The organism is Agreia sp. Leaf210 (assembly GCF_001421485.1).
Classification (GTDB): Bacteria; Actinomycetota; Actinomycetes; order Actinomycetales; family Microbacteriaceae; genus Agreia.
The window spans coordinates 55,788-163,392 of sequence record NZ_LMKK01000004.1 but is presented as its reverse complement, the minus strand read 5'-3'; the positions used below and the strand labels follow the sequence as shown (position 1 = coordinate 163,392).

128 protein-coding genes and 1 pseudogene (2 of these 129 only partly in view) are annotated in these 107,605 nt (G+C 66.3%); 62 read left to right on the top strand and 67 right to left on the bottom strand.

The window, feature by feature from the left end; genetic code table 11:
• The 9 genes and pseudogenes from tatC to ASE64_RS15365 all read right to left on the bottom strand — a co-directional run.
• Positions 1-429, bottom strand: partial view of a twin-arginine translocase subunit TatC gene (gene tatC, locus ASE64_RS15400; RefSeq protein WP_055782540.1) — the 5' portion only. The gene continues 342 nt to the left of window position 1, outside the view; only the first 429 of its 771 coding nucleotides appear in the window; it begins with the start codon at positions 427-429; its stop codon lies off the left edge, out of view.
• A 68-nt stretch (positions 430-497) separates the two neighbouring features.
• Positions 498-641: pseudogene (locus ASE64_RS17245) on the bottom strand (twin-arginine translocase TatA/TatE family subunit); the annotation flags it as partial.
• Between the two features lie 45 nt (positions 642-686).
• Positions 687-1,685, bottom strand: coding sequence for an intradiol ring-cleavage dioxygenase (locus ASE64_RS15395; protein WP_055782537.1), 999 nt, complete (start codon positions 1,683-1,685; stop codon positions 687-689).
• Between the two features lie 100 nt (positions 1,686-1,785).
• The gene (locus ASE64_RS15390; RefSeq protein WP_055782534.1) at positions 1,786-3,696 is read right to left on the bottom strand and encodes an ABC transporter ATP-binding protein; all 1,911 of its coding nucleotides are present in this window, start codon (positions 3,694-3,696) and stop codon (positions 1,786-1,788) included.
• A gap of 114 nt (positions 3,697-3,810) precedes the next feature.
• The gene (crcB, locus tag ASE64_RS15385; protein WP_055782531.1) at positions 3,811-4,182 is read right to left on the bottom strand and encodes a fluoride efflux transporter CrcB; all 372 of its coding nucleotides are present in this window, start codon (positions 4,180-4,182) and stop codon (positions 3,811-3,813) included.
• Positions 4,179-4,652 carry a fluoride efflux transporter FluC gene (locus tag ASE64_RS15380; RefSeq protein ID WP_055782528.1) on the bottom strand — a complete coding sequence of 158 codons (474 nt, stop codon included), beginning with the start codon at positions 4,650-4,652 and terminating at the stop codon, positions 4,179-4,181. The genes crcB and ASE64_RS15380 overlap by 4 nt, the downstream gene beginning before the upstream one ends.
• Positions 4,653-4,732: 80 nt before the next feature.
• On the bottom strand, positions 4,733-5,431 hold the full coding sequence (locus ASE64_RS15375; protein WP_055782526.1) for a DUF1275 family protein: 699 nt from the start codon (positions 5,429-5,431) through the stop codon (positions 4,733-4,735).
• The gene (locus tag ASE64_RS15370) at positions 5,409-5,570 is read right to left on the bottom strand and encodes a hypothetical protein (protein WP_156351998.1); all 162 of its coding nucleotides are present in this window, start codon (positions 5,568-5,570) and stop codon (positions 5,409-5,411) included. The genes ASE64_RS15375 and ASE64_RS15370 overlap by 23 nt, the downstream gene beginning before the upstream one ends.
• Positions 5,571-5,736: 166 nt before the next feature.
• Entirely contained in the window at positions 5,737-6,615 is an 879-nt protein-coding gene (locus ASE64_RS15365) for an NmrA family NAD(P)-binding protein (RefSeq protein WP_055782521.1), read from the bottom strand.
• 56 nt (positions 6,616-6,671) lie between these two features.
• On the opposite strand from ASE64_RS15365, the gene ASE64_RS15360 reads away from it, so the two are divergent.
• Positions 6,672-7,160, top strand: a complete 489-nt coding sequence (locus ASE64_RS15360) for a MarR family winged helix-turn-helix transcriptional regulator (RefSeq protein ID WP_055782517.1) — start codon at positions 6,672-6,674, stop codon at positions 7,158-7,160.
• On the opposite strand, the gene ASE64_RS15355 is transcribed toward ASE64_RS15360, so the two are convergent.
• On the bottom strand, positions 7,123-8,100 hold the full coding sequence (locus ASE64_RS15355) for a cation diffusion facilitator family transporter (RefSeq protein WP_055782513.1): 978 nt from the start codon (positions 8,098-8,100) through the stop codon (positions 7,123-7,125). The genes ASE64_RS15360 and ASE64_RS15355 overlap by 38 nt on opposite strands.
• Positions 8,097-8,624, bottom strand: a complete 528-nt coding sequence (locus ASE64_RS15350) for a hypothetical protein (protein ID WP_235480659.1) — start codon at positions 8,622-8,624, stop codon at positions 8,097-8,099. Before ASE64_RS15350 ends, ASE64_RS15355 begins: the two co-directional genes overlap by 4 nt.
• Positions 8,625-8,959: 335 nt before the next feature.
• Here ASE64_RS15350 and ASE64_RS15345 point away from each other — a divergent pair, with 335 nt between their 5' ends.
• Complete coding sequence (locus ASE64_RS15345; RefSeq protein WP_055782512.1) at positions 8,960-9,808, top strand: LppP/LprE family lipoprotein; 849 nt, start codon at positions 8,960-8,962, stop codon at positions 9,806-9,808.
• Between the two features lie 15 nt (positions 9,809-9,823).
• Here the strand turns inward: ASE64_RS15345 and ASE64_RS15340 are convergent, their stop codons facing one another.
• Positions 9,824-10,201, bottom strand: a complete 378-nt coding sequence (locus tag ASE64_RS15340; RefSeq protein WP_055782509.1) for a DUF1801 domain-containing protein — start codon at positions 10,199-10,201, stop codon at positions 9,824-9,826.
• Positions 10,202-10,293: 92 nt separating this feature from the next.
• Here ASE64_RS15340 and ASE64_RS15335 point away from each other — a divergent pair, with 92 nt between their 5' ends.
• The 3 genes from ASE64_RS15335 to ASE64_RS15325 all read left to right on the top strand — a co-directional run bounded on the left by ASE64_RS15335 (position 10,294) and on the right by ASE64_RS15325 (position 12,461).
• Positions 10,294-11,133 carry a hypothetical protein gene (locus ASE64_RS15335; RefSeq protein ID WP_055782506.1) on the top strand — a complete coding sequence of 280 codons (840 nt, stop codon included), beginning with the start codon at positions 10,294-10,296 and terminating at the stop codon, positions 11,131-11,133.
• Positions 11,130-11,738 (top strand): hypothetical protein, encoded by a 609-nt coding sequence (locus ASE64_RS15330; protein WP_055782503.1) that lies wholly within the window; start codon positions 11,130-11,132, stop codon positions 11,736-11,738. The genes ASE64_RS15335 and ASE64_RS15330 overlap by 4 nt, the downstream gene beginning before the upstream one ends.
• 168 nt (positions 11,739-11,906) lie before the next feature.
• Entirely contained in the window at positions 11,907-12,461 is a 555-nt protein-coding gene (locus ASE64_RS15325; protein ID WP_055782501.1) for a hypothetical protein, read from the top strand.
• A gap of 25 nt (positions 12,462-12,486) precedes the next feature.
• Here the strand turns inward: ASE64_RS15325 and ASE64_RS17825 are convergent, their stop codons facing one another.
• A complete protein-coding gene (locus ASE64_RS17825) occupies positions 12,487-14,871 on the bottom strand; it encodes an alpha/beta fold hydrolase (RefSeq protein ID WP_156351995.1) in 2,385 nt (794 codons plus the stop codon).
• A 70-nt stretch (positions 14,872-14,941) separates the two neighbouring features.
• Here ASE64_RS17825 and ASE64_RS15315 point away from each other — a divergent pair, with 70 nt between their 5' ends.
• The 6 genes from ASE64_RS15315 (at position 14,942) to ASE64_RS15290 (ending at position 18,354) form a co-directional block, all read left to right on the top strand.
• Entirely contained in the window at positions 14,942-15,571 is a 630-nt protein-coding gene (locus ASE64_RS15315; RefSeq protein ID WP_055782498.1) for a TetR/AcrR family transcriptional regulator, read from the top strand.
• A 14-nt stretch (positions 15,572-15,585) separates the two neighbouring features.
• Positions 15,586-16,446, top strand: coding sequence for a 3-hydroxyacyl-CoA dehydrogenase (locus tag ASE64_RS15310; protein WP_055782495.1), 861 nt, complete (start codon positions 15,586-15,588; stop codon positions 16,444-16,446).
• Positions 16,447-16,497: 51 nt separating this feature from the next.
• Complete coding sequence (locus ASE64_RS15305; RefSeq protein WP_055782492.1) at positions 16,498-17,019, top strand: putative immunity protein; 522 nt, start codon at positions 16,498-16,500, stop codon at positions 17,017-17,019.
• Positions 17,020-17,070: 51 nt separating this feature from the next.
• Positions 17,071-17,550, top strand: coding sequence for an SRPBCC domain-containing protein (locus tag ASE64_RS15300; protein ID WP_055782491.1), 480 nt, complete (start codon positions 17,071-17,073; stop codon positions 17,548-17,550).
• A 40-nt stretch (positions 17,551-17,590) separates the two neighbouring features.
• On the top strand, positions 17,591-17,989 hold the full coding sequence (locus ASE64_RS15295) for a DUF2256 and DUF3253 domain-containing protein (protein ID WP_055782488.1): 399 nt from the start codon (positions 17,591-17,593) through the stop codon (positions 17,987-17,989).
• 68 nt (positions 17,990-18,057) lie between these two features.
• Positions 18,058-18,354, top strand: a complete 297-nt coding sequence (locus ASE64_RS15290) for a DUF2277 domain-containing protein (RefSeq protein ID WP_055782485.1) — start codon at positions 18,058-18,060, stop codon at positions 18,352-18,354.
• Here the strand turns inward: ASE64_RS15290 and ASE64_RS15285 are convergent.
• A complete protein-coding gene (locus ASE64_RS15285) occupies positions 18,351-18,779 on the bottom strand; it encodes a winged helix-turn-helix transcriptional regulator (RefSeq protein WP_326940007.1) in 429 nt (142 codons plus the stop codon). The genes ASE64_RS15290 and ASE64_RS15285 overlap by 4 nt on opposite strands.
• A 124-nt stretch (positions 18,780-18,903) precedes the next feature.
• Here ASE64_RS15285 and ASE64_RS15280 point away from each other — a divergent pair, with 124 nt between their 5' ends.
• Positions 18,904-19,563: an FMN-dependent NADH-azoreductase gene (locus ASE64_RS15280; RefSeq protein WP_055782482.1), complete on the top strand. Its 660-nt coding sequence runs from the start codon at positions 18,904-18,906 to the stop codon at positions 19,561-19,563.
• 65 nt (positions 19,564-19,628) lie between these two features.
• Here ASE64_RS15280 and ASE64_RS15275 read toward each other — a convergent pair whose 3' ends face one another.
• Positions 19,629-19,904 (bottom strand): SbtR family transcriptional regulator, encoded by a 276-nt coding sequence (locus tag ASE64_RS15275; RefSeq protein WP_055782479.1) that lies wholly within the window; start codon positions 19,902-19,904, stop codon positions 19,629-19,631.
• A gap of 393 nt (positions 19,905-20,297) precedes the next feature.
• On the opposite strand from ASE64_RS15275, the gene ASE64_RS17820 reads away from it, so the two are divergent.
• Positions 20,298-20,459, top strand: coding sequence for a LuxR C-terminal-related transcriptional regulator (locus ASE64_RS17820; RefSeq protein WP_235480658.1), 162 nt, complete (start codon positions 20,298-20,300; stop codon positions 20,457-20,459).
• A gap of 343 nt (positions 20,460-20,802) precedes the next feature.
• On the opposite strand, the gene ASE64_RS17230 is transcribed toward ASE64_RS17820, so the two are convergent.
• Entirely contained in the window at positions 20,803-21,345 is a 543-nt protein-coding gene (locus tag ASE64_RS17230) for a helix-turn-helix domain-containing protein (RefSeq protein ID WP_162234578.1), read from the bottom strand.
• A gap of 199 nt (positions 21,346-21,544) precedes the next feature.
• Here ASE64_RS17230 and ASE64_RS15270 point away from each other — a divergent pair, with 199 nt between their 5' ends.
• Positions 21,545-21,961, top strand: a complete 417-nt coding sequence (locus tag ASE64_RS15270; RefSeq protein ID WP_156351986.1) for a hypothetical protein — start codon at positions 21,545-21,547, stop codon at positions 21,959-21,961.
• Positions 21,962-21,975: 14 nt separating this feature from the next.
• Entirely contained in the window at positions 21,976-24,660 is a 2,685-nt protein-coding gene (locus ASE64_RS15260) for a phosphoribosyltransferase-like protein (protein WP_082466411.1), read from the top strand.
• Positions 24,661-24,856: 196 nt separating this feature from the next.
• Here ASE64_RS15260 and ASE64_RS15255 read toward each other — a convergent pair whose 3' ends face one another.
• Entirely contained in the window at positions 24,857-26,158 is a 1,302-nt protein-coding gene (locus ASE64_RS15255; protein ID WP_156351983.1) for a HEPN domain-containing protein, read from the bottom strand.
• Positions 26,159-26,225: 67 nt separating this feature from the next.
• Positions 26,226-27,038, bottom strand: a complete 813-nt coding sequence (locus ASE64_RS15250; RefSeq protein WP_156351980.1) for a hypothetical protein — start codon at positions 27,036-27,038, stop codon at positions 26,226-26,228.
• A gap of 142 nt (positions 27,039-27,180) precedes the next feature.
• On the opposite strand from ASE64_RS15250, the gene ASE64_RS15245 reads away from it, so the two are divergent.
• The 4 genes from ASE64_RS15245 (at position 27,181) to ASE64_RS15230 (ending at position 32,002) form a co-directional block, all read left to right on the top strand.
• A complete protein-coding gene (locus ASE64_RS15245; RefSeq protein ID WP_082466409.1) occupies positions 27,181-28,287 on the top strand; it encodes a histidinol-phosphate transaminase in 1,107 nt (368 codons plus the stop codon).
• Between the two features lie 31 nt (positions 28,288-28,318).
• Entirely contained in the window at positions 28,319-29,440 is a 1,122-nt protein-coding gene (locus ASE64_RS15240; protein WP_055782461.1) for a thiamine pyrophosphate-dependent dehydrogenase E1 component subunit alpha, read from the top strand.
• On the top strand, positions 29,440-30,420 hold the full coding sequence (locus ASE64_RS15235) for an alpha-ketoacid dehydrogenase subunit beta (protein WP_055782458.1): 981 nt from the start codon (positions 29,440-29,442) through the stop codon (positions 30,418-30,420). The genes ASE64_RS15240 and ASE64_RS15235 overlap by 1 nt, the downstream gene beginning before the upstream one ends.
• A gap of 88 nt (positions 30,421-30,508) precedes the next feature.
• Positions 30,509-32,002: a dihydrolipoamide acetyltransferase family protein gene (locus ASE64_RS15230; RefSeq protein ID WP_055782455.1), complete on the top strand. Its 1,494-nt coding sequence runs from the start codon at positions 30,509-30,511 to the stop codon at positions 32,000-32,002.
• A 194-nt stretch (positions 32,003-32,196) separates the two neighbouring features.
• Here the strand turns inward: ASE64_RS15230 and ASE64_RS15225 are convergent, their stop codons facing one another.
• The 3 genes from ASE64_RS15225 to ASE64_RS15215 all read right to left on the bottom strand — a co-directional run bounded on the left by ASE64_RS15225 (position 32,197) and on the right by ASE64_RS15215 (position 35,294).
• The gene (locus tag ASE64_RS15225; RefSeq protein ID WP_055782451.1) at positions 32,197-32,487 is read right to left on the bottom strand and encodes a 2Fe-2S iron-sulfur cluster-binding protein; all 291 of its coding nucleotides are present in this window, start codon (positions 32,485-32,487) and stop codon (positions 32,197-32,199) included.
• Positions 32,488-32,685: 198 nt separating this feature from the next.
• Entirely contained in the window at positions 32,686-33,648 is a 963-nt protein-coding gene (locus tag ASE64_RS15220; RefSeq protein WP_055782448.1) for a hypothetical protein, read from the bottom strand.
• A gap of 170 nt (positions 33,649-33,818) precedes the next feature.
• Entirely contained in the window at positions 33,819-35,294 is a 1,476-nt protein-coding gene (locus tag ASE64_RS15215) for a hypothetical protein (RefSeq protein WP_055782446.1), read from the bottom strand.
• Positions 35,295-35,409: 115 nt separating this feature from the next.
• Here ASE64_RS15215 and ASE64_RS15210 point away from each other — a divergent pair, with 115 nt between their 5' ends.
• The 3 genes from ASE64_RS15210 (at position 35,410) to ASE64_RS15200 (ending at position 38,025) form a co-directional block, all read left to right on the top strand.
• Positions 35,410-35,877: a MarR family winged helix-turn-helix transcriptional regulator gene (locus ASE64_RS15210; protein WP_082466407.1), complete on the top strand. Its 468-nt coding sequence runs from the start codon at positions 35,410-35,412 to the stop codon at positions 35,875-35,877.
• Between the two features lie 106 nt (positions 35,878-35,983).
• Positions 35,984-37,177 (top strand): FAD-dependent monooxygenase, encoded by a 1,194-nt coding sequence (locus ASE64_RS15205; protein WP_055782441.1) that lies wholly within the window; start codon positions 35,984-35,986, stop codon positions 37,175-37,177.
• 365 nt (positions 37,178-37,542) lie between these two features.
• Positions 37,543-38,025, top strand: coding sequence for a GNAT family N-acetyltransferase (locus ASE64_RS15200; protein WP_055782438.1), 483 nt, complete (start codon positions 37,543-37,545; stop codon positions 38,023-38,025).
• Between the two features lie 71 nt (positions 38,026-38,096).
• On the opposite strand, the gene ASE64_RS15195 is transcribed toward ASE64_RS15200, so the two are convergent.
• The 4 genes from ASE64_RS15195 to ASE64_RS15190 all read right to left on the bottom strand — a co-directional run bounded on the left by ASE64_RS15195 (position 38,097) and on the right by ASE64_RS15190 (position 39,950).
• Positions 38,097-38,408, bottom strand: coding sequence for a hypothetical protein (locus ASE64_RS15195; RefSeq protein WP_055782435.1), 312 nt, complete (start codon positions 38,406-38,408; stop codon positions 38,097-38,099).
• A 30-nt stretch (positions 38,409-38,438) separates the two neighbouring features.
• Positions 38,439-38,573, bottom strand: coding sequence for a hypothetical protein (locus tag ASE64_RS17870; protein WP_268750591.1), 135 nt, complete (start codon positions 38,571-38,573; stop codon positions 38,439-38,441).
• Entirely contained in the window at positions 38,566-38,688 is a 123-nt protein-coding gene (locus ASE64_RS17865; protein ID WP_268750590.1) for a hypothetical protein, read from the bottom strand. Before ASE64_RS17865 ends, ASE64_RS17870 begins: the two co-directional genes overlap by 8 nt.
• Before the next feature lie 62 nt (positions 38,689-38,750).
• The gene (locus ASE64_RS15190) at positions 38,751-39,950 is read right to left on the bottom strand and encodes an EAL domain-containing protein (protein ID WP_055782432.1); all 1,200 of its coding nucleotides are present in this window, start codon (positions 39,948-39,950) and stop codon (positions 38,751-38,753) included.
• 144 nt (positions 39,951-40,094) lie between these two features.
• On the opposite strand from ASE64_RS15190, the gene ASE64_RS15185 reads away from it, so the two are divergent.
• A complete protein-coding gene (locus ASE64_RS15185) occupies positions 40,095-40,844 on the top strand; it encodes an alpha/beta hydrolase (RefSeq protein ID WP_055782430.1) in 750 nt (249 codons plus the stop codon).
• Here ASE64_RS15185 and ASE64_RS15180 read toward each other — a convergent pair.
• Entirely contained in the window at positions 40,792-41,202 is a 411-nt protein-coding gene (locus ASE64_RS15180; RefSeq protein WP_055782427.1) for a DUF4259 domain-containing protein, read from the bottom strand. The genes ASE64_RS15185 and ASE64_RS15180 overlap by 53 nt on opposite strands.
• 97 nt (positions 41,203-41,299) lie before the next feature.
• Between ASE64_RS15180 and ASE64_RS15175 the strand changes: the two genes are divergently transcribed.
• Entirely contained in the window at positions 41,300-41,812 is a 513-nt protein-coding gene (locus tag ASE64_RS15175; RefSeq protein ID WP_082466404.1) for a hypothetical protein, read from the top strand.
• Between the two features lie 80 nt (positions 41,813-41,892).
• Here ASE64_RS15175 and ASE64_RS15170 read toward each other — a convergent pair whose 3' ends face one another.
• Complete coding sequence (locus ASE64_RS15170; RefSeq protein WP_055782425.1) at positions 41,893-42,741, bottom strand: SDR family oxidoreductase; 849 nt, start codon at positions 42,739-42,741, stop codon at positions 41,893-41,895.
• 57 nt (positions 42,742-42,798) lie between these two features.
• Here ASE64_RS15170 and ASE64_RS15165 point away from each other — a divergent pair, with 57 nt between their 5' ends.
• From ASE64_RS15165 to ASE64_RS15155, 3 genes are all read left to right on the top strand, one after another.
• The gene (locus ASE64_RS15165) at positions 42,799-43,134 is read left to right on the top strand and encodes a winged helix-turn-helix transcriptional regulator (RefSeq protein ID WP_055783160.1); all 336 of its coding nucleotides are present in this window, start codon (positions 42,799-42,801) and stop codon (positions 43,132-43,134) included.
• A 64-nt stretch (positions 43,135-43,198) separates the two neighbouring features.
• Entirely contained in the window at positions 43,199-43,825 is a 627-nt protein-coding gene (locus ASE64_RS15160; protein WP_055782422.1) for a hypothetical protein, read from the top strand.
• Between the two features lie 129 nt (positions 43,826-43,954).
• Positions 43,955-46,006: a cytochrome c oxidase assembly protein gene (locus tag ASE64_RS15155; RefSeq protein WP_235480657.1), complete on the top strand. Its 2,052-nt coding sequence runs from the start codon at positions 43,955-43,957 to the stop codon at positions 46,004-46,006.
• A 141-nt stretch (positions 46,007-46,147) separates the two neighbouring features.
• Here the strand turns inward: ASE64_RS15155 and ASE64_RS15150 are convergent, their stop codons facing one another.
• Positions 46,148-46,747 (bottom strand): hypothetical protein, encoded by a 600-nt coding sequence (locus tag ASE64_RS15150; protein ID WP_055782420.1) that lies wholly within the window; start codon positions 46,745-46,747, stop codon positions 46,148-46,150.
• Positions 46,748-46,803: 56 nt separating this feature from the next.
• Here ASE64_RS15150 and ASE64_RS15145 point away from each other — a divergent pair, with 56 nt between their 5' ends.
• Entirely contained in the window at positions 46,804-47,325 is a 522-nt protein-coding gene (locus ASE64_RS15145; RefSeq protein WP_055782417.1) for a GNAT family N-acetyltransferase, read from the top strand.
• Here ASE64_RS15145 and ASE64_RS15140 read toward each other — a convergent pair.
• The 3 genes from ASE64_RS15140 to ASE64_RS15130 all read right to left on the bottom strand — a co-directional run bounded on the left by ASE64_RS15140 (position 47,288) and on the right by ASE64_RS15130 (position 48,608).
• Positions 47,288-47,902 carry a GyrI-like domain-containing protein gene (locus ASE64_RS15140; RefSeq protein ID WP_055782414.1) on the bottom strand — a complete coding sequence of 205 codons (615 nt, stop codon included), beginning with the start codon at positions 47,900-47,902 and terminating at the stop codon, positions 47,288-47,290. The genes ASE64_RS15145 and ASE64_RS15140 overlap by 38 nt on opposite strands.
• A gap of 99 nt (positions 47,903-48,001) precedes the next feature.
• Complete coding sequence (locus ASE64_RS15135) at positions 48,002-48,298, bottom strand: hypothetical protein (protein WP_055782412.1); 297 nt, start codon at positions 48,296-48,298, stop codon at positions 48,002-48,004.
• Positions 48,299-48,302: 4 nt separating this feature from the next.
• Positions 48,303-48,608 carry an ArsR/SmtB family transcription factor gene (locus ASE64_RS15130; RefSeq protein ID WP_055782409.1) on the bottom strand — a complete coding sequence of 102 codons (306 nt, stop codon included), beginning with the start codon at positions 48,606-48,608 and terminating at the stop codon, positions 48,303-48,305.
• Positions 48,609-48,776: 168 nt separating this feature from the next.
• On the opposite strand from ASE64_RS15130, the gene ASE64_RS15125 reads away from it, so the two are divergent.
• Positions 48,777-49,313, top strand: a complete 537-nt coding sequence (locus ASE64_RS15125) for a DUF2231 domain-containing protein (protein ID WP_055782406.1) — start codon at positions 48,777-48,779, stop codon at positions 49,311-49,313.
• Between the two features lie 47 nt (positions 49,314-49,360).
• The gene (locus ASE64_RS15120; protein ID WP_055782404.1) at positions 49,361-50,344 is read left to right on the top strand and encodes an SDR family oxidoreductase; all 984 of its coding nucleotides are present in this window, start codon (positions 49,361-49,363) and stop codon (positions 50,342-50,344) included.
• Positions 50,345-50,386: 42 nt separating this feature from the next.
• Here ASE64_RS15120 and ASE64_RS15115 read toward each other — a convergent pair whose 3' ends face one another.
• The 3 genes from ASE64_RS15115 to ASE64_RS15105 form a co-directional block, all read right to left on the bottom strand.
• Positions 50,387-51,067, bottom strand: coding sequence for a cation diffusion facilitator family transporter (locus ASE64_RS15115; protein WP_055783153.1), 681 nt, complete (start codon positions 51,065-51,067; stop codon positions 50,387-50,389).
• Positions 51,064-51,402, bottom strand: coding sequence for an ArsR/SmtB family transcription factor (locus ASE64_RS15110; protein WP_055782401.1), 339 nt, complete (start codon positions 51,400-51,402; stop codon positions 51,064-51,066). Before ASE64_RS15110 ends, ASE64_RS15115 begins: the two co-directional genes overlap by 4 nt.
• A 120-nt stretch (positions 51,403-51,522) precedes the next feature.
• Positions 51,523-52,614 (bottom strand): LacI family DNA-binding transcriptional regulator, encoded by a 1,092-nt coding sequence (locus ASE64_RS15105; protein WP_055782398.1) that lies wholly within the window; start codon positions 52,612-52,614, stop codon positions 51,523-51,525.
• A gap of 168 nt (positions 52,615-52,782) precedes the next feature.
• On the opposite strand from ASE64_RS15105, the gene ASE64_RS15100 reads away from it, so the two are divergent.
• The 6 genes from ASE64_RS15100 (at position 52,783) to ASE64_RS15075 (ending at position 59,088) form a co-directional block, all read left to right on the top strand.
• Complete coding sequence (locus tag ASE64_RS15100; RefSeq protein WP_055782395.1) at positions 52,783-54,132, top strand: ABC transporter substrate-binding protein; 1,350 nt, start codon at positions 52,783-52,785, stop codon at positions 54,130-54,132.
• A complete protein-coding gene (locus tag ASE64_RS15095; RefSeq protein ID WP_442853844.1) occupies positions 54,129-55,100 on the top strand; it encodes a carbohydrate ABC transporter permease in 972 nt (323 codons plus the stop codon). Before ASE64_RS15100 ends, ASE64_RS15095 begins: the two co-directional genes overlap by 4 nt.
• Positions 55,097-55,921, top strand: coding sequence for a carbohydrate ABC transporter permease (locus ASE64_RS15090; RefSeq protein WP_055782392.1), 825 nt, complete (start codon positions 55,097-55,099; stop codon positions 55,919-55,921). Before ASE64_RS15095 ends, ASE64_RS15090 begins: the two co-directional genes overlap by 4 nt.
• Positions 55,922-55,923: 2 nt before the next feature.
• Positions 55,924-56,913 (top strand): glycosyl hydrolase family 32, encoded by a 990-nt coding sequence (locus ASE64_RS15085; protein WP_055782390.1) that lies wholly within the window; start codon positions 55,924-55,926, stop codon positions 56,911-56,913.
• Positions 56,910-58,085, top strand: a complete 1,176-nt coding sequence (locus ASE64_RS15080) for a serine hydrolase domain-containing protein (protein ID WP_055782387.1) — start codon at positions 56,910-56,912, stop codon at positions 58,083-58,085. Before ASE64_RS15085 ends, ASE64_RS15080 begins: the two co-directional genes overlap by 4 nt.
• A gap of 109 nt (positions 58,086-58,194) precedes the next feature.
• Positions 58,195-59,088 carry a DUF808 domain-containing protein gene (locus tag ASE64_RS15075; protein ID WP_055782383.1) on the top strand — a complete coding sequence of 298 codons (894 nt, stop codon included), beginning with the start codon at positions 58,195-58,197 and terminating at the stop codon, positions 59,086-59,088.
• A gap of 36 nt (positions 59,089-59,124) precedes the next feature.
• Here ASE64_RS15075 and sigJ read toward each other — a convergent pair whose 3' ends face one another.
• Positions 59,125-60,063, bottom strand: a complete 939-nt coding sequence (gene sigJ / locus ASE64_RS15070) for an RNA polymerase sigma factor SigJ (RefSeq protein ID WP_055783149.1) — start codon at positions 60,061-60,063, stop codon at positions 59,125-59,127.
• A 60-nt stretch (positions 60,064-60,123) separates the two neighbouring features.
• On the opposite strand from sigJ, the gene ASE64_RS15065 reads away from it, so the two are divergent.
• The gene (locus ASE64_RS15065; protein WP_055782380.1) at positions 60,124-60,561 is read left to right on the top strand and encodes a hypothetical protein; all 438 of its coding nucleotides are present in this window, start codon (positions 60,124-60,126) and stop codon (positions 60,559-60,561) included.
• Positions 60,561-61,301 (top strand): SDR family oxidoreductase, encoded by a 741-nt coding sequence (locus ASE64_RS15060; RefSeq protein ID WP_055782377.1) that lies wholly within the window; start codon positions 60,561-60,563, stop codon positions 61,299-61,301. The genes ASE64_RS15065 and ASE64_RS15060 overlap by 1 nt, the downstream gene beginning before the upstream one ends.
• A gap of 35 nt (positions 61,302-61,336) precedes the next feature.
• On the opposite strand, the gene ASE64_RS15055 is transcribed toward ASE64_RS15060, so the two are convergent.
• Entirely contained in the window at positions 61,337-61,759 is a 423-nt protein-coding gene (locus tag ASE64_RS15055) for a hypothetical protein (protein ID WP_156366305.1), read from the bottom strand.
• Positions 61,760-61,828: 69 nt separating this feature from the next.
• On the opposite strand from ASE64_RS15055, the gene ASE64_RS15050 reads away from it, so the two are divergent.
• Entirely contained in the window at positions 61,829-62,713 is an 885-nt protein-coding gene (locus ASE64_RS15050) for a CPBP family intramembrane glutamic endopeptidase (protein ID WP_235480656.1), read from the top strand.
• Positions 62,714-62,725: 12 nt separating this feature from the next.
• On the opposite strand, the gene ASE64_RS15045 is transcribed toward ASE64_RS15050, so the two are convergent.
• On the bottom strand, positions 62,726-64,246 hold the full coding sequence (locus tag ASE64_RS15045) for a SulP family inorganic anion transporter (RefSeq protein ID WP_055782373.1): 1,521 nt from the start codon (positions 64,244-64,246) through the stop codon (positions 62,726-62,728).
• Between the two features lie 195 nt (positions 64,247-64,441).
• On the opposite strand from ASE64_RS15045, the gene ASE64_RS15040 reads away from it, so the two are divergent.
• Positions 64,442-64,810: a MerR family transcriptional regulator gene (locus ASE64_RS15040; RefSeq protein WP_055783143.1), complete on the top strand. Its 369-nt coding sequence runs from the start codon at positions 64,442-64,444 to the stop codon at positions 64,808-64,810.
• 247 nt (positions 64,811-65,057) lie between these two features.
• Positions 65,058-65,975: a bacteriorhodopsin gene (locus tag ASE64_RS15030; protein WP_055782369.1), complete on the top strand. Its 918-nt coding sequence runs from the start codon at positions 65,058-65,060 to the stop codon at positions 65,973-65,975.
• Here the strand turns inward: ASE64_RS15030 and ASE64_RS15025 are convergent.
• Positions 65,972-66,301, bottom strand: coding sequence for a DUF7882 family protein (locus ASE64_RS15025; protein WP_055782365.1), 330 nt, complete (start codon positions 66,299-66,301; stop codon positions 65,972-65,974). The genes ASE64_RS15030 and ASE64_RS15025 overlap by 4 nt on opposite strands.
• Positions 66,302-66,464: 163 nt before the next feature.
• Here ASE64_RS15025 and ASE64_RS15020 point away from each other — a divergent pair, with 163 nt between their 5' ends.
• Positions 66,465-67,505, top strand: coding sequence for an NAD(P)/FAD-dependent oxidoreductase (locus tag ASE64_RS15020; RefSeq protein ID WP_055782363.1), 1,041 nt, complete (start codon positions 66,465-66,467; stop codon positions 67,503-67,505).
• Between the two features lie 27 nt (positions 67,506-67,532).
• Here ASE64_RS15020 and ASE64_RS15015 read toward each other — a convergent pair whose 3' ends face one another.
• Entirely contained in the window at positions 67,533-68,456 is a 924-nt protein-coding gene (locus ASE64_RS15015) for a ketopantoate reductase family protein (RefSeq protein WP_055782361.1), read from the bottom strand.
• An 84-nt stretch (positions 68,457-68,540) separates the two neighbouring features.
• Between ASE64_RS15015 and ASE64_RS15010 the strand changes: the two genes are divergently transcribed.
• Positions 68,541-69,089 (top strand): TetR/AcrR family transcriptional regulator, encoded by a 549-nt coding sequence (locus tag ASE64_RS15010; protein WP_156366306.1) that lies wholly within the window; start codon positions 68,541-68,543, stop codon positions 69,087-69,089.
• Here ASE64_RS15010 and ASE64_RS15005 read toward each other — a convergent pair.
• Positions 69,076-70,056: a helix-turn-helix transcriptional regulator gene (locus tag ASE64_RS15005; protein WP_055782356.1), complete on the bottom strand. Its 981-nt coding sequence runs from the start codon at positions 70,054-70,056 to the stop codon at positions 69,076-69,078. The two genes, ASE64_RS15010 and ASE64_RS15005, sit on opposite strands and share 14 nt — an antisense overlap.
• A 106-nt stretch (positions 70,057-70,162) precedes the next feature.
• On the opposite strand from ASE64_RS15005, the gene ASE64_RS15000 reads away from it, so the two are divergent.
• The 4 genes from ASE64_RS15000 (at position 70,163) to ASE64_RS17685 (ending at position 74,132) form a co-directional block, all read left to right on the top strand.
• On the top strand, positions 70,163-70,660 hold the full coding sequence (locus tag ASE64_RS15000; protein WP_055782353.1) for a VOC family protein: 498 nt from the start codon (positions 70,163-70,165) through the stop codon (positions 70,658-70,660).
• A 156-nt stretch (positions 70,661-70,816) separates the two neighbouring features.
• Positions 70,817-71,761 carry a WcbI family polysaccharide biosynthesis putative acetyltransferase gene (locus ASE64_RS14995; RefSeq protein WP_156351971.1) on the top strand — a complete coding sequence of 315 codons (945 nt, stop codon included), beginning with the start codon at positions 70,817-70,819 and terminating at the stop codon, positions 71,759-71,761.
• A complete protein-coding gene (locus tag ASE64_RS17690; RefSeq protein WP_055782347.1) occupies positions 71,758-72,765 on the top strand; it encodes a glycosyltransferase family 1 protein in 1,008 nt (335 codons plus the stop codon). The genes ASE64_RS14995 and ASE64_RS17690 overlap by 4 nt, the downstream gene beginning before the upstream one ends.
• Positions 72,762-74,132: a glycosyltransferase gene (locus tag ASE64_RS17685; RefSeq protein WP_200920258.1), complete on the top strand. Its 1,371-nt coding sequence runs from the start codon at positions 72,762-72,764 to the stop codon at positions 74,130-74,132. The genes ASE64_RS17690 and ASE64_RS17685 overlap by 4 nt, the downstream gene beginning before the upstream one ends.
• 11 nt (positions 74,133-74,143) lie before the next feature.
• Here ASE64_RS17685 and ASE64_RS14980 read toward each other — a convergent pair whose 3' ends face one another.
• Both ASE64_RS14980 and ASE64_RS14975 read right to left on the bottom strand, forming a co-directional pair.
• A complete protein-coding gene (locus ASE64_RS14980) occupies positions 74,144-75,037 on the bottom strand; it encodes an ATP-grasp fold amidoligase family protein (protein WP_235480653.1) in 894 nt (297 codons plus the stop codon).
• Positions 75,038-75,054: 17 nt separating this feature from the next.
• Positions 75,055-75,501 carry a MarR family winged helix-turn-helix transcriptional regulator gene (locus ASE64_RS14975; RefSeq protein ID WP_055782343.1) on the bottom strand — a complete coding sequence of 149 codons (447 nt, stop codon included), beginning with the start codon at positions 75,499-75,501 and terminating at the stop codon, positions 75,055-75,057.
• Positions 75,502-75,641: 140 nt separating this feature from the next.
• Between ASE64_RS14975 and ASE64_RS14970 the strand changes: the two genes are divergently transcribed.
• A complete protein-coding gene (locus ASE64_RS14970; RefSeq protein WP_055782340.1) occupies positions 75,642-76,868 on the top strand; it encodes an MFS transporter in 1,227 nt (408 codons plus the stop codon).
• A gap of 48 nt (positions 76,869-76,916) precedes the next feature.
• Here the strand turns inward: ASE64_RS14970 and ASE64_RS14965 are convergent, their stop codons facing one another.
• Genes ASE64_RS14965 through ASE64_RS14955 form a run of 3 tightly spaced genes read right to left on the bottom strand, consistent with a single transcriptional unit; the run spans position 76,917 to position 78,120 of the window.
• On the bottom strand, positions 76,917-77,243 hold the full coding sequence (locus ASE64_RS14965) for a DMT family transporter (protein WP_170927337.1): 327 nt from the start codon (positions 77,241-77,243) through the stop codon (positions 76,917-76,919).
• Positions 77,240-77,590 (bottom strand): DMT family transporter, encoded by a 351-nt coding sequence (locus ASE64_RS14960; RefSeq protein WP_055782338.1) that lies wholly within the window; start codon positions 77,588-77,590, stop codon positions 77,240-77,242. The genes ASE64_RS14965 and ASE64_RS14960 overlap by 4 nt, the downstream gene beginning before the upstream one ends.
• Positions 77,587-78,120: a TetR/AcrR family transcriptional regulator gene (locus tag ASE64_RS14955; protein WP_162234577.1), complete on the bottom strand. Its 534-nt coding sequence runs from the start codon at positions 78,118-78,120 to the stop codon at positions 77,587-77,589. Before ASE64_RS14955 ends, ASE64_RS14960 begins: the two co-directional genes overlap by 4 nt.
• 144 nt (positions 78,121-78,264) lie before the next feature.
• Here ASE64_RS14955 and ASE64_RS14950 point away from each other — a divergent pair, with 144 nt between their 5' ends.
• On the top strand, positions 78,265-78,759 hold the full coding sequence (locus ASE64_RS14950; RefSeq protein WP_055782332.1) for a hypothetical protein: 495 nt from the start codon (positions 78,265-78,267) through the stop codon (positions 78,757-78,759).
• Entirely contained in the window at positions 78,756-79,286 is a 531-nt protein-coding gene (locus ASE64_RS14945) for a hypothetical protein (protein ID WP_156351966.1), read from the top strand. Before ASE64_RS14950 ends, ASE64_RS14945 begins: the two co-directional genes overlap by 4 nt.
• Positions 79,287-79,330: 44 nt before the next feature.
• Here ASE64_RS14945 and ASE64_RS14940 read toward each other — a convergent pair whose 3' ends face one another.
• Positions 79,331-79,846: a GNAT family N-acetyltransferase gene (locus tag ASE64_RS14940; protein ID WP_055782326.1), complete on the bottom strand. Its 516-nt coding sequence runs from the start codon at positions 79,844-79,846 to the stop codon at positions 79,331-79,333.
• Between the two features lie 120 nt (positions 79,847-79,966).
• On the opposite strand from ASE64_RS14940, the gene ASE64_RS14935 reads away from it, so the two are divergent.
• Complete coding sequence (locus ASE64_RS14935; protein ID WP_055782323.1) at positions 79,967-80,803, top strand: alpha/beta fold hydrolase; 837 nt, start codon at positions 79,967-79,969, stop codon at positions 80,801-80,803.
• Positions 80,804-80,884: 81 nt separating this feature from the next.
• Here the strand turns inward: ASE64_RS14935 and ASE64_RS14930 are convergent, their stop codons facing one another.
• Together ASE64_RS14930 and ASE64_RS14925 are read right to left on the bottom strand one after the other, a co-directional pair.
• Positions 80,885-81,154 carry a DUF3253 domain-containing protein gene (locus ASE64_RS14930; protein ID WP_055783132.1) on the bottom strand — a complete coding sequence of 90 codons (270 nt, stop codon included), beginning with the start codon at positions 81,152-81,154 and terminating at the stop codon, positions 80,885-80,887.
• Positions 81,155-81,171: 17 nt separating this feature from the next.
• Positions 81,172-81,771, bottom strand: coding sequence for a TetR/AcrR family transcriptional regulator (locus ASE64_RS14925; protein ID WP_055782320.1), 600 nt, complete (start codon positions 81,769-81,771; stop codon positions 81,172-81,174).
• Between the two features lie 128 nt (positions 81,772-81,899).
• Between ASE64_RS14925 and ASE64_RS14920 the strand changes: the two genes are divergently transcribed.
• The 8 genes from ASE64_RS14920 to ASE64_RS14885 all read left to right on the top strand — a co-directional run bounded on the left by ASE64_RS14920 (position 81,900) and on the right by ASE64_RS14885 (position 86,540).
• On the top strand, positions 81,900-82,829 hold the full coding sequence (locus tag ASE64_RS14920) for a metal ABC transporter solute-binding protein, Zn/Mn family (protein ID WP_235480652.1): 930 nt from the start codon (positions 81,900-81,902) through the stop codon (positions 82,827-82,829).
• A 91-nt stretch (positions 82,830-82,920) separates the two neighbouring features.
• Positions 82,921-83,766, top strand: coding sequence for a metal ABC transporter ATP-binding protein (locus ASE64_RS17515; RefSeq protein ID WP_156352036.1), 846 nt, complete (start codon positions 82,921-82,923; stop codon positions 83,764-83,766).
• 5 nt (positions 83,767-83,771) lie between these two features.
• Positions 83,772-84,644: a metal ABC transporter permease gene (locus tag ASE64_RS17510; protein WP_156352031.1), complete on the top strand. Its 873-nt coding sequence runs from the start codon at positions 83,772-83,774 to the stop codon at positions 84,642-84,644.
• A 76-nt stretch (positions 84,645-84,720) separates the two neighbouring features.
• On the top strand, positions 84,721-85,119 hold the full coding sequence (locus tag ASE64_RS14905) for a Fur family transcriptional regulator (RefSeq protein ID WP_055783122.1): 399 nt from the start codon (positions 84,721-84,723) through the stop codon (positions 85,117-85,119).
• Between the two features lie 186 nt (positions 85,120-85,305).
• Positions 85,306-85,542: a 50S ribosomal protein L28 gene (rpmB, locus tag ASE64_RS14900; RefSeq protein ID WP_055782318.1), complete on the top strand. Its 237-nt coding sequence runs from the start codon at positions 85,306-85,308 to the stop codon at positions 85,540-85,542.
• Positions 85,542-85,709, top strand: coding sequence for a 50S ribosomal protein L33 (gene rpmG, locus ASE64_RS14895; RefSeq protein WP_055782315.1), 168 nt, complete (start codon positions 85,542-85,544; stop codon positions 85,707-85,709). The genes rpmB and rpmG overlap by 1 nt, the downstream gene beginning before the upstream one ends.
• A gap of 3 nt (positions 85,710-85,712) precedes the next feature.
• Entirely contained in the window at positions 85,713-86,018 is a 306-nt protein-coding gene (rpsN, locus tag ASE64_RS14890; RefSeq protein WP_044443722.1) for a 30S ribosomal protein S14, read from the top strand.
• Positions 86,019-86,252: 234 nt separating this feature from the next.
• Complete coding sequence (locus ASE64_RS14885) at positions 86,253-86,540, top strand: HU family DNA-binding protein (RefSeq protein WP_044443721.1); 288 nt, start codon at positions 86,253-86,255, stop codon at positions 86,538-86,540.
• Positions 86,541-86,806: 266 nt separating this feature from the next.
• Here ASE64_RS14885 and ASE64_RS14880 read toward each other — a convergent pair whose 3' ends face one another.
• The 5 genes from ASE64_RS14880 to ASE64_RS14860 form a co-directional block, all read right to left on the bottom strand.
• Positions 86,807-87,574 carry a TetR/AcrR family transcriptional regulator gene (locus tag ASE64_RS14880; protein WP_082466395.1) on the bottom strand — a complete coding sequence of 256 codons (768 nt, stop codon included), beginning with the start codon at positions 87,572-87,574 and terminating at the stop codon, positions 86,807-86,809.
• A 94-nt stretch (positions 87,575-87,668) separates the two neighbouring features.
• On the bottom strand, positions 87,669-88,370 hold the full coding sequence (locus ASE64_RS14875; protein WP_055782312.1) for a response regulator transcription factor: 702 nt from the start codon (positions 88,368-88,370) through the stop codon (positions 87,669-87,671).
• Complete coding sequence (locus tag ASE64_RS14870) at positions 88,367-89,677, bottom strand: sensor histidine kinase (RefSeq protein WP_055782309.1); 1,311 nt, start codon at positions 89,675-89,677, stop codon at positions 88,367-88,369. Before ASE64_RS14870 ends, ASE64_RS14875 begins: the two co-directional genes overlap by 4 nt.
• Before the next feature lie 38 nt (positions 89,678-89,715).
• The gene (locus ASE64_RS14865) at positions 89,716-90,558 is read right to left on the bottom strand and encodes an ABC transporter permease subunit (protein ID WP_200920256.1); all 843 of its coding nucleotides are present in this window, start codon (positions 90,556-90,558) and stop codon (positions 89,716-89,718) included.
• Positions 90,555-91,499, bottom strand: coding sequence for an ABC transporter ATP-binding protein (locus tag ASE64_RS14860; RefSeq protein ID WP_055783116.1), 945 nt, complete (start codon positions 91,497-91,499; stop codon positions 90,555-90,557). Before ASE64_RS14860 ends, ASE64_RS14865 begins: the two co-directional genes overlap by 4 nt.
• Before the next feature lie 199 nt (positions 91,500-91,698).
• On the opposite strand from ASE64_RS14860, the gene ASE64_RS14855 reads away from it, so the two are divergent.
• Positions 91,699-93,657, top strand: a complete 1,959-nt coding sequence (locus tag ASE64_RS14855; protein WP_442853843.1) for a cytochrome c oxidase assembly protein — start codon at positions 91,699-91,701, stop codon at positions 93,655-93,657.
• Positions 93,658-93,684: 27 nt separating this feature from the next.
• Here ASE64_RS14855 and ASE64_RS14850 read toward each other — a convergent pair whose 3' ends face one another.
• Complete coding sequence (locus tag ASE64_RS14850) at positions 93,685-94,749, bottom strand: hypothetical protein (protein WP_055782306.1); 1,065 nt, start codon at positions 94,747-94,749, stop codon at positions 93,685-93,687.
• A gap of 103 nt (positions 94,750-94,852) precedes the next feature.
• Here ASE64_RS14850 and ASE64_RS14845 point away from each other — a divergent pair, with 103 nt between their 5' ends.
• On the top strand, positions 94,853-96,124 hold the full coding sequence (locus ASE64_RS14845; RefSeq protein WP_055783110.1) for an ATP-dependent DNA helicase: 1,272 nt from the start codon (positions 94,853-94,855) through the stop codon (positions 96,122-96,124).
• 96 nt (positions 96,125-96,220) lie between these two features.
• Here the strand turns inward: ASE64_RS14845 and ASE64_RS14840 are convergent, their stop codons facing one another.
• From ASE64_RS14840 to ASE64_RS14795, 10 genes are all read right to left on the bottom strand, one after another.
• Positions 96,221-96,916 carry an alpha/beta fold hydrolase gene (locus tag ASE64_RS14840; protein ID WP_055782304.1) on the bottom strand — a complete coding sequence of 232 codons (696 nt, stop codon included), beginning with the start codon at positions 96,914-96,916 and terminating at the stop codon, positions 96,221-96,223.
• 29 nt (positions 96,917-96,945) lie between these two features.
• A complete protein-coding gene (locus ASE64_RS14835) occupies positions 96,946-98,085 on the bottom strand; it encodes a cysteine desulfurase family protein (RefSeq protein ID WP_055782301.1) in 1,140 nt (379 codons plus the stop codon).
• The gene (gene nadC / locus ASE64_RS14830; protein WP_055783107.1) at positions 98,082-98,936 is read right to left on the bottom strand and encodes a carboxylating nicotinate-nucleotide diphosphorylase; all 855 of its coding nucleotides are present in this window, start codon (positions 98,934-98,936) and stop codon (positions 98,082-98,084) included. The genes ASE64_RS14835 and nadC overlap by 4 nt, the downstream gene beginning before the upstream one ends.
• Positions 98,937-98,940: 4 nt before the next feature.
• Positions 98,941-100,614, bottom strand: coding sequence for an L-aspartate oxidase (gene nadB / locus ASE64_RS14825; RefSeq protein WP_055782298.1), 1,674 nt, complete (start codon positions 100,612-100,614; stop codon positions 98,941-98,943).
• Position 100,615: 1 nt separating this feature from the next.
• Positions 100,616-101,932 (bottom strand): quinolinate synthase NadA, encoded by a 1,317-nt coding sequence (gene nadA, locus ASE64_RS14820; RefSeq protein ID WP_055782295.1) that lies wholly within the window; start codon positions 101,930-101,932, stop codon positions 100,616-100,618.
• Between the two features lie 83 nt (positions 101,933-102,015).
• The gene (locus tag ASE64_RS14815) at positions 102,016-102,693 is read right to left on the bottom strand and encodes an NUDIX hydrolase (RefSeq protein ID WP_055782292.1); all 678 of its coding nucleotides are present in this window, start codon (positions 102,691-102,693) and stop codon (positions 102,016-102,018) included.
• 106 nt (positions 102,694-102,799) lie between these two features.
• Complete coding sequence (locus ASE64_RS14810) at positions 102,800-103,174, bottom strand: PRC-barrel domain-containing protein (protein WP_055782289.1); 375 nt, start codon at positions 103,172-103,174, stop codon at positions 102,800-102,802.
• A 30-nt stretch (positions 103,175-103,204) separates the two neighbouring features.
• Entirely contained in the window at positions 103,205-103,870 is a 666-nt protein-coding gene (locus ASE64_RS14805) for a hypothetical protein (RefSeq protein WP_055782286.1), read from the bottom strand.
• A gap of 150 nt (positions 103,871-104,020) precedes the next feature.
• Positions 104,021-104,674 (bottom strand): biliverdin-producing heme oxygenase, encoded by a 654-nt coding sequence (locus tag ASE64_RS14800; protein WP_055782282.1) that lies wholly within the window; start codon positions 104,672-104,674, stop codon positions 104,021-104,023.
• 108 nt (positions 104,675-104,782) lie between these two features.
• Positions 104,783-105,082, bottom strand: coding sequence for a DUF2470 domain-containing protein (locus ASE64_RS14795; protein ID WP_055782279.1), 300 nt, complete (start codon positions 105,080-105,082; stop codon positions 104,783-104,785).
• Between the two features lie 99 nt (positions 105,083-105,181).
• Between ASE64_RS14795 and ASE64_RS14790 the strand changes: the two genes are divergently transcribed.
• Complete coding sequence (locus ASE64_RS14790) at positions 105,182-105,703, top strand: DinB family protein (protein WP_055782276.1); 522 nt, start codon at positions 105,182-105,184, stop codon at positions 105,701-105,703.
• Here the strand turns inward: ASE64_RS14790 and ASE64_RS14785 are convergent.
• From ASE64_RS14785 to ASE64_RS14775, 3 genes are all read right to left on the bottom strand, one after another.
• On the bottom strand, positions 105,700-106,305 hold the full coding sequence (locus tag ASE64_RS14785; protein ID WP_055782273.1) for a response regulator transcription factor: 606 nt from the start codon (positions 106,303-106,305) through the stop codon (positions 105,700-105,702). The two genes, ASE64_RS14790 and ASE64_RS14785, sit on opposite strands and share 4 nt — an antisense overlap.
• Positions 106,302-107,522: a sensor histidine kinase gene (locus tag ASE64_RS14780; RefSeq protein WP_082466393.1), complete on the bottom strand. Its 1,221-nt coding sequence runs from the start codon at positions 107,520-107,522 to the stop codon at positions 106,302-106,304. The genes ASE64_RS14785 and ASE64_RS14780 overlap by 4 nt, the downstream gene beginning before the upstream one ends.
• Positions 107,523-107,583: 61 nt before the next feature.
• On the bottom strand, positions 107,584-107,605 hold the end of the coding sequence (locus ASE64_RS14775; protein ID WP_055782268.1) for an ABC transporter permease. 833 nt of this gene lie beyond the right edge of the window; the window shows 22 of its 855 coding nt (coding positions 834-855); its start codon lies beyond the right edge, outside the window; its stop codon occupies positions 107,584-107,586.

Sequence of the window (107,605 nt, the reverse complement as noted above, 5' to 3'; positions counted from 1 at the left end):
GAGCAGGGTGCTGTCGTCGGCAGGGGCGATGCTTGCCAGCAATTCCACGACGTGAGGGAAGAGGAGAAAACCCGTGGCGCATCCGATCACGAACAGCGGAACGGCCGCGAGGAGGAAACCCGCAGCGTACTTCTTCTCGCGGCGTGTGAGTCCGGGTAGGAAGAATCCGAAGAGCTGCTGCAGCCAGATCGGGCTCGACAACGCCGCTCCGGCGAGGACGGCGATCCGCAACTTCAGATCGAAAGCGCCGCTGATGCTGTCGAAGTTCAGGCTGGCGTTGCGCGATTCGGCGAGTGCGGCGATGGGGGTGCGGAGGATAGCCAGGATCTGATCGCTGAGAAAGTAGCCGGCGACAGACGCGACGAGCAGCGCGAGCAGGATGCGGAAGAGACGCGTGCGTGCTTCCCGCAGATGCTCGATCAGCGTCATCCTGCCCCGGTCGGGCCTGCCGCCGCGAGAAGCACGCACCCTCAGAGCCTGTCTGCGGGAGCGGGTGACTCGACGTCGCGGGTCTCCGCTTTGAGGATGCGTGCCGATTGACCGACGCTCTTCGCGAGAGCCGGCAGCTTGCTTGCGCCGAAGAAGAGCAAGACGACGGCGAGGAGGATGAGCGCGTGCCATCCGGTGAGATTCTGCAGCAGTCCCATGGGGTGCCTTCTTTCTATTGTGATGAGTGGATGTGTCGACTAGCTGGGTCGTGTTCCGGCACCGGAGCCGCCTGGTCCCCCGCCGGCACCGCCGCTGGGCGCGGCGCCCGCCGTGGGTGCGGTGGTGGTGTCGACGCGAACGGTGAGTGCGACGTGGTAGCCGGAGGAGGCGTCGCCGGTCACGGTTGCCAATTGAAGGGCGCCACCGTCGTCGCCGAAGACGTTGTCGGAGTCGAGGCTGACCTGCGAGAGGTTTGCGGTCGAGCCGCTATATCCATCGAGGGCGTAGACCGTCTCGCATGCCGCCTGCGGGAGGGCTACCTGCGACGTCGAGATGGCGTTGGCAGAGTCTGAGATGTCGGCGATCGTCGGGTAGACCTCGAAGTGGATATGCGGCCAGCGGCCGCTGTAGCAGGCGGGGAAGATCGAGGCGAAGGTCACGGTTCCGGCGCTGTCGGCGACCTGCACCCCGCGGAGGTAGGTCTCGTTCTCGACCCCGGACGAGTACATCGAATAGTTGCCGTCGGCATCGCAATGCCACACGTAGACGGCGACGTTCGCGAACGGCGCGTTGTCGTTGGCCATATCGAGGATCGTCAGTGACAGGGCTACCGGCACGCCGGCGGCGGTGGTCGCACTGCCGATGCTCGAGCGGATGTCGCTGCGCACGATGCCCGACTGCTCGAGCACATCGGCGCCGTTCGAGCCGTCGCCGGGGTACGGGCCCGCGGTCTCGTCGGGGATCTCGCTGCCCGACACGTCTGCCGATGCGGCCGTGGTGGATGCCGCCGTACCCGAGGTGACGGTGGTGGGCGTGCTCGAGGAGCTGCCGGAGTTGGAGCCGGTACTCGAGCACGCGGCGAGAGCAACCGCGCCGGCGCCGAGGCCGAGCAGGCTCAGAACGACACGGCGGCTGACGAGTGTTCTCATATCGAACGCGACACCCTGGTCGACGACCTCTTCGTCTGCGCGATCGAGCAGACGACCCTCGTAGGCCGGCCCGTGCGGGGTGAGTTCGGGTTCGGGGATTGTGCTCATGACTGCCTCTCGGAGTAGACGTTCGATTGTTTCGATGGCGTCAGTCTTCGTGGCAGCGCTATGGGCTCGCTATGAGACGGCTATGGGTCGTTTATGTCCGTCAGTCGACTGAGGGCGCGGTCGGAACGTCCTCGTCGGCCGCGACGTTCTTCTGCACCGCGAACTGGGTGCGGTGCAGCTCCTCATACCGCCCGCCTGCAGCCAGCAGCTCCTCGTGCGTTCCCCGCTCCACGATCGAGCCATCCTCGATCACGAGAATCTGGTCTGCACTGCGGATCGTGGAGAGGCGGTGTGCGATCACCATCGCCGTGCGTCCCTCGAGCGCCTCGCTGAGGGCCGCCTGCACGGCAGCCTCCGAGGTCGAGTCCAGCGCCGCCGTGGCCTCGTCGAGGATGACGACCCGTGGCTGGGCGAGCAGGAGTCTCGCGATGGTCATCCTCTGGCGCTCACCGCCCGACAGCCGGTAGCCCCGCTCGCCGACCATGGTGTCGAGCTGGTCGGGCAGCGACCGGATGAGCGGCTCGAGTCGCGCGCGACGCACGGCGTCCCACACGTCGTCGTCGGATGCATCCGGCCTCGCGAGACGCAGGTTAGAGAGGATGGTCTCGTGGAAGAGGTGGCCGTCTTGGGTCACCATGCCGAGGGTGTGCCGCATCGAGGCGAAGGTGACATCGCGCACGTCGGTACCCCCGAGACGCACGGCGCCGCTGTCGACGTCGTAGAGGCGCGAGAGCAGCTGCGCGATCGTGGACTTTCCCGCGCCGGAGGTACCGACAAGGGCGACGGTCTGGCCCGGCTCGATCCTGAAGGACAAACCGTGCAGAACCTCCTCGCCACCGCGGGTGTCGAGCGTCGAGACCTCTTCGAGCGAGGCGAGCGACACCTTGTCGGCAGACGGGTAGGCGAAGCGCACATCGTCGAACTCGACAGACACCGGACCGTCGGGCACGGATGCGGCGTCGGCCTTCTCCTGGATGAGCGGTTCGAGATCCAGAATCTCGAAGACCCTCTCGAAGCTGACCACCGCGCTCATGATCTCGACCCGGGCGCTCGCGAGTCCGGTCAGCGGTACGTAGAGGCGGGTGAGCAGCAGAGCCAGGGTGACCACGTCGCCGGTGTCGAGCTGGCCGGCGAGGGCGAGGAAGCCTCCGAGCCCGTAGACGAGCGCGAGGGCGAGAGCGGAGACGAGCGTCAGGGCGGTGACGAAGACGAACTGCAGCATCGCGGAGCGCACACCGATGTCTCGCACCCGGGCGGCGCGCACGCGAAACTCCTCGGCCTCGTCGTCGGGCCGGCCGAACAGCTTCACGAGGGTGGCGCCGGGAGCCGAGAAGCGCTCGGTCATCTGCGTGCTCATCGCGGCGTTGTGGTCGGCGGCCTCGCGGCGCAGCGCGGCGAGACGGCTGCCCATGCGGCGTGCAGGAATCAAGAAGAGGGGCAGCATGATCACGGCCAGGATCGTCACGAGCCACGACGTGCTGAGCATGACGATCAGGGTGAGGATCAGCGCAACGACGTTGGTGACCACCCCGGAGAGCGTGCCGCTGAAGGCCTGTTGAGCGCCGATCACGTCGTTGTTGAGGCGGCTCACGAGGGCGCCGGTGCGGGTGCGGGTGAAGAACGCGATCGGCATCTTCTGAACGTGGTTGAAGACGGCAGTGCGCAGATCGAGGATCACGCCTTCGCCGATTCGTGCCGAGTACCAGCGCGTCACGAGCGACACGGCGGCGTCGGCCACGGCCACGAGGGCGATGACGACGGCGAGCCACACGATCGTGTTGACCGCGCCCCGGGCGACGATGACGTTGACCACCTGGCCGGCGAGCACCGGCGTTGCGACGGCGAGGAAGGCTCCCACGACGGAGAGGGCGATGAAGATCACGAGCTTGGCCCGGTAGGGCACCGCGAACGTCAGGATGCGCCGCACGGACTCACGGGAGAAGCCGTGCTTGCCGTCTCTGGCAGACGAGATCTTGTACAGCGAGCTCCAGGCCGCGCTCTCCATGCTCATAGCAATTCCTTTCGAGGGCACCAGGCCACAATGAAAGTCTGACTGGTCATGCTCGAGGTTCTGACCAGCGGGCGCCCGGCTTGACGAAAAGACGTCGATCGAGAGTGGCCCTCGTCAGATCGAATACCCCAGCGCCGCCGCCCCGAACGATGCGAGAGCCGTGCCGACGGCGTAGATCGCCGCAGGCATCCATTTGTGTTTGAGCAGCAGGTCGGCGCTGTCGACGCTCGCCGTGCTGAAGGTCGTGAAGCCGCCGCAGAATCCCGTGCCCGCTATTGCGAGCCACGCAGGGCCCGCCGACGCGAGAGCCGAGCTCATGATGAGTCCCAATAAGAACGACCCGCTGATGTTGATGACGACGGTGCCGATAGGGAACGACGTGCGCACCGCCTGCTGGATGGCTCCGCCGAGAACGAGGCGAGCGACGGCCCCGAGCCCACCGGCGACGGTGATCGCGATCACGGTGAGCGGTAAGAAATCGGTCATCGGGTGCTCCCAGATGGCGGCCGCGTGACGAAGGTCTCGACGAGGCAGCGGCCCGTCACGGCAGCGATGGTGGCAATGACGATGCTGGCGACGGCGAGAAGTGCCGCGTCGCGCACAGAACCGCTCACGGACTCAGTCGCGACGGCGACAGAGAAGGAACTGTAGGTCGTGAAGCCGCCCATAAAGCCCGTGCCGAGGAGCAGTCGGAGACGGCGTTGAGTAGGCGGAGTCTCGACTCGCAGCTGTACGAGCGCATAGATCACCGCGAGAGCGAACGAGCCGACCACGTTGATGATGAATGTCGTGTGCGGCAGATTGTGCGCCGGAGTGATCAGGTCGAGCGACTCCCTGGCGAGGGTTCCGACGGCTCCGCCCAGGAACACCATCCACACCGCAGACCAGGTGCGATAGTCGGGCTTCGGCGCATCCGGAGCCGGGGCCGGAGATGGCCGGTGCTGGGGATTCGTCATGCCGCCAGGCTAAAGAAGGTCTCGTGGCGGCCACTCACACTGTTGTCGCGAGACGGTTCGACGAAGTGAGCAACCTCTGACTATGCCGAGCGAACGACCCGCCCGGCGACGACGAGAGCGGCCGCCGCCGCGATGGCCACCGCCCACGGCAGCATCGGCCCGGCCCACTTCGCGGATGCGATGACGACGGTTTCGCAGATCGCCCCGAGCGGCAGCATGAGGATGCTGAGGACCCGGATGAACTGCCCAGACGAGCTGCGTTCGGCGAGGGACTCCATCGTGCTGGTCAGCGTGCCGGTGACGTAGGTGGTCGTGACGCCGGAGCGATCCGAGAGGCGCCGGGCCGCGACTGTCTGCAGGGCCAGCGCCGCAGACGCGAGCGCCACCGCGAGAATCTGGCCGTTCGGGGCCGTGGCCCATCCGAAGACCCAGACCAGCACAACGATCGCCTGCAGCACGATCGAGCCGACCAAGAGATGAGTCCAGGTCGTGGCGCGGGGCGAATTCGTCGGCTGGCGATGCGCGCTCGTCAGCCGGAAGCCGAGGTAGAGAAAGGCGGCGAAGGCCAGAATCGCCGTGACGGAACCGATGAAGGTCTGCAGAAACTCCGGCCTCGAGAACATGCCGCTCAAGATGAGGTTGCCGGTCATGTTGGCGGTGAAGATGCCGCCGAGCGCGAGGAACGCGAACGCGTCGGCCGCGCCAGAACCGAACGACAGCAGCAGCAGGCTGACGTGAACGGTGCGCCCGCCGGACTCACTCGCGGGTGTCGACGTCATCGAGAGTTGATGCCTCGTCTTCTGCGGCGTCGTCGCCACTGTCGTCGAGCTCGCTGAGAATCGCTTCTGATGCGTCGGCGTCGGCCGGTTCGCCGGCGAACTCGAATCCGTCTTGGTTGGGGTCGCTGGGCAGGCTCACGAGAGCTCCGTTCTGAGATAGTGGCGAGCAGATGCGCGCTCTCGAGACGTTACTCGCGGGGCCGGATGCCGCCACCCGACAAACGTCGAAACCACTGTCGGCACGCGCACTCCGAAGCAGGCAGCGATGGCGGGGAGGCGCTTCACCTCCATGTGCCCTTCCGGCGTCAGCTCTGCTCGAGCAGCAGTGCACGGCGGTCACGCGCCCACTCTGACATCGATCGAGCCGGGATCCCGGTGATCCGCTCGACGTCTGTCGTGAGGATGTCGACTCCGTCCAATCCCCGGCGGGCGACGCGGCCGAACTGCTGTCGCAGGCCCTCCGCCTGCCAAGCCGGCACTCCGCTCAGCCGAAGCACCAGCGCGAAAACACGGCTGGGCAGGTGCACGTACCGGATGCGGCGGCCGAGGCCGGTCGACAATGCTCGGGCCACCCCACGGCCGTCGAGAAGCTGGGGTCCAGTCAGGATGGGCTCGTCGCCGTTGTGAATTCCGTCACGAAGGACCTGGGTTGCGACTCGGGCGATGTCATTGGTGTCGATCCACCCGATGCGTCCCCGTCCCATCGTCTGCGGGAAGAGCCCGCGGCGGAATGCGGGCGCCGACGTCTCGAGGTTGGTCATGAATGCAGATGGGTGCAGGATCGTCCAGGCGAGACCGCTCGAACGCACGAGCGCATCGGTGGCCCAGACCGCGCTTGCCCACGGCATCGGTGAATGCTCAGCAGCATCGCCACCGGACAGCTGAACGATGGCGCGTACCCCGGCCTGCCGGGCGGCCCACACGCCGATCGCGCCGTGATCGGCCTGCCGTCGGGTAGCGGCCGTGATGAGGAAGAGCTGATCGACGCCGTCGAGGGCGGCGGTCAGGGCGGCCCGATCGCCGAGGTCGGCGACCCTGGCCTCGATTCCTCGCGAGGCGAGGGCGGCCGCCTGCTCTCGTCGACGCACGATGGCGCGAACGGGAACACCTGCTTCGCGGAGCAGCTCCAGTGTCTTGCCGCCCACATCACCGGTCACGCCCGTGATTGCAACTATGCCGTCCATAAAACCTCCCAGTATCAGTTAGCTGATACTCGATCATACGTCGCTACGATCGATGCATGCCTTCTCCGTTCTCACTGACGCGTGACGATGTCGACGCGATCGCGGCCTGGACCGTCATTCGTGCGGCCCGCGAGCTGGCTCGCATGTTGGCGATCGAGCTGGCGCCGCTGCGGTTGACGCCCGTCGAATTCGGTGTGCTCGCGCAACTCGCCGCGGCCGACGGGCTCAGCCAGGCCGACCTCGCGCGCGCGGTCGGGGTCAGGCCCCAGAGTATGACGGCGCTCGTCGCCGGATTGCAGGAGCGCGCGCTCATCGACCGGGGCGCCGACCGAGGTCGCGGCAGACACTCGCGCATCACCTTGACCCGCGGCGGGCGAGATCTTCTCGCCGAGGCGTACCCCGTTGTGCTCGCGAGCAACAGCTGGTTCGGTGACGACACCGCGCACACCGAAAGAGTGGTGTCGGCTCTCGTGCCGATTCTGGATGCGCCCATGGACGCGGGTGCTATCAGTGCGGCGCGACGACGACCGGCAGATCGCGAGTGAGGACGAGCACGATGTCCTGCACCTTCCAGTCGATGTCGATGCACTCCTGGCGCGCGGATTCGAGCTGATCGAGGGTCGGCACAATGTCGTCTTTCGGAATGACGAACGACTCGACGTGAAAGACATGGCCTTCATCCCGCATCCGGCTGCCCGCGTCGGCGACCCACGGTAACCCGCGGAGGTGATCGTCGATCTGCTCGGCGATCGGGTGGGGCTTCTTGTCGTCGAAGGTGGTGGCCCGTTCGTCCATGAGATCGGCCAGCGCCGCGCGCAGGTTTCGGATGCCGTCGAAGAGGATGCTGCCGGCGATGAAGATGGCCGCTGCGGCGTCGAGCCACCAGAGGCCGAGACCGATTCCCGTGACGCCGACGATTGAGCCGACCGCGGTCATCCAATCGGCCTTGTTCATATCGGCGTCGGCGTAGAGAACCTTGTTGTGCAGCTCGTCAGCGAGTTTCAGCTTGATGCGCCCGATGATCACGGGCGGCAGAGCCGTGCACGCCATGACGATGATCATGAGCCACCCGAGCCAGATCGAGGATCCGAACAACTCGATCGTGCCGATGGTGGGGTGTTCGGCGCGGATGAGCCCGATCGACGAATCGACGAGCAGATAGCTACCCATGGTGGCGAGCGCCACGGCGGCGACGAGGTGCCCGACACCGACGGAGCGATGAAAGCCGTAGGGATGCCGCCGGGTGGGGAGTCGACGGTTGACGCGCACGGCGACGAGGAACGCGATCGGCGGAATGAACGACAGCAGGTCTTCGATCCAGGCGGCCTTCATCGCTTGGGAATTTCCGAGTACGAGAAAGACGAGCGTGACGGTCACGGCCAGAAAGCCGATGGTTATCCATTCGAGCCGGATGGCACGGCGAAGGATCGTGGCCTGGCGTTCGGGGAGTTCGGTGTGCCCGAACCGCACGGTCTCGCGGCTCATGAGCTGTGCTCGCGACTGTAGCGGCTGAGAAACGTCTCGAGCTCGGAGATGAATGCGTTCTCGCCCATGGGCGCGAGCATCACCAGCTTCAGCACGCTTCCGTCGTCATCGGTCACGTCGTCGTACGCGCGGGTGACGCCGGCCTTGTCTGACCAGGGTGTCTCGTCGGTGAGTCCGCCTGCCACGAGGTCGAGCTCGTCGTCTTCGAGGTCACGCACCAGTTCTTCTTCTGACCCGATCGTCCACTCGACGTCGGCGTCGAGGTGGTCGGCGAATGCCTCGATCGCCTCGACCTCCGTGCCCGTCGGCTCTGTGCCTGTCGGCTCTGCGTCGACGCCCGTGACGTCGACGAAGGGGGCGTTCGGGGAGACGCCCGCTCGAAGCACACCTCCTCGCACGGCGTCGAGTGTGCCCGACGGGTCGGAAGGGATTGTCAGGCCGCATCCGCACAGGGACAGCACGCTGACCAGAGCCAGCCCCGCCATCAAGTCGCGGCTGAATCGCAACCGTGAACGCCGTCGCATGCTCGCCTTCCTCGTCGTGAACGAATCCATCATGTGCCACCGCCGGATGTTCGGCTATTCGCCGGCGACGAGGGTTGCGCATCGCGGCACGGCCTGCGAAAGTAAGCGCCTGGCACGACCTGGCAGGGCGAACGTTTGCGCACGCACAGCGACCTGGGGCAGCAATAGGGTCGGCGCAACCTTCGCTAACATTCAGCTAGACGGGCTTGATTCATGCCCGTCGGGCAGCGACTGGAGCTTCACCCGCGCACTTCGCCAGTGCCGGTGACTCAACCTCCCTAACGGCCAGACCTGTCGGCGCTCACCATTTCGACGACAGAACACGAGGCTCTGCCATGCGCGCCCCACTTAAGGCCCCTCTCGCTGTATGCGCGGCCGTCGGCGCCGCACTGCTGATCGCGCTCACCGGCTGCTCGGCATCGAGCGAGCCCACACCTGCCGCTTCGGCAGCGGCTTCACAGCCCGAAACGACGGCCCCGCCCGAATGCTCCGGCCTCACCGGGCTGGATGCGCTGAGCACGTGGGCGGGCGAGGTCGCCAGCGACCGGCCGTGGGATGTTGCGGGTGAGTACAGCGATGTGGCCGGCTACGACGAATGCGCCGAGCTCTCGTGGATCGTGCTCCGCCCTGAGGCATGCTGCACCGCGTTCGAGATCACTCCAGTGATGTTCTTTCACCGTGGCGAGTACATTGCGGATGCGACGGTTGCAGACCGGGCCGTCGACCGCACCACCGAGCCTGAGCGCATCGCGGACGGTGAGGTTGCGCTGACCTTCGCAGCCCAGAGTGCTTCGGCGTCGCCGGTGCTGACCAAGACCACGTTCAGGTGGGACGAGGTTGAAGGAGCCGTCATCGTGACGGAGCCTCAGCCGCAAGCCGGACCTTCGGGCGCCGGGCCCGACGGTCGCTGGTGCCCGACGCCTGAGAGTGGGGTTCCCGACGGGTGCGTCACCATCACCCTCCCGACCGCGAGCTACGACAGCGGCGCCGTAGAGCAACTCGTCGATGCCGGCGACACCTCCGGTGACGGTGGCACGAACTTCATCGGCGACGGAGCGCCGTTCGGTACCTACTATCCGCCCGGCACACCGATCGTTCTGCCCGACTACTACCCTGGTGCCGACATTCCCGATCAAGACCGCATCTGGAACGGCCAGACCGGCGTGATGTTGGTGCGTGCGTAAGAAGCGTGTTCCGGCTCAGCCTTTCGGAGCAGCGTTGAGCGCCGCCGCCGCGCGGATCACGGCCTGCAGCGCATCCGCATCCGGCATTTCGCCCTCGCGGATGTCGATGGCGCGCCGCACGCCCGCACCCACGGCGAGCAGCCCTGTGGGGTCGTCGATCGACGAGCCCTTCGGGAACGTGAGTTTGACCTTGTCTTTGTAGGTCTCGCCGGTGCAGATGACACCGCCGAGGCTCCAGGTGGCGACGCCGAGCGGGTTGGTGGGCTTCTTCCACTTGGCCTCTTCGATCACACCGGCCAGGGTCTCGACGATCAGGCCCCGGATGCGCGAGAGCGTGTCGCCGCGCCAGTCGGGAAAGGCGGCGATGATCTGGTCTACCTCGGGTGATGCCATGGGATGACCCTATTGGCGTGCGGCGCGTTCCGGGTTCTTTTCTGCAAAGACCCGATTCGCATTGGCGGAAGCGCGCTGGCTAGGGTCGACGTATGCGACGAACCGGAGGACTGCTCGCCATCGCGGTCGTATTGGGCCTTGTCGGCTGTGCCAGCGCCGAGGATCAGCAAGCGAGCGCCCGCTATGACGCGATGCTCGAGGTCGAGGAGGTGCCTGGCGTTCTCCTCGCGCCCTACTACTACCGTGTGCAGGTCGATCCGGCTGCTTCGGAGCAGGAGATCGTGACGACGGCGCTCGCGGTGCGAGAGGTTCTCGAGGGGTTGGGCTCCAACCGACCGCCCGAAGTCGAACTCATCGCCGTATATCCGGGTGACGGCATCGTCGAGACCGAGTTCTCCACCCCTGTCTTCGACGACCCCGACCGGTTCGAGCGCGATGTGCGCGTCTGGGCGGGTCTGCTCGACGACGGGTTCAGGCAGGTGAGGTTCAACGTGTTCGACGAGGCGGGCCGCGGCATTCTCAGCGTTCAGTCCGGTGAGCCAGGCAAGCCCGGGCCGACCCTCGACCAGTCGTTCGACGCCATGGTCGGTGCGTTGGGCGACGATCCGAGCTTGATGCAGGGTGTCACCACCGAAGCGTCGCTTGGTCGCTCGCTGGCGTCGAATCGATCGGGTCAGCCCGCGTTGCCGACGGGCTGGGGTGACGCTCTGAACGGCCTCGCCGCACTGGAATACATCTCCGATTCGCATGCGACGTTCAAACCCGACTCGACCGTGCTCAGTCTTACGGGCACCGCCGACCTCAGCGAGCAGCAGAACGCAGAGATCATGGCGGTCCTCGCCTCCTCCGGAGTGCTGCAGCCTTCGTTGAGCGTCACCTACAACACCGGTTTCAAGAGTGACGTCGTGACTCTGTACGGAGCGGCCCAGTGAGGCGGCGGCTGGCGACCATCGCCGTCGTCGCAGTTCTCTTGCTGTCGGGGTGCGCGCAGGGTTATGACAGCGCCGAGGAAAGGGCGCGGGCATCCGCCGAGGAGCTGGCAGAGAGCCTCAGAGATGTCGCGCCTGAATCTATCGGTGTCGGTGCCACGGGAAGCCTCGAGGGAGTCTGGGTGTCTGCCCGCCTCGACCAGACGTCGTTCGCTGAGACCCGTGACTTTCTCGAGGATGCACTGCCGGTCGTAGAGGATTCGCCCCTCGGCAGCTTGCCGATCCATGTGAGCCTGGTCTACGAAGGCGGCGCGAGTCGTGAGGGCATGCCGTCGGGGTCGGCCACGCTGGATTGGCGCGGCTACGACCCTGCGCGGGCGGAGCGGTACTTCGGCGCGGTTCAGCTGTGGCTGAATGTTCTCGCCGACCCCGGAGTGCAGTTCAACGAAGTATTCGATGTCCAGGCGGCGTACGTCTACGGATCTATCTCCGTGTTCGACGATCGCGATCTGGAAACGTATCGTGCCGAGCTCGTGGATGCTCTCGAGAAGGCCGGCTATACGGACCCGCTGATCGTCGTTGCGGCGGCACCGGTACCCGCCTCGTAAGAGGCGCCGCGGCTCCCGTCGACAGGGTGCTGCGCGCGACGATGTGCGACAGGCCTCATCGACCGCGTGCGTGTGTCAAGTCCCCGAAGCGCGCGCGTCGATCGCGCCTAGCGTCGAGCGCACACGTGCGGCACGTTCGCCGCGCGACCAAACGGAAGTGAGGCCCTTATGTCTGAACGCAACACACTCGTACGCAGCATGCACGATCTCGGACTCGCGGCCTGGTTCGGCGGCTCTCTTATGGGCGCAGTCGGCCTCAACGGCGGCGCGGCCACGGCTCAGTCGCCGGCCGAGCGACTCGCCATTTCGTCTCGAGGCTGGGCGAAATGGGCGCCCGTGCAGCTTGCCGCGGTCGTCGTGCACGGCATCGGCGGACTGGGGCTGATCGCCGGAAACAAGACGCGCCTCGTCGGTCAGCAAGAGAGCCGCACCAACACGACCATCAAACTCATGCTGACCGCGTTGGCCGGGGCCTCGGCGCTGACCTCCGGACTCCTGGGAGGGGTCATCAGCCGCAACGCGCAGGAAGGCGGCGAGGGCGTCACCGAGCCCGATGCCGGATCCTCGTCCACCCTCACCGGCGCTCAGCGAGCCCAGAAGGTATTGCAGTGGACCACTCCCGTGCTCACGGCCGTTCTCATCGTGCTCGGCGCTCAACAGGGCGAGCAGCAGAGGCCCGTTGCGGGCCTCTTCGAGACGACCCTCAGGATGTTCCGCCGCTGACCCATCTCGCATCTCTCGGTCGCTCTCAGACCGCGTCGAGGAACCGCTCCACGGTCGACGCGAATTCGTCTGCGCTCTCGATCTGAGGCATGTGCCCGGCATCCGCAAAAACCGTGACGGCCGCCTTGGGCAGTGCGGCTCGCGCGGCCGCGAGGTGCGAGACAGGCAGGATGCGGTCGCGCCCGCCCCACATGAGCATCACGGGCCGATCGTGCGCCACTATGCGCGAAAGCAGCGTCTCGCGCCACGAACTCGTGATGCCCCGGAGAGTGCCGAGGTCTCGAGCGATGTCGAGCATGGTGCGCGAATACCCGGGCCGTTGGGATAGCCGGTACGCGCGAGCGATTCGGGTGTCGGTCGCGAGCGCGGGGTCGCCGAACACCGCGAGCACGGCCGCCCTCGCCGTGCCGAGTCGGGGCCGAGTGAGCGCCTCGCCGAGCAGGGGCACGGTCAGCAGCCGCAGGGCGAGCGTCACCTCTGATCCGAAGCCCGCGCTGTCGACCAGCACCAGCGCCGAGACGCGGTCGGGGTGGTCTGCGGCGAACTGCATGGCCACCGCTCCTCCGAGCGAGTTGCCCACAACGGGGATGGCATGGGTAACGCCGAGCGCGTCGAGAAAAGCGGGCAGCGCCGAGGCGAGCCGCTGCAGTGTGGCCCGACCGGGCGGCCGCTCCGAGTAGGCGAATCCCGGCAGGTCGAGGCTGTACACCGTGTGCCGCGCCGAGAGCAGCTCGTGCTGGTCGTTCCAGTCGTCGAGACTCTGACCGATGCCGTGCAGCAGAAGCACGGCAGGGCCTTCGCCGGTCAGCCGGTACCGGATGCGCCGACCGTCGACGGTGACGGTGGCCATGCCCGGCCGATCGAGCAGCACCCGTTGTTCGCCATCGCCCGGCCGCTCGAGACCGGGGGGCGTGCGCTCGCCGGCGAAACCGAACCGCACGGAGTCGGTCACCCGCCCGGTTCGCAGCAGCGCGAAGTCGCGCACGTAGTTCTGGTGCAGGCGCCACGGCGTGCGTTCTCCCTGCTTCGGCAACGACCGGATGCTGCGCCGCACGTATCCCGCCGCCAGGTCGATCAGCGGGGTGAGCTGGCCCGAGGCCACGGAGGAGTCGGCCCGGGGCGTGACGCTCGAGTAGCCGCGGCGGTCCATGAATGTCAGCAGCCGCGCGACATAGCGGGCCACGAGGTCTGCCTTCAGCGTCCACGAGGCGTTGGTGTAGCCGATCGTCATCGACATGTTGGGAACGCCGGCCAGCATCATGCCCTTGTAGGCGAGCGTCTTCGACACCTCGACGTCGCGCCCGTCGACGACCAGTCGCATCCCGCCGAGGTACAGCAGGCTCAAACCGGTGGCCGTCACGATCACGTCCGCGTCGAGGTGTCCGCCATCCACCAGATCGATTCCGTCGGGCGTGACGCGGTCGATCTGCCCGGTCACGATGTCGGCCTTGCCGCGGCGGATCGCCGAGAAGAGGTCGCCGTCGGGGATGGCGCACAGGCGTTGATCCCACGGCTCGTAGGTGGGGGTGAGGTTCGGGTCGATCGCGAAGTCTGTCGGCAGTCGTTGCGCGGCAGCCTTGCGCAGGATGCCCTTCATGGCCTCGGGTCGCCGGCGAGCGAACAGATAGGTGAGCTGCGAGAAGCCGATGTTCTTCGCCCGCACCAGCGCGTAGGCGAGGCGCTCCGGCATCCGGCCCCGGAGGCGATCGGCGAGCCGGTCTACCGACGAGACCGAGGCGATGTAGGTGGGGGAGCGCTGCAGCATCGTGACGTGCGCGGCGCGCTCGGCCATCGACGGCACAAGCGTGACCGCGGTCGCTCCGCTGCCGATCACGACTACGCGACTGCCCGCGTAGTCGAGGTCGGCGGGCCACTGCTGTGGGTGAACCACGCGGCCCTCGAACGACTCGAGCCCCGCGATCTTTGGCGTGTAGCCCTGGTCATAGCGGTAGTAGCCAGAGCAGACCTGCAAGAACGAGCACGTCATGGTGACGGTCTCGCTCTGCGAGTTGTTCTCGGTGAATTCCCCGCTGCCCGGGGGCGTGCGCACCGCGGTGAGCGTCCAGAGCGAGTCGGCACTCGACCAGGATGCCGAGACGACACGGTGATTGAGACGAAGAGCGGGCTCCAGCCGCTCGTCGGCGACGGTCGAGCGAATGTAGTCGCGGATGGCGTCGCCGTCGGCCAGCGCTTTCGAGTCTCTCCACGGGCGGAACGAGTAGCCGAGCGTGGACATGTCGGAATCCGAGCGCACGCCCGGGTAGCGGAACAGATCCCAGGTGCCGCCCACGGAATCGCGGGATTCGAGGATCAGGAGGGTCTTGTCGGGGCAGTCGCGCTTCAGGATGCTCGCGGCTCCGATGCCGCTGAGACCCGCCCCGACAATCACCACGTCTACGTGAACCACCATGACGACCACAATACTCGACAGTGTGTCGAGTTAATCGACACCCTGTCGAGAGAACTGCTAGCGTGGAGTCATGGCCGAACGATCGCGACGCGTATCCCGCCCCTCCGGCGACGACCGGCAGGAGGCGATCCTCGTCACCACCGAGGCGCTGCTGCAGTCGCGCGACTTCGACAGCCTCTCGATCGACGAGCTGGCCAAGGGCGCCGGCATCTCTCGCCCGACCTTCTACTTCTACTTCGCCTCGAAAGAGGCGGTGCTGCTCGCGTTGCTCGACCGGGTGATCCGGCAGGTCGAGGCTCGCGTCGCAGCACTGTCGCGCGAGTTCGATGCCGACACTGCCTCGGCCTGGCGTCGATCGATCGCGGCGTTCGTCGAGGTCTTCTCCGAGCACCGCGCTGTCGCAACCGCCGCCATGGCCGTGCGCTCGCGCAACGCCGAGGTGCACGATCTGTGGTCGCGCTCGATGCTCAGCTGGGTCGACTACACGGCCGAGGTCATCGAGGCCGAGCGGGCCCGCGGGGCCGCCCCACAGGGCATCCATGCTCGTGATCTCGCCGCAGCCCTCAATCTCATGAACGAACGCGTGCTGCTCGCTGCGGCGACCGGCGAGCATCCGGCTGTCGCCGGCGGCGCCGAGCTCGACGTTCTCGTCGACGTGTGGGTGCGCAGCATCTACGGCGTCATTCCTACCTCTCATTAGCAAGGAGCACCACCATGCAACCCATCCAGAACGTCACTGTCATCGGCACCGGAGTGCTCGGATCGCAGATCGCGTACCAGGCCGCCTTCCACGGGTTTGCCGTGACCGCCTACGACGTGTCCGACGACGCGCTCGAGCACGCCCGCACCCGCATCGCCCAGCTGGCGCCGGTGTATGTGTCTGACAAGGTGGCCGGAGCCACGGCCGAGTCGACCGAGGCGGCGGCCAACGGCATCCGGTATTCGAGCGACATGGCCGAGGCTGTGGCCGATGCCGACCTGGTGATCGAGGCGGCGCCCGAGAGCATCGACATCAAGCGCAACCTCTACCAGCAGCTGGCCGAGGCGGCGCCGCAGAAGACGATCTTCGCCACCAACTCCTCGACGCTGCTGCCGAGTGACATCAAGGAGTTCACCGGGCGCGCCGACCGCTTTCTCGCGCTGCATTACGCCAACCAGGTCTGGCGCCAGAACACGGCCGAGATCATGGGCACGATCGATACAGACCCCGATGTCTACCGCTCGGTGGTCGACTTCGCCGAACGCAGCGGCCTGGTGCCCATCGAGCTGAAGAAAGAGAAGGCGGGCTACGTTCTCAACTCGCTGCTGGTGCCGCTGCTCAATGCCGCGGCCGGTCTCGTGCTGCAGGGCATCGCTGACCCGGAGACCGTCGACAAGACCTGGCGCATCGGCACGGGAGCGCCCGTCGGACCGTTCCAGATCTACGACGTCGTCGGCCTCACGACCGCGTACAACATCGCATCGGCGAACCCGGAGCCGGGCTCGCAAGCATGGGCCGCGTACCTGAAGACGAACTTCATCGACCAGGGCAAGCTGGGCGTCGCGACGGGTGAGGGGTTCTACCGCTACAGCTAGGTCGGCAACTCGATCGTGCCGTCGACGGCTGCGATGTGCAACAGTGCTGGCATGCCTTCTCCCCAGTCGCTCAGTGAGGGCGATCGCCGACTCGTTGCTGCCTGGGCCGCGGACTGCGCCGAGCGCGTGCTGCCCCTGTTCGAGGCGGAGGCGCCCGACGATGACCGGCCGCGGGATGCGATTGCCCGGGCGCGCGCATTCGCTCGCGGTGAGCTGGATGCGGCCGGCGAGATCCGGCGTCGCTTCGTGGCCAACCGCGCGGCGCAGGTGGTGAACTCGCCCGCGGCGAAAGCCGCAGCGTGGTCGGCCGGACAGGCATCCGGTGTCGCCCACATGGGCGCACACGCGCTCGGCGCGGCCGCCTACGCCGCGAAGGCTGCCGGCCTTGCTGACCCGGATACCGGTGGTGCAGCTGAGATCGCCTGGCAGCTCGAGCACATGAGCGAGCCGGTGCGCGAAGCGCTGCGGTTGCTGCCTCTGCTCGGCACGGATTCGTCGGGCCCGCTCGGCGCCGGACTCTTGGCGACGGGAGTTCTCGGCGAGAACATCCGGTTGCTTCAGGCGGGTCTGTAGGCGGGGGCTGATAGCGTCGGCCGTGTTGACCATCGAGAGAACGGATGCGCGATGCCCCTCTCCTCCTCGACGGGCTCTGGCGGTGTCGTCTCCCTGGCCTGGTCGCTCGAGGCGCCGCCCGAACGCGTGTGGTCGTCGTGGACCGACCCGGCATTGCTCCCTCAATGGCTGGGCGCTGCGGTCGAGTGCGACATCAGGGAGGGTGGCCTTCTCGTGGTGGACCACGGTGAGGACACCCTGTCTCGAAGCGACATTCTCGAAGCTGCGGAACCGCATCGACTGCAGCTGACGTGGGAGTTTCCGAACGAGGCGCCCTCACGGCTGTCCATCACTCTCGAGAGCGCAGACGACGGCACGCAGTTGCACCTCGTTCACTCGCAACTCGGCTCTCTCGAGAAGTCGTACGAGGCGGGATGGATGACCCATCTGACGTTTCTCGAAGCCGCCGTCGAGGGTGACCCACTGCCGATCTCGCAGTTCTGGAAGTTGCACGACACGTTCCGCGCGCTGACAGCAGTCGACCCCGTTTAGTTCGCGACGGCGGCGACGCTCTGGTTGACACAATAGAAACGTGCCGCACCGTCAGTCCGCCCCGCAGAACGAGCCACACGAGAAGGTGTGCGCATCCTGCGGTCGACCGATGCAATGGAGAGCAAAGTGGGCCCAGAACTGGGCCGAGGTGAAGTACTGCTCCGACGCCTGTCGGCGCCGTGGCGTGAACGAGACCGACCGGCGGCTCGAGGCCACCATCGTGAGACTTGTTTCCGAGGCTCAGGATGCGCCCGTTACCCCAGAGCTCGTGGCGCGAACAGCGGCGCCCGACGACTGGCAACCAGTCTACGAACCCGCCCGCCGCGCGGCTCGACGGCTGGCGCACGGCGGCGAGGTCGAGATCGTTCAGAACGGTCGTGCCGTCGACCCAGGCTCGGTGCGCGGGCCGTTCACCATTCGAGCGGCTCTCCGCCGGTAATCGATCACTGCGCCCACTGTCGTGGGAACCCCTCGAAGTCGCTCGCGCTGAGGAGTAATCTCGCTCGCATGTGCAGGAACATCCGAGTACTCCACAATTTCGAGCCCCCGACCAACGACGACGAGGTGCGCGAGGCTGCGCTGCAATTCGTGCGCAAGGTCAGCGGATCCACCCACCCCTCCCGGGCGAACACCGAGGCGTTCGACCGGGCCATCGACGAGATCGCAGACGCAACGCGGCGACTGCTCGACGGCCTGGTGACGAATGCTCCTCCGAAGAGCCGGGAACTCGAGGCGTCGAAGGGCCGGGAGCGGCACGAGAAGCGCATGGAACGCGAGGTGCGCATCCGAACGGCGACCGCCTAGCGCGCCACCGGGTCGCCATCAAAGTGTCGCCGGTTGTCGACGATGGTGTGCTGGTGTTCGCTCACCCAGCCGCCCATCGTGAGGGCCACCTTTTGGAGGGACTGGCCGAGAGCGGTGAGCTCGTATTCGACCCGCGGCGGCACCTCCGCGTAGACCGTCCGCGCCACGAGACCATCGCGCTCGAGCGCACGCAGGGTGACCGTGAGCATCCGGCGCGAGATACCCGGGATGGTCTCGGACAATTCTGTGAACCGGCGTCGCTCATCGCCGAGTACCCCGATCACCAACAGGGTCCACTTGTCTCCGATGCGAGAGAGAAGTGACCGAAAGATCTCGGGATCCTGGCTGGTGCACAGCTCGGCCATGGTGGGCATGGTCTCGAGAAGCCGTGCCTGCAGGGCGTCGACGGCCGCGTGCTGTGCCATTCGCTCTCTCTCGGTTACCGCCGGGTAACGGGGGATCGTTTGCGGTAACGGGAGCCCGGCGTGCAGAGTTACCAATCGTAACTATAAGCCCGGTCGTCGATCGGGATCGATTACAAGGAGTGTTATGTCACTGTTCCGCCTGGATGCCAGTATTCGTACCGAGGGTTCCACCAGTCGCGCCCTCGGCGACATCGTCGAGGCAGAGTGGAGTTCCACCCACCCGGATTCCGCGATCACCCGTCGGCACATCGGCACCGAACCGTTGCCGGCAACCGCCTGGTCTGACGCCGTCGGCGCATCGATGACGCCCGAGTCTGAGCGCACGTCGGCGCAGTCGGCCGCGGCCGAGCTGGCGCGCGAGCTGACCGACGAACTGGCCGGGGCCGATGCCCTGCTGTTCGCCGTGCCGCTCTACAACTTCGGGGTCTCGCAGCACTTCAAGTCGTATGTCGACCTCGTGTTGACCGACCCACGCATGGCACCCGGCGCCACTCCGGCAACCGAGGGCAAGCCGGCCGTGCTCGTGACGGTGCAGGGCGGCAACTACTCCGCCGGCACGCCCAAGGAGGGCTGGGATCACGCCACCGCCTGGATGCGACGCATCCTCGAAGAGGTCTGGCTGCTCGACGTCGAGGTCGTGACGCGCGAGTTCACCCTCGTCGGCGTGAACCCCGCCCTCGACCAGTTCACCGAGATGGCTGACGAATTGAAGCAGCTCGCCGAAGATCAGGCCGCCCGGCATGGGCGCTCGCTCGCCCGTGCCCTCGAGCAGCGGGCCGCCTAGTCGAGCCTCCGAGTCTGGGTCACGAACGGCGGTCGCGTGCAGCGCAGCACGAGGCCGCCGTACGGTTAGCCGCGGGCGCGCAGCCCAGCGAGCGTGACTCGCAGAAGAAGGCGACTTTGCGGGCTGTCTGGCGCCGTGTTCGTCGCGCGGGCGGCGTGAGCAATGCCGCAGAGCAGCAACACGACGTCTGGCGCTGAGACGTCGGGTCGCAGACGGCCGGATGCCACGGCTCGGGTCATCAGTTCGCCCAGGCTCGTGATTAGAGAGTCGCGCAAGAGCGAGGTCTGCGGCAAGGCCGGCGTGGTTCGCGCCGTGACCTTCTCGAACAACGGGTCTTGCATGAAGTGTGGAGAATCGGATCAGCCACACGCTGCGCGGTGCCGTTGCCGGCAGGGGCCTCGGGCTGGTCGGGATGAGAAGCGCTTGGAGTCGTGCGGCGGCACGCTCTCTGTGTCTGCTGCTGACGACGTCTTTCGCGTCAGCGCCATGCTCAGCCCGGTAGGAGCGCAGCTCGCATGACGAACATTCTGATCGTCGACGACCAAGAAGACATGCGGGCGGAATCCGGTCGATGCTGCTGCTCGATCCGACGTTCGTGGTCGTCGGCGACCTGTCTGACGGGCTGCAGGTGCCGGCGTTTCTGCGGGACAACGCTGTGGATCTGGTGTTGATGGATATTCGGATGCCCGGGATCGGCGGGGTCGAAGCTAACTCCGCGGGAGCGCGATGTCGTTGTGGCTGTCGCCAGCGGGCTCGACAACCACGAGATCGCGGCTCAGATGTCGGTGTCACCGTTCACGGTGAAGACCCACGCTGTGCGCGCGATGACGAAGGTCGGAGCAAGGGACCGGGCGCAGCTGGTGACGTTCACCTTCCGGGCGGGGCTGTATCCGTGACGTCGGCCTCAAGTAGACGCCGGTTACGAGCCGGATACCGGCACTGACTTATGCGGGCAATTGGTCGACTGGGTGCGGGTCGATGAACTGGCGGCAGAAGGGGCCGATCCGAGGGTCAGATAGTCGGCAGCTCGGATCGCCTGAGGCGACGAGACGCCCCAGGAAACAACCCACTACGTCTCTGTGGCGATACCTCTTGGAGCGCTCTGAGGTGGTCTCGTCAGCGTTGACATCCAGTTTTGCGGCAAACCTCTCGCCCGCCCGTTTGGTAAGGCTCGGCTAGCGGAGCCGGTGGTGGGGGCTTGATTGTTGTCGATGCGAGACATGATTGTCCGCGCCTATTTCACGCAGTCGACTCTTCAAGATGCAGTCGGCCATCCCGTGAAGATTGCCGCGCAATTCGTCTTCTTCGACGAGCAGTTTCAATCTCCGTGGCGTCGACGAGTTGCGCATTCTTCTCCGCGTTCCTAATCCACAGACGTAAGGGCAGCGTCATCATCAACAATGTCTCCGAAAATATTGCTTGCCCCGCTTGTTCGAGGACACTCACTATGGAGTCGGTCGCGTCATCAATTAGCCATATATCGCGGCCGTTGTAATAGAGGGTCGCAGAGGCAAGGGTCTGAGGATGTCTATTGAGCAGCCCCTTAGCCTTCCGTATGTTCTGGAGCGAGCAACCGACTTCACGCAGCGCTTTTACAGCCTTGACAGTCACTAGATCTTCCACAGACCAGTAGCGAGTCGCGCGCTGCCCGGACGGACCGATCACGCTCGGTTGGCAGAGATTCTTACTAATCCAGTAGTTGAGAGTCGACGGGTGCACTTGAGCGAGCGCAACGACTTGCGCTGTTGTCAGCGCTGCCGTGAGTCGCTCCTTCGAATGCACGACACGAATATCTCACGGATGGTCAAACAAAGACAGCTTTCGTTTTAAATGCGAGAATGAATAGTGATTCAGGTTGTTCGCCAGACCGGCTTGAGGTTCGCTTCGAGCGCGCGTCGGCGGCTTCGGCTATATTTGATCGATTGAGCTGGAGTCAAATGCGAGGGCGCTTTGGGCGACCAGCTAGCGGAGGGTATACAGGATGGGCGCAGTGCTTTCGACACCGATTCGGATCACGCTTAACGACTTCATGACCGGCTTCCTTGCCGGCCTTGCAGCGAATAATGTCCGAGTAGTGTCAATTCGCGGTTCGGAGTTTTACTCGGCGGTGATCGAGGTTTTCAACGCACTCGAAAGGCGAATTGAGGGCACCGACGTAAAGCTTCGCTTTTGGCTAACGCAAGATGAACTTCACCAAGATGCGCCCGAAGTACGTGAGGGAATTACGCAGGCGGTCCAGCGAGATTTGATCAGCTTGGATAATCCTACGTATCAGCACATGAGACTCAAAATAGCTAAAGCCGACGCAGATCTCTACTTAGAGGACCTCCCTGGAGGAGCGGAACTTTACAAAGAACTGGCTGCTGATTTCACGCGTTCGTATCGCGCGATCGCCTAGAACTCGTCGAAGACGTGACCGAGGCGCTCGATGCATACAGAGCGGATATCGAATCCTTTACAGAAGATTTGCTTCGCCCGTACCTAACTCAATTACCTAAATCTCTCTTGCGGGAAACGAAGGAGTTCAATGATCCCGTATGGGGGACCATTGTTCTTGAGCCTCATGAGGTAGTCATCCTTGACAGTCCGCTGCTTCAGCGTCTTCGGAAGATTCGTCAACTCGGTGTAGTCCATTTCGTGTATCCGGCAGCCAATCACAGCCGCTTCGAACACAGTCTCGGCGTTGCTCACCAGATCAACCAATTAGTGGAGTCGATCAACGCCCATGGGACCGAACCACTTCTTGCGAAGTGGGAGGGAACACTGCGTCTGGCGGGTCTTTGTCACGACGTCGGACACGGTCTAATGTCGCACGTCGTCGAGAATGCATTGAGAGACGACGACGAATGCCGCGAAGTTCTCCTTGATTTTCAACGAAGCATAAGGAAATCGACCCCGTCGCAGCTCTCAGAGATGGCTGCGTACTTCATGATGAAGAGTCCGGCGGTGGCAGAGCTGTTTAGTCGTGCTTACGGCTTCACTAGCAAACGAACTTTTGAGCCATCAGAGCCGGACTGGATCGCCGACATCATTGTGGGACGGAAGATTGACGATGAATTTCCGCTCTTGCAGGAGTTGATCAGTGGCCCCTTTGACGCCGACAAGCTCGACTACATGCCTCGTGACGCCAAAATGTGCGGAGTGCCTGTGGTAACTGACGTAGTGCGCCTAGTCCAGAAGGTGCGAGCAGTTCCCGTCCGCTCCGAGAAACTTCCAGATGAAATCGGTGGTGTGCAAGCCTTAGAGCGTGGCCACGTCCTGATAGGCGTCGCGAGGTCTGGTGCAAGTGCTCTGGACGAAGTGAGCCTTAGTAGAAGTTTGATGTTCGACAAGATCTACAGGCACCACAAAGTTCGCGCTGTCGAATCAATGGTCGGTTCAATCGTAGAATTGATCGCCCCGCTGCTTGACAGTAAATCCGCGCGAATTCCGCTATCAATCACCGACGAAAAGTTTCTGGATCTCGATCGAGCCGAACTCGATCGAAGGAACGCCGGCCTGACTGTTTCGATTGACGAAAATCGATTGAGGGTTGCGCTGGATATCTTGGATCGCTTGGGCTCGAGGCGGCTCTTCATTCGCAGCTTTGCTTTTGCGCAAACGATGCCTTTTGACGCTTACAAGAACGACCCTGAACTTCGCGTAGCCAATGAGAAGTTCATTCGAGAATTGTCTCAGAATGAAGACCCGGTACCCGTCCGCGTATTTTTTGACAAAGTGATTGGCACGCTCCGAAGAGCGGCTGAGCTCGCGCATCGCGAGGCAGATCTCGAGAACCTAACTGACGAAGACCTTCGGGCGTACATCCGGATCGATCCCCCCAGCTCAGGTCGGGGCGCGGAATCCGACCAGAGTAGGGCTTTTCTGGTAGATGAGGACGGCAATCTCTTCAAGGTCGAGAAGGTCAGAGCCGAAAATCGAGGGTGGGCTGACGCCTATGTAAATACGAAAGATGTTGGCTTCGTGTTCGCCCCACGCGAGTTCGCAGACTTGGTGCACATTTCCGTCGAAGTGGCTGCACGAGAGCTGTATGGAGTGCGCATTCCAAAAGAGATGCGTGCGTACTCCAAGTTCGGTGGGAAAAGGATGCGCGATTTGCGGGAGGCGCTCAATCTCGCTGGCTTCTACAAAGAGCTATCACGAGACCTTCGTCCCACTCCCGCCTTCCTCACAGAGGTAGGGACGACAGGGACAATCCGACAGGCGCTCGCCGGGCTAGCGGGCTACATGGGGCCGGCTGAGGTGCCAGACGCGACGTCTACTCTGAACGAGACGAAAGTCACCGATTGGATAGGGCAATTTGACGAAGATCTGCAGCCTCTGGCCTTAAAAGTGATCTCGTCTGTGAGAATGTTATCGAGAGACGATGGCATTAAAGCTCTCAGAAATTTTATCGGGTCGAACCCATCTTTCAGCCAAGCATCTGTTGTAGCTCTTGGCGATCCCAAGGACGGCTCTTCGATCGTTGGCTACCACGCGGGGGACCTAAGTGAGGAACTCGGCTTGAACGTCCGGAACCTCGACGGCGCATTGGGCCGAGTAGACCCAATCATTTTCGTTGACGACATCATCGGAAGGGGGTCGTCGGCGATAAGTATTTTTGAATCTCTAACTGGTTCAGAGCAAACACAGCGCCTAGGCGAGGAGAGGGATGAACCACTACCTGATGCGATGATCCAGAATCTCAGAGAGCGACAGATTGCCGTAGTGTTCACCGCAGGCTTTGACGCTGGGGTTGTTGCGCTTAGGGCTCGGCTTGCGTCAATCGGATTGAATGCAACTGTATATGCAGACCAGCCGGAATCTACTCTTCCGACGCTGGGCGGAGCACTTAGCGAGAAGTCGGTCGAGGACAGTCTCAGGGAGCGTTTTGTAGCACAATGCACCTCAGTGGGAATTGCGATTCTCGAGGACGATGACGTGCGCCATGACGATGCGTGGCGACGGGAGCGGGCACTTGGCTATGGCAACCTCGGACTGCTCGTGATCAGTTCATATAACACGCCGACCGCTTCGTTGACGGCTCTGTGGCGGTCCTCTAGCCGTGGACGAAGCGTGCAGTGGCGAGCCGTGATGCCTCGCAGAAAGAAGAAGTAGAGCCGAGCGTCTGTAGAAAGCAAGGTTGGGCCTACCTACCCACACTCTTTCCCCTGACTGGTGCAGATTTTCCTGAATTTTGCTCGGCTGGGAAGCGCCCGGATAGTCACGTGGGGACCAGGTCAACGAGCAATCAAAGTTGCGGGTCGTGCCTTGTCCGGACATCGTCATACGTCGCGAGGTCGAGTAGTCGCCATTAGCTGCGGGCTACGTAAGGGCTACTTTGTGGATCGCGGCTGAGTCGACTCTTCACCACCTCAGGGGTTAGACCAAGTTCCAATGCGACCCAGGCTCGGATGACGAGCACTGACTCGCGCCAACGGTTCAGCAGTTCAAGTTCAGACGGGAGCTTGCGATTCGCGTGCTTGATCCCGTTGTAGGCGCTGACTGTGCCTTCGATCCACTCTGTTTCGTCGAATGGAAGTGAGCCGGCAACGTCCTGGAGAATCCGAATCAGTCTTACTCTAAGAGGAGAATTCTTAGCTTGAGCGTTGGGTATGTTGTCGCGGAGCAACAAGAGATATCCGAGTGCTTCAAGGCCCGGGCCGATTTGAGCCATGTGAGTAACCGGCCCCACGCGGTCGAGGAAACGATCTGAGATGACCGGATCTAGTGCCCGTGAAAAATCTTCCCGCAGCTTCAACCAGGCATCGATTCCGTTGGCCCCTATGTCATCGAACTCGATTAGGTGGGGCCGGTACCCTGCCGGACGCATCAATTCGGGCCTGTCTTGAATTGCTGTGACTGAGCGCCATTGCTCGCCGTGCTCGGTTCCATCGAGGGTCTTCAACGGGTCATCCAACTTGAGCGCACCTTCAACCGTGCTCGACTCGGCGATCCAACGAGAGAGAACCAAAAGGTCACGCAGGCCAAGATGAGTTCGCGTCAAGTCAGTCCAGTCAACAGGGTCGGCGCTCCGCGACACGCAATAGACGAGATCCGTGACCGTGATGGACTCGTTGTTACTCGCATGGTCGATTCCCCAGGTTGGTTGCAGGCTGAGTGTCGAATTCACGAGTACTGGGCTACCCGACTTCGCCGTGACCGTCAGAGCTCGGCTCTCACGATCGACATCGGTCTCGATCGAACGTTTACCAAGCCACTCATGGAGGCCCGAGACGAGGGAGCGAGCCCCATTGATTTGCAAGAAGTCAGTATTCTCTTGGATGCCGGGGATCGCGTATTTAGCCCACACTCGACCGCTGCCGCTCGACAGGTTTGTGTGGAAACCCCGAGCCCAGCAATCGACGAGCAAGACCGTGCCGTGGGAGTCATCGAAGAGGAGCTGCTTCGGCACAGGTTTTTTTGTATTGGAGGAGCCTAGATATTCGTCGCTGAGGAACCAAGACGCGTAATAATCCGCAGTAGATGACCAGGGAATGACGACGCGGATGCCCTTCTCGTCATATTCAAGCGTGACGTTTACAGGTTCTGTGGTGGGGTCGAAATCAATGAGATTACCTGTTCGGCGGGTGCCTAATTCCAGACTGTTTGCCATCCGTCGAGCCTAGGGGCCACCTCAGGGTAGTCACGTTCAACACCTTTCGGGAGATTGGCGTGGCCCTTTAACCGTTAGCGTCTAGCCGTTCATAAACTCGGCCAGGTAGTGGTGTCGCGACATTTTCACCCCAGACAATAGCGGGAACAGGTGACACCAATAACCGAGACCCGTCGCGGTCGAAGAACCTGAGATCGGCATTGAACCGGTATGAGTCCCTGACATTCATGCCGAGATCGCGTGCCCAGAAAGTCATGTTGAACAGCCAGTTTTGGGGCGAGTTGATTTCATCGGAGTGCAAAACAGACGACGGGACTATGCGGCTCCAGAGGAGTTCTTTCGACGATCGTGGTGAGATGAACAGTGCGTCACCGGATCTCAGCTCCGTTTCTCCCGAGGCGTTGTCAATAATGTCGACCTGGGCGACGTTCTCGGAGACGTTCTCGAACTCGAGTATGAGATTGGTTCGAAAAATATGTGTCTCATGACCTTGCACCTCTACGGGGTCGTCGACACGTGTCCAGCCGTCAGCGCTTCGAATCTCGAGAAACGCTCGGTTGATGATTCGAGAAGGCTTGGCCCGCGCGAAAATGATGGGGGCGAGCGAATCTAGCCTTGTCTCCTCGCGCGCTCGAGCACTTCGGTCAGCTTCGGTGCGCTGGAGGTCAATCGCTGTTTGCGCCGCCAAAGCGTCTTGTTCCGCGACACCGAGGGCGGTGCGTGCGATATCGACTTGGAGGTCCGTAGCCTCCGCCTGTTTGCGCGTCCAATGAGCCGCTCGCCTGGCGAAGATACCCGCGAACACCGCGGCGACGAGCGTCAAAAAACTAGTGCTTGCTGTTATCCAATTCGGGATGCCTTCCCATGGAATATCGACCATTAGAAGACGATAGTGCTAAGTGGCGGCTATGGATGGCTCGCGGGCATCGTGTGTCCGCTCAACTTCGTCATGCTCTAGGAAATGGGTCGGCGTATTCCGATTGGCCTGATCCTGAGTTCATCGTGCAACATAGACTGACCCAGTGAGTGACTCCTCCATTCCCCCCGTCAAGCTGCGCCCCGAAATCCTCGACTTGCCCCCGTATAGGCAGGGCACCTCTATAGAGGGAGGGTTCAAGCTCTCGAGCAACGAGAACCCTTTTCCGCCGCTGCCCGGGGTGCTCGAGGCCGTGCAGCAGGCGAGCGCCTCGCTCAATCGCTATCCGAATGCCGCCGCGCCCGATCTCACCGCCAAGCTGGCCGAGCGGTTCGGCGTGAGCGCCGACGAGGTCATCATCGGGGCCGGGTCTGTCTCCTTACTCGTGCAGCTGGTGCAGGCCGCGGCCGGTGCGGGTGACGAGGTCGTCTACTCGTGGCGCTCGTTCGAGGCTTATCCCTGGATGCCCACCCTCACCGGTGCGGTCAGCGTCAAGGTCCCCAACACCGACGACCATCGGCACGACCTGCCGGCGATGCTCGACGCCATCACCGAGCGCACTCGCCTGATCATCGTGTGCAGCCCCAACAACCCCACCGGAACCATCGTCACCCAGACCGAGTTCGAAGAGTTCATGGATGCCGTTCCGAGCGATCTGCTCGTGATTCTCGACGAGGCCTATGCCGAATTTGTCACCGATGAGGATGCCGTCGACGGCGCCGCCCTGCTCGGTCACTACCCGAACCTCGTCGTTCTGCGCACCTTCTCCAAGGCCTATGGGCTGGCCGGACTGCGCGTCGGCTACGGGATCGGCCCGGCGGCCATCCTGCAGGCCGCCCGCACGACCGCTATTCCGCTCGGAATCACCGACCAGGCGCAGCACGCCGCTGTCGTGAGCCTGGGCGACGACATTCAACTCAACGAGCGCGTCGTAGACATCGCCCAGCGCCGCGATGCCCTCTGGGCCGCGCTCATCGACCAGGGTTGGGACGCTCCGAAGCCGCAGGGAAACTTCATCTGGCTGCCCACCGGTGAGCACACGGCCCACGCCGCCGAGGTATATGCCGAAAATGGAATAGTCGTGCGCGCGTTCCACCCCGAGGGTGTGCGGATTTCGATCGGCGAGCACGAATCTGTAGAGAAACTCATCGCTGTGTCGTCAAAGCTTGTGGCTACCCTCTCAGATGGCCCCTCAACGCACCCGATAGCGTAGGCATACAAGCGAAAGACAAGAGGGTTCATCCATGACCACTCCTCCGCCCGCGGTTCAGTTTCTGGCCACAGACGGCACCTTCGCTCCCAGCGCCGGGAGCGACGAGTACCTGCCCTACATAGAGGCGCTCAGCGACGCTCAGCATGAGCAGTTCTATCGCGACATGTTCGTCATCCGGCGCTTCGACACCGAGTGCACCAACCTGCAGCGCCAGGGGCAGATGGCCCTCTGGCCGCCGAGCCACGGCCAGGAGGCCGCGCAGGTCGGATCGGCCCGCGCCACCCGCGCGCAAGACCACATCTTTCCGAGCTATCGCGAGCACGTCGTCGCCAAGATCCGCGGCGTCGACCTCATGGGCATCGTCGGCCTGATGCGCGGCACCACCCTCGGCGGGTGGGACGTGAACGACCCGAAGAACGGCAACTTCCACGGTTACACCCTGGTGCTCGGCACGCAGACGCTGCACGCCACCGGCTACGCCATGGGCGTCAACTTCGACGGCGCCGTCGGCACGGGCAACCCCGACACCGACACCGCCGTGGTCGTCTACTTCGGCGACGGCTCCACCAGCGAGGGCGACGTCAACGAGGCCATGGTCTTCGCGGCCAGCTACCAGACGCCCACCGTCTTCTTCTTGCAGAACAACCAGTGGGCCATCTCGGTTCCGGTCGCCACGCAGTCGCGCGTTCCCCTCTACCTGCGCCCGCGCGGCTTCGGCATTCCGAGCGTGCAGGTCGACGGCAACGACGTTCTCGCCAGCTACGCCGTCTCGGCCAAGCACCTCGACGACGCCCGCAACGGCCTTGGTCCCAGCTATGTCGAGGCCATGACGTACCGCATCGGCGCCCACACGACATCCGACGACCCCACCCGCTACCAGACCGACGAGCAGCTGGCCCACTGGGTCGCCCGCGACCCGATTCTGCGCTTCGAGGCGTTCTTGAGGAACAAGGGCGCGAGCGAGGCCTTCTTCGCCGACGTCGAGCAAGAGGCGGCCGATTTCGCGGCGGACATCCGCAAGCGCACGCTCGAGCTGCCCAACCCCACGATCGACAACCTGTTCGACCACGTCTACAGCGAGCCGCACCCGCTCATCTCCGAGCAGAAGGCCTGGCTGGCGAACTACGAGGCGTCGTTCGGAGGAGACAAGTAATGGCCGTCGAAGAACTTCCGCTGGCGAAGGCCATCAACGCTGGCCTACGCAAGGCCATGCGCGACAACGACAAAGTGCTGCTCATGGGTGAGGACATCGGAACGCTCGGAGGAGTGTTCCGTGTGACCGAGGGCATCAAGGCCGAGTTCGGCTCCACGCGCGTGCTCGACACGCCCCTCGCCGAGTCGGGCATCGTGGGCACCGCCATCGGCCTCGCCCTGCGCGGCTACCGGCCCGTCTGCGAGATCCAGTTCGACGGCTTCGTCTACCCCGCCTTCAACCAGATCACCACCCAGCTCGCCAAGCTCACCAACCGCGGACGCGGAACCCTGCGCATGCCCGTGGTCATCCGCATCCCCTACGGCGCCCACATCGGCGCGATCGAGCACCACATGGAGAGCCCCGAGGCGTACTTCGCGCACACGGCCGGTCTGCGCGTGGTCAGCCCGTCGACCCCGAACGACGCCTACTGGATGATCCAGGAGTCGATCGAGTCGAACGACCCCGTGATCTTCTTCGAGCCCAAGAGCCGCTACTGGCCCAAGGGCCCGGTCGAACTGGATGCCTCGGCGTCGCCGCTGCACGCCAGTCGCGTTGCGCGCACGGGCACGGATGCGACCCTGGTCGGTCACGGCGCCATGGTCACCATGATGCTGCAGGCCGCCGAGCTCGCCGCCACCGAGGGAGTGAGCCTCGAGGTCATCGACCTGCGCTCTCTGAGCCCGGTCGACTACACGCCCATTCTCGACTCGGTCACCAAGACCGGGCGCCTGGTCGTGTGCCAGGAGGCTGCCGGCTTCGTCAGCGTCGGATCCGAGATCGCGGCCACCGTCGCCGAGCGGGCGTTCTACTCGCTGCAGGCTCCGGTGATCCGGGTGTCGGGCTTCGACGTTCCCATGCCCGCGCCTCGCATCGAGAACCTGTACCTGCCCGACGTCGACCGCATCCTCGAAGCGGTCGACCGGTCGCTGGCGTTCTAACCTCCCGTTCCCTGAGCTTGTCGAAGGGAACGCATCGAAACTTCCCTTCGACAAGCTCAGGGAACGAAAACAAGCAAAGGATGGCATCGTGACCACCTCGCACTTCAACCTCCCCGACGTCGGCGAAGGCCTCACCGAGGCCGAGATCGTCTCGTGGCGCGTCGCCCCCGGTGACACCGTCGCCATCAACGACGTGCTCGTCGAGATCGAGACCGCCAAGTCGCTCGTCGAACTGCCCTCCCCGTTCGAGGGCGTCGTCGAGGGGCTGCTCGTGGCCGAGGGTGACACCGTCGACGTGGGAACTCCCATCATCAGCGTGAACTCCTCGGGCGGCGGCACCGTCGCGCCCGCGCCGGTTCCTGGCTTCGAGACGCCGATCACCGCGGCCTCCATGCCCGCGTCTGCACCGGCCTCGGTTCCCGCCGCACCGGCGCCGACCGCTCACCACGTCGCTCCCGCGGCCTCAGCGTCGCCCGCGGTCGTCGAGGCCGAGCAGGTGCGAGCGGATGCCGCCGCTTCCGTCTCGAAGGAATCAGACAGCTCCTCGGGCGCGGTCCTCGTCGGGTACGGCATCAAGGGCCACGTTGCCAGCCGCCGGCCCAGCCGCGCTGGCGCCGCAACGGCCGGGGCCAAGCCGGCCACGGCATCCGCGGCACCCGCCTCGAGCGGCCAGCCGCAGGCATCCGGCGCCCGCGCCCCGCGCGTGCCCGTGCTGACCGGCCTGCCGATCATCGCCAAACCGCCGATTCGCAAGCTGGCCAAAGACCTCGACGTGAACCTGGCCGAGGTTCAGCCCACGGGCCCCATCGGCGACATCACCCGTGCCGACGTGGTGCGGCACGCGGAGCAGGCGAAGGTGTTCCACAACATCGAGACGCCGCAGTGGGCCGACACGCGCGAAGAGATCATTCCCGTGAAGGGCGTGCGCAAGCAGATCGCGAAGGCCATGACGCACTCCGCGTTCTCGGCACCGCACGTGAGCCTGTTCGTCGACGTCGACGCCACGCGCACCATGGAGTTCGTGAAGCGTCTGAAGACATCGACCGACTTCACAGGCGTGAAGGTCTCGCCGCTGCTGATCATGGCGCGCGCGATGATCTGGGCGGTGCGCCGCAACCCGATGGTGAACTCGGCGTGGACCGACAAGGAGATCATCGTTCGCAACTACGTGAACCTGGGCATCGCGGCGGCGACGCCGCGCGGGCTCATCGTTCCGAACGTGAAGGATGCGCAGGACATGTCGCTGCTCGAGCTCGCCACGGCGCTGGAGCAGCTCACGCTGACCGCGCGCGAGGGGCGCACCTCGCCGGCAGATCAAGCCAATGGCACGATCACCATCACGAACATCGGTGTCTTCGGCATGGACACGGGCACGCCCATTCTGAACCCGGGCGAGGTCGCGATCGTCGCCCTGGGAACGATCAAGCAGAAGCCGTGGGTCGTCGATGGCGAGGTGCGTCCGCGCTTCGTGACGACCGTGGGCGCGAGCTTCGATCACCGCGTTGTCGACGGTGACGTGGCGAGCCGGTTCCTGGCCGACGTCGCGAGCATCATCGAGGAGCCGGCGCTGCTGCTCGACTAGCTTCCTTGCGCTGGTCTAGTAGCCAGAGGCCGCCTGCGGCCGAAGCGTATCGAGACCACGGGGGTGAACTCCTTGCGTTGGTCGAGTAGGTCGCTCAGCGACCGTATCGAGACCACGCTGGTGATCTCGATAAGCGGGCTCCTTCGTCGCGCCGCTACTCGATAAGCGCAGAGCGGCGCTTCGCGGGGCGGCGCTCAGTCGTAGCGGACCGAGATGGGCTCGTCTCCGTCGGGCACTGCCTGGCAGCCGAGAATCAGGTCGTTCGCCAGGTCGTCGTCGTCGAGGATCTCGTTGATGGCCATGGTCACGCTGCCGCCGGTCAGGCGCGCGATGCACCCGCCGCAATAGCCCTCGCCGCACGCGTAGGGCACCTTGATGCCACGGGACTTCAAAAAGACGGCGAGCGGCACGGCCGGCGGCCACAGCAGCTCGTGCTGTTCGCCGTCGAACTCCACGACGAGTGGATTGCCGGTGTCGCTCTCCATGCTTACTCGCTTACTCCTGGAAGGGATCGATCGGTAGGGCGACGGCGGTCGAGGGAGCGGCGTCGTCGCTTGCCGCGGTGAGAACTGAGTTGTCCAACACGAGCGCGCGCTTGCTTGCGCCGCGTCGAAGCCTCGAGAAGCGTAACGCAGTGCGCGGGGTTCGTTCCTCAGCGACTACTCGACCGGGCTCGGTGTCCGCTATTCGTGCGCAGCCGCGCGAGCGAGGTTGTGCAGCAGGCTCGCCGCATAGTCGCGGTTGTCGTCGGTGATGGCCGGATGCGTCGGGGCAGCGTGGTCGTTCGACACTCGGAACATCTTCGTCTCGGCCTCCCAGACGAAGCCCTCGACGTCTTCCAACGCGGTGCGAAACAGCGGCTCCATGAGGTCTTTGGAGTACACCGCCTTGTTCGTGATGGCGATGCCGTACACACCCGCGAACGTCGCGCTCGACAGCGAGACGAGCAGCACCTCGTCGGCGGGAAGGTTCCACTTGGCCGAGAGCTTGTTCAGCGCCTTGGCGTCTTTGGGGCGAGCAGGAAGCCTGAAGTCGGAGCCCATCCGGCTCGCGAGAACGAGCTGCTCCACGGTCTGGGTGGCTTCATCGCTGCTGGGTGCACTCCCGTGGCCAGAGACGGAGCGACCGGCCACCTGCACGGCTGCGACGACGGCGGAGAGGTAGGCAGCGGCATCCACAGCGGTTGTCGGCTCGAGCATGCCCGCGATCTGCGCGAGACCGATGGATGCGCCGGCCACCTCGAGCGATTCGCCCGCCACCCGAATAGAGGCGGGGTCGATGCTCTCGATCGCGAACTGGGCTGAGCTGTTGCCCACGTCGTCGAGGTAGACCGTGCGATCGGTGACGAGAATGCCGTTGGAACGGCGGCGGAGCAACAGGTCGATGGAGTGGAAACCCCAGTAGACCAGGGGCAACTCGCCATCGCTGACGGCGTTGCGCAGCTGCAGTTGCTCGACGGCCTTCCAGAACACAGACTCGGCGTCGTCGAATTCGGGGTGCTCGGTCTGCCCGGCGAGAAAGACGAAGGAGTTGTTCGACGGGGGCACGGGCACCGCTGAAACGGCAGACATCAGTACGTTGAACGCGTCACGTCGATCGGCGGGGAGGGTGCTGAGGTATTCGGTCAGGTTGCTCGCTGCGGGCAAGATGGCGCTCCTATCGCTGATCGTGTGATGCGACCATCTTGGCGTATGCGCTCCCTGAGCCTGTCGAAGGGCTCGGGCGAGCTAAGTCAGCACGATGTCGACGACGTGCCGATGAGTGGGCGCTGCTGCCCGGCGAGTCCACCCGTTCGTGCTGACTTAGCCCCGCTGGCTCACTCCTGACGGGCGGGCGGCAGCAGCCGGAGGCCTCCTAGGTACACGAGCTCCTCGGCGTCGGCCCGGCGCCGGCGGGTGATCCCCACGAACAGCGCGATGCCCGCTCCGGTGAGGGCCGACCCGCTCACGAGGATCCCCACGCTCGTCAAAAGCGGCAGCGTCGTCGTGACGAACACGATCACGGCGGCAACGATCGCGGTCGAGCCGATCATGATCACGATCGCAGCCCCGGCCACCCGCAGCCGAAGCTCCTGCGCCTCCCACGCCGCCACGAAGGGCTCGGCCAGGCCTCGCTCACGCTCGCCGTCGTCGCGCCGGGCCATCCACGATCGCGCCAGCTTGCGGCGGTGGCGCACGTCGGCGTCGGCCGCGGCGCACCAGCCGAGGTACAGAACGAACGAGAGCAGCATCGCGCAGAGCACCAGCAGGGCGACAACGTCGTTCGCCTCGGAGCCGAGAAGCCGCGCCCCCACAACCTCGAGCACCACGGCCACCGCGATCACCAGCAGGCCCGCCGCGATGCAGCCCACCAGCGCACGCATCAGCACCCCGCGCAGCCGCACCGTCGGCGACGGATTCGCCGCCAGAATCTCGAGCGCCTCGGTGTCGTCGTCGAGACACTCGCGGTCGAAGCGCTCGCTTCTGATCATCGCGATCAGGCTCCGGATGCCGCCGAACGGCCGCCGGTCCTTCGCCCGCGCGGGCAGCTCCGCGCGCCCTGCCTTGACGTGAGCGGTCGACGCGGTGGGGTCGTTCGGGCTGATGACCCCCTGCGGATCCCTCAACTCTGCCGCCCGGATCAGCGTGTCGAGCTCCTCGAGAAGAGTGTCGCGGCCCACCCGCGACGAGCCTCCGCCCGTCGTGCGCGAGACCGCCGCGGCCAGTTGGCGGTCGGTCAGGGGTGGGATGCCGTCACCTACGTGACCGCGTGCGTCACGCGAGCCGGCGCGAGCGGCCGGCGCCGCGGCATCCGGAACCTCGAGCTGCAGCTCGCTGACGAAAGCAGCGAGCCGGCGCAGATCGGGCGCATCCAGGCCCTTCATCGGGGTGCCTTTGACCAGCACCCGCGAGGTCGCGCCCAAGTTGGAGGTGAAGCGATAGACGACGTAGTCGGCGCCGTTCGAGGCCGACGAGAGAGAGCGCCGCGCCTCGGTGATCGTGTTGATCGGCACGGTGCGGCGACGCAGCGAGAGCGCGTGGCGGCGGAGGGAGACGGTGTGCGCGCTGGGGCTCCACTCGACGACGTCGTAGGCGAGGGTCACGCCGAGCAGCAGTCCGGCGGTGAAGAGGAGCCAGACCGAGAGCACTCCGAGGGGCCAGCTCAGCTCGCCCGCGCCGAGCGCGTCGAAGGGAATCGACGCGATCGAGCCGAGCAGGGCACCGATGGTGCCCGCAGACAGCACGATGAAGCGCAGATTGACGAGGCCTGGAAGCGTGCCGATGCGCACGGTGTCATCGTCGCGGGCGGGCATGGCTCAACGGTCGCAGAGTGCGGGAGCGCTGACAAGCTGCTCGCAGCCATATTAGGAACACTCCCTCTTTCACTATGAAGTCACCTCGCCGTCTGAGGCGTGGGATCATTGCCCCATGACGGATGAACAGGATCGAGTGGGCGAGCTCCTGCGTGATTTCATCGTCGGGTACGGCGAGCTCACCCGTCACATGGGTGAATCCATCGATCTTCCCGCGTCGGATGCTGCCGGTCTTGCCGAGATCGCGATTGCTGCCAGCGAGGGGGAGCCGATGACACCCGCACGCCTTGCTCGGCATGTGGGGCTGACGTCGGGTGCGACGAATGCTCTGATCAACCGGCTGGAACGCCGTGAGCTGGTGACGCGGAGTCGCGAGAGCGACGACCGCCGCATCGTCACGCTTCGTCCGACACCCCAGGCTGCTGCGAGCGTCGGCGAGTTCGCCGCGCAGGCGGGGGGTGGACTCGAGGAAAGCCTGCGGGCCCTGGATCCGACGTCGGCTCGCATCATCGCGGGGTTCCTCAGCGATATCACCAGCAGCATTGACGAGGCCAATAAGAGACTGCGCAATGCGCGCCGCTGACGCGTCCACTTGCCAGATTGATTCATAAAGAAGTAACTTCACAGTGAAGTAAACGTGTCATACTGATCTTCTGCACACGCAGAACCGATCAGAAAGCAGTTATGACATGCCTGAATCCCACGTCGTGATCTCCGGAGCCAGCATCGCTGGGCTCTCCGCCGCATTTTGGCTTCGCCGGGCCGGCTGGCGCGTCACCGTCATCGAACGCGCGAACGCGTTTCGCGACGGCGGCCAGAATGTCGACGTACGCGGAATCGCTCGTGAGGTGCTCACCCGCATGGGACTGTTCGATGCCGTCAAAGCGCAGAACACCACGGAGATGGGCACCGTGCTCGTCACCTCCACGGGCAAGGTCAGGGCTGAACTGCCCTTCGGCGGTGAAGACGGAGCGACAGCCGAGCTCGAGGTGCTGCGAGGCGACTTCGCCCGCACGATCCTCGACCATCTGCCGGATGGTGTCGAATTCATCTACGGCGACACGATCGCCGAGGTCTCGGACGTGTTCGACGCCGTGGACATCAGCACGGTCGGCGGGCTGTCACTGCGAGCGGATCTGCTCGTCATCGCAGAGGGTGTGCGGTCTGCCACCCGAGACAGGCTCTTCGGCGACGTGGTCGACCAGAAAGAGCTCGGCGTCAACATGGTGTTCGGCACCATTCCGCGCACCCCGACCGACGACAATCGGTGGCGTTGGTACAACGCGATCGGCGGGCGACAGATTCATCTCCGGCCCGACAACTACGGCACCATCCGTGCGATTCTCGCCTACTCGCGCGGGGAGGACCTCAAGGGACTCGACCGAGCCGGCGCCCTCTCGGTCGTCAGGGCCCGCTACCAGAATGCAGGGTGGGAAGCGTCCCGAATTTTGGACGCGTTCGATACGTCTGACGACGTCTATATCGACCAGCTGACCCAGGTGCGAATGAGCACCTGGCATCGAGGCCGTGTCGTGATGGCGGGAGACGCCGGGTGGTGTGTAACCCCGATGGGCGGCGGGGGCGCATCCCTCGCGCTCACCAGTGGATACGTGCTCGCCGCCTACCTGTCGACCAATCCACACGACCTCGAGACGGCCCTCACCTCGTACGAGAAGTGGCTCCGCCCGCTGGTTGACGACGTTCAGAGCCTGCCTCGGGGGCTCCAATACTTCGCCTACCCGCAAACGAGACTCGGTTTGGCGGCCCGCGGGGTCGTCGACAAGGTGATCGCGTCGCGCTTGTTCAGGCCTATCGCGGCAAAGCTGACCCGAGTCGCGGAAACGAAGCAGGTTCTTCCTGCACTTCGCGACGCCGACGAGTAAGTGACGCCGCTGGCGCGCTCAACAGGATGTTTAGACGAAGAGCTGGCGTGTCCTCGGCTGGGCGGCGGCGTGGTGGCGATCCGCCCTGTAATAGCTAACTAGGGGCTCAGTCGTCGAGAGCGTCGAGTTCGTCGAGTTCGTGGTTGATGCTCGCTCCACGGGAGGACAATAATCCCGGGGCAGCCTGAGTGCTGCGCAACTTGATCCGTCTCAGGGGTCCGGGACAAAAGTGTCCTCAGTTAGCGGGCCACGGTACGCGGCTGCTTACCAGCACGCGCTCGTGAGCTTTGAATCTGCGCCGATGCGCGGGTCCACGACGACGGACGACGTGATCATGTGCAGCTCGTTGATGTCACGATGGATTGATGCACCCTCTCATTCGCCCCGCCACGGCCGCGGACGCCGGCGAGCTCTCGCGGGTCAGCCTCACCATGTGGGACGAGGCGTACGGCGAGATGATCGATGAGGAAGCATTGCGTCGACGCCACGACGAGCCTGCGGATTCTCGCGCTGCGCGGTGGGCGGAGCGCATAGCCAGCGAAGAGGTGTTCATTGCCGTCGACAATGGCGCAGTGGTCGGCTTTGCCCGAGTTGCTATCGCACCGAAGACAGAACTGCTCTCGCTCTATACGCGGCAGAGTCACTGGCGCTCGGGGCTCGGAACGCGATTACTGACCGAGAGCTTGCGGGGAGCCACCGCAGAGTTGTGGGTATTCGAGGGCAATGCGCGAGCGCAACGCTTCTATGAGCACCACGGATTCCGTCTCGACGGGCAGAGGCGAGAGGACCCGCCCTACGGGTTCGAGGTGCACATGATTCGATCCCGCACGTTCGACAGGACGTATTGACGCAGGGGCGGTCTGTCGTCGATCTCACAACGGCGTGGCGACGATCCGACCTGTAATAGCGCAGACGCGGGTCAGTCGTCGAGGGCGTCGAGCTCTCTCAGAGCGTCGTTCGCCCGATCGATCCGGTCCTGTTCGGGGGAGTCCCACCAGTAGGGGCCGCGCTCACCCAGGCCGTGCTTCGCTAGGCCGGTGCGCCGACGAGCTGCGGCCACTGCCTCGTCGTCGCCCGCCTTCTTTGCGGTGCGCACGCCGGAGCGGCCCCGGCCGAGGTGACTCTTCAGCCGAGCGAGAGTGTCGTCATCGAGAACGGGGTCTGTGCGACGCCACTTGCGGCCATTGATGACCAGCCAGTGAGCGTCGTTGACAGACCCCGTCTCAGACACGTTCTTTGTTCTTCGTGCGTGAAGGCGGCGCTAGGCCGCGATCAGCTCGGGCTGTGCAGCCCACGAGCCGGAGGGGTTCTCCACGGGAGTCCCATCTGGCTCGGTTCCCTCTTCGGGGTCGATCTCGTCGGGCTTTGGGGTGTGCTCGGGGCGAGGGTCACTCATCGTCGGCTCCTCCTCCTGATGCGGTGTCTTCTCCGCTTTCGGGCTTGCTTCCGTCAGATCCCGAGCCATCGGGAATCTCTTCGGCATCCGGCTTCTTGGATTCATTCGTCGTCATGCGTGCTCCTTTCCATATGCGACGTTACGCCCGTCGCCCAGATGGCGTCAGGGGTTGACGAGTCAACGTGAGAGCAGGGCCCCCGCGCTGCGGGTGACGAGGTCGCGATCGGTGGTGAGCACGAACTCGTAGAGCCCCTCGCGATGCCGCGACGGATCGATCTCCCTCGCCGTGAGGGCGGCGGCGTAGTCGGCGGTGAGCAGAACGACGTCCCACTCGGCAGCCAGCGGGTCGGCGTCGTCGACGGTCACGCTGCGGGCCGGATGCGGGAGGGCGGCCGACGCGCCGGTCGAGTAGGCCGTCAGCAGGCATCCGGATTCGATCAAGCGGTCGTACCGCCGCCGCGTGGCCTCGGTGATGTTGTCTTCGGACTGGAAGGTCGAGAGCAGCACCGCCGAGTCGCCGGCCGCCAGGGCTCGCTCCTCGAGCAAGATGCTGACCTGCACGAGCATGGCGCGGTCGCCGACCCTCAACGGGGTACTTGCCGCGACGACGCCGAAGGGAGTGACGTCGCTCGAATCGCGTTCGCGTATCGCGCTGTGCCGGCCCGGCCCCGAGGGTCGAACGGTGACGCCGGGGGCATCCCCTGCGGTCTCGCTCGGCTTGCCGAAGTGCCAGCCCTGGGCCACGGATGCGCCGAGCGCCCGCGCCCGCGTGATGTGCTCAGCGGTCTCGACGCCCTCTGCCAGAACGAGAGCGCCGCTTCTCTCGGCGTACGCGGCGACCGCAGTCATCATCGCCGCGGTGGTGCGGTCAGGCTGGCGGCGGATGAGGTTCATGTCGAGCTTCACGATCTCGGGTGCCAATAGCGGGAGAAGCGCGAGAGAGGCTGGTTCGGCGCCCAGGTCGTCGATGGCGATGAGGTGGCCGGCGGCGCGCAGGGCGGCCGCGGCGGTCAGAAGCGCTCCGGGATCGGCGGTGAGAGCCCGCTCGGTGATCTCGATGACGAGCGGGGGAGCGCTGAGCAGTGGCGCGGTGATGAATCCGTTGGCAAGGCTGATCGGTTCGACATTCACGAAGAGGGAGTGCGGTGTGAGGAGCCCCTGCGCTGCCGCGGCGCGCAGAGCGGACTCGATGAAGAGCGAGTCCAGATCGTCGGCCCTGCCACTTTGATAGGCATCGTGCAGGAGTCGATCCGGCGCCACCGGCACCCCGTACGATGACGCACGGCTGAGCGCCTCGTGAGCAACGACCCGACCGGTATCGATGTCGACCACGGGCTGGAAATGGGTCGTCAGACGATCGATACCGAATGTCTGCATGCTCCTATTAAGACAGGAGTCACGGGAGATCACCTATTCGGGCATCCCGACGAGCGCCGAGAGCGAACCTCGACGCTGGCCGGGCGTGCCGAGTACGTCGAGCCCTAGTGTCTGCGTCATCACTGCTCTCGAAAGGACTCCACCATGCAACTGCTCTTCGTGCACGGCGCACTCGTTCGTGACGGAGCCTGGTGGTGGCGGCCCGCAGCCGACCTGCTCGAGCGGCGCACGGGCATCCGCAGTCGCGCCCTGGCGCTGCCGTCGTGCGGCGAGCGTGTCGCGGGCGAGGGCGATTCGGATGCCGCGGGCGGGCTCGTCGCGGACGCCGCGGCGCTGCGCCGCGAACTCGACAACAGCGACGAGGTGGTCGTGGTCGGTCACTCCTATGGCGGAACGGTCATCGCCGAGGCCGGAGCGCACCCCGCCGTGAAGGGCCTGTTCTATATCTCGTCGTATCTACCCGACATCGGCCAGGCGCAGGGCGCGATCATGAGCGGCGAGCCCGATCCGGTGTCGATCGCGGACAACGGCGATGGCACGCTCGGCGTTTCGGGGTACGACGTCGCGTCGTTCGGGGCGCGGTTCCTGCAGGATGCCGATGCGGCGACCCAGCTCGAAGCGTGGCAGCGCGTCACGGCTCAGGATGCGAGCGCGTTCGTGACGCCGACGACCGCGGCCGGGTGGCAGGGAGTCGACTCGACGTACCTCGTGTGCACGCAAGATCGCAGCACCTCGCTCGATCTGCAGAGGTTCCACGCGGCGCGCGCCACGCGTTCGGTCGAGGTGCAGACCGGGCATCACCCGTTCATCACTCGACCGGAGCTCGTGGTCGACGAGCTGGTCAGGCAGGCCCGGCCGAAGCGAGGGCCTGCTTCAACGTCGCGTTTGCCGTGACCCACTCCTCGGGGTCCTCGTCTTCCCACAGCTCGGTCAGCTCGCTGTCGGGAGACGTGGCGGCGGTCAGCGCGTCGAGTGCCAGAGCCACGAGGTCGGCATCGGGGCGACCGACTCGCTGTGCGAACGACGCTACGGACTCGGTGTAAGCATCCGTCTGCGTCGGTCGGTCGAGGCCGTGCGCGACCGCCTCGGCGGCCGCGATCGCAATGACCGCGTCGTCTGAGTCGACCTCGGTCTCGCCTGCGACCGTCGTCAGCGCCTCGCGCACGATCGACCAGTCAGGCGCTTCGGCCAGGTCGTACGCCCAGTCGCTCGCCGAGTCGCTTCCGAAAGGTTGTCCGCTCCAGGTGCCCATGGCTCCACGATAGAACAGTCGTCGCGGTGAGGACATAGGCGACCTGCTCAGCGACCTTTCATCAGACGATCGACTAGTGGTTGCTACGGTGAGACCCATGAAGCCGACCGCGACGAGATCGCCCCTGTCCCGCGAGGACGCATCGAGCCGCATCACCGCCTACGTCTACGGCAACGTCGTGACGCTGGCGACGGTCGCCGCGCTCACGACCGCCAGCGCGAACAGCGGGCTGGGCTTCTGGTACGTGCTGGCGACCTCGTTCTCGACGTTCCTCGTGCACACCTTCGCCGAATCCATCGGGCGTCGCGCACGCAGTGACGAGCCGCTGACTCCGGCGATCATCCGAGCCGAGCTGCGCGACTCCCTGCCCGTGCTCACCTCGGGTTTCGTGCCCGTCGCGGCGTTGGCGCTCGCGTGGGCGACCGACGTGCCAGGCCTGCTGGCTCAAATCGCCGCCATGGCCTACCTCATCGTGCGTCTCGCCCTGATCGGTCCGGTCGTGGCCTCGATCCGCAGCGAACCCGCGTCGTTCCGTACATTCGTCGCGGGCGTTGGGCTCGCGGTCGTCGGCGTGGGCATCGCGCTCATCAAGGTCACGCTCAGTTCGTGAGGTCGCCGGGCCGAGCTGTGGGGTCCGGCGGTGGGGCTCGGCCCGGATGCATCGTGACGGCATCCGGGCCGGGCTCGGCATCAGGCCGAGATGTCTTTCAACCAGGCCGCGACACTACGGGGCTGCAGGTTCAGCAGCGACTGCGCGCTCGTCTCGCTCGAGATGAGCTCCTCGGGCTGGGTCGCACGCCACCGGTACGAATCGACGACGGGCGTAGCGGACGCTTCGCCGAAGAGCGGAATTATCGCGCGGAGGAAGTCGTCGGGCGACTGCGCTTCGAAAGTGACGGTCTTGCCGGAGTGCTCCGAGAAGCCGGCCGCGAGGTCGCTACCGAGGAGCCCGGGCAGAGCCCCGACCTCGATCACGCCCGTCACCTCGGGGTCGGCGATCAGACGCGCCACGACGTCGGCGACATCGAGATGCGAGCTCCACGACACGCGGTAGTCGTCACGGATCGGGTAGCGGAGGATTCCCTCTGCCTCGATGCCCGCGGTCACGACGGGCAGCAGCAGGTTCTCGAGGTACAGCTTCGGGGCGACGATCGCCACCGAGACGCCCGTGCTGCGCAGGCCGTTGACGAGTGTGTCGATGGGGGTCTCCTCGCCGGCCGGGGCACCGAAGGGATATCCGCTCGTCGAGACGACGACGCGAGCGGGGCGTGCTCGACGGACGGCTTCGACGATGGTCTCGGCGTGCTGGCGCTGCAGCTCCGTCGGGCCAATCGGAAGGTGGGCGAAGACCGCGTCTGCTCCCGTGTAAGCCTCGGCAAGCGAGTCGACCGACGACAGGTCGACGGCGATCGCTTCGGCGGGGCCGCTGTACGAGGCGGGATTGCGAACGGCAGCGATGGGGGACTGGCCTTGGGCAAGGAGGGCGGCGACCACAGGGGCGCCCTGGGCGCCGGTGGCTCCGTGGATAATTGTTGTCATACCTCATTAGTGCATACGATGCACCAGTTACGTCAAATGCACTATAAGGTTTTGGTCATGACCTTCTCGAATGAGCCGTGGCCTGAATGCGGCATCGCGCGCTTTCTCACTCTGCTCGACGGCCCGTGGGCGACGCTGATCGTGCGCAACCTGCTTCACGGCCCCGCTCGGTTCGGTGAGCTGAAAGACGGTCTCGTCGGCATCAGCGCCCACACCCTCACGAACCGGTTGAGGCGTTTCGAAGAGAACGGGCTGGTCACCCGCACCTCGTACCCCGAGATTCCGCCGCGCGTCGTGTACGAGCTGACGCCGCTCGGCCTGCAACTCGGCCCGGTGTTGGAGTCGATGAATGCCTGGGCATTGACCGTGCCCGAGCTCGAAGACGCGGAGTAGCTCTTTCGGCAGGCCCCGCCGCCCCGCGGGATAGTCTGGACTCACTGATGGTCGGAGACGCGTGATGAGTTCGAGGTGGGCGCGAGTCGCGCGCGGGTTTCTCGTCGCCGCTTTCTCCGTCTTCGTGGCCATGTTCTCGCACGCGATCGCCGGCGGTACTGCTCCCGGCGGCGTCGGCCTGGGGCTTGCTCTCACGTTCGCCACTCTGGCGAGCATCGCGATGGTGGGCAGGCGTCTGAACGTGGTGCGCATGACCGCGTCGGTCATCGCGAGCCAGTTCGCCTTCCACCTGTTGTTCTCTGTCGGAGCCTCGACGACCTCGACATTCCACCAGGCCGGCCACCACGGCGTGGTCTCGGTGACGACGGGTGCGGCTGGCACCGGCACGCAGATGACTCACGGCGACGCGTCGATGTGGGTCTGGCACGCGGTCGCCGCCGTGCTCACCATCGCCTTCCTCTGGCGCGGCGAACGCGCCGTCTGGCGGGTGCTGGCCACGGCATCCCGTCGTCTCTTCGTGGTTCTGATCGGCACGCTCGTCGGTGTGCCCGTGCGCACGACCGGCGCCGCGCTCGCGGCCGTGCCGGCATCCGTTCGCACCCTGCGCGACGACCTCGGGGTCGTGCTCTCGGCACTGAGGCACCGCGGTCCGCCGGTCGGTGCGCTCTCCGCCGTCTCCTCCCTGGTCTAGCTCCGCTCTCTGCGACGTGCGCCTCGGCGGGAGTCGTCCCCCTCGATTCCGCAGATCATCTGCAGCCGGGCACGCGCGAACGCGCGGCTCTCAGCCTTCCGCCCGGCCGCGCAACCAGGAGCATCCGTCGTGACCCAACAGACAGACGTCGACACCACACGAGGCGAGATGACGACACGCACCGTGTCGCTCGCCCACATCGGCTGGATCGAGATCGTGCTGCTGCTGTGCGTGCCGGGCAGCGTCGCCCTCGCGCTCGCCGGCATGGTCTACACCGGCGCGTTCACGAACATCCTCATGGACCCCGGGGTGCTGACGACCCGCGGCCTGCCCATCGCCCGAGTGGTGCACGATGCCGCGGCCGCCGTGACGATCGGGCTTCTCGTGCTGGCGTCGGTGGCGTTGCCCGGGCAGAAGAAGGTGCCCGGCGTCGTGAGCTACACGCAGTGGACTGCCGCGCGCTGGGCCGCCCGATCGGCCGCCGTGTGGGCCGCAGCAGCGATCGTGGGACTCTTTCTCACCGCGTCGAACGCCATGGGCCCTGTCTCGTCGTCGGTGTTCACGACCCAGTTCATTTTCTTCGCGACCGAACTCGAGCTCGGTCAGTCGCTGCTCGTGTCGATCGTCTGCATCCTGATCGCCTTCGTCACCCTGTTGCTGACCCGGCGCGTGTCGTGGGTTGCCTTCGCGACGGTCATGAGCATCCTGTCGTTGCTGCCCCTGTCGCTGTCGGGCCACGCCGCCGGATCAGACGAGCACGCCAACGCGGTCAACAGCCTGGCGATCCACCTCATCGGAGTCACCGTCTGGGCGGGGGGACTCACGGCCCTCATCTTGCTTCGGCGCCGGTTGGGGTCGAGTCTGCCCGTGGTGGTCGCCCGCTATTCGGTGCTGGCCGGGTGGGCGTTCGTGGCCGTCGCGGTGTCGGGCACGATCAACGCGATGCTGCGCCTCTCGTCACCCGCAGATCTGCTGGGCGGCTACGGCCTGCTCATTCTCATCAAGATCGTGATCCTCGTTCTTCTCGGACTCGCCGGGATCTGGCACCGACGGCGGGTCATTCCGCAGCTCGTGCGGCACCCCGATCGTCCCTCGCTGTTCGCCCGCCTCGCGGTCGCCGAGATCGTGCTGATGGCGGTGGCCATGGGTGTCTCGGTCGCCTTGTCGCGCAGCCAACCGCCCGTGTCGCAGGAGCCCGTCGGCGCCGGCGACACACGCCGCGGACTGCTCGGCTTCGCGTTTCCCGAGCCCGTCGACACCTGGCGCATGCTCACCTCGGTGCACGTCGACTGGCTGTTCCTCTCGGCCGGCGTCGTTCTGGCCGGGCTGTACATCGCCGCGGTCGTTCGGCTGCGTCGGCGGGGCGACGCGTGGCCGGTGATGCGTACGGTCAGCTGGGTGGCCGGATGCGTCGGGCTGATGTACACGACCAGCGGCGGCCCCGGGGTCTACGGCGCCGTTCACTTCAGCACCCACATGATCCAGCACATGGGACTCATGATGTTCGTGCCGCCGCTGCTCGTTCTCGGTGGACCGATCTTGCTCGCCCTGCGGGTTCTGCCGAAGCGGCACGACGGCAGCCGCGGGCCGCGCGAGTGGATTCTGATCATGGTGCACTCGCGCTACCTCAAGGTGCTCTCGTACCCGGCCGTCGCGGGAGTGATCTTCGCCGGCAGCCTGGTGGCGTTCTACTACACCGACTGGTTCCAGTACTCGCTGCAGACCCACCAGGGGCACATCCTCATGTGTCTGCACTTTCTCGCCAGCGGCTACCTGTTCTTCTGGGTCCTCATCGGAGTCGACCCCGGTCCGGGCCGGCCGAGCTACCCGCTGCGACTCATCCTGCTGCTCGCGACGCTGGCATTCCACGCCTTCTTCGGCCTCGCCATCATGTCGGCCACGAACGTGCTCGCCATCGACTGGTGGCACGCGCTCGGCTACACCGATACGGCGGCGCTGCTCGCCGATCAGCAGGTGGGCGGCGCGATCGCGTGGGGCGCGGGAGAGCTGCCGGTTGTACTGGTCGCCCTGATGGTGGTGCGCCAGTGGGTGGTGTCAGACGAGCGCACGGCGAAGCGCACCGACCGCACGGCAGACCGCGACGGCGACGCCGAGCTGCGCGCCTACAACGAGCGGCTGCTGAAGATCGGCGACCGCGATCGCCGAAGCGGAGACGCGTAGGCGGATCGCCCGGCATCGTCGACACTGGATGGCGTCCGTCGCGCCGGTCGCTTCGCGAGTTGCCAGTTCGGTTGACGCGAACTGCCAACACGCGCACTCCAGGAGGCCCGAACTGGCAACTCGTTCCGCGGTCATGAGTGGCTAGGGCTGTGCCCTCTCGTCGGCGGGAACCCTGCGCAGGAGCGCCGGTGTTGCCGCCACGAACAGGCTCGCCGCTGAGCCGAACCCGACGATGACGAGGATGAGGTTCGCGTCGTCGGCGATCGCCCCCACCGCAGTGCCGACCGCTGCCGATGCGAGCATTGCTGCTCCGAGCCAGTAGAAGCCCGACCAGAAGAGTCGGCCGAACACGACGAAGTGGAGACCGACGACCGCCGAGACGAGGGCGATTCTGAACTGATCCAGCCCTGTGGCGGTGAGAATCAGGTTCCCTCCGACGATCGCCAGCACCTCGGCCACGACGATGACGATGTAGGCGCGAGACGAGAACAGGGTGCGGTTGCGGGGGGCGTCGCCACGGGGGATCCCCGCCTGTCGTTTCAGCGCCGCGATGACGATGATGAGGCCGAGCAGCGTCGCACCGAGCTGTGTGCAGAGGGCTGCGACGTGTGGCAGTCCCGACGACCCCCAGAAAGCCCATGCCACGGCGAAGACGCCGGAGACGATCGATCCGATGAGCGCACCCCTGTCGGCCTTCTCGAGGTCGCGACGCACGCGCTGGCGTTCGGGCAGATCATCCATGCGGGCACGATAACACCGTGCGCGCTGGTTGCCCGGTGGGGCGTAGCGTTCATCCCATGATCGAACTCCCCGAGCCGCCCCGACTGACCGTGCCGTCGACCGCGCTGAAGACGTCGTACCTCGTCGGCGAACAGGCCGACATGCGACATCGGGGGTCGGATGCGTCGTGGCTGAAGGATGCGAGCCTCGACTTCGACGCGTTCGTCGCCGAGAGAGTGGGTGTGCGGGAGCGCTGGGGCGTCGCCTCCGAGCTCTTCTGGTTCGCCGCGGGCGAGTACTACATCGGTTCGCTCGTGATCAGGCACGAACTCACCGACGATGAAGGAGGCGGGCACATCGGCTACCACGTCGTGTATCCCTGGCAACGTCAAGGCCACGCCACCCGGATGCTTCGGGAGGCTCTCGTGAAGTGCGCCGACCTGGGCATCGAGCGGGCATTGCTCACCGTCGCGCCCGAGAATGCTGCCTCGATCGCGGTGGTTCGTCGCAACGGCGGCGTCGAAGACAGTCTCAATAGCGAGGGCGAGATGCGCTTCTGGATCAATACGGGCGCACAGGCTGACGCAGAACCGTCTTGAGTTTCTGCGGCGCCGTTCTGCGAGCGTCGCTCAGATAGACCTCGTGATGCAGCCCGTTGAACGTCAGCCCGTTCTGCGGCAGATACTCGTCATGGAGTCGAGCAAGCGTCGGCCCCTCGTCGTCATACGGCCCCACGTGCAGAATCTGGATGCTGCGCCCCTCGTCGAGCGTGATCAGTCGCGTCAGCGTCAGGGCTGGGTTCTGCTTCTTCGCGGCGACCGTCGAGAGGGCGGTCGCGACGTCGTCCTCCGTGATCCACTCGGGCTGGTTGATCAGCGCCGTCCACCGCCACGAGTCTTTGGCGCGTAACACGAAGGCGCCGGCGTCATCGGCGGTCCAGAGCGCTTCGAGCGGGCCCACCACGAAGTCGCGCCCCTGCGCTTTGCTGGCGAACTTGATCGTGTACGAGGTCGAGAACAGTGCTTCGATGGCTGCGGCGTATGCGGGGGCCGTGTTCGGGTCGCCTTCGCCGTCGACGGCGAGGTAGTTCAGCGGCGGCACCACCACATCGCTGAACGTCGTGGCCGACGGGGAGTAGAGCGCCGCGTGCTCTTTCTTGACGTCGTACTTCTGCATGATCCGCAGACTAACGGCCTTGGGCCGCAGCCGCTACGGAGAGAACGACGAAGGCCCGGGTCATTGACCCGGGCCTTCGTCGTGACGTGCTGAGTGAGATCAGTGCTCGTCGTAGTGCTCGCCGTGCGCGGCGTGCTTGTGACCGTCGTGGTTGTAGTCGGTGTGGTCGCCGTGCTCGACGGCCTCGTGGCCGCAGTCCGCTCCGTGGGCGTGCTCTTCGACGGTGTGCTCGGCGACGCTCTCGTGCTCGTCGTAGTGGTCGTCGTGCAGCGCGTGGTGGTGGGTGCCGTGCACGTAGTCGGTGTGACCCTCGTGCGCGACGGCCTCGTGGCCGCAGTCCGCTCCGTGGGAGTGCTCGACGACGGTGTGCTCGGCGTGGATCTCGGTGGTGCTCATGTTCTTACTCTTTCTCTTCAGGTGTGTCTTCGGTGACGTGTGCGATCGCGTCGTCTACGACGTGCGCGATGTGGTGGTCGGCGAGCTGGTACTCGGCCTCGCGGCCTATGCGAGAGACGGTGATGATGCCCGCCTGACGCAGCGTCTTGAGGTGCTGCGATACGAGCGGCTGCGACATTCCGCTGAGACCCGTGAGCTCGCCGACCGTCGCCGGCTTGCTCGACAGGAGCCTCAGCAGGATCAGTCGAGACTCCGACCCCAGCACCTTGAAGAGTGCCGCGGTGGCTTCGAGTCCTGCTTCTGCTGCCATGACTCGAGTCCACCACACGTATAAACGAATGACAATGTATTTATGCAATCGATAATGATGGTCATGTAGATGAGGTGATGGGCCGTTATAGGGCGCGCACCTTCTTTGTCAACGGTTCGAAACCGGCTCGTCGGCGGCGGGTAGAACAGAACAGACGAAGGGATCACCATGAGTCCACGAGCATCCTGGACCGCTCCGCATGTACCCGACGAGCAGTCGGCTCTGCGACGGGCCAAGCGCCCCCGCAGCATCCTCGCGGGCCCGTACGGGCATCCGTTTCACGCCTTGATGATCACCGTGCCGATCGGCGCCTGGACCGCGAGTCTGGTGTTCGACATCCTCGCCCTGTTCGGCGTGGAGCCTGAGGCCTTCTCGCTTGCGGCGCAGTGGCTGGTCGCGATCGGCATCGTCGGCGCACTGCTGGCCGCCGTCTTCGGCCTCATGGATCTCTCGAAGCTGACGAGCGGCACGAGAGCACGCCTTATCGCCCTCACCCACATGGTCTTCAACACCGTCGCGATTCTGCTCTTCGCGGGCAGCTTCGTCGTCAGGCTCAACCAGCCCGATCAGGTGAGTGTCGCCGGGTTCGTCCTGAGTGTCGTCGCCATGCTCTGTGTCGGCTTCTCGGGCTTTTTGGGCGGCGAACTGACCTACCGATACGGCGTGCGAGTGGCCGACGAGGAAACGCAGCAGCACGGTTACTGATCACGCCCTAACGAAGAGATATCCACCGAGGAGATAGAGGTAATCGCATGTCAGGCACATCCGTCGTGGTCGTCACCGGGGCATCCAGTGGAATCGGTCGCGCGACCGCCCTCAGGTTCGCCAAGAGCGGGCACTCGCTCGTGTTGGCGAGCCGGCGCGCGGAGGCGCTCCGCGAGCTCGTCGAGGAATGCGAGTCGCTGGGCGCGACGGCGATCTCGGTGCCGACTGACGTGTCAGACGAGCATGCGGTTCAGGCCCTGGGTCGAGCGGCAGAGAAGCGTTTCGGTCGAATCGACGTGTGGGCGAACGTCGCGGGCACATCGGTCTTCGGTACTTTTACAGAGGTGCCGCTCACGGACTTCCGCCGGGTCATCGACGTGAACATGTACGGAGCCGTCTACGGTTCTCGGGTCGCGCTCGATGTATTCACGCGACAGGGCCACGGAGTGCTGATCAACGTCTCGTCGATACTGGGCGAGGTTCCCCAGCCTTATACGGCCGCGTACTGCAGGTCGAAAGCGGCGATCAATGCCCTGGATGTCACGCTGCGCAGCGAGTTGGCGCTGCAGCGACAGAAGAAGATCCACGTGGTCACGGTGATGCCGGCCACGATCGACACCCCGTTCTTTCGGCACGCCGCCAACTACACGGGTCGGCGTCCTGTGGCGATGCCTCCCGTGTATAGCCCCGACCTCGTCGCTCGCAAGATCGTCGCCGCGGTCGGGCGCCCGCGACCGGAGATCGTCGTCGGCGCGCTCGGCAAGACTCTCGTGCGTCAGCACCGCCGCACGCCGCGACCCGTCGAGGCGCAGCTGAGCGCACAGACCGAGGCGATGCAGTTGTCGCACAAAGAGATGGCGCCGTTGACGGCCGGAACGCTCTACGCGACCAACGACGACCCGCGCGATGCTGAGGTGACGGGCGGATGGCACGGCAAGGCTCGCAACTCGAAACGCAATCTGCTCGTCGGCGCGCTCGGAGTCGGGCTGCTCGCCCTCGTCGTAAACAAATCGAGGCACTCGAGCCGCTAGTGCTGGCAGCTCGATCGGCCGGGTCTGGGCGCGGGCGTCTACTCAGTCGTCGTCGAGCTCGTCGTGCTCGTCGTCGTGGTCTTCGTCGAGCAGCATGCCCACGGAGGTCGCGCAGGTGTCGCCGCGCCAGGCTTCGATGCCCTCGCGAATGGCGAAGACCGCGATCACGAGTCCTGCCACTGCGTCTGCCCACCACCAGCCGAAGAGGCTGTTCAGCACGAGGCCCACGAGCACGGCCCCCGACAGGTAGGTGCAGATCAGTGTCTGATTCGAGTCGGCGACCGCTGTCGCCGACCCGAGCTCGCGGCCCGCGCGCCGCTCTGCCAGCGACAGGAAGGGCATGATCACCACACTCAGGGCCGTGATGACGATGCCGAGTGTGGAGTGCCCCACTTGAGCACCGCCGACGAGGGCGGCGATCGACGAGACGGTCACGTAGGCGGCGAGGGCGAAGAACGCCACCGCGATCACCCGGAGTGTGCCCTTCTCCCAGCGCTCGGGGTCGCGTCGAGTGAACTGCCACGCGACGGCGGCCGCCGACAACACCTCGATCACGGAGTCGAGCCCGAAACCGATGAGCGCCGCCGACGACGCGAGGGAGCCGGCGGTGATGGCGACGATCGCCTCGACCACGTTGTATGCGATCGTCGCTCCGACGATCAGCCGGATGCGCCGCTGGAGCAGCCGTCGTCTCTCAGGAACCGCAGCGGGTGCGGTCGTCATGCGCACACGCATCCGGGGCCGTCGCAGCAGTCGGGCTCGACGAACAGAACGACCCTCAGCAACGCGTCGAGGGCTGGCGAGAGGTGCTCGTCGGCGAGCCGGTACGCGGTGCGCCGCCCCTCGGGCAGGGCTTCGACCAGGCCGCACCCGCGGAGGCACGCGAGCTGATTAGACATGACCTGTCGCGAGACTCGAAGCGAGTCCGCGAGGTCGGACGGGTAGGCCGGCGCCTCGCGCAGGGCTAAGAGGATGCCGGCCCGGGTGGGATCGCCCAGCGCGTGACCCAGCCGGGAGAGTGCTGCGGTGTGCGAGAGCGTTGCGGTGGCCGTGGGCATTTCTCGATAGTACAGCGAATCGTGAACTATTGCGCCGATGCCTGCAGGGTCAGCGGCCGCCCGTGTTGGGTCCGTAGCTCTGAGGCATGGCCATGCAGCCCAGAGCTGGACCGCGTAGAGCTAGTCTGCGTCTCGTTTCTCGCGCCGCGCGCTGAGTCGTTCGCGAGCCAGCCGAGCACTGGCGCTCTCGGTGTCGCCGACGGCGATCGAACTCCGCTCGACCACGGGCATCTCGATCAGTCGCTCGCCCGGTGCAGCCTCGGAGAGGAGGAGCTGCACGGCCCGACGGCCCATGGCCTCGTGCGGCAGCCCTATCGTCGTGAGCCCCGGGCGGAGATAGGCAGCGAGCTCGTCGTTGTCGAACGAGACGATCGAGATGTCGCGGCCGACCGTGAGTCCGCGCTCCTGGCACGCCTGGTAGGCGCCGAAAGCCAGTCGGTCGTTCATGCACAGCAACGAGGTCACATCGGTGCGCCTGTCGAGCAGTTCTGTGGTGAGGCGGTAGCCGTTCTCGGGCTCCCACTCCCAGCACGACTCCTCGGTGATCAGACTCAAGCCGAGTTCCGTGAACTCCGACCGCAGTCCGTGCACACGTCGGGCAACGGTTGCCGAGCGAAAGAGGTCGTCTTCGACTTCATCGTTCTGGCCGATCAAGGCGATACCGTCGGTGTGTCCGGCGGCGACGAGAAGGTCGACGGCGCTTCTGCCACCCGCTTCTTCGTCGGGAAGCACCGAGAGCCCGAATTGGGGACTGGTCGCGTTGAGCATAACGACGCGGGTGGACTCGGGGAGCGAAGGCATGACGAGTTCTCGTGCGCGCATGGTAGCGAAGACGATGCCGTCGACCTGGCGATCCAGCACCGCCCCCACCGCCTCCTCCTGGCGAGCCGGGTCTCCGCCCGTTTCGAGAACGAGCATCACGTGACCGGCCCGTTCGGCCTCTTCGAGCGAGCCCCGAATGAGTCCGCTCGCGAATCGCGTCGTGGCCACGACGTCTGAGATGAAGCCGATCGTAAGGGATCGATCGGTGCGGAGCGCTCGCGCCCCCATGTTGGGACGGTAGCCGAGCTGCGCGACGGCGTCGTGCACTCTGCGGTGCGCATCCGCCGAGAATCGGGTGTCGGGTTTGCCGTTGAGAATCAGTGAGGCGGTGGTGGGTGAGGTGCCTGCCAGGCGCGCGACGTCGGCGAGTGTTGCTCTTTTCGAAGCCACGGCGCCCTCCCCTCGGCTCAAGCGTATCTGCAGGAATCAACTGGTCTGCTCGTGGGTCTTGACACTGGCAGACGATTGAGTAACGATAATGCCCAATGTAGGTAAATGCTTTTACCAAAAACACCAACTGCAGCACATCAGAACTGACCATGACGAAGGAGTCACAGAATGAGAACACGCTCGCGTGCCGGCCGCACGCTGATGGTTACGGCCGCAGCTGCGACCGTTCTACTCGCCGTTGCCGGATGCGCGCCGGGCAGCAGCCCCGCCGCGACCGCGCCGAGTGGCGATGTCAGTACAGAGGCCCCGACCGGCGACATCACGATCAAGATCCAAGACGAGACGGGCTTTCCTGTCACTTCGGATCTCTCAGACGAGTTCACCAAGCAGTACCCCAACGTGAAGTTCGACATCGTTCGTGACAGCTTCCAGAACCTCCTCGCCAACACCCCGCGCCTGCTCGCCAGCGCGGACGCGCCCGACCTCATCCGGCAGTCGACCATCGGAACGACGGTGAAAGACGGACTGCTGACCAACCTCGATCCGTACTTCGACGCGTATGGATGGGACAAGTTCTCGGCGGGCCAGCTGGCCGGAGGCCGCATCACCGATGCGGGTGTTCGCGGGGAAGGGTCGCTCTACCAGTTCGGCATCGGATTCAGCGTCACCGGCATTTACATGAACAAGACGATCGCGAGCCAGGTCGGCATCACCGAGGCGCCTGCAACGATCGACGAGCTCGAGGCCGACCTTGAGAAGGCGAAGAACGCCGGTGTGCTGCCGATCCAGACCGGCATGCAGGACGGCACCGGCACCTTCGTGCTGCAGGCCCTGATCAATCAGTACGGCGACAAGCAAGACCTGATCGACTGGATGTACAACAAGCCGGGCGCGACGATCGACACGGATGCCGCGCTGAAGGGCACGACGAAGTTCCAGGACTGGGCGAAGGCCGGGTACCTGCCGCCCGACGTCAACGCCATCAACTACACCACCATGGTCTCGAACTTCACCTCGGGCCAGGGCCTGTTCATGTGGGACGGAAACTGGGACGCGCAGAACGTCGAGACAGGCCTGGGCGCGGGCAATGCGGAGTTCTTCTTGATGCCTCCCGCCGAAGCCGACAGCAAGCACGTGGCGATGGGCGCGGGAAACACCTTCACCATTCCCGCCAAATCGAAGAACGCGGATGCGACGGCCTTCTTCCTCAACTGGATCGTGACCAATGACAAGGCGCGCCAAATCGTCGTCGACGTCACCGGCTCCTCACCCGGAGGCGACCCGACGCAGGCGCTGCCCACCGTCGAGAAGGGCAGCCTCGTCGAGCAGGCGCTGAACAACTCCGCCACGGTCGCCACAGACGACGGCTTCGTGGACTTCATGGCCAACTCCACCGCGGGTATCTACCAGGGATCTCTTCAGCCGAATGAGCAGCTGCTGCTCACCGACAAGCTGACCCCGGAGGACTTCCTGAAGGCCACGCAGGAGTTCTATGAGAAGGATCTCGCGGCCAAGTGAGCACTGTGAAGCATGACGTCTCGGTCGGGGCAGGGGTCATCACCTCTGCCCCGGCCGGGCCGGCCGCCTCCGCACCTCGCCGCCGTCGCAGCCGATTCGCTCGCCGCACCGCTTACATCGGGTGGCTCATGGTGCTGCCGGCGGTCGCCGCCTATGTCGCCTTCGTCGTTTACCCGCTGCTCACCGCCGTTCAGTACTCGTTCTACGACTGGAACGGAATCGGCGCGTCGACCTGGGTAGGAATCGACAACTACATCTCGATCTTCACCGACCCCACCCTCCTCACTCCCATCTTCAACGCGATCGTTCTCATCTTCTTCTTCACGGTCATTCCTGTGGTCTTCGGATTGGTGCTCGCCAATCTGCTGCGCACGATGAAGCAGGGGCCCTTCGCCACGGCATCCCGCACGATTCTCTTCCTGCCTCAGATCGTGCCGCTCGTCGCAGCTGGTATCGCGTGGTCGTGGATGTACGCCCAGGCCGGAACGATCAACTCGATCCTCAATTCGGTGGGACTCGGCTTCATCTCCCGATCCTGGCTCGCCGACTTCTCCACGGCTCTGCCTGCAGTCGGACTCATCGGATCGTGGGTCCTGACCGGCCTCTGCACCGTGCTGCTCCTGACCGGCATGGGCAAGATCGACGGGTCGCTCTACGAGGCGGTGCGTCTGGATGGCGCGGGTTGGTTCCGCGAGTTCTTCACGATCACGCTGCCCGGACTCCGTCAGGAGATCGCTGTTCTCACGACGATCACCGTCATCGCAGCACTCGGCACCTTCGACATCATCTACACCACCACGAAGGGCGGTCCGGGAACGTCGACCCTGGTTCCCGGTATCGCGATCTTCAGGCTCGCCTTCGTGCAGAGTCAGGTGGGTCTGGCCTCGGCCTTCGGCGTCGTCCTGCTGATCTTCGTGCTCATCGTGGTTCTGCCCATTCAGCGCCTTTCGAGGGAGCGTGACTCATGATCGTCAATCGCACCGAGGTCGTCGTCGGCCGAATCCTGCTGATCGTCGTCGTCGTGCTGACGCTTCTGCCCTTCGCCAGCATGCTGACGGCAGCGCTGCAGTCTCCCGATCGCATCCCGAACGGGTTCTCCTGGCCGAGTGATCCGCACTGGGAGAACTTCGTCACCGCGTTCCAGCTCGGCAACATCGGAACGCTCATGCTGTCGAGCACTTTCATCGTGATCATCGTGGTGCCGGTCGCGCTCCTGTTCTCGACCCTGGCCGGCTACGCGCTCGGCAACCTGCGCATTCCGGGAGGTCGCGCTGTTCTCGTCGGCATGGTGGTGGGACTCACGATTCCCTTCGAGGCCATCATCATCCCCCTCTACTACCAGTTCACGTCGTACGGGCTCATCAATACCCAGTGGGCGGTGATCATCCCGTTGATCGGCTTGTACATGCCGTTCAGTGTGTTCTGGATGCGCGCCCATTTCGTCGGAGTGCCTCGTGAGCTCTCGGAGGCGGCACGCGTCGACGGGGCGAATATCTGGCAGGAGTTCAGACAGATCCAGCTGCCGCTCGCTTCCCCGGCCCTCTCTGCGCTCGGCATCCTGCTGTTCCTCTGGACGTGGAACCAGTTCTTGCTTCCGCTCGTCATGGTGGACGATCCGAGCAAGCGCACCATGGCCGGGGCGCTCGGGGCATTCCAGGGGCAATACATCGACGCGCTGCCTCTGCTGTTCGCGGCATCACTGATCGTTATGCTCCCGACGGTGATCGTCTACCTCATCTTCCAGCGGCAGTTCATCAAAGCCCTGCTGCAGGGAGCGGTGAAGGGATAACCATGGCATTCTCGATTCCCGATTTCTGGGTCTGGGATTTCTGGACCGCCATCGACGGGCCGACGGTGCACCTCTATTACCTCCGCGCGCCGATGTCGCTCGCCGACCCTCAGCTGCGGCACCGGAACGCCTCAGTCGGCCACGCGACATCCGTCGACTATGAGAACTGGACCGATCACGGCGTCGTACTCGAACACGGGGCGCCCGGCTCGGCCGACGAATCGGCCACGTGGACGGGGAGCGTTTACCGCGATCCCTCCGGTCTGTGGCGCATGTACTACACCGGTTCTCGGTATCTGCGACCGGGGGAGGACACGAACGTCGAGACGATCATGCTGGCGACCTCGACCGATCTGCACGAGTGGGTCAAGACCCCCGGAGCATTGCTGAGCGCAGAGCGCCCCTGGTACGAGACGCTGGCCGATCAGACGTGGCGGGAGGAAGCCTGGCGAGATCCCTGGGTGGTACCCGATGTCTCGGGAACCATGTGGCATATGCTCATCACCGCTCGGAGCCGCCAGGTGCCGGCCGGGGTAGACCCCGACGATCGCGGCGTGATCGGGTACGCCACGTCGCGAGACCTGGACTCGTGGACGGCCGCCGCACCGCTCAGCGCGCCGGGTGCCGGCTTCGCGCATCTCGAGGTGCCACAACTCGTTCGCATCGACGGCAAGGAGGCGCTCATCTTCTCGTGCGACTCGTCACATCTTGTCGGCGCTCGACGGGGAAGCGCTGGCGGCGTGTGGGCTCTGGCCCTGGGTGGGGACGAACCGTTCTTGGGAGAGCTCCTCAACGTGGCCGATGCTCAACTCGTCGTCGGTGACGAACTCTACGCAGGACGGGTCGTCGAGACTCCGACGGGGCCGGCTCTTCTCGGGTTCGAAAACGTGGGTCAGAACGGTGAGTTCGTCGGACGCCTCTCCGACCCGTTGCCCCTTCGATGGACCGACGACGGACGTCTGGTCGCATACACGACAGAAAGAGTTCGATGACAGACTCCCTTCTCTCTATCGAGGGCTTTGCGGCCGATGGTTTCGGCTCGGTACGCGAGGCGTTCGAGCGGGCGATCGCCACCGATACCGACACGGGAGCGGCCCTCTCGATCTGGCGTGACGGCGAGCTCGTCGTCGATCTGGCCGGAGGCAGGGCCGACTCCGGCGCAGGGCTGCCGTTCGGGGTGAACACGCCGAGCGTGATCTTCTCCTGCACGAAAGGGCTCGCCTCTGTCTTGGTCGCGCGTCTCGTGCAAGACGGTCTTCTCGACTACGACGCTCCTGTCGTCGACTACTGGCCCGAATACGGCGCAGCCGGAAAATCGAACACCCGGGTCGCCGACGCGCTGTCGCACCGCGCAGGACTGTCGGCCCCGAGACAGGACTGGACCACCGAGGACCTGATCGATTGGGATCGCGCGACGAGGCTGCTCGCCGCGCAAGAACCGTTGTTCGAGCCCGGCTCAGCGTGGGCTTATCACGCGATCACCCACGGGTGGCTCGCCGGCGAACTCGTGCGTCGGGTCACCGGACTCCTGCCGGGGGAGTATTTCGAGCGTCTGATCTCGGGTCCGTTGGCGGTCGACGCCTGGATCGGTCTGCCTGCGGCGCGGCGCGGCCAGGTGGCGACCATGGTGGTCGGAGAGACCCTCGCAACACACGTTTCTTCTCAGCAGAGCGACGTGCGGGCGGGAGCCTCGGTCTGGCCGGTGCGTGCCCTGACCCTCGGCGGTGCCCTGCCCTTGGCGCTGGTCGGGCCCGACGAGGGGTTCAATCGCTCCGACGTGCAGGCAGCTCAGATACCCGGTGCGGGTGGCATCAGTACCGCTCACGGATTGGCGAAGATCTGGTCGGCGGTCGTCACCGAGACAGACGGCGTGCGCCTGCTCAGCGACGAGACGCTCCACCGCGCCAGCCTCGTGCGATCCGAAGGTGCCCCCTTCTTCGACTCTCCGGCTCCCTGGCCTCGCTGGGGTATGGGGTTCCAGCTTGACTCCGAAGCGAGACGGTACCTGGGTGAATCGAGCCTCGGACACGACGGTGCGGGAGGTCAGGTCGCATTCGGAGACCCGAACGAGCGCATCGGTTTCGCGTTCGTCACAAACCGGATGGAGGCCGTCGACTCGCGCGGTACGGACATCGTCGCCGCGCTTAAGGAGGCCATCTCGTAGCCGGCAGGGATTCTCGACGACCGGGCGCAACGGCCGCAGACCGATACTCTGGACATCCACCCCCGCTGAACGCTGAGCGGTCTGACGCCCCCACCCCAAGGAGACGCCCATGTCGGTCGGCCTGCTCGCCGTCGTCGATGACATTCTGACCGCCGCGCTCAAAGCGAGCGCCAAGACCGCCGGAGTCGTGATCGACGACGCGGCCGTCACGCCGCAGTACGTTCAGGGACTCACCCCCGCCCGCGAACTGCCGGTCGTATGGAAGATCGCGCTCGGAAGTCTCGTCAACAAGTTCGTCATCATCATCCCGATCGCGCTGCTGCTGTCGGCGTTCGCGCCATGGGTGCTGCCGTTCCTGCTCATCATCGGTGGAACGTACTTGTGCTTCGAGGGGGCTGAGAAGGTCACCGAGTGGTTCGGCGTGCATCACGCGGCCGCTGAGGAAGAGCAGAAGACCGAGAAGAAACTCGTCTTCGGCGCGATTCGCACCGACCTCATTCTGAGTACCGAGATCATGCTCATCGCGCTCGACAGCCTCGATCCCGACTCCGGTATCTGGCTCACGCTCGGCGCTCTCGTCGTGATCGGCCTGGGCATGACCCTGCTGGTCTACGGTGCCGTCGCGCTCCTGGTGAAGATCGACGACATCGGTCTGCGCTTTATGAAGAGCGCCTCTCGGGGCGTGCGCCGCTTCGGAGCCCGCGTCGTGGCCGCGATGCCGGCCGTCTTCCGGGTCATCAGCATCGTGGGCACCGTCGCCATGCTGTGGGTCGGTGGCCACCTCGTGATCACGAACCTGGCAGAGACCTTCTGGCACGGGCCCTACGACCTGGTGCACGTGATCACGCACGCGGTCGAGGCCGCAGGCCCTGTCGTCGTCTGGCTCGCCGACACCGCGGTGTCATTCGTGTTCGGGCTGATCCTCGGAATGATCATCGTCGTGATCCTCCTGGGCATCTCTCGTTTGCGCAATCGCAACCAGCCGGTCTCCGCCGCGCACTGATCGAGCCGGCTCATCCGGCGCGAGGCGATCGAGTCGTCAGCCCTGCCAGAGCGCGAGCTTCTGCGGGTTCATTGCGATCCAGACGTCGACGACCCGAGGGGCGCCCGAGTCGTTCTGCCGCACGCCAAGGTTGAGCACCCCGGCGACAGCATCGCCGGAACCGGGCCCGAAGCGCAGCGCGACGCCGTCGCCGGTGAGCGCGGCCGCCACCACGGTGTCGGGCTGCTTCTCCATGATGCCGAAGAGAAAGCGCGCCACATTGAGAGCCCCGCGTACCGGCTTGCGGGCGGCCGATACGAATCCACCACCGTCTGAGCGCAGCTCGACAGCGGGATCGAGCACCGCGGTGAGTGCCGACAAGTCGCCGCCCCGGCAGGCCGCGACGAAGGCCTGAACGACCTCGTCGTGCACGGCCGTGGCCATCTGGCCCTCCCGGCGTTCACGCATGTGCCGGCGAGCCGATGTCGCCAACTGGCGGCACGCATCCGGTGTTCGAGCGACGACGTCGGCGATCTCGCCGAACGGCACGGCGAACACGTCGTGCAGCACGAACACCACGCGTTCAGCCGGGCTCAGAGACTCGAGCACGACGAGCAGGGCGGTGCTCACCGACTCGTCGAATTCGACGCGGTCGAGAGGGTCGGCGAGAGGGTCGCCAAGCGACTCGCTCGGCTCGCCGAACAACTCGCGAACGCGGCTCTGTGGCAAGGGCTCCGGCAGCCATTCGCCGACATACTGCTCGCGCCGCGCACGGGCGCTGCCCAACTCGTCGAGGCAGACCCGGCTCGTGACCCGGGTCAACCAGGCCGCGGGCGTGCGGATGCGCTGACGCTCGTCGTCGCCCAGCTTGTGCCAGCGAAGATACGCCTCCTGCACCGCGTCTTCGGCGTCGGCGAACGTGCCGAGCATGCGAAAGGCCATGCCGAGCAGGCGTGGCCGCTCTCGTTGCGCCTCGTCGGCATGGGCGAGTGTCATGCACATCAGTATGCCGCGACCTCACATTTCTCCTGGCTGCATCGTCATAGAGGTGTGACCATGACTCTTCGACGCATCATTCTCGGCGCGACCGCCGGCCTCGGCATGTTCGTGGGAGCCTGGGCCGCGATCTGGCCCGGCTCGTTCTACGACGAGTTCCCCGGCTTCGGACGCATCTGGGTCGCCGTCGACGGCCCCTTCAATGAGCACCTCATCCGCGATGTCGGGGCGCTCTACCTGGCGCTCGCGGGTGCGAGCGTGGCCGCCATCTTCTCGAGAACACCGGATGCCGGTCGGGTCGTCGGAGTGGCCTGGACGGTCTTCGGGGTTCCGCACCTGACGTATCACCTCATGCATCTCGAGCCTCTCGCCGTGATCGACGTCGTCGGCAACGTCGTCTCTCTCGGCGCAAGCCTGGCGCTGGGCATCGTGCTCATGCTGCCGGCGCCGCGACGAGAGCGCACCACTCCATCCCCTACCGAAAGGAACACTGTCTGATGAGAATCGCCATTGCCGGAGCCACGGGAGCGGTCGGCGTGCACGTCGTCGACGTCGCGCGCCGACGCGCACACGATGTCGTCGCTCTGAGTCGCGCTCAGGGCGTCGATTTGCTCGACGCGCGCGCCGTAGCCCGAGCCCTCGAGGGGGCCGACGCGGTGATCGACGTCTCGAGCATTGCGACGACCTCGCAGGCGGCCTCGATGGCGTACTTCGAGGCATCCACCGCGAATCTGCTGGCCGGTGGCGAGACCGCAGGCGTGACCCACCACATCGTCCTGTCGATCGTCAACATCGACCGTGCCCCGTCGGGATACTACGCGGGCAAGGTGTTGCAGGAGCGCCTCGTGAGCGACGGCCTGGTTCCCTGGTCGATCCTCCGCGCCACGCAGTTTCACGAGTTCGCCGGGCAGATCTACGAGCGCGGCCGCATCGGGCCCGTGCACGCGGTGCCGATCATGCGCACGCAACCCGTGGCCGCCAGTGAGGTGGCCGAGCGGCTCGTCGAGCTGGCCGAATCGGATGCTCGTGGCCGGGCGCGCGACCTCGCCGGCCCCCGAGAAGAGCGGCTCATCGACCTCGTGCGAGCCTCTGCCTCGGCCGCGGGGTCGCGGGCGCCGATCATCTCGATTCCGCTGCCCGGAGGGATGGGTGCCGCCATGCGCAGCGGCGCGCTGCTGCCGGGGCCGGATGCGCAACTCGGCACGCTCACATTCACCGAATGGATGCGTCCTCGATAGCGCGGTCTGAGGCCGAGGACGATCGTCGTGCTTCATCAGTACGAGGGATGGTAGCCCCCTCCTTTGTACGGGATGACCGCTTTTGAAGCACGCGATGCAGGGGACAGTTGCGGGAGGTCGACGGCGTCGTAGTCGGCCACCAGCGTGTTGGCCAGAGCGGCGAAGGTCTGAACGAGTTGCATCACTCTCGTGCTGTCTGTAATTAATAAGGCGCGCTCGGTCCCGTTCGCTCCGGTCGTGAAGCGGATGTGGCCCGCCAGAATGTCATCGGCGACCTCGGCCACGGGGTGCCCCGCTGTGAACGAGTGGCCCTGGATGAGCCGCGGGGCGGATCCTCGGCCGAGCCGGCGCTCGCGCATCCGATGTCTGAGGCCGGCGAGGTGTTCGGCCGTGAGGTCTCCGATCGACGTGACAGTTCGGTTCGCTCGAACTGGCAACACGCGGGTTCGAGCGCTCACTTAGTGGCAACTCGGGGCCGCTCGCAGTTGCGTCGCTGTCGGCACCCGTCGATGATCGAGGGTGTGACGATGCCTTCACCCACGCTGCAGCACGCCCGTTCGCCCTCGATGAAGCCGACTTCGCTCGGCCGCGCGGTGCTCATCGCCTGCGTGGTGATCGCCGCGGCGTCGCTCGCGACCGTCGTGATCGCTCTGCCGCAAGGGGCGCCGACATCGCGCGACCCCGGTGCGCCGGTCGTGCCCTGGTGGGTCGTCCTTCTGCCCGCCGTCGTGGGAATCGCGCTGGCCGCGGTGCTGCCGCCGCGGGCTCCGGTTCAGCCCCCCGTCGTCGAGAACAGGTCCCGACATGCCGCAGCCACGTGGAGTCTGCTGGCGCTCGCCGTTGCATTCCCCCTCGTCTCCGGGGTGTTCGGTCTCGGCGGGAACGAGGGCTATGTGCTCGCGAAGCTCCTTCTCCTCATTGCTGTTCCCGCCGTGATCGTCGGTGTTCTGCGCGGCGTGCGGCTGGAACGGGTTCGAGGGGCGTGGCGCTGGTGGGCGGCGGCGGTCGTGGTGTTGATCTGGACGGTGCTTTCGCAGGTCGCGCCGTGGAACCCTGCGTCTGACCTGTCGGGCTTCGACCCCACCACCCTCATCGTGTCCGCCACGGCGACCGCCATCACGGCTGGCCTGGGCGAGGAGCTGTTCTACCGCAGGTGGTTGCAGACCCGCCTCGAGGCATCACTCGGGGTCTGGGCCGGCATCGCGCTTGCTTCGCTGATGTTCGCTCTGATGCACCTCGGTTCCCACTCGACGGGTGAGCCCCTTCTCGACGTCGCCCGCGTCGTCGTCGCACAGGGGTCGTTCGGGCTCTTTGTGGGAGTGCTCTGGTGGAAGTACCGCAACCTGACGGCGATCGTCGTCGCGCACGTCATTGCGAACGGATGGCCTGTCGCCGTCGAACTCCTGAGCTGACTTCTACCGCTCTCAGTGGCCGGCGCCGAGCTTGCCGGCGAGTCGCCCATGAAACGATGTGCTCGCGTCGTTCAAGCCCTCGAAGCGCACGTGCTTTCCGAGGCGTTCGTACTTGGTCGTGATGGCGTCGAGAGCGGCCACGGTCGAGGCATCCCAGATGTGACTGGTCGACATGTCGATCACGACCTGCTCGGGATCGTCGACGTAGTCGAACTGTGTCGTGAGGTCGTTCGACGACGCGAAGAAGAGCTCGCCGTCGACCGTGTAATACGCGGTCGGTGCCCCTTCGTCATCGCGCACCTCACGGGTGACCGTCGCGAAGTGGGCCACGCGTCGCGCGAACGTCACCATCGCCACGAGCACGCCGACGATGACGCCGATGGCGAGGTTGTGGGTCGCGACGACCACTGCCACGGTCGCGAGCATCACCGCGGTCTCGCCGACGGGCATCGACCTCAGCGTCGACGGTCGGATCGAGTGCCAGTCGAAGGTCGCCACCGAGACCATGATCATCACGGCTACCAGGGCCGCCATCGGAATGATCGACACGAGATCGCCGAGTCCCACGACCAGGATCAGGAGGAAGACACCGGCGAGGAAAGTGGAGATGCGGGTGCGGGCGCCAGACGCCTTCACGTTGATCATGGTCTGGCCGATCATGGCGCATCCGCCCATGCCGCCGAAGAAGCCCGAGAGAACGTTGGCGACTCCCTGGCCCCACGCCTCGCGGGTCTTGCGCGAATGGGTGTCGGTGATTTCGTCGACGAGCTTCGCCGTCATCAGCGATTCGAGCAGGCCCACCACTGCCATGGCCGCCGCGTACGGCGCGATGATCGTGAACGTCTGCCAGGTGAGGGGCACGTCGGGAAAGAACAGCGAGGGCAGGCTGCGCGGCAGATCGCCTTGATCGCCGACGTTCGGCACATCGAGCGCGAACACGACGGTCGCAGCGGTGATCAGCACGATGGCCACGAGCGGGGCCGGAATCACCTTCGTGATCGTGGGCATGAACACCATGATCAGGATGCCCACGGCGACGAGCGGATAGACGAGCCAGGTGACGCCGAGCAGCTGGGGCAGCTGCGCGATGAAGATCAGGATGGCGAGCGAGTTCACGAAACCGACCATCACGCTGCGCGGAATGAACCGCATCAGCTTGGCGACACCGAGTACGGCGAACAGCACCTGGAAGATGCCGGCGAGAATCACCGTGGCGATGAAGTAGTCGATGCCGTAGTCGCGGGCGACCGGAGCGATGACGAGCGCGATCGCGCCGGTGGCGGCGGTGATCATGGCGGGCCGGCCGCCGAGGAAGGCGATGGAGACGGCCATGACGAACGACGAGAACAGTCCGACCGCCGGGTCGACTCCGGCGATGATCGAGAACGAGATGGCCTCGGGAATAAGGGCCATCGCGACGACCAACCCTGCGAGCACCTCGCGGGTGAGAATGCGGGGAGTCTTCAGCGCGGTGAGAACCGACGGATCGGATCTGTAGCGAGTGGGTGAAGCTGATTTCTGGGCGATAGCGATGGCTGTCTCCTCTGAGCGGGGCCATCCGCAGACGGCCGGTGGGTGTGCCTCGTTCGGCGCCCCGTTGCGCGCGCCACCGTGCTCGTGATCGAGAATGATGGGAAGAGTGTGTGCTGGTGCTGAACAGCAGCAGCACGAGCAACTCTACCCTAACGTAAGGGTTGTTTTGATGAGGAAGTGTTCATGGACCCCGAAATGCCCGAGCCGATGATGCATATCGGTGAGCTCGCCGAGCGCACCGAACTGTCGCTGCGCACGATCCGGCACTACGACGAGGTGGGCCTCCTCAAGCCGTCTGGCCGAACCGACGGCGGCTTCCGTCTCTACACGGAGCGCGACTGCGCGCGCTTGATGCTCATCCGCCGGATGAAGCCGCTGGGCTTCGCGCTCGAGGAGATGGCGGAGCTGCTCAGAATCATCGACGTGCTCGACGACGACGCGGGCGATCCTGCCCTGCGATCGCAGCTCCAGCTCTTCATCGAGCGTGCCACCGAGCAGCGCGACAAGCTCCAGCGGCAGCTCGACATGGCCGACGAGTTCGTCGACCTGCTCCGCAAGCGATGATCTGATCCGACGTGATCACCGCCTGAGGCGGGCCACCGGCATCCGCTCGGGCAAAGGTCATTAGGGGCAGCGCTCGGCCGGGCGTACTGTGTGCACGTACGCGAACGTGCCGCATGTGCTCGAACGCCCGCATCCACGGGCCCCCCATTGAGAGCCCTGGTACTCCATCTCCTCGTTCCTCCCCTCCGCAAGCCTCTTGGCCGCCCCCTGGTCTTCGACGCTGACGGAATCTGAACACACGCTCATCTTGTACGCGCTGGTCGTGGCCGGACTCGTGCTCTTCGCCGGGTTCATTCGGGCGTGGGTGACTCAGCATGAGATCGGTTCGCGGTTTCGTACGGCGACCGTCTCGCGGCTCAGTCTGCTCGCTGTGGCGACGCTCTCTTATGTGCTGCTCATCGTCGGTTTCCTCAGCGGGTACGACCACACCGCATCGGGCTACATTCCGAATTCCGAGGCCGCGAATGCATTCCTGCCGCGCTACATGGACTGGTCGGTGACGGTTCCGCTGCTCACGGTCGAGTTGCTGGCGGTGTGCGCCGTTGCCGGTGCGGTCGCTCGACGAACGCAGGCGCTGGCGGTTGCCGGCGCGTTCCTCATGATCTTCACCGGCTTTCTCGGCGCCTTCGTGATCGGCGACGGCGCGAGTGTCGAAGCGCTGTTGACCTGGGGATGTGTTAGCGCGATCTTCTGGATCGCGACGAACCTCGTGCTGATCCGAGCGGTGCGCGCCTCCTTGCCGAAGCTCACCCCCGCAAGCGGCGTCGCTCTGAAGAGAGCGACCATCGTTCTTCTCGGTGGCTGGGTGATCTATCCGATCGTTTACCTGATTCCTCTTCTGGGTGCGAGCGGCGCCGCCACCACGGTCATTCAGGTCGTACTTTGTGCCACCGATGTCGTGGTCAAGGTCGGATTCGGCGGGTTGATCCACCACATCGCCAAGCTGCGAACGGCGGAAGATGTGCGCACGGGTGACGACATGCATCCCGAGGCGATCTGGATCGCGTCGGAGAAGCAGTCCGACGCCGGCATGCCGCGCGAGGTCTATCTCGCCGAGGGGGCGTCCGTGCATAGACGTCGGGCGCGTCCGTCAATGACCCAGGCCACCTCGTCAGAGGCGAAGACGCCCGAGTCGCACGACGATCTCGACATGGATCAGATCTAGACGTGCCCGCGCGGTGTCGCCGCCGGCATCCCTGGCTCGGCCGAGAAGATCAGGCCCTGCCCACTGTTCGATGAGTCGCTCAAGATGCGGATCCAATCGCGATTGATCGCGGGAATCTTGCTGCCGGAGAACTTGAAGTAGAGCGGAATCGCGGAGTCCATCCAGATCGCCGACCGCCCGTTGCCGACCGACTCGTCGTCGCGCCACGAGAGGAAGAAGCTCTCGTGGCGGCGTAGCTTCGAGCCGATCACGATCTGCAAGTGGGCGAGGGCTCGATCGTCGAAGTCGATCACGATGTCGGGGTTGCCGTACAGCATCTTGCCCATGAGGGACCCGTTTCCGAGGTGTGCACCAGGTATGGGATGCGGCCCCCGGGCTGAGTCTAGGCCCGGGCGGTCTCATGTCGATCACCGGCCGAGAATTACTCCGGTCTTGCGTTATGCGCAAGAGGCAATGCGTAACAGCCAACGTGCGCATAGCGTTGATGACATGACTCACTCCCCTTTGCCTGTCGTAGCCCCAGCCCTCACCGACCATGCGGATGTCGTGGTGGTCGGAGGTGGTGCCGCCGGCCTCGCGGCGGCTATCGCACTCGCCCGCTCTCGCCGCACCGTGATCGTCGTCGACGCTGGGCAGCCGCGCAACGCGCCGGCGGCGGGGGCGCACAATATCCTCGGGCACGAGGGCATTGCTCCGCTCGAGCTGCTCGCGCGGGGCCGGGCCGAAGCCGAGGCCTACGGCGTGCGCATCGTGAACGGCCTCGTGACCGGCGCATCCGGTGCTACGGACGACTTCACGCTCGAGATCGATGGCGGGGCCACTCGCCTCTCGGCTCGTCGCGTGATTCTCGCCACCGGCTTGATCGACGATCTGCCCGACATTCCGGGAGTGAGGGAGGCCTGGGGGCACAGCGTTCTGCACTGCCCGTTCTGCCACGGATGGGAGGTGCGCGACCAGCGCATCGCCGTGATCGGTCGCAGCGAGAACTCGATGCACCAGGTTCTGCTGTTCAGTCAGCTCAGCGACGATGTCACGTACTTTCTGCACGATGCGCCGGAGCCCAGCGACGAGCAGTGGGAGCAGCTCGCCGCGCTCGGCGTGAGCGTCGTCACCCCTCGGGTGCAGCGCCTCGCTGTCGAGGGCACGCAGGTTCAGGCCGTCGAGGTCGACGGTGGTCGCTCGTTCGAGATCGATGCCGTGGTGGTCGCGCCCCGGTTCATGGCGCGAACTGAGCTCTACGAGGCGCTCGGTGGGGAGCGCACGCTCACCCCGTTCGGAGAGCAGGTCGACGGCGATCCACGGGGAGTGACGGCCGTGCCCGGTGTCTTCGTCGCGGGGAACACAGGCCAGCCCATGGCGATGGTGGCCGCCGCAGCCGGATCCGGGGTCATGGCGGGGGCTGCGGCGCACGGCGACCTCGCGGCCGCAGACCTGGCGCGGGCCGTCGCGACGAGGGCCCAGCCGTTCTCTTCGGCCATGGAGGCGAAGGCTTCCGAGGCCGTTCTCGGCGGCCGCCGGCACGGAATCTGAGGTCGGTCGAGGCGATCGCCGCCGGGGTCACGGCTCGAGTAGCGGAATGGGAATGTCGAGCCGTCGCGCCTCGCGCGCAGTATCGGCGAGCACGGCGAGAGCCTCCTCGGCGTGCGGGTCGGTGTGTGCTTCGAGGCTGACGCGCGCCATCGGTACCAGCGCGGTGATCCATGCCGACGCGGTGGCGATCACCGACGGCATCCTGAACGGGAGAAGGGCGCCACGGTGCCTGCTCATGTCGACGCCGCGAGCCTCGAGCAAGGGGAGCAGCTCGCGAGTCGTTCGGAAGGCGCCGCGGAAGGCGCGGCGGTCTCCGGCCATGTTCGCGAGAGACCCACTGCGCAGGGCCTGGGAGAACATGCCGGCGTCGGCCACGAAATGCAGCCACAGCCACCCTCGCATGTCGTTCTGTAGTCGCACGGCGAGACCCGCCTGCCGAAAAACGGAGCGCACCTGCTGCTCTCGCCTCGTGGGCTCTGGCCCCGATGCGCCGACGACGACGGATGGCAGCAGCGCGGCCGACAGCACGCCGTCGCTGCCGAAACCGCCGCCCGCCTGAGGAAATCCGAAGACGACCCGGTCGGCGGTAAGCGGCGCGACCGCGGCGAGGGGCTCCTGCCAGACGTTGCCGAGCACCAGCACGGTGGCCGAGCCGATGCGGGGAGCCAAGAACGCGGCGGCCTCGGCAAGGCTGTGATGCCCGACGCTGAGTACGACCAGATCGAACCCGTCACTCGGCTCGAGGGATTCCCTCAGCGTGGTTCGGAACGACTCGCGGACCCGACGACCGAACGGCTTGCGGCGTCCATCGATCCAGTCGAGGCGCACCTCGTCGCCGTATTCGGCCGCGCGACCGGGGCGAACGTAGAACTCGATGTCGTGCCCCGCCGCTGCGAAAGCCCGCCCGTAGATGGTCGCGATGACGCCGCGGCCGAACATCAGAATGCGCATGCAGAACTCCCGCCGTAAGATGGAGCCAGTCTCCACTTAGGAGAATATGGAGACTGTCTCCGTTTGTCAATGAGGAGTGTCATCGTGGCTGAGGTGCGAGCGTTACGAGCGGATGCGCGACGCAACCGCGATGCCATCGTGGCTGCGGCTCGCGACGTGTTCGATCGCGATGAGCAGCTTCGTTTCGACGACTTCGCGGCGCGCGCAGGAGTGGGAGTCGGAACGCTCTATCGGCACTTCCCCACTCGAGAGGCGCTGGCCGCGGCCGTCTACGAGGGCGAGATGACCGCCCTCTTCGATGAGGCTCGCGACCCGTCGAGGTCGGCGGTCGACAACCTCGAGGCTTTCCTGCGCGGCTTCGTGGAGTACCTGGTTGCGCATGGTGGCCTCGCCCGCACGCTCGCGGCGGTCGTCGACCCGGCCGTGCAGGCCGAGGGCGGAAGCGAGCTCGAGCGTACCGTCGCCGATCTCTTGGCCCGCGCTGCGGCAGACGGCGCCGTTCGTGCCGATGTCGCCGCGGGAGCGGTACTGATCGTGCTGCACGGTATCGGCTCAGCCGCCGATCGCCCCCACTGGGCATCGGAGTCGCGAGCCGCAATAGAGCTGCTCATCAACGGTCTCAGGACGGTCTGACCTCACCTCCCGAGGCCGACGCATAACGCCCGGCGAGCTGGGCGAACGCAGACGCGAGTTCGGGCGGGCCGACCACCCTCATCGGCGCGTCGAAGCGAGCGAACGAGGCGGCCAGTCCGACCCATGACCACGATCCGAGCTCGAGACTGCAGCGCTCGCCCAGGTCTTCGACCACGCCGTCGCCCGCGAACGGAACCACGTCGCGGGCGGGCAGGTCGAGCAGAACCGTGCCGCGACACGGCCACTCGTCCGCCCTCACGGATCCCTTGAATCGGGCCGCCACGAACCCGCGGGCGTCGCCGCCCGGAACCTGCCGCGGTGTGAATCGCGGGCCTGTCGGCGTTCGGGGTCGGATGCGATCGGCCCGGAAGATGCGCCAGCCGTTCTTCTCCAGATCCCAGGCCACCAGATACCAGAGGGCGTTCGAGGTGATCAGGTGGTGGGGCTCGACTCGCCGCAGCGCCGGGTCGCCCTCCCCGATCCGCACGTAGTCGAAGCGCAGCACCTCGCGCCCACGCACCGCCGCCGAGAGGGCGATGAGCGCATTCGGTGTCACCGAAGCGGACGCCGCGCGACCGGGCGCCGCGGCGAGCGCCTCGAACTCGAGCGCGTCGAGCCGGTGTCGTAGCCGCGACGGCATGACCTGCCGAACAGTGGTGAGCGCGCGCAAGGCTGCCTCCTCGATCGCGACGCCGCTGACCGTCGCTGCCTTCAGTGCCACGGCCAGCGCGACGACCTGGTCGTCGTCGAACAGCAGCGGCGGCAGTTCGTTGCCCGCGTCGAGGCGGTATCCGCCATCCGGCCCCATCGTGGCGCGAATGCTGTAGCCCATCTCACGGAGCGTGTCGACGTCGCGGCGCACCGTGCGGTGACTGATGTCGAGTCGCTCTGCCAGCAGTGCTCCCGGCCAGTCGCGACGGGTCTGCAGAAGCGACAGCAGGGTGAGTAATCGCGACGTCGAGGCCATGCGACGATCCTAATTCTGGTCTAGGACGAAAACTGTCCTAGACGGCTGTGACAGTGGGAACCGTCGAACATTCGCGACGTCACCTCTACTCACACCAGGAGCAGTCATGAGCATCACCACCACGACCCACCTCAACTTCACCGGCCAGGCCCGAGCGGCCCTCGAGTTCTACCAATCGGTTTTCGGCGGAAGCCTCACGATCGCCAGCTACGGCGACTTCGGCATGCCCGCCGACGCTCCGGGCGCGCAGAACGTCGTCTTCGGTCAGGTCGAGAGCGAGGGCGGCTTCCGAGTCATGGCGTACGACATTCCCGGCCAGGTGGGCGGGGCCCCGGATGCCGCTCGCGCGTCCGCCGCCGATACCGTCGTCGGCGGCGGAACTCGCCGCGAGAACGGCATGACCCTCACGGATCAGCCGTTCTTCGTGTCGGTGCGCGGCGAGACCCTCGCCGAGGTCGAGCGCTACTGGAGTGCGCTGTCGGTCGGCGCGTCGATCGTCGAACCGCTGGCCGCCTCGGCCTGGAGCCCGGGCTTCGGCATGCTCACCGACAGCTTCGGGGTGACCTGGATTCTCGACGTGGCGGCCGCCTACCCCGCGGAGTAGTCGTGTGAGGGCGGCTCGAGGTGTCGCAGATGGTGGCTTTCGGAGCGAGCTGAGCGCCATTCGCGACATCTCGTCGCCCCTATCCGCGTTCGCGCGTCGGCGCAATCGCCTCCTCGTCTTTTCGCTTCTGCGAGCCGTACTGGGAGCATGGACGACGTGGACGATTCTCTCGGAGATATGGGGCAGGAGCCCGACGGCCGCACCCTCCACTTCGGCGAGTTCTACGGGCATGCAGTGCCTGGCGCCGAGGCCGACTCCGATGCAGGCATCGCCGTGGTCATGGGCAACTGCCAGGCCGAGTCGCTGCGCATCATGCTCGACGGCGCGGGGTTGCACACTGTGCGCGTTCCGCCGGTGCACGAGCTCACCGCGGCCGACCTGCCCTTCCTCGATCGCCTGCTCGAGCGCACGACCCTGCTCGTCTCGCAGCCGGTGCGCGACGACTATCACGAACTGCCCCTGGGGCTGCGGCAACTGTCGAGTCGCCTCGCTGCACAAGCGAACACCGTCGCCTTCCCGGTTATCCGTTTCGCGGGCCTCTATCCGACTCACGCCATCGTCAGGCCCCCGAGCGATCTCTCGCTCGTGCCGCCCATCGTGGCCTATCACGACCTGCGGACCCTGGCCGAGGCATCCAAACGAGTGACGATGCCGACGGTCGTGACGCCGAAGGCGGTGCGCGCCATCGCCACAGACTCGATCGCCGAGCTCACCCGGCGTGAAGAGGCGTTCGACACGGTGCGCGCCTCCGATCTTTTCGCGCGGCCCGGATTCGCGCAGATGCGCACCCTCAACCACCCCGGCAACGCGGTCTTCGCCGCGGTCGCGGAGCGCGTGCGACACCGCGCCGGGCTCGTCGAGCACTCGGTGGACCCCGGTCGCGCCCTTCTCGACAGCGTGCACGCGCCCCGGCTGGCGGCGGTGATCGAGGCCTTCGATCTCGACGACGAGCCCGCGTCCGACTGGGTCGTCGGCGGAGCCGTCGTGGCCGACGCCGACGTGCGCGAGGCGCATCTCGAGTGGTATTCCCAGCATCCGGATGCCGTCGAGGCCGGTCTCGCCCGTCACCGTCGGGCCCTCGAGATCCTGGCCGCCGCGTGATCGTCGCGCGGGTGCCGGCCCTCATCGTGACCCCGGATGCGCAACACGGAGTCTCGCAGTACTCCTCGGTGGTCGGTGCGGCGGTCGAGTTGCTCACGGGCGCGTCGCTGCGATTGCCGAGCGAGGCTCTACGCGCGGGCGTCATCCCACCGCGCACGCACATCCACTTCACCGACCGCCTCTGGGGGACCTCGCCGGAGGACGCCGCCGATCGCATCGAGGCTCTGGCAGCCCGCACGGCCCTCACCGTGACGTTCCACGACGTACCTCAGGCATCGGACGGCGCCGTGAACTTCGCTCGACGCAGCGATTGCTACCGGCGGGTGCTGGCAGCCGCGCAGGGCGCGGTCTTCAACAGCCTGCACGAGATCGACGTGCTACGAGACTTCACCGACCCCACCGGTCGTTCGCACGTGATCCCGCTTCCGGTAGACCAACAGGTGCGCGTCGGAGAGCGCCCCGAACCCGATGGCAGTGTCGCGGTCCTCGGCTTCTACTACCCCGGCAAGGGGCATCTCGAGGTGCTGCGCGCGGTCGCGCACATCGCCGACACGACCGAGTTGCGGCCCTGGCTCTCGATTCTGGGGCGCGCATCGCAGGGCCACGAGGCCGACCTCGACAGTTTCGCGTCGCTGGCCGAGCGGCTTGGCGTGAGGCTCGACGTCTCGGGCTACCTCGACGATACCGAGCTGATCGAGCGCTCGCGCCGGGCATCGGTCGGCGTCGCCGCGCACCGCCACTTCTCGGCATCCGGCAGCATCAACACCTGGATAGCATCCGGCAGGCGGCCGCTCGTCATCGATGGCCGTTACGTACGCGAAATCGCCGAACGTCGACCCGGAACGGTGACCGTGCTCGACAGCACACGCGATCTCGCGGCGGGCATCGTCACTGCGCTCACGGCTCCGGAGTCGACCTGGCTGCACGAGGGTGCGGTGACCTCGCCGAATGTCTCCGAGGTCGCCTCCGCCTACCTCGCGTGGTGGGACGGCGTCACGTGGTGACCATCGACGCTCCGCTCGTGCCCGGCGCGAGCAGGCCGCCCTTCGGCGCGGGCATCCGGGGCAACGAGTGGAATCAGCTCGACGGAGTCGTGCCCGCTGTGCCGCCCACGGTCTCTGTCGTGGTCGTGCACTTCGAGCAGCAGGCCGAGCTCGATCGCACGCTCGCCGCCCTGGCCAGGCAGACGCATCCGGCAGACCGGCTCGAGGTCATCGTCGTCGACGACGGTTCGGCGGAGGAGCCGCGCATGTCTCACGGCGCCTGGCTGCTCCGGCAGCCCGATGAGGGTTTTCGTCTCGCCGCCGCCCGCAATCTCGGAGCGGCTGCGGCGACCGGTGACATCCTGTGCTTTCTCGACGCCGACACGGCCCCCGAGCCGGGCTACGTCGAGGCGATCACGAGGCTCCCGGCGCTCGCCCCCGAGACCGTGGCGGTGGGGCGTCGCCGGCACACGCGCTTCGAACGGTTCGACGCGGATGCTCCGCTCGAGGTCGCCGCTGCCCGGTTCGCGCTCGACGAGCCGCAGTGGCTGGCCGATGCGTACGCCCGCTCGGGCAACCTGCTCGAGAGCGACAACCGCTCGTATCGCTTCGTGATCGGGGCCGTCATCGCCTGTTCGCGCTGGTTCTTCGACGAGGTCGGCGGTTTCGACGAGTCGTTCACGCAGTACGGCGGCGAGGATTGGGAATGGGCGCACCGCGCCTGGCTCGCGGGAGCAGTGTTCGCGCACGTTCCGCACGCGGTGGCCTGGCACAACGGGGCCGACTGGGCGGGGCGCGACGACGCATCTGCCGCCGAGGCTCGGCAGCGACTCAAGAACGTCGAGACCCTTCAGCTGGCTCAGACGATTGCCGTGCGTGAGTCCGCGCCGAGGGGCGTGCTGATCGAGCGTGCCGATGTCGTCGTGACCGTCTCGTCGGCGATCTCGGACGCCGCCCTGTTCGTCTGCGTCGACTCCGTTCTGGCTGCGGTGCCGCACGCGCGCATCGTCGTGCCGGGGCCGGTGCCCGCGGTTCTGCGCGCCGATCCCCGGGTCGTCGCGAGGGCCGATGCGTCGCATGACGTGACCGACGGCGCCCGCGTGCGCATCGACATCCAGAACGCCGTTGTCGTTCTGGCACCGGATGCCTCACGCGACGACAGGCTCGGCCGTGCGATCGAGACGGTGGGGGTGGGCAGCCTCGGCGAGGTCGTCTTCACCGACGATCACGGAGCCGCGCTGCTGACGGTGACCTCGAGCCGGGCGGCCGTGCGGCGCGCGCGCTGGCGCGACGATTGCCCCTTCGATACGCGAGTCGAGCAAGCCCCGTGGCTGTCGCCCATCACGACGGAACCGAGTGTGGCGGGCTATCTGGGCGGCTGGGGCTGACCCTAGCCCGATCAGCGGTAGCGCGACGGAACGTTCCAGTGCCGGCCGAACTCCGCATCGAAGAAGGGCGGCTCGAACGGGCTGTCTCCGCCGGCCGGGTAGCTCGTGAGCTCTCCGAAGACGATGCGGTCAGGCAGCGCGTAGAGGTCGACACGAACGAAGTCGGTCTCGGCCCCGAGCTTCTCGGCGATCGAGATCATCTCGTCGAGACGGTCGGGTCGCTGGCGCGGCGGAGTCGCCCACGCCGGTCCGCCGCTCATGGGCAGGTGCCGCCAGTCGGCGTCGTAGAAGTCCTGCGTGCGCTCGTCGAAGCGGCCGGCATCCACCTGGATGTACTGGCACCGCCCGTGGAACACGAAGAACTTGTAGTCGTCGGGAATGCCGCCCGGCGCCACGAGCATCTCCTCGACGATCACCGCCGGCGGGACTCGGCCGTAGGCCCACTCGCGATTGGGGCCCTGCCCGTAGAGCTTCGTCATCCAGACCGAGGCGATCTCGATCAACGCGTCGACCGTGACGGCGGCGGGGCGCACGTGGCGGTAGACCCAGCCCCAGACGGCCGGCGGCAACGTCTGGTCTTCGGATGCCTGTGGCGACACCACGATCGCGGCGCCGCTGCCGTGGGTCGGCTTCACGACATACGACTCGGGCAGCTCGAGCTCGCGCAGGCTCTCGGGATCACGCAGGATGCCGTAGGCCTTCGGCAGGTACTCCTCTCCGACTCGCGCGGCCACGTACTCGCGAACCGCCGCCTTGTCGGCGAAGGTGACCAGGAGCATCCGATGATCGCGCAGCATCTTGTAGCGCACCTTCTCGGTGAAGGTCTGCGGCCTGCGGGTGCGCAGCAGCCGCGCGGCGCGAACGAGTCGACTGCGCTGGCGCCAGCGCACTTTGGGTGTAGCCACGGGTCGATCGTCTCCCGTTACGCGCGCGTGAGCGTCGGGAGGGCGTCGACGAGCGGGGCGAGTTCGGGCATGTCGCGGGCCGCGGTCAGCGCGCGCTCGAGGGTCTCGTCGTGCACGGGCCGGGCGTCGGCGAGCAGCGCCTGACCCGCCTCGGTGAGCTCGGTGTAGATGCCCCGACGGTCGTCGGCGCACAGCACGCGGGTGAGCAGCCCGCGCTCTTCGAGTCTGTTCACGAGGCGGGTGGTGGCGCTGGGGCTGAGGGCCGTGGCGCGCCCCAGCTGCTGCATGCGCATGTGCCAGCCGTGCTGGCGGCTGAGCGCATCCAGAACCGTGTACTCGACAACCGAGAGACTGACGCCCGAGGCGAGGGCGCGCTCGAGTTCGCTCTCGATGAGTCCGTGCAGAGCGGCCAGCGTGCGCCAGCCCTGCGAGCGGATCTCGACGGCGTCGTCTGCGATTCCCATGGTTCCTCCGGTGCTCAGACAAAGTAGTTGCTTGCGCGGCATAACTGCGTGTGCAATGATTTAGCCCGCGCTTGCAACTACTAGCGTACGCGCTCTACCCGAGCGCGTGAAGCCTGATCGAATCTTTCACGGAGTCACGCATGCCCCTCGGTCTCATCGCCCTCGCCCTCGGAGGCTTCGGAATCGGACTCACCGAGTTCGTCATCATGGGCCTGCTGCCCGAAGTGGCGAGCGAGTTCGCCGTTACGGAGGCCACGGCGGGGTGGCTCATCACCGGCTACGCCCTCAGCGTGGTCGTCGGCGCGCTCGCGATTCCCGCCCTCGTCACGCGCCTGCCGCGCAAGCAGGTGCTCATGGGGCTGCTCGTGCTCTTCGTCGCCGGCAACCTCATCTCGGCCCTCGCTCCCAGCTACGAGCTGATGCTCGCCGGCCGGGTCGTGGCCGCGCTCTGCCATGGAGCCTTCTTCGGCATCGGCTCCGTCGTCGCCGCAGACATGGTCGGGCCCACCAAGAAGGCCAGCGCGATCGCGGTCATGTTCACCGGCCTCACGGCAGCCAATGTGCTCGGCGTTCCGTTCGGAACGTTCCTCGGTCAGGCCTTCGGGTGGCGCTCCACCTTCTGGGCTATCACGGTCATCGGTGTGATCGCGCTCGCGGGCATCCTCGCCCTGGTTCCGCGCTCTGCGGGTGCCGCGGCCGACGCCCCGAGCCTGCGAGCGGAGCTCAGCGCATTCCGCGCCCCACAGGTGTGGTTCTCGATCGCCATCACCGTGCTCGGCTACGGCGGAATGTTCGGGGCCTTCACCTACATCGCCTACGTCCTCACCGACGTCTCGGGCTTCGCCTCGAGCGCCGTTCCGTGGCTGCTGGTGCTGTTCGGTGTGGGTCTGTTCATCGGCAATTTCGTGGGCGGCAAGACCGCAGACAAGGCTCTGGATGCGACGCTCATCGTCGTTCTCGCGGCCCTCGCCCTCGTGCTGCTCGGCTTCGCCCTGACGGCCCAGAGCCAGATCGCCACGATCATCGCCCTGTTCCTCATGGGAGGCTTCGGCTTCGCCACCGTTCCCGCCCTGCAGATGCGCGTGATGCGCTCGGCGGGCTCCGGCGCCGCCACGCTCGTCTCGGGCGCGAATATCGGAGCCTTCAACCTGGGCAACGCTCTCGGTGCCTGGCTCGGAGGCGTTCTTATCGCCGCGGGGCTGGGTTACGCGGCGCCGATCTGGGCGGGAGCGGGGCTCACCGTCTTGGCGCTCGCGGTGGTCATCCCGGCCGCGGCCGCCGTGAAGCGCGCCGCCGCGCAGGCGGACGCGGACGCAGCTGCCCCGGTCCGCGCCGGTTCGGAGCATCCGCTGCCGGTCGACCAGTAGCGGATACCCCGAACGGGCGCCGATGCCCCGACGCGGCGGCGGCGGCTCTCAGTGGGCCTGGCTGCCCAGCTCGATCACCAGCACGCCCACTGCGATCAGCGCGATTCCCGCGAGCATGCGAGGGGTGAGTCGCTCCTTGAAGAAGACGCGCGCTCCGATCGCGGTCAGGGCGACACCGGATGCGGCCCAGATTCCGTAGGCGATCCCGACGGGCATGCCGGCCGACAGCGAGAAGGTCAGCAGGGTGAAGGCCGTGATGTAGAAGACGGCGACGGGAGCGATCCACCTCTTCTTGCGTAGGCCTTCGGAGGCGCGGAGCGACATGGTCGCGGCGACTTCGGTGATGATGGCGCCGATGAGCAGAAGCCAGATCATGACCCGACCTCCGTCTTCGTCTTCTCGGATCGCGGATGGCCGGTCTCGACCAGCACGACGCCGGCGACCACGATGACGATGCCGAGGCCGATCAGAAAGGTGAATGCCTCGCCGAAGACGAGTGACGCGAAGAGCGCGGTCAGGGCGACGCCCGCAGCGGCCCAGATGCCGTAGACGACTCCGATGGGGGCGCCGATGCGCAGAAGGTACGACAGGGCGATGAACGCTCCGATGTAACCGAGCACCGCGAGAATCGCCCACCATGGGTCGTCGAGCGCCGCGCGAAGAGACAGGGTCGCCGTCACCTCCAGCAGGATCGCGCCCGTGAGAACCAGCCACTTTCTCATGAGGGGTTCCTCTCTATGAGCGCGAGCAGTCGACCGACGAGGTCGGCGCGGCGATCGGCGTCGAGGGTGATGATGCCCGTGGACTCGGCGATCCAGAGGCCGTTCGTCGCAAGCCACACCAGAAGGAGGCCGGTGCTGTCTCGGGCGTCGAAGTCGAACCAGGTGTGCAGGTAGTCGAGCCAGGGCTGCGATAGATCGGGCCTGCGCACCGCCTCGGAGAACACCACGAACTCGCCCGCGGTGACGTCGCCTTCGCTCGCGAACCGAACGAATGCGTCGACGCGCTGCTCGAGGGTCGACTCGTCGAGGGGTACGGAGAGCGCATCCTGCAGTTCCGCCTGCCAGCGTGCGATCACGTGCTCGATGACGGCCACCATCATGGCGTCTTTGCTGGGGAAGTGGTACATCAGGCCCGCCTTGGTCAGCCCGGCCTCGGTCGCCACCGACTGATAGGTGATGTCGGCTCCTCCGCCGGCGTCGACGACCCTCAGCGCGGCATTCAGAATCTCTTCTCGTGAACTCGATCTCATGGCCATAACCTACCGTACGTACGGTAAATATTGCTTCGGGGTTCCTGAGAGCGCTGATGGGAAGGCGTCAGGATTCCTGCCCCAACCGCTCGGATTCCGTTAGGACGCCTCACGGCTGCCGATGACCGGCGTAGACCTGCATCTGTGACCCTCACTTCTCTTCTCCCCTCGCTCAGAAAAAGCATCCCCGACCCGTTCGTGATCGACCGCTGGCCAGAGTGGACGCACCTCACCACCATCGACGTCGTGGTCTCGGGAGTGTCGCTGCTGCGCCTCGTCGAGCTCTGCGACACCCCGTGCGTGCACATCGCCGCGGCCGTCGTTCCCGGCACGCATGGCCGGCCGTCCGACATCGAACAGTCCTCGGTCGTCGTGGCGCAGGTCGTCGAGATTCCTCGCGAGGGTGCACTGATTCTGGATGCCGACCTCACGCGCGTGCAGGCTCATGTGTCGGAGGCGCGACTCATAGGTCGTGCCTCGACCCAGCACTCCGTGCCTTTCTCGCTCTCGGCCGTGCAGCCGCTCTCGGCCGTGCAGTCGGCGGTACTGCCCGCCGACCTCCGCGTCGGCGACCTCATCGCCATCCCGTGCCGAGGTGCTGTCTGCCGCCGTCAACTGCGGTCGGGCGGCGCCTCGTGAGCCTGATGTCCACCGTCGCCCGCTACGGGCGCACCCACAGGCGCGGCCTCGATCGACGATTCTGGCCGCGCGATGCAGTGGCGCTCGGAGACGACATCCGGGTCGTCGGCGAATCGATGGTCGGCATGGCGCGCGCCGTCGGAACGCCGTGCACTCGCGTCGTCGAGGCGATCGATCGAGGCGAGTGGGCGACCGGTCGAGAGGGCGAATCCCAGCGGTTCTGCGGCGTCGTCGTGGCCACGGTCGAGCTCGTCGCGCCGTCGGGCGACGGCGAGGGTGTCGACGTCTGGCTCGATGCCGAGCTCGACGGATGCGACCCCGTCGCCGGGTCGGTGCGGCTGCTCGGTCGGCATGCGTCGGATGCGCAGCGCGCGTTCACTCTGCGCCCCGCTGCGCGAAGGGGCGAGTTGCGCGCGATGCTGCCCACGGGCATCCGGGCGGGCGATCTGCTCGCGTTCGTCGTGGCGGAACCCGTGGCGCTGCACGACATCCGTCGTCGCTCCTGGCATCGGGAGCGCCTGCTGTAGGGCAGGCGGTCGAGGCGCGTTCAGACGATGTCTGCGGTGAGCGATCAGCTGAGCGCGAGCACCATCTCGACCTCGTTTTGGGTGCGGTCGAGCGGGTAGGGAATCGTCTCGCCCGTCTCGACGTAGCCGCGTCGCGTGTAGAACGCGCGTGCTCGCGGGTTGTCTTCGTGCACGTGCAGCCGCAGGCCGCCCTCGGGAACCGCGGCGCGCGCCCAGGTCTCGATCTCGTCGAGCAGCGCATCCGTGAGGCCGCGGGTCGCACCGCGCCACGCGGGCGTGACGTAGACGCTCACGAGCATGGCGTCGCCGCGCCCATCGAGGTAGGCGCTCATGGTTCCCAGCCAGGCGCCGCTCGAGGTGTCGACCGCCGCGAGTCCGAGGCTGCCCTCGCGCGCCGCCCGTGATGCTCGCGAGCGCCACTCGACCTCCGGCTCGCGGAGCGCGCTGTCGAGGGTCTCGAGAAAGGCCAGGGGAGTGTCGGCGAGCATCTCGAGGCGCAGTTCGCGCAGCCGAGGCCAGTCGCCCTCGGAGATGCGGTCGATCCTGAATTCTGACTTCACCGGGCGAGGCTAGCGGGACGATGTTCATCGCGCAACCGGGTGGGCGACGTCCATCCGAGTGCGGGAACGTGTCCGAATTCCTTCTGAGACGCCCGACGATGGGCGAGGAAAGGCACCACCATGACAGACATCACTGCACACCACGGACTCCTGAACGACACGAAGCTGCACGTCGACGACACCGGCGGATCGGGCCGCCCTGTCGTGCTCGTCCACGGCTGGCCGCTCAGCGGCGAATCGTGGAAGTACCAGGTTCCTGCACTCGAAGCCGCAGGGTTCCGGGTCGTCACCTACGACCGGAGGGGATTCGGCCGAAGCGACAAGCCGCTCACCGGCTACGACTACAACACACTCACCGACGACCTGCAGGCTGTGCTCACGTCGCTAGACCTGCGCAACGTCACCCTCGTGGGCTTCTCCATGGGCGGCGGCGAGGCGGCGCGCTACTTCACGAAGTATGGAGCCGAGCGCATCCACAGTGTGGTCTTCGCATCGGCCGTGCCGCCGTATCTGTTGCAGACGCCCGGCAACCCGGATGGCCCTCTCACCGCGGCACTCGCCGCGAAGATGACCGCCGGTCTCACTGCCAACCAGGAGTCGTTCTACGACGACTTCACGACGCAGTTCTTCTCGGTCGACGGCAAGCTCGTCGTCACGGAGGAGCAGCGTCAGGAGGCCCTCGCTCTCGCCCTGCAGTCGTCGAAGGTCGCCGCGCTCGAGGCCATGGCGTCGTTCGCGTCGACCGACTTCCGAGACGACCTGCCGAACGTGACGGTTCCCGCGCTGGTCATCCACGGAGACGGCGACGCGACCGTGCCTTTCGAGGGTTCGGGCCAGCGCACACACGCGGCGTTGACGACGTCTGAGGTGCACGTTGTCTCGGGCGGCCCGCACGGAGTGAACGTCAGCCACGCCGACGAGTGGAACCGTGTCGTCATCGACTTCCTGTCGAAGTAGAGACCGCTCGTCGAGTGCGGGTGTCGCTGGCCGGCGCGGTGGTTCTGCCACCGCGCGCGGCGGCGACGCCTGCGCTCGACGTTACGGGCGCAGGCGCCGGATGCGGATGGGCCCGCGGGCGGTCGCCAGGTCGACCGGCTCGCCGCCCTGCGTGATCTCGACCTCGCCGCGGGCGACGAGGCGACCCGCCGCGCTGCGCGACGCATCCATCAGATCGCGCCAGTCGTCGTCGCCGACGGCACGCGCGGCATCCGAGGGGCAGATCGTCGAGCTGAGCGCCCGCTGCTCGAGCAGCTCGATGATCTTCTGCTCGAGCTGGAGGTCGATGTCGGGATTCGAGCCAAAAGACATGAATCCAGTCTGCGCCTTCAGTCGGCCTGCGGCCACCAGCTCGGCAGGAATACGCCGTAGGCGGCCATGAACGCGTCGGTGCTCCGCGGCGCGGGGGTGGCGAGCCAGGCCTCGAGGGCGCCGACCGTGCCATTCGCGATGAAGCGCGCAGCGGCATCCGCCACGAACCCCTCGGGAGGGATGGACGTCGACTCGGGCACGGTGAGCGCGTGCCGGTCGAGCAGCAGGGTGACCGACTCGGCGAAGTGCTGACTGAGCAGCGGCTGAAGGCTCGCCGATCCGCTCGACTCGCCGAGCCCGCGAATGTAGACGGCGGCGTGCGAGTCGACGTGTTCGAGCACGGCGACGGTCACGCCTCTGATCGCCAGGGATGCCTGCCGCGCGGTCGTCAGATCAGCCTCGCGCAGGTAGGTGGTGCGGAGTTCGTCGAGTTCGGCGCGCAGAACCGACTCGAGCAACGAGGCGGGCGACGCGGCGTGCTGATAGAAGGTGGAGCGATTGATGCCGGCAGAGATCGCGATCTCGGACGCTGTGATCTCGCTCGCCTGCTTGTCGGCCGCCAGAGACAGCACGGCGGAGGCGAGCCGGGCGCGGGTCTTGATCTGACGGGAGTCCACACAGCGAGTGTAGGAGCCTCAGCCGCCGATTCGCCCCGAAGATGGTCCTGACTTTGACAATCATTATCAATAAAGCTATTTTCAAAATCGACCCGCATTGCATCCCACTTAGAACGGCTCACCCTCCCGTGAAAAAACTCCTCTCCATCAGCGCGCTCGCCGCGGCCACCGCGCTCGTCCTCTCCGGCTGCGCATCCGGTTCCACCGATGCCGGCGCGACCGACGACCCCACGAATTCCTCCGGAGTGCGTATCGTCGCGTCGACCGACGTCTACGGCGATATCGCCCAGCAGATCGGCGGCGACCGGGTGAGCGTGACCTCGATCATCGACGACCCCGACAAAGATCCGCACGAGTACGAAGCAGACGCCCGCACGCAGCTGTCGCTCTCGAAAGCCCAGCTCGTGATCGAGAACGGCGGCGGTTACGACGACTTCGTCGAGAAGATGCTCTCTGCCGCCGACAACAAGGTCGCGCCGGTGCTGAACGCCGCCGACATCTCGGGCTACGACCAGGAACCCGCCGAGGGCGAGTTCAACGAGCACGTCTGGTACGACTTCCCGACCGTGCAGAAGCTCACCGACGAACTCGTCGACCAGCTCAGCGCGATCGACCCGGATGGCGCCAAGAGCTACGAAGAGAACGCCAAGACGTTCGAGGGCCAGCTCGCTGCGCTCGAGCAGCAGGAGAAGGACATCAAGGCGTCGTTCAACGGAGCGGGTGCCGCGATCACCGAGCCCGTGCCGCTGTACATGCTGAGCGCCGCCGGCCTCGTCAACAAGACGCCGGCCGCCTTCAGCGAGGCGATCGAGGAGGGCACCGACGTTCCCGCAGACGTGCTCAAGCAGACCACCGACCAGTTCTCCTCAGGAGAGGTGAAGGTTCTCGTCTACAACGAGCAGACCTCGGGCGCCCAGACCGAGCTCGTCCTGACCGCGGCGAAGGACTCCAAGGTCCCCGTCGTCCCCGTCACAGAGACCCTTCCCGAGGGAACCGACTACATCAGCTGGATGACCACCAACCTCAACGCGCTTCAGGGCGCGCTCAGCGGCAAGTAGTCTTCACCGAGTGAAGATCTTCGGGGCGAAGTCGGCGCGAGCCGCTTCAGAAGCCGCCCCCTCGCCCCGCAACGCGCCACGGCACGTGGTGCTGCGCGTGCGGGGCGGGGCGCTTCAATTCGGTGAGCGTCGGCTATGGCACGACCTCGACTTCGATGTGCGTGCGGGCGAGTTCGTCGCCGTGCTCGGGGCCAACGGCTCGGGCAAGTCGAGTCTGCTCAAGGTCATCCTCGGCCAGCAGCAACTGAGCGCTGGAACGATGACCTTCGAAGGTTCACCCGTGACCCGGGGGAACCGTCGCATCGGCTACATTCCGCAGCAGAAGCTCGCCGACGAGGGAGCTCCGCTGCGCGGCCGCGACCTCGTCGCGCTCGGCGTCGACGGCCACCGCTTCGGTCTGCCGTTGCCCCGGGCGGCGCGACGCCGCGAGGTCGACGAGCTGCTCGCATCCGTCGGCGCATCCGAATACGCGAATGTGGCCGTCTCGACTCTGTCGGGCGGCGAGCAGCAGCGCCTGCGCGTCGGGCAGTCGCTCGCGGGCGATCCGACCCTGCTGCTGTGCGACGAGCCGCTGCTCTCTCTCGACCTCGCCCATCAGCGCGCGGTCTCCGAACTCATCGACACGCATCGCAGGCAGCGCGACCTCGGCGTGCTCTTCGTGACTCACGACATCAATCCCGTGCTCGACATGGTCGACCGGGTTCTGTACCTCGCCGGCGGCTCCTTTCGTATCGGCACGCCAGACGAGGTGCTGCGCAGCGAGGTCCTCTCCGAGCTCTACGGCTCGCCCGTCGATGTGATCCGCACGCGCGGACGCGTGATCGTGGTGGGCGTTCCGGATGCGAGCCACGGGCACGACGGGCATCATCACCACGACGACGACCCCGTCGTGAGCGACCCCGGTTCGGCGGCACCGAGCGGCGGGCCGCGATCGTGAACGGCATCGACTGGGCCGACCTCTGGTCGCAGGTCTTCAACTTCTCCGACTACGGCGATCTGATCGTGCTCCTGCAGAACTCGATCATCGCGGGCGCCGTGCTCGGCATCGTGGGCGGCCTCATCGGCGTGTTCGTGATGTCACGCGACATGGCGTTCGCGGTGCACGGCATCAGTGAGCTCTCGTTCGCGGGGGCCTCCGCCGGGCTGCTCTTCGGCGTCGGCGTGGTCGAGGGATCGCTCATCGGTTCGATCGTGGCGGCTCTCATCATCGGCTTCCTCGGCGCGAAGTCTCGAGATCGCAATTCGATCATCGCCGTGCTGATGCCTTTCGGGCTCGGTCTCGGCATCCTCTGCCTGGCCCTCTACCCGGGCCGCAGCGCCAACAAGTTCGGGCTGCTCACGGGCCAGATCGTCGCCGTCGACGACCCGAGGCTCAACTCGCTGATCGCCATCTCGATCGTGGTCGTGGTCGGCCTGCTCGTGATCTGGCGCCCGCTCACGTTCGCGAGCGTCGACGCCGATGTTGCCGCCGCGCGGGGCGTGTCGGTTCAGACGCTCTCGATCGTGTTCATGCTGCTGCTCGGCCTGGCCGTCGCCGTCTCGGTGCAGGTCGTGGGATCGCTGCTGGTGCTGTCGATTCTCGTCACTCCGGCGGCAGCTGCACTGCGGGTGTCGTCGTCGCCCATCGTCGTTCCTCTTCTCAGCATGCTCTTCGCGGTGCTCTCGCTCGTGGGCGGAATCATGCTGGCGCTCGGAGGGTCGGTGCCGATCAGCCCCTACGTCACCACGATCTCGTTCGCCATCTACGTGGTCTGCCGCATCATCGCGGCGTCACGGGCGAGACGGGGCATCTCGGGTCGACAGGCGTTGGTCTGAGGCTGCCGGGCCGAACCTCGGCGACGCGGGTTAAGATTGAGGTGATGTCGGCCCTACGTGGCCTCGGAGGTAGATGATGGTCGTGAAGCGCAATACCTGGCAGCGCGAGGCTGTGCGCGCCGCACTCGGCACCCAGATCGGCTTCGTGAGCGCTCAGGGTCTCCACTCGAACCTGCACTCCACCGGCTCGCACATCGGCCTGGCCACGGTCTATCGCGCCCTGGCCGACCTGGCCAGCGAGGGCGAGGCCGACTCGCTGCAGTCGCCCGACGGCGAGAGCCTCTACCGCGCGTGCAGCACCGGGCATCACCACCACCTCATCTGCCGCGGCTGTGGTCTCACGGTCGAGATCGAGGCCGACGAGGTGGAGTCGTGGGCGCGCAAGACGGCCGCGCTGCACGGATTCTCCCGACCCGAACACGTGGTCGACATCTTCGGCTTCTGCAGCTCCTGCGTGCCGACGCCCGCCGGCTGACAGGGCACGCGCGTACTTGCGCGCATCCGGCCGGTCGCCTAAACTCGGTAGCTGGTCGAGTGGCATCTCCACTCGCATGTACACCACCCCCCACCTGTTTCATTCGGGGGCGACGTGTGCCGACAAGCAATCTTGGGTAGAACGCGCGTTAACCTGCGTTTTTCTACGGTAACTATGGAGGAAATCATGGCAGCAACCTGCCAGGTGACCGGCGCCATTCCCGGCTTCGGACACAACATCTCGCACTCGCACCGTCGCACGAAGCGCCGGTTCGACCCGAACATCCAGAAGAAGACGTACTACGTTCCGTCGCTTCGTCGTAACGTGACCCTGCAGCTCAGCACCAAGGGCATCAAGGTCATCGACGCACGCGGCATCGAGAGCGTTGTCAAAGATCTTCTCGCCCGTGGGGAGAAAATCTAATGGCTAAGTCACAGGACGTTCGTCCGATCATCAAGCTGCGTTCGACGGCTGGCACGGGTTACACCTATGTCACCAAGAAGAACCGCCGCAACAACCCCGACCGCCTCGTGCTGAAGAAGTACGACCCGGTCATCCGCCAGCACGTCGACTTCCGGGAGGAGAGGTAACACATGGCCAAGAAAAGCATGATTGCAAAGAACGAGCAGCGTAAAGTCATCGTCGCTCGTTACAACACCAAGCGCCTTGAGCTTAAGAAGGCCCTCGTCAGCCCGACGTCGACCGACGCCGAGCGCGAGGCCGCCCGCCTCGGCCTGCAGAAGCTGCCCAAGAACGCTTCGCCGGTGCGCGTGCGCAGCCGCGACGCGGTCGACGGCCGTCCCCGTGGTGTGCTCACGAAGTTCGGCATCAGCCGTGTTCGCTTCCGTGACATGGCTCACCGTGGCGAGCTGCCCGGCATCACGAAGAGCTCCTGGTAGTCCAGGGCTTCTCGCACTGAACATCTGAAAAAGGATGTCGGCCCATCGGGTCGGCATCCTTTTTCACGTTTCACAGCTGTTGTGAGGCCTCCGAGGCGCGGTAATCCGCGAAATCCCGGCGATCTCTGATACATTCGTCACGGTCAACAGACCAGACGTGTGGCCTACCCAAGGTTTCCACCGTTTCGTTTCTAGAGCTGCTTTTCGCAGCACAAGGTCCGAGGAGGACACCCCATGGCTGATAAGTCACTCAACAAGACCGAGCTCGTCGCCCAGGTCGCCGCTGCATCCGGCCAGACGCAGTCCGCCGTCAACGAGGTTCTCGACGCCCTCTTCGCGACGCTCGCGGAGTCGGTCGGCAACGACGTCAAGGTCACCATCCCGGGATGGCTCGCTGTCGAGCGCACCTCGCGCGCAGCCCGCGCCGGCCGCAACCCGCAGACGGGTGAGGCCATCCAGATCGCCGCCGGTCACTCGGTCAAGATCTCCGCTGGCTCGAAGCTCAAGGCTGCCGCCAAGTAGTCTTTTCGATTCTTCATCCTCAGGGGTGTCCGCTTCACGCGGACGCCCCTGAGGTGTTTAAGGGGCGCCCGCTCCCTGTCCCTGTCACAAGCGCGCACTTCGATTCGGCGCAGAAGCACCGTTGATCACGCGGGAAGGTGCAGTTGCGCCGACTCGAAAAGGCCCCAGACATCCATTCGGCGAGAAAACACCCATACTTCACGCGGAAGGTGCATGTGCGCCGAGTGGCAGGGCCGACGAACCTGCGACGGGTGGGGGAGCCCTGGTCAGCGGGCGAGCGGTCGGCGGGGTCGCATCGGCGTGCGGGGTGCGTCGGCGGGCACCGCACCGGATGCGCGGGCCGGCGACGCGGGCGTGCGCCTGACCGCGGGTGCCAGCGGCTGTCGGGAGGATTCGGCGGCCTGCCGCTGCGGCGCGAAGCTCTCGATGCGAGCGATCGCGGCATCGAGTGCCGCTTCGAGAGGCGCGGTCTGCTCGTAGACGCGAGCGATGAGTAGTCCACCCTGCAGGGCAGCGAGAAGACCGACCGCGAGCCCTCGAGCGTCGGCGTCGCTCTGCAGCTCTCCCGAGGCACGCATGGCCGCGATGCCGTTCTCGACCGGGGCGAGCCAGAGGTCGAAGCCCTCGAGGAGCCCGGTACGGGCATCCGGATCGGTGTCGATCAGCTCGCTGGCGAGCGAGCCGAGCGGCGACCAGCCGTGCCCCGCGCGACCGCGAGCCTGAGTGACGACGGCATCGCGCCACGCGCGGAGCGACTCGATGCTGTCTATACGCTCCAGCTGTGGCTGCTGTTCACCGACGGCGGCCTCGGCCTCGTAGGCGACGACCGCGCGCACGAGATCCTTTTTGTCAGAGAAGTAGTGGTAGAGCTGCGAGGCGCTGACCTGGGCTTGTGCCCTGACCTCGTCGATGCTGGTGCGTGCAGCACCGTGCTGCCGCACGAGTTGCGCTGCGGCCTCGACGATGCGGAGTCGGGTCGCGGCGCCCTTTGCGGTGAGGGCCGGGCGGGGGGTAGGCAACGTCGCGGTGCTCATGGGGCGAGTCTAGGTCGAGTGGAATAGGTCATCCACTTCCCGCGCCGCGCGCCGCGGTGGCCCGGCCGCTACGCAACAGCCCCGCGGCCGCCCGCTACGCCCCGACGACGCCCAGCTCGTACGCCCGGATGACGACCTCGACCCGGTTGCGCAACTGCAACTTCGCTAGCACCCGGCCGATGTGCGCCTTCACCGTCGATTCGCTCAAGTGCAACGCCTCGACGATCTCGGCGTTGGTCGCGCCCTGCCCGATGAGTACGAAGATCTCGCGTTCCCGGGCGGTGAGGTCGTCGAGAGCATCGTCGACAGCAGCGTCGCCGGCACTCCCGCCGCCCGAATCGCGTCCACCCGCAGCACGCGTCGCGAGGTGCGGAGCGGCAACCTCGATGAGCTTCGCCGTAATCCTCGGCGAGACCACCGCATCGCCGGAGTGCACCGCCCGGATAGCTGCGACGAGGTTTTCGGGCCGGGTGTCTTTTAGGAGAAAACCGGATGCCCCCGCCCCTAACGCCCCGAACGCGTACTCGTCGAGGTCGTACGTCGTTAGAACGAGCACCCGCGTCTCGGGACGCAGCCTCGTGATGCTCTCCGTCGCTTCGATGCCGCCGATGCCGGGCATGCGCACGTCCATGAGCACGACATCCGGCTCGAGCCGCCGCGCAGCCTCGATGGCCTCCGCCCCGTCTCCGGCCTCGCCGACCACGAGCATGCCGGGCATCGCGTTCAGCATCAGCCGGAACCCGTATCGCACCAGCTCCTGATCGTCGACCAGCAGCACGCGGATCTCGTCTGTCATCGCTCCTCCTCCCAGCGCAGCCGCGCGAGAACCCGCCAGCCGCCGTCTCCGTGCGGCCCCGCCTCGAGCGTTCCGTCGTACAGCGCGACCCGCTCGTGCATTCCGAGAATGCCCCGGCCAGCACCGGATGCCGCACCGCCCGCGATCGCGGACGGCACGCGCGCGGCGCGCGGCAACCCGCCGCCGGATACAGCGCCGCCATCCGAGCCGCCGCCGACCGAGCCGCCGCCGACCGGCGTGTCCAGAACGACGACACCCACCGCATCCGGATGCCAGCTGACCGACACGACGACCTCTCGGCCCGGCCCCGCGTGCCGCAGCACATTCGTCAGGGATTCCTGCACGATTCGGTACACGGTGAGGCCGAGGGCAGGATCCGTCGTGGCCGTTCCCGATACGTCGAGGCGCGCCGCGAGGCCCGCCGCCACGAACTCCGTCACGAGCGCCGGCAGATGGGAGGCGTCGGGCTGCGGCGCGTGTTCCATCGCGGCACCGCCCCGCTCCTCGCGAACCGAGCCGAGCAGACGCCTGACCTCGGCGAGCGTCTTGCGGCCCGTCTCCGCAACGCGGCCGATCGCCTCCTTCGCCTCCTGCGGGCGCTCGTCGGCTGCCGCGTACGCGCCGTCGGAGATCGCGATGATCACAGAGAGACTATGCGCGATCACGTCGTGCATCTCGCGGGCGATACGCTCGCGTTCCAGGGCCCGGGCTGTCTCTGCCTGCTGGTCGCGCTCCCGGGCGAGCCTCTCGGCGCGGTCGACCAGCTCGGCGATGTGCCGACGCCTGTGTCCGACCGTGGTTCCCAGCAGGGCGGCGATCACCAGCACGACGGTAATGACCAGCACATAGTTCGTCCAGTCGACCACGGTGTCCCGGGGTACTGTCGGCTGCCCGAGGCCGAGCAGCGGAACGCGCCACTGCCCGCGCAGGATGAGCGCGAAGGCTCCGAGTGCGCCGCTGGCCAGCGCCGCCACGAAACACAGCCAGGCTATAGGCCCGCTACGCCGCACTCCCACTGTGTAGACCGCGAGCACGGCGAGCAGGCATTCCGCGCCGGAGCCGACCGCGAGGGAGAGCACCGGTAGCACAAGGGCCCCGGCGAAGGCCAGCTTCGGCAGACGGCGGTGCGCGGCCAGAACCGCGATCCCGCCCGCGAAGAGGCTGACCATCGACCACAGGGGAGTCGCGTAGCCGGGCTCCCGCGACAGGGCCGCCGCGCCGACGGCAAAGGTCGTGTACACGGCGATCGCCAGCGCGCTGACGGCGGATGCGTGTCCGATGCCGCGCGCGCCGCGATCGCGCGGCACCTCGGGGGAGGTGCCGCGCGACTCGCCATCCGCGGGGATCAGGTGTCTCTCCGCGTGAACCGGATGCCGCCCAGCACCAGCAGCACGGCGGCCCAGACGGCGGCCACGATCCAACCGGCGCCGGGGCTGACGAAGCCGTCGACGAGATCGACGAAGCCGGTGCCGTCGGCTGCGGAACTGCTCATGGCGTCTCCCGCCTTCGACATCGTCAGGAGGTGGATGTTGCGCACGACCTGTGAGGCTGGCAGCACGGAGAGGACGAGCGGCAGCAGGAGGATGATCGAGATCACCGTCGCCACGCTGGCGGCGACTGAGCGTAGCAGCGTGCCGACGCCGAGTCCCAGAACAGCCGTGAGGCCGATGTAGACGGCGGTTCCCACGAGGGCGAGCAGCACTCCGGGCTCACGCAGGCCTATGTCGAGCCCGTAGCCGGCGAACATCGGATAGGTCACGGCCCATGAGCCGAAAGCCGCGACGAGACCGGCGCCGGTCACTGTGCCGAACACGACAGCGGCCTTGGCTCCGAGCACCGTCAGCCGCGAGGGCACGGCGATCAAGGTGGTCTGGATCGACCCGCTGGAGTACTCCCCGCTGATGACGAGCGCGCCGAGCACGCCGGCGATGAGCTGTCCGAACAAAACCGTTCCGATCGTGACCTGGTCGAGCATGAACCCCACTGTGGGAGTCTCCGGCAACCCGGCGTCGTACATGGTCAAGGCTAACAACACGCTCACGCCGATGCCGATCACGACGATCGAGAGCAGCAGCCCGACGGTCGAGCGCAGGCTCGTGATCTTGATGAACTCCGAGCGCACCACGCCCATCACCCGGGGGCTACCCTCGCTCTCGACGAAGGTCCTGCGTCGTTCCAGCGTGCTCATTTTCGTACTCCAGTCTCGGTGGGTGCGGCGGGCGAGGCCGACGCGGAGCGGTACTCGACCTCTCCGGCGGTGAGGGCCAGGTAGGCCTCTTCGAGCGAGCCGGACACCGAGGTGACCTCGTGCAGAACGATTCCAGCCGCAGCCGCTCGATCGGCGATCTGCTCTGCGGTGACGCCCGAGATCTCCAGGGCGCCGTCGGCCAGCAGCGATAGGTCGACTCCTGGCTGGTCGAGGGTCGCCATCAGACGCTCTGATTCCCGTGATCGCACCCGGATGACGGAGCGCGTCACGCCGGAGATGACGTCGGCGAGTGGGCCGTCCGCCAGGATCCGGCCCCGACCGATAACGATGAGGCGGTCTGCTGTCTGCGCCATCTCGCTCATCAGGTGCGACGAGAGCAGCACGGTGCGCCCTTCTGCCGCGAGGTGGCGCATCAGGGTTCTCACCCACCGGATGCCCTCCGGGTCGAGTCCGTTGACCGGCTCGTCGAGGATCACGGTCTCCGGGTCGCCGAGCAGCGCCGTGGCGATTCCCAGCCGCTGACCCATGCCGAGCGAGAATCCTCCGACACGCTTGTGTGCCACCGAATCGAGCCCGGCCAGGCCGATGACCTCGCGCACCCGGGAGGCGTCGATTCCGTGTGTCGCAGCTAGCGAGAGCAGGTGTTTGTAGGCCGAACGCCCCGCGTGCGCCGCTTTGGCGTCGAGAAGCACCCCGACCTCTCGAAGGGGGGCGCCGTGCTCGCGATACGGGCGCCCGTTCACGGTCACGCTCCCGGACGTCGGCCGGTCGAGGCCGACGATCATGCGCATCGTGGTCGACTTGCCCGCGCCGTTCGGCCCGAGGAACCCCGTCACCTGCCCCGGCCTCACCGTGAAGTCGATCCCATCGACGGCGAGTTTGTTTCCATAGCGCTTCGTCAGCGCTTCAGCCGTAATCATGAACATCCTTTTCTCATACTGACGACGCTAGATTCGCCTTCGCCGCGGCACATCGGACGACGGTCTACTCTCTTCGTTCGGGCACGTACCGCGGTACGGGTCGGCGCACGCACTGGGGTGCTGGATGTCGCCGCGCGGGCCCCTGCCGGCCACCGCCCACCCGGGACGTGCGCACAGGAATGCACCGTAAAGTTGACGGGTGCCGAGAGTAGTTCGAACCGTAGGTCCCGCCGTGCTCCTCGCGGTCGGTTTCGTGATGCTGCTCGTCGGCCTGCGCATCGCCGGCGGTGCGGATGCCCAGCTGCTGCAGGACCCGGGCCCGGTCGTGCGCTACGGCATCCCGGTCACCAAGATGATCGTGAACCTCGGTGCTGCGGGAGTGTTGGGCGCCCTGGTGCTCGCCGTGTTCGCCTTGCGCTCCGACAAGCCCGAGTTCAATCGCGCCCTCGACGTGGCCGCGGGCTCGGCGGCCGTGCTCACGGTGGCCTCGGCGGCCACGGGATTCCTCACCTTTCTGCAGCTCACGGTCAAGTCCGTGCGCTTCGACAACTCCTACGGCGAGCTGCTCGGTCAGTTCCTGACGCAGGTCGAGATCGGCCAGGCGTGGCTCATCACGACGCTGATCGCGGCGACCGTCACCGTTCTCTGTTTCGCCGTGCGCAACGTCACGGCCCTCGTGTTCGTCGCCGTACTGTCGGTGGTCATGCTCGTGCCCATGGCGCAGCAGGGCCACGCGGCCGGAACGACCGGCCACGACGCGGCGATCACCGCCCTCGGGCTGCACCTCGTCTTCGCGGCCGTCTGGCTCGGCGGTCTCCTCGTGCTGGTGATCATCTCGCCTCAGCTCGACAACGACCGGATGCTGTCGGTCATCTCGCGCTATTCGACCGTGGCGCTGGTCTCGTTCATCGTGGTCGCGGCATCCGGTTATGTGAGCGCCGAGCTGCGCATCGGCAGCCTGGATCGTCTGCTCACCCCGTACGGGCTGCTCGTGCTCATCAAGGTAGGTGCGCTGATCGCGCTCGGTATCTTCGGTGCCGCCTACCGACGCTCGCTCATCGGTCGTCTCGCCGAGTCGGGCCGACGCTATTTCTTCTGGAAGATCGCCGTCGTCGAATTGGCGTTCATGGGCATCGCCTCCGGTGCTGCCGCGGCCCTCGGCCGGTCGGCGCCTCCGGTAGACCAGACGATCCCCGCCGTGCAGACACCGGCGCAGATCCTCACGGGCGAGCAGCTACCTCCCGAGCTCGAACTGTCGCGGTACTTCACCGAGTGGAACTTCGACCTGCTCTGGATTCTGCTCTGCGGCTTCGGCATCGTGTTCTACCTGGCCGGTGTGCGCCGCCTGCGCAAGCGCGGAGACAAGTGGCCTATCCACCGCAGCGTGCTGTGGGTGGCGGGCATGCTGCTGCTGTTCTACGTGACCAACGGTGGAGTGAACGTCTACGAGAAGTACCTCTTCAGCGTGCACATGCTCGGTCACATGACCTTGAGCATGATGGTGCCGCTGCTGCTGGTTCCCGCTGCTCCCGTCACGCTCATCATGCGCGCCGTCGCCAAGCGACAAGACGGAACGCGCGGCGGGCGAGAGTGGGTGCTCCTGGCCGTGCACTCGAAGATCGGCTCGTTCCTCGCCAACCCGATCGTCGCAGCCCTCCTCTTCGCCGGCAGCCTGTGGCTCTTCTACTACTCACCCCTCTTCCGATGGGCGACGGTCGATCACATCGGGCACGAGTGGATGATCGCGCACTTCCTCGTCACCGGGTACCTGCTCGTGCAGGCTCTCATCGGCGTCGACCCGGTGCCCTATCGCTTCCCGTATCCGTTCCGGCTGCTGCTGCTGCTAGCGGTCATGGCCTTCCACGCCTTCTTCGGGCTCGCCATGATGACCGGCAACGGTCTGCTGCTCGCCGACTGGTACGGCGCGATGGGCAGGCCGTGGGGCGTCAGCGCCATCGAAGACCAGCAGGCCGGCGGTGGAATCGCGTGGAGTGTGGGCGAGATCCCGACCGTCATCCTCGCGATCGCCGTCGCCATCCAGTGGAGCAAGCAGGACAAGAAAGAGACGACCCGGCGCGACCGCACGGCGGACCGCACGAACGAGGCAGAGCTGGGCGAATACAATGCCATGCTCGAGCGACTCAACACCCGCCGCTGAGGCAGGGTCCGTCTCTCGCGCAGGCGGCTACTTCAGCTGTGCCAGGTTCGCCGACCGGGCCGCGAAGGTGATCTGCCCCGCGTCGTCGAGCGAGATCGCGTAGTTCAGCGAGAACGGTACGTCCTCGCTCAGGGCCGACACGGTGCCGTCGAACAGCGACTTCACCTGCACATCGATGTGGGCCGTCCCGGTGTTGTCGGCCAGGAGCCACGACGACGGACCGGCCACCACGGAGACCTGCGGGTAGGTGACGATCGACCAGGTCGGCTCACCCTCGATGCGGTCGGTGATGCCCTTCGAGAACGGGCAACCGACGGGATACAGCACCTTCTGTGCGGCGCAGTCGTCGAGAAAAGAAGTGAGCCGATCAGAGACGGCCTTCGTGAACAGCTCGTTGGGAACGGCCTTGACCACGGCGTTCTCCGTGTTGCCGGGTGAGGTGACGGGCACGGCGACCGTGTCGCTCGTGAGGTAGTGCGACTCGTGCGAGAGAACCACGAGCGAGGGAACGAGAACGCTGAACCGCCCGCCCGCGCCGAATGCGCCCGCGCCGGCGCCGAGATCGGATGCCTTCAGCTCGCCGGATCCGACGCTCACGCTGGTCGCATTGGTCACCGCGAGCGAGAGGGTCGCCACGGGGGTCTCCTTGAAGCGCCACTGGGTGAAGATGCCGAAGTTGGTTCCGTCGCGCTCGACCACGAACTCGCTCTGCGTCCGCGCGGACTGCCGACCAGCGCCATCCAGCGTGTAGCTCACCGTGACGCGGTGGATGCCCGAGCCGAGATCGCTGTCGTCGGTGACGCGGATCTTGCTGATGGTGCCGAGCGTGTTTCGCTTCAGCAGCGCAGCGCCCGCGGAATCGGGAGTGAGATCGCTGGGAAGCTCGACCCCGGGCATCGAGAGAGCGCCGTCGACGTCGCGTGCACCGAGCGTCTGCAGGTACGTCGTGACGAATCCGCTCGAGCTGAAGACCGAGAGATTGAGGGCGAGCACCCCGGTCGCGAAGACTCCGACGAGCAGCAGCAACGAAGCGCACCAGGCCAACGTGACCTGCGTCGATGAGATGCGCCTCTTCTGCACATGCACATCCATGGGGTCAGTCTAGGCAATGCCGCCGTGGGCCCGCCGTGACGGGTGACACGCCCGGTAGATTGGGTGTCCTCCCCTCGTCGCCGTGCAGAGAAAGTCATTCAGCGTGTCCCTTCCCGATCTGTCAGCCGAGCAGAAGCGTGTCTTCGATCTGATCGAGTCGACGAAGAGCCATGTCTTCGTCACAGGCCGGGCGGGCACCGGAAAGTCCACGCTTCTCAACCACCTCAGCTGGAACACCGAGAAGCAGCTCGTGATCTCGGCGCCCACGGGTGTCGCGGCGCTGAACGTGGGCGGGCAGACCATCCACTCGCTGTTCCGTCTGCCGATCGGGGTCATCGCCGACTCCGACATCGAGCAGAACGGCGACGTGCGCAAGATGCTCAACACCATCGACACGCTGGTCATCGACGAGGTCTCGATGGTGAACGCCGATCTCATGGACGCGATCGACCGCTCCCTGCGCAAGGCCCGGCACAAGCCCACGGTTCCCTTCGGCGGTGTGCAGGTCGTGCTCTTCGGAGACCCCTACCAGCTGGCCCCCGTTCCGGGCGATTCCGACGAGCGCGCCTACTTCACCGACCACTACCGGTCGATGTGGTTCTTCGACGCGAAGGTGTGGAGCGAGGTGTCTCTCACGGTCGTCGAGCTCACCGAGATCCACCGGCAGCACGACGACGACTTCAAGTTCATGCTCAACGCGGTGCGGCACGGGCAGGTGACGAAAGAGATAGCGGATGCGCTCAACGGTGCGGGCGCCCGAACTCCTCCCAGCGACGGCACGATCACCCTGGCCACGCGCAACGACGCCGTGAACCGCATCAACGCCGAGGCGCTCAAGCGACTGCCCGGCAAAGTCCGCACGGCGAATGCCGAGGTCTCGGGCGACTTCGGAGGCCGCAACTATCCGGCAGAGGAGGCTCTCGAGCTGAAGGTCGGCGCTCAGGTCATGTTCCTGCGCAACGACTCCGAGCAGCGCTGGGTCAACGGGTCGGTCGGCGTGGTCTCGAAGATCAGCAAGGCGGGCTCCATCTGGGTCGAGATCGATGGCGAGGTGCACGAGGTCGACCCGGTGAGCTGGGAGAAGCATCGCTACTCGTACTCGGCCGACGACAAGAAGCTCACCAAGAACGTCATCGGGGAGTTCACGCAGTTTCCGCTGCGCCTCGCCTGGGCCGTCACCATTCACAAGAGCCAGGGCAAGACCTACGACCAGGCCATCGTCGATCTGGGGCAGCGGGTGTTCAGCGCGGGCCAGACCTACGTCGCCCTGTCGCGACTCACGAGCCTCGATGGCCTGTACCTCACGAGGCCGCTGCGCCCCGCCGACATCTCGGTCGACCCCGCGGTGCGGCGGTTCATGTCCCGCGGGCAATAGCGCGGCCCCTACTGCGGTATCCGCGCCGGTTCGGCGCATCCGCCCCTGTTCGACCGGGCGCGGATGCGCCCAACCGGCGCGGATGCATGCGGCGAGTCAGCGGATGGCGGCGACGATCACATTGGCCAGGTCGCGCGGGCGCGAGAACTGCGGCCAGTGTCCGGTCGGCAACTCCACGATTCCGACCTCGTGGATGCGCGGCAACTCCGCGAAGTAGGGCACGCCGGCGCCCATGCCGCGGCGCATCTCCTCGGCGCTGAACGTGCACGTGATCACCGTGACGGCAACCTCGAAGCGCGCTTCGTTCGTCACGATCTGGGGATCGCGGGCGACCCGCGTCGGCGTGGCAACGGCGCGGGCGCGGAAGTTCGCGAGGTCGGCCTCGTCGAGCCCGGTGAGCTCGAGGTCGTCGAAGAAGTCCCACGCGGGCAAGGGCAGTTCCCCGTCCACCTCGGGGATGTTCGCGTTCACCTCCATGCCGTCGGGCGTCGGCACACTGTCGACGTAGACCGCGTGCCGGATGCGGTCGGGGTGCCGATCGACCACAGCATGGATCACCGATCCGCCACCGCTGTGACCCACCAGCACGATGTCGCCCTCGAGGTCGGCGATGGACTCCTCGACGAATCGGATGTGGTCGTCGAGCGTGATGCCGGTGCGGTCTGACTCCGTCGAGTCCATGCCGGGAAGCGTCAGCGGGCGCGGGGTGTGACCGGCCGCTTCGATGACCGCGGTCACGGGAGCCCACGACCACGCGCCGAGCCAGAATCCAGGAACGAGAACGATCTGCATGGGGTCACGATACGCCGGAACGGCCCGCCTCAGCGTAGGTGGGTCAACGCCTTTACGGCCTCGGTCGTCGCAGCGGCCGCGGCCTCCACGTCGGCGGCGGTGGTCGCCGGCGAGAGGCTGAACCGAACGGCGGTCTGCGCATCCAGCGGATCGACGCCCAGCGCGAGCAGCACCGGCGACGGCTCGTCGCTTCCGGCCGCGCATGCCGAGCCGCTCGACGACACCACGCCGCGCTCCTCGAGCCCGAGTAGAACGCCCTCACCGCTCGTTCCCGCAAAGAGGAACGACGCGATCGACGGCAGCCTGTGCTCGCGAGAGCCGGTCAGCCGGGCCGAGGGGAGTGCCGCCTCGATGCGCGCGATGAGGTCGTCGCGCAGCATGGTGACCCGTTCGGACGCTTCCTCTCGCCCGGCCTCAGACAGCTCTGCCGCGAGGGCGAGCCCCACCGCAGCAGCCACGTTCTCGGTGCCCGACCGCCGGCCGCGCTCTTGACCGCCACCATGCAGCAGCGGCTCGAGAACCAGCCGAGAGCGCGCCGCCAGTGCGCCCACGCCCTTCGGCGCACCCAGCTTGTGACCCGAGATCGACACGGCGTCGGCACCGAGCGCATCCAGACTCACATCGAGCCAGCCCGCAGCTTGCACGGCGTCGACGTGCATCACGGTGCCGGCCGCGTGGGCCAGCGCGCCGATCGCGGCCGTCTCTTGCAGCGTGCCGATCTCGTTGTTGGCCGCCATCACGCTCACGAGCGTGGTGTCGTCGCGCAGCAGCCCGGCGAGGGAATCGAGATCGACCCGGCCATCGGCATCCACCGGCACGAGCGAGACGTCGAAGCCGTGCACCCGACGCAGAAAGTTGATCGATTCGAGGGTGGCCTCGTGCTCGATCGGCGTGGTCACGATGTGCCGCCCGCGCGGCTGCCCCAGCGCGATGCCCTTGATGGCGAGGTTGATGCCCTCGGTGCCACCCGAGGTGAAGGTGACCTCGCTCGGCCGCGCGCCGAACCAGCCAGCGAGGCGCGAGCGGGCGTCGGCAAGTGCGCGCGAGGCCGCGTCGCCGAGAGCGTGGTGGCTCGACGGATTGCCGAACTCACCCGTGAGGTGCGGCCACATCGCCTGCAGCACCTCCGGGCGAACGGGTGACGTCGCCGCGTGGTCGAGATAGATCATGCCTCGACGCTGAGGTCGAGTCCCAGGTCGAGAGCGCGTGCGCTGTGGGTGAGCGCGCCGACCGAGATGATGTCGACTCCCGTCTCGGCGATCGCCCGCACCGTGTCGAGGTTCACTCCTCCGCTGGCCTCGACGAGCGCTCGCCCCGCGACGAGTGCGATGCCCTCGCGCAGCTCGTCGAGAGAGAAGTTGTCGAGCATGATCGTGTCAACCCCGCCGGCGAGCACGGGCTCGATCTGGTCGAGTCGGTCGACCTCGACCTCGAGGTGGGTCGTGTGCGAGATGCGGGCTCGGGCGCGAATGATCGCGTCGGTGAGCGAGACGCCGGATGCCGTGAGCACGGCCAGGTGATTGTCTTTCGCGAGCACGGCGTCGCTCAGTGAGAAGCGGTGGTTGCCGCCACCGCCGCTGCGCACCGCGTGGCGCTCGAGGGCACGCAGCCCCGGAGTCGTCTTGCGCGTGTCGACGATGCGCGCCCGCGTTCCCGCGACCGCATCGACGTAGCGCGCGGTCACGGTGGCGATTCCACTCATACGCTGCACGAGGTTCAGGGCGACGCGCTCTCCGAGCAGCACCCCGCGCGCCGGTCCCGACACCGTGGCGATCACCGCGCCGGGTTCGAAGTGTTCACCGTCGTCGAGCAGCACCGCGGTCGTGATCGACTCGTCGGCCGCGAGCATCGTTCTCGAGAAGACCTCGCCGCCCGAGAGCACTCCGGCCTCGCGGGCCACCAACTCGGCGGAGGCCGTCGCGCCGTCGGGAAGAAAAGCATCGGAGGTCGCGTCGCCCCACGGGGCGTCCTCGGCGAGAGCGGCGAGGACGACGCGGTCGATCGCCTGGGGTGTGAGCAGCATGTCAGTGTCCTTGGGTCTGGAGCGTGAGGGCGGTGTCGCCCGAAACGTGATCGGATGCGCGCTGGGCGGTGCCGCCCGGAACGACCTCGCGAGGCGGCTGCCGACGGGCGACCGCATCTGACTGGGTGAAGTCGCTGCGGGAGTGGGCGCCGCGCGACTCGCGCCTGAGCAGGGCGGCGGCGACGAGGGCCTGCGCCACGGTGACGAGGTTCGCGGTCTCGATGCGCTCGCGGTCGTCGGTGCGGGCGGCGGATGCATCGGCCCAGACCCGCAGGCGGGCCGCGGCCGTGGCGAGCCCGACGCCGGAACGCGTCAGCCCGGCATAGCTCCACATGAGACGCTGCAGCTCGGAACGGTCGACACCCGTTCCCTGAGCCTGTCGAAGGGGGTCGTTCCTCCCTTCGACAAGCTCAGGGAGCGGCGCATCCCCTAGCGCCGCCGCGACCCGCCGGGCGAAGACGACGCCCTCGAGCAGGCTGTTCGAGGCCAGCCGATTGGCGCCGTGCACTCCGGTGCACGCCGCCTCGCCCACCGCGAAGAGCCCCGCATGAGAGGTGTGGCCATCGAGATCGGTCGCGATTCCTCCCATGTAGTAGTGCGCCGCCGGAACGACAGGCACCAGCCCGTCGGCGAGGTCGAAGCCGGCCGCCGCGCACGCCGCCATGATCGTGGGAAAGCGGGCGGCGAGCGTGTCTCGACCGATGCCCCGGGCATCCAGGGTCACGGGCACGCCGTTCTGCTTCGCCATCTCGGCCGCGATGGCTCGAGCGACGATGTCGCGCGGGGCGAGCTCGGCGTCGGGGTGCGCGCCGAGCATAAAACGCTCGCCGCGCTCGTTGCGAAGAACCGCGCCCTCGCCGCGCACAGCCTCCGAGACCAAGAAGTTTCCGGGGGCGGCGAGCGTGGTCGGGTGGAATTGGTAGAACTCCAGATCGGCCGTGGCCACACCCGCCCGCAGCGCTGCGGCCAGCCCGTCGCCGGTGGCGATCGCAGGATTCGTGGTGTGCGAGTAGAGCTGCCCGGCGCCCCCGGTGGCGAGCACCACGGCATCGGCCGACAGCACCTCGCGCCCGCCGTCGGCCCGCAGCACCTCGATGCCGACGACGCGCCCGCCGGCATCCGCGCCTGCTGGGCGCATCGGCGCCTGGTCGACCGGCAGCGGATGCGTCGAACCGGCGCGCATGCCCGACGAGTCGGCGAGCACGAGGTCGGTCAGCATGGTGTGCTCGTGCACAGCGACGGCGGTGGTGCGCACCGCCGCGACCAGTGCCGACTCAATGGCCGCCCCCGTCGCGTCGCCGCCGGCGTGCAGCACTCGCGCCCGCGAGTGCGCCGCCTCGAGGGCCCTGTCGGGCTCCGAACTGCCCGGCCGGCGATCGAACAGCACGCCCCATTCGATCAGGCTCTGGATGGCCGCCGCCCCTTCGTCGGCCAGCACACGCGCGGCGCTCTCGTCGGTCAGCCCCGCCCCCGCCCGGATCGTGTCGTCGGCGTGCAGAGTGGCGCTGTCGTCGAGTGCGGTCGCCGCAGCGATGCCGCCCTGCGCGTAGCGGGTGTTGCTGTCGGCGAGCTCGCCTTTGGTTACGAGCGTCACCTCATGCCCGTGCTGCAGTGTGGCGTGCAGCGCGGTGGCCAGCCCGGCAATGCCGCTGCCCACGATGATCACGTGCGCCATGTCAGCGCACCGGGTCGGTGGCGGGCGCCGCCACGGGCGGCCGGGCCGCAAGCATCCGTTCGAGTGCGACTGTCGAGTCGGCGATCACATCGTCGGCAACCCGGATGCGATTGCGCACGACCCCGTCGACCAAGCCCTCGAGCACCCAGGCCAGGTAACCGGGGTGGATGCGGTACATCGTGGAGCAGGGGCAGATCACGTCGTCGAGGCAGAAGATGGTGTGCTGCGGGTACTCGGCGGCGAGGCGGTTCACGAGGTTGATCTCGGTTCCGATGGCGAAGGTCGAGCCGGCCGGGGCTGCCTGGATCGCCTTCACGATGAAGTCGGTCGAGCCTGCCGAATCCGCGGCATCGACGACGGCCATCGGGCACTCGGGGTGCACGATCACCTGAACGCCGGGGTACTCGGCGCGGGCCTTGGCGATCTGCGCCGGGGTGAAGCGCTTGTGCACCGAGCAGAAGCCGTGCCACAGCACCACCTTTGCCTCGACGAGCTCGGAAGCCGAGTTGCCGCCCAGCGGCTTCCGCGGGTTCCACATGGGCATCAGCTCCACGGGGATCCCCATGGCCTTCGCGGTGTTGCGTCCCAGGTGCTGATCGGGAAAGAAGAGCACCCGCTGACCGCGCTCGAAGGCCCACTCCAGCACCGTCGCCGCATTCGACGAGGTGCACACGATGCCGCCGTTGCGGCCGCAGAACGCCTTGAGCGCGGCCGAGCTGTTCATGTAGGTGACCGGAATCACGGGAACCCGGCCATCGGCATCCGGTGCCGTGCCGTAGATCTCGGTGAGCTCGGCCCACGCCTCTTCGACCGAGTCGATGTCGGCCATGTCGGCCATCGAGCATCCCGCTGCGAGGTTTGGAAGGATGACCGCCTGCGCCGGCTGAGACAGGATGTCGGCGGTCTCGGCCATGAAGTGGACGCCGCAGAAGACGATCGCCTCGGCATCGGGCTTGGCCTTGGCGGCGTTGGCGAGCTGGAAGGAGTCGCCCACGAAGTCGGCGTACTGCACGACCTCGTCGCGCTGATAGAAGTGGCCCAGCACGACGACCCGCTCGCCGAGCGTCGCCTTCGCGGCCCGGATGCGCGCATCCAGTTCGTCGGCGCTCGCCGTCGTGTATTCGGCGGGCAGGCGGCCCTGCACCGGCGATCCGGTGGGGATGATGTCGGTCATGGATGCGCCGGGCCCGTAATTCGGAACGCCCGCGTCGAATGCCCACGGCTGCAGGGCGAGCTCAGGCGTGCAGGTGCTGCTCGCGGCGGAGCCGGCGGCCTCTTCGCGGGTCAGAAGCTGGATGGTGGTGTCGACGGATGTCATGGTGGTCTTCTTCGTTCGCTGAGCCTGTCGAAGCGGGTATGGGTGCGGTCGTTCCCTTCGACAGGCTCGGGGAACGGCGTCTTCTACTGGAGGGGGCCGCTGTCGGCGAGGTCGATCGACCCGTCGTAGCGGTAGAGGCGAGCGGGGCGATGCCGCGCGCCGGTGACGAACTCGCCCGTCGGGACGACCGTCTTACTCGACTCGATCATGCGGCGGAAGTTGGCCGGATCGAGGGGTTTCTGCCTGACTGCCTCGTGCACCTCGCGCAGTTGGGCGAGAGTGAACGTGTCGCCCAGAAAGGCGTGCGCGATACGGGAGTACTCCATCTTGGTGCGCAGTCGCCACAGGGCGTAGTCGACGATCAGGTTGTGATCGAAGGCCAGATCGGGCAGCTCGTCGGTCGACAGCCAGGTCACGTTCTCGCCCACGGTCGCTCGGGCGGCCTCGTCGCTCTCGACCAGGGCCCAGTACACGATCGAGACGACGCGCTGCCCGGGGGAGCGGCCGACCTTGCCGAACGCGTAGAGCTGCTCGAGGTACTTGGGCGTGAGACCGGTGGTCTCGAGAAGGTGATCGCGCGCCGCCTCCTCGAGGTCGACATCCGCCCGCAACGGGCCGCCGGGAAGGGCCCAGCGGCCCTCGTCGGGTTGCCGGATGCGGCGGACGACGGGGATCCACACGGTGCTGATGCCGGTGGTCGGATCGCTGCGCAGAGAGAAGATCACGGTGGATACCGCGATGCTCGCCTGCTGCTGGCTCATGGCCGTGCCGATCGTGTCGTGACTTAAGGTATTCGTGACCCTAAGTGCTCTAATCAGCTTAGTGTCACCATGACCCGAACGCAAACACGACGACGGCGGCCGTTGGTCAGATCACCGGGCCCGCGTGCTTGCCGGGCGCGTCGTCGGATGTCGCGGCGCTACCGTCCGCAGGATCAGGGTCGTAGTGTCTGCGCAGCAGTTCCTGTTCTGCGGGGACCAGGGCCTTATCGATGGCGAACCGCGGCGAGTCCTTGAGCTGTTCCTTCGAGTAGGGCAGGAGAAGATGCTCCCGATCCCACTCCGCTCGGTCCAGCGGAACAAAAGCGTCGGACCCGGAGAACAGCCCGGGATTGACTGTCGCCCAGCGAGGCTGCCCGCTCTCGGCGTCGACGAGCACCTGGGTCACCGTTCCGACCTTCTGTCCGTCGGGATCGAGCGCCGGTGCGCCGACGATGCCTCCGATGTCACGTGATTCGATCATGCGTCTCTCCTCGCTCGTGTGCCGCTGCGACTACCGGCCGAGACCGGCGCGGTCGACCTTGCGGTGGAATCTCATACCGCCGAGGCCGCCCAGGATCGCGCCGAGAAGGCTGACGACGGCGACGGCGATGGCGGTGATGACGCTCGCCGTCGTGAGCGTGCCTTCGTCGATCGGAATGCGGGGAAAGCTGTTCAGGTTGCCGAGGACGTTGTATTGGCTGCCCGCGATCGCGGTGATGATGGCGACGACGATGGCGATGACGATGGCCCAGAGCCAGACGAAGACACCCTGCTTCATGCCGTTGAACCGGGCCATGCGTCCGGCGACGTACCCGCCGCAGTAGTAGGCGATGAAGACGATGACGAGCAGGGCGATCGCGCCGACGATGCCCACGGTGTCGGCGTTCGCTGCGCCCTCCCGAGCTGCGCTGTCCACATCTCCCGTCACACCGAGTCCGATGGCGGCTCCCGTCGCGGCGACGAGGGCGGTGAGAATCACGGCCGTGCCGGTGGCCGTCAACCAGCCGAAGAAGGCAGAGCCGATCTTGACGCCTCCGAACTCCTCCTTCTCTCGTTCGACGACCTCCTGGCGGAGCGACGACTGAGGTGCCGCGGGCACAGCGGCGCCCGGCTCGAGGCCTGTCGACGGTTCGAGGCCGGTCGACGGATCGGAGGAGTGTTCTGGACGATCGCTCATGGGTCTGCCTTCACATCGGGCGCTCCACAAGCACATCCCGTGGAGCGGTTACTCGAGTTTGTCGCTTGAGAGGGACGGTACGCGGTCGACTCGGTGCATGATGCGGGCTTGACAGAAGCGTTCGACGAAGAGGCGGACGGTGACGGAGAGTCAGGCGGCCGCCGTCGCCTTCGCGCGGGCGAGGTCGACGAAGAGATCGGTGTTGAAGCGGTAGGCCACGAGAACCTCGTCGATCACGCGGTCGCGTTCGGCGTCATCCCAGCCCGTCGCGTCGAGCTGGGCCCGATAGGTCTCTTTGAATTCCTTCGGCTTGGCGATGTCGCCGAAGAGGTAGAAGCCCACGCCGTTGGTCTCGAATCCGAACTGGCGCTTCATGAGGGTGCGGATGACCTGGCCGCCCGAGAGGTCTCCGAGGTAACGCGTGTAGTGGTGGGCGATGAATCCGCCGTTCCATGTGGCACCCACCTCGTTGATTCGGGCCACATAGCGCGCGGTGGTCGGCAGAGGTTCGATCTGCTCGCGCCAGTCATCGCCGATGAGAAACCGAAGGTCTTCTTCGATGGCGGGAAGACGCGTCAGCTTCGAAGTGATGAAGGGTGCCGCGACCGGGTCGTTCTTCATGCGGTCGGCCGCCGCCTCGATGGCCTCGTAGATGAAGAAGTGCTGCGCGACCAGGGCGATGTAGTCGTCGCGCGTGCCCTTGCCGCTCATCAGGTCGCCCATGAAGCTGGCGCCCTCGCTCTCGCTGTGGCTGGTCCAGGTGCGCTCGCGCAGAGCCTGCGAGAAAGGGATGACGTTGCTCATGATCGCGACTCCAAATGAGTGGTTCACTAACCGTGAAGTTAGGTTGCCCTTACTTTATCGGACACGCGGGTTCGATCGCTAGACGCAGTTGTGCCACTCAGGGCTTTGTCAGTGCGGGCGCGGCTCGATGCCGAGCTTGGCGCAGGCTGCGTCGTAGAGCGCGACGACCTCGCGGCGCACCTCGCCGCGTTCGGTGATCGGGCCGGCGGGCCACGCGATACGTACCTCACTCGTGGTTCCGGCAGCGGTCGCATCCCAGGTGGCGACCGAGCCGTCGAAGCCCGTCATGACGGCGGCCGTGGCCGCGGGGTTCGCGAACGCCCGCACGATGAGCAGATTGTCATCGGTGTGGTCGCCGTTCATGTGGTTCAGGATCGCGGAGACGACGTCGGGGCTGAAGGTGCTCATCCGTCGAGCGTATACGCCCGACATAGGTCGGCACGAAGTCGTCGATGGCTGGCGCGAATGGCCTGGTGGCGCGGCTCGGCGGCTCCCTAAACTCGGCCCATGCCTATCGTTCCCGAGACCAAGAGCTGGACCTGGGTGCTCGAGAAGCCGTGCCCCGAGTGCGGTTTCGACGCATCCACCGCCGACGCCCGCGAGGTCGCCGAACTCGCCCGTCAGAATGCGGCAGCCTGGCCCGCCGTGCTTCGACGCGCCGACGTGCGAGAGCGACCGGATGGCGACACCTGGTCGCCGCTCGAGTACGCGGCGCACGTACGCGACGTGTTCACGGTCATGCGCGGCCGGCTCGAGCTGATGCTCGTCGAGAACGATCCGCTGTTCGCCAACTGGGATCAGGATGCGACCGCCGTCGAGGAACGCTACAACGAGCAGGACCCCGCGGTCGTGTCGGCCCAGCTGCTCGATGCCGGTCGAGAGATCGCCGACGCCTTCGACGCCGTGCCGCCGGATGCGTGGGGCCGGTCGGGCCGGCGGGGTGACGGCGCGAGTTTCTCCGTCGAAACGCTGGCTCAGTACTTCATCCACGATCCGGTGCATCACCTGCACGACGTGTCGAAGCGCTAGAGCCAGCCGTTCGTCTCGGCGATGCGCGCCGCATCCGCTCGATTGCGCGCACCTGTCTTGCCAATCACCGCCGACAGGTGGTTGCGCACCGTGCCTTGCGACAGATGCAGGATGCGCGCGAGATCGGCGATCGATCCGCCCGTGCGAGCGGCCGCGAGCACGTCGGTCTCGCGTTCCGTGAGGGGAGAGTCGCCCTGCGCGAGCGACTCGGCGGCGAGCGAGGGGTCGACCACCCGGAAACCATTCGCGACGCGACGTACGGCATCGGCCAGCTGTGCCGACGGAGTGTCTTTGACGACGAAACCCGAGGCTCCCGCCTGCATCGCGCGAACGAGGTAGCCGGGGCGGCCGAATGTCGTGACGATCAGCACCCGGCACAGCGGCACCGCCTTGCGCAGTTCTGCCGCGGCGGCGATGCCGTCGATGCCGGGCATCTCGATGTCGAGCAGAGCGACATCGGCGGCGGACGCCCTGGCGGCATCCACGACCTCGTCGCCACGCCCCACCTCGGCGACCACCTCGATGTCTGCCTCGAGCGAGAGGAGCGCGGTGAGCGCACCGCGCACCAGCGCCTGGTCGTCGGCGATCAGCAACCGGATCATGACTGTGCCCCTGCTGTCTGAGAAAGCGCCGCCGCGTCGGGGAGCGACGCCGTGAGGGTGAAGCCGCCGAGCTCGCCCGGACCGAATCGCAGAGATCCGCCGGCCGATTCGACGCGTTCGCGCAGACCCCGCAGTCCCGTCGACGACATCGAGCCTGCTCCAATGGGTGCCGCGGGACCACGTCCATCGTCGTCGATGGTCACGTCGTGCTCGGAGATGCGGATGCGGCAACGCGACGCGCCCGCATGCCGGATGACATTCGTGACGCCCTCGCGGATCACCCAGCCGACGAGCTCGCGGTGCTCCGCTGGAACGGTGTCGGTCGACGACGGGAGTTCCGCCTCGACGCCCGCCGCGGCGAGGGCCCGTCGCACGGCCGCGAGCTCTCCGCTGGCGGTGACGCCGCGCACACCCGAGACGGTCGCGCGCACGTCGGCCAAGGCCCCCCGAGCGATCGTCTCGACATCTTCGATCTCGGAGCGCGCACGCTCGGGGTCGGCATCCATCAACCGTGCCGCGAGCTCCGACTTCACCGTGATGACGGTGAGGGAGTGGCCGAGAATGTCGTGGATGTCGCGTGCGACCCTGCTCCGTTCGCGCTCGGCGGTCACGGCCTCGAGTTCTGCCTGGGTGGCGCGGAGCTCGTTGATGACGGCCATCGTGCGGGCGAAGGCCGCCATCATGAGTGAGATCGACAGGATGATGACGGGCACGATCAGCAGGGCATCCGACCATGGCCCGGTGAGAAGGCGCAGAGCTAACGCGGCCGCGGTAAGGGTGCCGATCGCCGTGAGCGTGAAGATCCAAGGGAAGACGCACATGCCGATGATCACGCCGGCGTAGGTCCAGAGGCCGGTCACTTCGGTGCCCACCCAGGGTACGAAGAGCAGTGTCAGAGCGAGGATCGCCCCGCATACGAGGATCCGACCGCGGGTCGTGAGGGTCCAGGCGATGGGGGCTGCCGCGAGAAAGCAGAGGCTGAAGATCACGACCAGGCCGACGCCAACGGTGCTTTCGACGGCCGAGCGAGACACCCTCGCGATGTCCGGAATGATCGAGTACACCCAGAACAGCGAGAACGTCGCCCCGATGTACCAGCTGTAGGCGCGTGACGACGTCAAGGCGGAAGGCATTGTCGTCGTCGGATCCGGGCCCGCGGTCGCAGACCGGATCGGCCATCCCGGGCCGAATCTACGCGGTTCGTCGATCTTCGTCACCCGCCCACCCTAAAGGCCGCGGCCGCCGACGGGCTTGCACGCCCGTCGAGCCTCGCCATCCTCACACCCGCTTCGTATCGCGC

Coding starts and splice junctions, on each gene's coding strand:
- ASE64_RS15235 (WP_055782458.1), top strand. CDS start 29,440: ATGGCCGTCGAAGAACTTCCGCTGGCGAAGGCCATCAACGCTGGCCTA.
- ASE64_RS14880 (WP_082466395.1), bottom strand. CDS start 87,574: ATGAGCACCGCGACGTTGCCTACCCCCCGCCCGGCCCTCACCGCAAAG.
- ASE64_RS14860 (WP_055783116.1), bottom strand. CDS start 91,499: ATGATTACGGCTGAAGCGCTGACGAAGCGCTATGGAAACAAACTCGCC.
- ASE64_RS15150 (WP_055782420.1), bottom strand. CDS start 46,747: ATGGATGATCTGCCCGAACGCCAGCGCGTGCGTCGCGACCTCGAGAAG.
- ASE64_RS15050 (WP_235480656.1), top strand. CDS start 61,829: ATGCCTTCACCCACGCTGCAGCACGCCCGTTCGCCCTCGATGAAGCCG.
- ASE64_RS15305 (WP_055782492.1), top strand. CDS start 16,498: ATGCCTTCTCCCCAGTCGCTCAGTGAGGGCGATCGCCGACTCGTTGCT.
- ASE64_RS15125 (WP_055782406.1), top strand. CDS start 48,777: ATGAGTCCACGAGCATCCTGGACCGCTCCGCATGTACCCGACGAGCAG.
- ASE64_RS14935 (WP_055782323.1), top strand. CDS start 79,967: ATGACAGACATCACTGCACACCACGGACTCCTGAACGACACGAAGCTG.
- ASE64_RS15110 (WP_055782401.1), bottom strand. CDS start 51,402: ATGCCCACGGCCACCGCAACGCTCTCGCACACCGCAGCACTCTCCCGG.
- ASE64_RS15165 (WP_055783160.1), top strand. CDS start 42,799: ATGACCTTCTCGAATGAGCCGTGGCCTGAATGCGGCATCGCGCGCTTT.
- ASE64_RS15000 (WP_055782353.1), top strand. CDS start 70,163: ATGAGCATCACCACCACGACCCACCTCAACTTCACCGGCCAGGCCCGA.
- ASE64_RS15135 (WP_055782412.1), bottom strand. CDS start 48,298: ATGAGCACCACCGAGATCCACGCCGAGCACACCGTCGTCGAGCACTCC.
- ASE64_RS17865 (WP_268750590.1), bottom strand. CDS start 38,688: ATGACGACGAATGAATCCAAGAAGCCGGATGCCGAAGAGATTCCCGAT.
- nadA (WP_055782295.1), bottom strand. CDS start 101,932: ATGACATCCGTCGACACCACCATCCAGCTTCTGACCCGCGAAGAGGCC.
- ASE64_RS15100 (WP_055782395.1), top strand. CDS start 52,783: ATGAGAACACGCTCGCGTGCCGGCCGCACGCTGATGGTTACGGCCGCA.
- ASE64_RS14785 (WP_055782273.1), bottom strand. CDS start 106,305: ATGATCCGGTTGCTGATCGCCGACGACCAGGCGCTGGTGCGCGGTGCG.
- ASE64_RS14815 (WP_055782292.1), bottom strand. CDS start 102,693: ATGAGCCAGCAGCAGGCGAGCATCGCGGTATCCACCGTGATCTTCTCT.
- ASE64_RS15300 (WP_055782491.1), top strand. CDS start 17,071: ATGCCCCTCTCCTCCTCGACGGGCTCTGGCGGTGTCGTCTCCCTGGCC.
- ASE64_RS15120 (WP_055782404.1), top strand. CDS start 49,361: ATGTCAGGCACATCCGTCGTGGTCGTCACCGGGGCATCCAGTGGAATC.
- ASE64_RS15205 (WP_055782441.1), top strand. CDS start 35,984: ATGCCTGAATCCCACGTCGTGATCTCCGGAGCCAGCATCGCTGGGCTC.
- ASE64_RS15060 (WP_055782377.1), top strand. CDS start 60,561: ATGAGAATCGCCATTGCCGGAGCCACGGGAGCGGTCGGCGTGCACGTC.
- ASE64_RS14835 (WP_055782301.1), bottom strand. CDS start 98,085: ATGATCTATCTCGACCACGCGGCGACGTCACCCGTTCGCCCGGAGGTG.
- ASE64_RS17870 (WP_268750591.1), bottom strand. CDS start 38,573: ATGAGTGACCCTCGCCCCGAGCACACCCCAAAGCCCGACGAGATCGAC.
- ASE64_RS15085 (WP_055782390.1), top strand. CDS start 55,924: ATGGCATTCTCGATTCCCGATTTCTGGGTCTGGGATTTCTGGACCGCC.
- ASE64_RS15275 (WP_055782479.1), bottom strand. CDS start 19,904: ATGCAAGACCCGTTGTTCGAGAAGGTCACGGCGCGAACCACGCCGGCC.
- ASE64_RS15225 (WP_055782451.1), bottom strand. CDS start 32,487: ATGGAGAGCGACACCGGCAATCCACTCGTCGTGGAGTTCGACGGCGAA.
- ASE64_RS14840 (WP_055782304.1), bottom strand. CDS start 96,916: ATGCAGATCGTTCTCGTTCCTGGATTCTGGCTCGGCGCGTGGTCGTGG.
- ASE64_RS15250 (WP_156351980.1), bottom strand. CDS start 27,038: ATGGTCGATATTCCATGGGAAGGCATCCCGAATTGGATAACAGCAAGC.
- ASE64_RS14955 (WP_162234577.1), bottom strand. CDS start 78,120: ATGAGATCGAGTTCACGAGAAGAGATTCTGAATGCCGCGCTGAGGGTC.
- ASE64_RS14810 (WP_055782289.1), bottom strand. CDS start 103,174: ATGATCGAATCACGTGACATCGGAGGCATCGTCGGCGCACCGGCGCTC.
- ASE64_RS15190 (WP_055782432.1), bottom strand. CDS start 39,950: ATGCAGACATTCGGTATCGATCGTCTGACGACCCATTTCCAGCCCGTG.
- ASE64_RS14850 (WP_055782306.1), bottom strand. CDS start 94,749: ATGGATGTGCATGTGCAGAAGAGGCGCATCTCATCGACGCAGGTCACG.
- ASE64_RS15365 (WP_055782521.1), bottom strand. CDS start 6,615: ATGGACGGCATAGTTGCAATCACGGGCGTGACCGGTGATGTGGGCGGC.
- ASE64_RS15175 (WP_082466404.1), top strand. CDS start 41,300: ATGAAGCCGACCGCGACGAGATCGCCCCTGTCCCGCGAGGACGCATCG.
- ASE64_RS14805 (WP_055782286.1), bottom strand. CDS start 103,870: ATGAGCGATCGTCCAGAACACTCCTCCGATCCGTCGACCGGCCTCGAA.
- ASE64_RS15040 (WP_055783143.1), top strand. CDS start 64,442: ATGCCCGAGCCGATGATGCATATCGGTGAGCTCGCCGAGCGCACCGAA.
- rpmB (WP_055782318.1), top strand. CDS start 85,306: ATGGCAGCAACCTGCCAGGTGACCGGCGCCATTCCCGGCTTCGGACAC.
- ASE64_RS15340 (WP_055782509.1), bottom strand. CDS start 10,201: ATGGCATCACCCGAGGTAGACCAGATCATCGCCGCCTTTCCCGACTGG.
- crcB (WP_055782531.1), bottom strand. CDS start 4,182: ATGACCGATTTCTTACCGCTCACCGTGATCGCGATCACCGTCGCCGGT.
- ASE64_RS15160 (WP_055782422.1), top strand. CDS start 43,199: ATGAGTTCGAGGTGGGCGCGAGTCGCGCGCGGGTTTCTCGTCGCCGCT.
- ASE64_RS14885 (WP_044443721.1), top strand. CDS start 86,253: ATGGCTGATAAGTCACTCAACAAGACCGAGCTCGTCGCCCAGGTCGCC.
- ASE64_RS14790 (WP_055782276.1), top strand. CDS start 105,182: ATGCCTATCGTTCCCGAGACCAAGAGCTGGACCTGGGTGCTCGAGAAG.
- ASE64_RS14960 (WP_055782338.1), bottom strand. CDS start 77,590: ATGAGAAAGTGGCTGGTTCTCACGGGCGCGATCCTGCTGGAGGTGACG.
- ASE64_RS15090 (WP_055782392.1), top strand. CDS start 55,097: ATGATCGTCAATCGCACCGAGGTCGTCGTCGGCCGAATCCTGCTGATC.
- rpmG (WP_055782315.1), top strand. CDS start 85,542: ATGGCTAAGTCACAGGACGTTCGTCCGATCATCAAGCTGCGTTCGACG.
- ASE64_RS15170 (WP_055782425.1), bottom strand. CDS start 42,741: ATGACAACAATTATCCACGGAGCCACCGGCGCCCAGGGCGCCCCTGTG.
- ASE64_RS15145 (WP_055782417.1), top strand. CDS start 46,804: ATGATCGAACTCCCCGAGCCGCCCCGACTGACCGTGCCGTCGACCGCG.
- ASE64_RS15380 (WP_055782528.1), bottom strand. CDS start 4,652: ATGACGAATCCCCAGCACCGGCCATCTCCGGCCCCGGCTCCGGATGCG.
- ASE64_RS15255 (WP_156351983.1), bottom strand. CDS start 26,158: ATGGCAAACAGTCTGGAATTAGGCACCCGCCGAACAGGTAATCTCATT.
- ASE64_RS15335 (WP_055782506.1), top strand. CDS start 10,294: ATGCGACGAACCGGAGGACTGCTCGCCATCGCGGTCGTATTGGGCCTT.
- ASE64_RS15140 (WP_055782414.1), bottom strand. CDS start 47,902: ATGCAGAAGTACGACGTCAAGAAAGAGCACGCGGCGCTCTACTCCCCG.
- ASE64_RS15375 (WP_055782526.1), bottom strand. CDS start 5,431: ATGACGTCGACACCCGCGAGTGAGTCCGGCGGGCGCACCGTTCACGTC.
- ASE64_RS15200 (WP_055782438.1), top strand. CDS start 37,543: ATGCACCCTCTCATTCGCCCCGCCACGGCCGCGGACGCCGGCGAGCTC.
- ASE64_RS14865 (WP_200920256.1), bottom strand. CDS start 90,558: ATGAGCACGCTGGAACGACGCAGGACCTTCGTCGAGAGCGAGGGTAGC.
- ASE64_RS15210 (WP_082466407.1), top strand. CDS start 35,410: ATGACGGATGAACAGGATCGAGTGGGCGAGCTCCTGCGTGATTTCATC.
- ASE64_RS15290 (WP_055782485.1), top strand. CDS start 18,058: ATGTGCAGGAACATCCGAGTACTCCACAATTTCGAGCCCCCGACCAAC.
- ASE64_RS15185 (WP_055782430.1), top strand. CDS start 40,095: ATGCAACTGCTCTTCGTGCACGGCGCACTCGTTCGTGACGGAGCCTGG.
- ASE64_RS15280 (WP_055782482.1), top strand. CDS start 18,904: ATGTCACTGTTCCGCCTGGATGCCAGTATTCGTACCGAGGGTTCCACC.
- ASE64_RS15310 (WP_055782495.1), top strand. CDS start 15,586: ATGCAACCCATCCAGAACGTCACTGTCATCGGCACCGGAGTGCTCGGA.
- ASE64_RS15345 (WP_055782512.1), top strand. CDS start 8,960: ATGCGCGCCCCACTTAAGGCCCCTCTCGCTGTATGCGCGGCCGTCGGC.
- ASE64_RS15005 (WP_055782356.1), bottom strand. CDS start 70,056: ATGGCCTCGACGTCGCGATTACTCACCCTGCTGTCGCTTCTGCAGACC.
- nadB (WP_055782298.1), bottom strand. CDS start 100,614: ATGGCGCACGTGATCATCGTGGGCAGCGGCATTGCCGGGCTGGCCACC.
- ASE64_RS15080 (WP_055782387.1), top strand. CDS start 56,910: ATGACAGACTCCCTTCTCTCTATCGAGGGCTTTGCGGCCGATGGTTTC.
- ASE64_RS15075 (WP_055782383.1), top strand. CDS start 58,195: ATGTCGGTCGGCCTGCTCGCCGTCGTCGATGACATTCTGACCGCCGCG.
- ASE64_RS17825 (WP_156351995.1), bottom strand. CDS start 14,871: ATGGTGGTTCACGTAGACGTGGTGATTGTCGGGGCGGGTCTCAGCGGC.
- ASE64_RS15325 (WP_055782501.1), top strand. CDS start 11,907: ATGTCTGAACGCAACACACTCGTACGCAGCATGCACGATCTCGGACTC.
- ASE64_RS15390 (WP_055782534.1), bottom strand. CDS start 3,696: ATGAGCATGGAGAGCGCGGCCTGGAGCTCGCTGTACAAGATCTCGTCT.
- ASE64_RS15285 (WP_326940007.1), bottom strand. CDS start 18,779: ATGGCACAGCACGCGGCCGTCGACGCCCTGCAGGCACGGCTTCTCGAG.
- ASE64_RS15015 (WP_055782361.1), bottom strand. CDS start 68,456: ATGCGCATTCTGATGTTCGGCCGCGGCGTCATCGCGACCATCTACGGG.
- ASE64_RS15065 (WP_055782380.1), top strand. CDS start 60,124: ATGACTCTTCGACGCATCATTCTCGGCGCGACCGCCGGCCTCGGCATG.
- ASE64_RS14905 (WP_055783122.1), top strand. CDS start 84,721: ATGGTCGTGAAGCGCAATACCTGGCAGCGCGAGGCTGTGCGCGCCGCA.
- ASE64_RS15355 (WP_055782513.1), bottom strand. CDS start 8,100: ATGAGCCGCGAGACCGTGCGGTTCGGGCACACCGAACTCCCCGAACGC.
- ASE64_RS15240 (WP_055782461.1), top strand. CDS start 28,319: ATGACCACTCCTCCGCCCGCGGTTCAGTTTCTGGCCACAGACGGCACC.
- ASE64_RS14800 (WP_055782282.1), bottom strand. CDS start 104,674: ATGAGCAACGTCATCCCTTTCTCGCAGGCTCTGCGCGAGCGCACCTGG.
- ASE64_RS15115 (WP_055783153.1), bottom strand. CDS start 51,067: ATGACGACCGCACCCGCTGCGGTTCCTGAGAGACGACGGCTGCTCCAG.
- ASE64_RS14930 (WP_055783132.1), bottom strand. CDS start 81,154: ATGTCTTTTGGCTCGAATCCCGACATCGACCTCCAGCTCGAGCAGAAG.
- ASE64_RS15180 (WP_055782427.1), bottom strand. CDS start 41,202: ATGGGCACCTGGAGCGGACAACCTTTCGGAAGCGACTCGGCGAGCGAC.
- rpsN (WP_044443722.1), top strand. CDS start 85,713: ATGGCCAAGAAAAGCATGATTGCAAAGAACGAGCAGCGTAAAGTCATC.
- ASE64_RS15315 (WP_055782498.1), top strand. CDS start 14,942: ATGGCCGAACGATCGCGACGCGTATCCCGCCCCTCCGGCGACGACCGG.
- ASE64_RS14975 (WP_055782343.1), bottom strand. CDS start 75,501: ATGGGAATCGCAGACGACGCCGTCGAGATCCGCTCGCAGGGCTGGCGC.
- ASE64_RS15020 (WP_055782363.1), top strand. CDS start 66,465: ATGACTCACTCCCCTTTGCCTGTCGTAGCCCCAGCCCTCACCGACCAT.
- ASE64_RS14875 (WP_055782312.1), bottom strand. CDS start 88,370: ATGACAGACGAGATCCGCGTGCTGCTGGTCGACGATCAGGAGCTGGTG.
- ASE64_RS15215 (WP_055782446.1), bottom strand. CDS start 35,294: ATGCCCGCCCGCGACGATGACACCGTGCGCATCGGCACGCTTCCAGGC.
- ASE64_RS14970 (WP_055782340.1), top strand. CDS start 75,642: ATGCCCCTCGGTCTCATCGCCCTCGCCCTCGGAGGCTTCGGAATCGGA.
- sigJ (WP_055783149.1), bottom strand. CDS start 60,063: ATGACACTCGCCCATGCCGACGAGGCGCAACGAGAGCGGCCACGCCTG.
- ASE64_RS15360 (WP_055782517.1), top strand. CDS start 6,672: ATGCCTTCTCCGTTCTCACTGACGCGTGACGATGTCGACGCGATCGCG.
- ASE64_RS14965 (WP_170927337.1), bottom strand. CDS start 77,243: ATGATCTGGCTTCTGCTCATCGGCGCCATCATCACCGAAGTCGCCGCG.
- ASE64_RS15025 (WP_055782365.1), bottom strand. CDS start 66,301: ATGGGCAAGATGCTGTACGGCAACCCCGACATCGTGATCGACTTCGAC.
- ASE64_RS14795 (WP_055782279.1), bottom strand. CDS start 105,082: ATGAGCACCTTCAGCCCCGACGTCGTCTCCGCGATCCTGAACCACATG.
- ASE64_RS15130 (WP_055782409.1), bottom strand. CDS start 48,608: ATGGCAGCAGAAGCAGGACTCGAAGCCACCGCGGCACTCTTCAAGGTG.
- ASE64_RS15395 (WP_055782537.1), bottom strand. CDS start 1,685: ATGAGCACAATCCCCGAACCCGAACTCACCCCGCACGGGCCGGCCTAC.
- ASE64_RS15350 (WP_235480659.1), bottom strand. CDS start 8,624: ATGCGACGGCGTTCACGGTTGCGATTCAGCCGCGACTTGATGGCGGGG.
- ASE64_RS15270 (WP_156351986.1), top strand. CDS start 21,545: ATGGGCGCAGTGCTTTCGACACCGATTCGGATCACGCTTAACGACTTC.